The organism is Massilia sp. Root133 (genome assembly GCF_001426525.1).
GTDB lineage: Bacteria > Pseudomonadota > Gammaproteobacteria > Burkholderiales > Burkholderiaceae_D > Telluria > Telluria orientalis.
Map to the genome: position 1 here is coordinate 1 of NZ_LMEW01000032.1, position 115343 is coordinate 115343.

Sequence of the window (115343 nt, forward strand, 5' to 3'; positions counted from 1 at the left end):
CTCTTCCGATCTAGTAATTGATCSRAAATGTGCTCTGAGACGTACCGGGTTTAGTGGACATCCCAGATAGAGGACAATACGTTCCCATGGATAAGACTAAACCCGACGCTACCGGACGCAAAAGCTTCACGAAGGCTTTCAAGCAAGAAGCAGTCGCACGTCTGAAGAAAACTGATAACGCGACGGCTCTGGCGCTGGAACTTGGCGTGCGGCGCAACTTGCTCTACAAATGGGCTGAGGCGCTCGAGAAAGCTGGCGCGGAGAAGGCGTTTAATGGCCCGGGGCGGCCGCTGGCGCAGGACGAAGATGAGTTGACCCGACTGCGGAGGGAAAATGAGCGGTTAAAGATGGAGAATGCCATCTTAAAAAAGGCGGACGCGTACTTTGCGAAACGCAAGCCGTGAAGTACGCCTTTGTTCATCAGCACTGCAAAGAGTTTCCAATTGCGATGATGTGTCGGCTGCTGCAGGTAAGCCGAAGCGGCTGTTATGCCTCGCACAGGCGTGAGCCGAGCATACGCAGTCGTGAAGACGTCGCGCTACGTATTCGCATCGAAGAATTGCATGCAAAACAGTGGCGCGCGCCAGGTGTCATCAAGACTTGGCGCCTGCTGCAGGCTGACGGAGTGAACTGCAGCCGTAACCGCGTGGCCAGGATACGCCGGATTGCTGGTATCGAGACGCGACGCATGGCGCGGTTTAAAAAAATGCGGACGTATCAAAAGAGCGAGCCACCCGCAGAAGATTTGGTCAAACGCGAATTTGCCGTAAAGCTGCCCAACCGGGTCTGGGTCGGCGATATGACGCAGATCGCGACAAGAAAAGGGCCGTTGCATCTTGCCGCCTTCATCGACCTGTGCACACGTCGCGTCATCGGCTGGGCCACTGCAACGAGCCAGACAGCCAGGCTGGCCGTGACAGCACTGCAAGCAGGTATTGAACAGCAAAAGCCTGTCGGCGGGCTAATCTGTCATACGGATCAGGGCTCGCAGTTTGCCTCGGCCATGTTTCGCAATCACTTGCAAGACAACCAAATATGCCCGAGCATGAGCCGCAGAGGAAACTGCCACGACAACGCCGTGGCAGAGAGCTTCTTTTCGAACCTGAAGAACGAAGTGACGCACCACACGGTCTATGAAGATCAGCAGTCGGCACTAGCCGCCATCACCGCCTACATCGACGTGTACTACAATCAGCAACGCCTTCATCAGACGCTCGGCTACCGTACGCCGGCCGAAGTCGAAAAAATGCACAGGTGTACCTGATTTAACCTGTCCACCAAACCGGTGCATCTCACTCTGACCCCGAATTAAAAAAGGGCCGCAAGCGCGGCCCGTTTGGTTGGGCCGCGCCTTGCGGCCAAAGGGGANCGCTCGGCTACCGTACGCCGGCCGAAGTCGAAAAAATGCACAGGTGTACCTGATTTAACCTGTCCACCAAACCGGTGCATCTCACTCTGACCCCGAATTTAAAAAGGGCCGCAAGCGCGGCCCGTTTGGTTGGGCCGCGCCTTGCGGCCAAAGGGGATACTCAGAACGTGAAGGGCATCCTGACCATTAGCGTGACGTCCGGTGTATCGCGCGTGAGGCCCGCGCCCACCGATACGCTCAGGGTGCGGTTGTTTTTCAGGCGGTACGAGTACCCGAGCAGCAGCGTACCGAGCTGCACGCGCACGGAACCCGGAATGACCAGGCCGTTCTGGTGCATCCGGCCGACCGAATTGTGGTCGTAGCCGATGCTGAACGACGCCCGCTCGTTCAGCGCGAGACCCATGCCGAAGTTGAAGCCGAATACGTCGCCCGGTTCCACCGTGCCCAGCAGTTCCTTGCTGCCGTTCAGCACGGTGCGGTAGACGTTGCCGCGCTTGAAGTTCTTCGTGTAGCTGAAGCCGCCGAAGAAGATGGCGGGATCGGACGGCAGCAGCCACGTCACGCTCGGCTGCACCGAATAGAAGCCCGAGCCGGTCGGCAGGTCGAGCGGCAGGCCCGTGCCGGTGACGTTCTGGCCCACGCAGCGCGTCTGGCAATCCGTCACGACCTCGAACGGATCGCGGCCCGTGCGCGACTTGAAGCGCAGGCCGGCGATGTAGTACGGCGTGTCGACGCCGCCGTCGTTCAGCTGGTAGCGCCAGCCCAGCTCGATGTCGCCGATGCCCTTGCCGCTCGTCTCGAACGCGCGCTCGGCCGCCGTGCCCGTGAACAGTTCCCGGCTGACGGTCGAATCGCTGCGGTAGACGTACGGGATCTTCGCTTCGAATTCCAGGCGATTGTCGAAGCCGTAGCGGAACGTGGCGGTGGCCGTCGTCGTGTTGCGCTTCACTTCGCGCACGTCCAGCAGGCCGATCAGCAAGGCCGGGATCACCGTGTAGCCGACGAGGGCGACGCGGTTGCTGGACGAATAGCCGTACTGCACGGACGGCTCGAACACGACTTTACCCCGCGGCGTGAGCACGCCCGGGGTCTCGAAGATCGGCGCCACTTCCGGTGTCTTGGGCGCGGGCGGGCGGCCGACGGCATCGTTGCCCGCCTGGGCCTGGCCGCCACCGCCCGTGCCGCGCAGCGGCGCCAGGCGGCCCGGATAGACCGGATCCGCGAACGGCACGGCGAGCCTGGGCGGCGCGTCGAGCGGGCCGGCCTGCACCTGCACGGGCGCGTCGGGCTGGGGCGCCGGCAGGTTGCCGGTGCCGCGCATCCGCTCGAGCTGCGACGGGGCCGCCGCCGTCGCGGTGTTCGCGGGCGGCGCCACGCCGCTCGCGCGCAACTGGCGTTCCAGTTCGTCGACGCGCGCACGCTGCTCTTCCAGCTGTTGTCGCATGATCTTGAGCTGCTCGAGGAGGTCAGGACCGGACTGGGCACCGGCCGGGATGGCCGCGAGGGCCACGCTGACACCAATCACGCCGTACAGCGCTGGAATTTTATGCATAGGTGTTCTCCAGGTAAAAATCCGTCACCTGCCGGTGGCGGCGGTATTGAGCGCGTTCGCGAGGCTGGACTGGAAGTTCATGGACTGCAACAGTCCGCGTGCGTTCACGCTTGCATTGATGATGGTCTGGTTGTTGATCAACTGGTTGTTCAGGCTGTTCTGGATGACGGTGCCGCCCAGCGTCGTGTCGCCCATCTGGACGTTGAACGTGCCGCCGCCGTTCTGGATCAGCCGCACCTGGTTCGCCATGTCGGCGGTCAGCGTACTGTGGCCGCTCGTCAGCTTGCCGAGGTCGCCGAGTTCCAGCTGGCTGCGTTCGGCCACGTTGCCGTTGATCGTGACGATGCGCTCGATGCCGAGCGACACCGCCAGGCCGTTGTCGGTGATGAAACCGCCGCGGTAGTCGTCCAGCGAGTCGGCCGCCACGGCGTTGTCGCTGGTGAACGGATTGTCCGGGCCGCCGGCATAGCCCTGCGTCGCGATCGCGGCGCTGGCCAGCACGAGGCCGATCTGGACGGGGATGCGCATGGGGTCTCCTGTCAAAAGTCGCCGGGACCGAATTTCGGCAGCGTCGTCATGTCGATCGCGGTCCGGGTCACTCCCTCGGCCAGCGGTGCGCGCGGCGCGGCGCGCCAGTCGAGGTCGGCGTTGAACGAAGGCTTGCCGGGCGCGTCGTGGATCACGAACAGCAGCCGGGTCGGCCAGATGGATTCGAAGTGCTCGCGCGTCACGGAGCGCGTGCCGCTGGACGGATCGCCCAGCAGGATGCGCCCGTCGTCCGCGCCCTTGATCACGACGAAGTGGTTGTAGCCCTTCTCGGAGATCAGCACGATGGCGGGCAGTTTGCTGTCGAACAGTTTCTGCAACGGCACCTGGAAGCCGTCCGCCTTGTAGCCGATCTTTGCGAGATAGCGCTGCATGTCCAGCAGCGAAAAGCCTTCGCGCCGGATCTTGGCCTGGTCACCGATCTCCCACATCGCCTTGAAGGCGGTCGTTTCGCTGATCGGATAGCCGTAGTGATAGGTCAGCAGCGTGGCCAGGGCGGCCGAGCCGCAGCTGAAGTCGTATTGCTGGCGGGTCGTCGAGGTGAAGCGCAGTTCGCGCATGCTCTTGACCGGTACGTCGAACCGGGCGCCGCCCGCGATCGGCAGGTCGGCCGCATCCACGCGGGCAGCGCCCGCCAGTGCGCACAGCAGCAGGGGCAGGGCGCCGTACTTCATTTGAACTGCAGGTTGACGATGGTGGCGTTCTGGATCAGGACGTTAGCGCCGCTGTTCTGGATGACCACCGGTATGCCCGACATATTGGCGAACGCGCCGGCATCGATCGTGTTCGACCCCGTGATGACGTTCACCGCGCTGTTGCCGCTCACGACCCCGCCGAGATTCGCGTTGTTGCTGGTGTTGAACGTGTCCGTCCCACCGCGCGAATGCTCCAGCTTGCCCAGGTCGGCGGCGGGGCCGAACCCGAGCGAGTCTTGCGCCTGGGCTGACTTGCCGGCACCGTTGTCGGCACCCGTGGCCGGCTGGGCGGCCGGCGCGCTATCCCGGGCGGGAACCGCGAGTTCCGGTCCTGCCCAGGCCGCGGATGCGCAGACCGCGAGCACAGCGAAGCTGCACACGCGGTTGCTGACGCTACTCTTGAGTGATGACTGCATTCTCTACCCCCGGTTGCATCGAAAAACCGCCGTGCCCGCGGGCACGGCGGTCCTTGGCATTACTTGCCGACAGCCAGGTTGCTCTGGACGTTGACACTCTGCTGGACCAGCGAGGAGAAGCCGTTGTTCTGGCTGATCACCATCACGCCCGCAGCCGACTGGCCGACACCGCTCATGTTGTTGGACATGTCGAAGGACCCGGCATTGACCGTGTTCGAACCGCCGTTGCCGCCGGTGCCCGCACCCCCCAGGCCGCCCGTGCCCACGCCGGCCGTGATGTTGGCCAGTGCGCCGCCTGCGCCGCCGGTGGTCGAGCCGCCCGCGCCGCCTGCGCCGCCGTTGCCGGCGGTCGAATCACCCACGGTTGCCGAACCGGTCGTGGCGCTGCCGGTTGTGGCCGAACCGCCGGCGGCACCTGCGCCTGCCGTGTTCGAGGCCATGCCGCTGGCCGCACCCGCACCGCCTGCTGCGCCGGCACCACCCGCGCCCGAGGTTGCCGTGCCGGCAGCACCTGCGCCGCCTGCGCCCGAGGTCGCCGAACCTGCCGCACCGGCACCGCCCGCGCCGCCGGCGCCGCCCGTGTTGCCGGCAGCGTTGCCGGCCGTCGAGGTCAGGGCTGCGCCTGCGCCGCCTGCCGCGCCGGTCGCTGCGCCGCCTGCGGCGCCGTTACCTGCCATGTTCGAGCCGGCAGCACCTGCGGCGCCAGCACCGCCTGCCGCACCTGCCGCACCCGCACCGCCGGCGCCGCCGGCCGCACCCGCTGCGCCTGCACCGCCCGCGCCGCCGGTCGTGGTGCCTGCCGTCGAGGTCGACGCACCGCTGGTGGTGGCGCCGCCGGTCGAGACGGGCGAACCCGAGGTGGCGGTGCCGCTGGCGCCGCCCGTGCCGCCGTCGGCCGACGAGGAACCGCCGGCGCCCGACGTTGCCCAGCTGCCGCCGGCGCGGGTCATGCCGCCCGTGGCTGCGTTCGATGCGGTCGAGCCGGCATTGCCTGCCGAACCTGCCGCGCCGCCTGCACCGCCCATGCCGCCCATGCCGCCCGCCGCACCTGCGCCGCCCGCGCCGCCTGCCGCACCGGCGCCGCCGGCACCGCCCGTGGCCGCACCGGTCCTGCCGCCGGCGCCGCCCAGGCCAGCCGTCGTGGCACCGCTGGCGCCGCCGTTACCGCCCGACAGGTCGCCGGACGCGCCGCCATTGCCGCCCATCGCGTTGCCGGCCATGCCGCCTGCCGCACCCGCACCGCCGGTGCCCGTGGCTGCGCCGCTGGCCGCACCTGCGCCGCCGGTGGCGGAGACCATGCCGGAGCTGCCGCCGGCACCGCCCGCCGCGCCGCGGCCGCCATTGCCGCTGGTCGCGCCAGTCGCCATGCCGCCTGCGCCGCCCGCACCCGCGGTCGCGCCGCCGATGGTGGCGCCGCCTGCGCTGGCGCCGCCGTTGGTGGCCAGGCCGCCGGCCGAACCGGCTGCGCCGTTCGCGCTGCCCGCGCTGCCGCCCGCGCCGGCGGTCGCCGAGATGCCGCCGCCGGTGCCGGCTGCGCCGTTGCCCGCCGTGCCGGCGGCGCCGTTGGCGTTACCGGTGTTGGTGGCGACGTTGCCGATGTTCGAGATGGTGTTGCCCGACACGCGGCCCGTCAGGTTGGCCGTGTTGTTGGACGACGAGGTGTTGAAGCTGTTCGAGAAGTTCGACGTCGCGGTGCCGCCGTTGTTCACGGCCACGGAGCCGGTCGCGGACGCGGTCGAGTCGCCCGAGCTGTTGTTCTTGCCCGTGCTGTTGTCGTTGTCGCGGTTGGTCGTGGTGGTCGTCGAGTTCGAGACCGTGCGGTTGGTCGAGGTGTTGTTGGTGCTGTTGTTGCTGCTGTCCGACGTGTTGTTCGAGTTACGGGTGCTGTTGTCGCTGTTGTCCGTCGACCGGTTGGTCGTCGTGGTGGTGACGCTGCGGTTGCTGTTGTCGGTGTTCGTGCTGCGGTTGCTGTTGTCGCTGCGGTTGCTGTTGTCGGCCGTGTTGGTGCTGCGGTTGCTGTTGTCGGTCGTCGTGGTCGTCCTGCTGCGGTTGCTGTTGTCGCTGCGGTCGCTGTTGTCGGCCGTGTTGGTGCTGCGGTTGCTGTTGTCGGTCGACGTGGTCGTCGTCGTCGTGTTGGTGCTCTTGTTGTTGTTCTGGTCCGAGTTCGCGGTCGCCGTGCTCGTGTTCGTGCTGTTGTTGCTGCTGTCCGAGGTGTTGGTGCTGTTGTTGCTGCTGTCCGAGGTATTGTTCGAGTTACGGGTGCTGTTGTCGCTGCTGTCCGACGTGCGGGTCGTCGTCTGCGTGACGGTGGCGCCGCCGCCGTTCGCATTGACGCCATCCTGGGCTTGTGCGGTCAGCGAGAATGCCAGCGAAATGGCAGTCACGAGCAAAGTCTTGTTCATTCGAGTTCCCCTCTGGGTTTGATGGTTGGTGATGGGTCGGCTGTAGCGCCGACCTCCATCCCTTTGCAGTTTCAGTGCCAGCCTCACTGCAGAGCTCGCTAACCCGTTGTTTTTGTTGACTTTGTACGGATCTTCCTACACGACTGTCAGAGAAAATCCGGTACGATTTATCGAAAATATCGAAAAACTGTTTCACTTCCGGCACAACTCTGTCCACATACACGCTGCAACACCCAAAAAAAAGTGGACACCTTGTCCACTTGTGCCACATGCCGCACACGCGTCACTCGCGCATGCCGTGCTTGCTCAGCAAACGGTACATCGTCGTGCGCGATACACCCAGGTCGCGCGCCGCGCGGCTCACGTTGTGGCCGCTGCGGTCCAGGCATTCGCGCAGGGCGCGCCGCTCGGAACGCATGCGGGTGTCGTCCAGCGCGGCGGGCGTCGGCGCCATGATCCCGCGCGTCAGCCCCAGGTCTTCCGGCATGATCAGGCGGCCGTCCGACATGACCAGTGCGCGCCGCACCCGGTTGATCAGTTCGCGCACATTGCCTGGCCAGTCGTGGTCGAGGATCGCCTCGATCGCCCGGTTGGAAAAGCCCTTCAGGCGCGGCGATTTTTCGCTCGCGTACATGTGGAAGAAGTACTCGGCCAGCGTGACCAGGTCGTCGCGCCGTTCGCGCAACGGCGGTACCGTCACCGGCAGCACGGCGAGGCGGTAGTACAAGTCCTCGCGGAATGCGCCGCTCGCGACGGCCTGCTGCAGCTGGACGTGCGACGCGGCGATCACCCGCACGTCGACGCGGATGTTGCGGGTACTGCCCAGGCGGCAGATCGTCTTCTCCTGCAGGAAGCGCAGCAGGTTGGCCTGCAGGTCCTTCGGCAGGTCGCCGATCTCGTCGAGGAACAGCGTGCCGCCGTCCGCCGACTCGATCAGGCCGGCCTTGCCCCGCGTCGCGCCCGTGAACGCCCCGCGCTCGTAGCCGAACAGCTCGGAGTGGATCAGGCTCGGCGCGATGGCGCCGCAGTTGATGGGGACGAACGGTCCCGCGGCCCGGTCCGACTGCGCGTGGATCGCCTGGGCCGTCAACTCCTTGCCGCTGCCGCTTTCTCCCCAGATCAGCACGGGCGCCGCGACCTTGGCGACGCGCGACACCTGCGCGCGCAGCCGTGCGATCGCGTCGCAGCCGCCGACCAGCGGCGATGCGGGATCGTCGTGCCCGTCGTTGGCGCTGGGCCGCCGGCGCAGCATCGCCCAGCCGTGCGCATGGCCCAGCGTGTGGGCCAGCCGGACCGGATCGACGGGGGCCGTGTGGTAATCGCACAGGTGCTCCACGACGAGGTCGCGGCAGGGCGCGGATTCGAGATCGCGCGGGCTGAATACGCCGACCCACTGCATATGGCTGTAGCGGCGCAGAAAGGTGTCCACTTCGGCCGGCCGGTGCTGCTCGCGGTCGTGCACGAGCAGGCCGACCAGGTAACGGTCGTTACGCAGTTCGCGCCCGGCTTCGCCGAGGTTGCTGACACTGCGGATCTCCCAGTCGAGCATTGCCTCATTGAGCAGGGCGCGCGCACCCTTGTCATCCGGGGCAATGCACAGCAGGCGCTTTCGGGTCATCCATCCTCCATCGGGTAATCGGCCGGTCCTCGCAACGGCGGCAGACGAATGGGAGAGCCGGCATAATTTCTTGACAAGTGTAACTGGGTGTAACCGAGACTGCTGTTCTGTAGCCTGTTAGCAATTTCTTATTATCAGTTGATCTTTGTTTAATATTATGCCGCTCGTGAAATATTCGTGGCGGACGATAGATATCGACCGGTGGTTACAATTAGTCACAATCGTGTAACCGATCCTCGTCGTGGTCAAGGAAATAACTGCCGCCGTGTGGCTTTTTCCCGATTGCGGAAGGGGAACCCCCCATCGCTGGGGGGAGGTGGCGGCAGGGACGGGTCAAAAACCGAACGGCATGCGGACCGTGAGGGTCACGTCCGGCGTGTCGCGCGTGAGACCTGCGCCCACGGACACGTTCACGGTGCGGTGCGCATCGAGGCGGTACGACGCGCCGAGCAGCAGCGTGCCCAGCTGGATGCGGACGGAACCGGGGATCACCTGGCCGTTCTGGCGCGTGCGGTCCACGGCGCTGTGGTCGTAGCCTAGGCTCAGCGACGCCTTGTCGTTCAGGGCAAGGCCCATGCCAAGATTGAATCCGAGCACGTCGCCCGCCTTGATGTCGCCCAGCGGTTCGCGCTGGCCGGCGAGGACCGTGCGGTACACGTTGCGGCGCTGGAAATTGCGGGTATAGCTGATGCTGCCGAAGAACACGGCCGGATCGGACGGCAGCAGCCATGTCAGGCTCGGCTGCAGTGAGCGGAATCCTGACCCGGTGGGCAGCGTCAGCGGGAGCCCCGTGCCGGTGACGTTCGCGCCGACGCAGCGCGTTTGGCAATCCGTCACGACGGCGAACGGATCGCGGCCGGTGCGCGCTTTGTAGCGCAGGCCGCCGATGAAGTAGGCACGGTCGGGTCCGCCCGCATTCAGCTGGACGCGCGCCGCCGCCTCGACGTCGCCGAGGGCCTTGCCGCTCGCGTCGAACGCACGCTCCGCCGCCGTGCCCGTGAAGATCTCGCGGCTGACGGTCGAGTCGGTGCGGTAGACATACGGGATCTTCGCTTCCAGTTCGACGCGGTTCCCGAGCCCGTAGCGGAGAGTGACCGCCGCCGTCGTCGTGTTGCGCTTCACTTCGCGCACGTCCAGCAGGCCGATCAGCAGCGCCGGGATCACCGTGTAGCCGACCAGCGCCACGCGGTTGCTGGACGAATAGCCGTACTGGATCGACGGCTCGACCACGACGCGCCCACGCGGCGTCAGCACGCCCGGGCTCTCGAAGATGGGGGCGACCTCGGGCGCCCGCGCGGATCCCTGTGGCGCGGGCCCGACCGCACCCGGCGGCGGCGCCGCATCGGCCGCCGTGCCTTTGCCGCGGACGTCGTCCAGCCGGGACGCGCCGAGCTGCCGTTCGAGCGCGTCGATGCGGGCGCGCTGCTGGTCGAGTTGTTGTCGCATGGCCCGTAGCTGGTCGATGAGTTGCGCCTGCTGGGCCGCGGCGGGCATGCAGGTCATGATGAGGCCGAGGCCGAGCGCGCCTGGTAGCGCGGGAAACATTCGCATGGTGATGGGCTCCGCACTGGGGCCGCTACCTGCCGGCGGCGGCCGCGTTGATGGCATTCGCCAGCGTCGACTGGAAGTGCATGGTCTGCAGCAGGCCTTGCGTGGCGACGCTCGCGTGGATGATGGTGGCCGTGCCGATCGCCCGGTCGTTCTGGCTGTTCTGCACGACGGTGGCCAGACTGTCTGCGCGTGGCACCGCCTGGCCGGCAATGAGCCGGCCGAGGTCGCCGAGCCGCAGTTCGCTGCGCGCGACGACCTGGCCGTCGACGGTCACGATGCGCTCGATGCCGAGCGAGACGGCGATGCCGGACGCGGTGGTGAAGCCGCCGCGGGCGCCGGCGAGCTCGGCCTGGCCAACGGCCGCGGCCGTCGAGAACGGGTTCCCGGGCGGCGCCGCGCGCGCGGACGCGACGGCGAGCAGCAGCGCAAGGAGGATCGATGGGCGCATGAGGTCTCCTTCAGAAATCGCCGGGTCCGAATTTGGGCAGGTCGACGCCGCCCTGGCTCGTCCGGGCCACCGCGTCGGCCAACGGCGCACGCGGCGCCGCGCGCCAGTCGTCGGCGAGGTTGAAGTGCGGTTCGCCGGGCGCCGTGTGGATCACGAACAGCAACCGGGTCGGCCAGATGGCTTCGAAGCGGGCGCGCGGCAGCGACCGTGTCCCGCTGGATGGGTCGCCCAGCAGCACGCGGCCGGCGCCGTAGCCCTTGATCACGACGAAGTGGTTGTAGCCCTGTTCCGTGATGAGGACGATGGCCGGCAGGCCGGCCTCGACGAGCTTGTCGAGCGGCAGCCGGAAGCCGTCCGCCTGGAAGCCGTTCGCCGCGAGATAGCGCTGCATGTCGAGCAGCGAGAAGCCTTCGCGCCGGATCTTGTCCTGGTCGCCCTGGGCCCACATCGCCGCGAACACGGTGCTCTCGCTGACCGGGAAGCCGTAATGGTGGGTCAGCAGCGTGGCGAGCGCGGCCGAGCCGCAGCTGAAGTCGTACTGCTGGCGCAAGGTCGACGCGAAGCGCAGCGCCTGCATGCTGCGTACGGGCACGTGGAAAGCGCCGCCTGCGACCGGCAGCTCGGCCGCGTGGACGGCACCCGCGGCCAGCAGGGAAACGAGCAGCCGTCTCATTTGAATTGCAGGTTGATGATGGTGGCGTTCTGGATCAGCACGTTCGCACCGCTGTTCTGGATGACGACGGGGATGCCGGCCATGTTGGCGAACGACCCGGCATCGATGCTGTTGGCGCCGGAAACGACGTTGACGGCCGTGTTCGCGGCGACGGCGCCGTCGATGCGCGCGTCGTTGCGGGTGTCCGTGCCGCCGCGCTGGCGGGCCAGCAGCCCGTCTTGCCGGTTGGCCTGCGCGGCGATCGCGTTCCCGGGCCGGAACAGCGCGCGGGCTGCGGCGCGGGCGGCGGGGGCCGTGTCCGTACCGGCCCAGGCGGCCGGCGCAAGCAAGGCGATGCTGCACACGCCCACGATCAAGGTTTGAATCATTCGATGCATACTCGACTCCGATGATGGAAAACTGCCGTGCCCGCGGGCACGGCAGTCGCACGGCGCGTCAGTGGCCCAGCGCCAGGTTGCTCTGGACGTTCACGCTCTGCTGGACGAGCGACGAAAGGCCGGAGTTCTGGCTGATCACGAGCACGCCTGCGGCCGACTGGCCGGTGCCGGTCATCTTGTTCGACAGGTCGAACGTGCCGGCGCTCACGCTGTTCGTGCCGCCGTTGCCGCCGCTCGCGCCGCCGCCCGCGCCGCCGACGCCGTAGCCGGCCGTGATCGAGTCCAGCGCACCGCCGGCGCCGCCGGTGTTCGTGCCGCCGGCACCACCGTGGCCGCCCGCGCCGCCGTAGGTATTGCCCACGGTGGCCGGGCCGTTCGCTGCCGCGCCGCCCGTCGCGTCGCCGCCATATGCGCCGGCGCCGCCCGTGGTGGTGGCATAGCCGCTCGCGCCGCCCGCGCCGCCGGCGCCGCCATGGCCGCCGGCACCCGCCGTCGCGCTGCCGCCGCCGGCCCCGCCGCCGGCGCCGCCCGTGCCTGCAGCGCCATTGCCGGCGGTACTGGTGGTCGCACCGCCGTCGCCGCCGCGGCCGCCCGCCGCTGCACCGCCGGCCCCGCCATAGCCGGCGCCCGTCGCCGCTGTGCCTCCGGCGGCGCCACTGCCGCCGCTGCCGAACAGGCCGCCGCCGCCGCTGCCGCCGGCGCCGCCGGCCGCCGCACCGCTGGCGCCAGCGCCGCCCGTACCGCCGAACGCGCTGCCGCTGGGGCCGCCATTCGATCCGACCGGGAGGCTCGCGCCGCCACTGCCGCCGGCGCCAGCGCCGCCCGTCCCGCCGATGCCGCCACCGGCCAAGCTGCCGCTCGCGCCGCCTGCGCCGCCGGCGGCCCCCGCACCGCCCGCGCCGCTCGCGGCGGCGCCGGCCGCGCCACCTGCGCCGCCGGGACCGGCGAAGGCCGTGCCGCCGGTCGCGGGACCGTTGACCGCACTGCCGTTGGTCGCCGTGCCGCCCGCCGCGCCGGCCGCGCCGCTGGCGCCCGTCGCGGTGCCGCCGAAGCCGCCCGTGGCGGTGAGCGCGCCGCCCGTGCCCGCGCCGCCCGCGCCGCCGGCCGCGCCGGCACCGTTGGCGCCGCCGTTGTTCACTGCCGTGTTGCCGATGCCGCCGATCGTGTTGCCGCCCACGCTGCCGGTCAGTGTCGTGGTGGCGTTGGCTGTCGATGTGCTGGAGGTCGTCGATGTCGCGTTATGGAGGCTGTAGTCGTTCTGCGTGACGTTTGTCGTCGCGTGGTCGTACGTCGTGCTGGTGTTCGTGGCGGTACCGGCGTGGGCGCTGATCGAATAGGCAAGCGCCAGCGCGGTGACGAGCAAGGTCTTCTTCATTCGGTTTTCCTCTCTGATGTGGGTCTGTGACGTGCCGGCGCGTGCGCACCGGCCCTCATCCATTCGCAGGATCGGTGCCACCTCGCGGCTGCTCGCGCCAAGTCGTTGATTTCTGTTGACCTCGTCGGACGCTTCCGAAGGGCTCGTCGGAATGCCGGCGAGATCCGCTGGCGCCGCTTGCCGACAGGGTGTCAACGCGGCGGTACAGGTGCGTCGCGCAGCGCCAGCCAACGCACGAGCTTGTCTGGACAGTGCCCGGCAGCGCCACGGGCGCCGGGGGTCACGGCTGGATGCCGTGCTTGCTCAGGAGCCGGTACAGCGTCGTGCGCGACACGCCCAGCTCACGCGCGGCGCGGCTGACGTTGCGGCCGCTGCGCTGCAGGCATTCGCGCAGGGCGAGCCGCTCGGTGCGGGCACGGACGTCGTCCAGCGCGCTCGTCGTCACGCGCGCGGATTCCAGCCCCAGGTCCTGCGGCATGACGAGGCGGCCGTCCGCCATCACGAGGGCGCGCCGGACCCGGTTGATGAGCTCGCGGACATTGCCCGGCCACGCGTGGTCCAGCAGCGCCGCGACGGCGCGGCTGGAAAATCCCGTCAGCCGCGGCGACCGCTCGTCGGCATACAGGCGGAAAAAATGTTCGGCCAGCGTGACGACGTCCTCGCGCCGTTCGCGCAGCGCCGGCACGGTGACGGGCAGCACCGCGAGCCGGTAGTACAAGTCTTCGCGGAAATCTCCCCCGGCGACGGCACGCTGCAGCTGCACGTGCGACGCGGCGATCACGCGCACGTCCACGCGGAGCGCGCGTGTGCTGCCCAGCCGGCAGATCGTCTTCTCCTGCAGGAAGCGCAGCAGGTTCGCCTGCAGATCCTTCGGCAGGTCGCCGATTTCGTCGAGGAACAGGGTGCCGCCGTGGGCCGATTCGATCAGCCCGGCCCTGGCGCGCGCCGCCCCGGTGAACGCCCCTCGTTCGTAGCCGAACAGTTCGGACTGGATCAGGTTCGGCGGCATGGCGCCGCAATTGACCGGCACGAACGGCCCGCGGTCACGCGCCGACTGCGCATGGATCGCCTGCGCCGTCAGCTCCTTGCCGCTGCCGCTTTCGCCCCAGATCAGCACCGGGGCGTCGACGCGGGCCACGCGCGCCACCTGCGCGCGCAGGCGGACCATCGCATCGGCCCGGCCGACCAGCAGGCCGGCGTCGTCCTGCGGCGCGGATGGTCGCCGCAGCTGCGCCCACCCGTGGGCATGGCCGAGCGTCCAGGCCAGCCGGCGCGGGTCGACGGGCTCCGTGTGGTAGTCGGCCAGGTGTTCGACGATGAGGTCGCGGCAGGCCGCGTGGTCGACGTCGTGCGGGCGGAACACGCCGATCCACGCCGTGTCGCGGTGGCGCCGCAGGAAACCGTCGAGATCGAAGGACCGCAGCAGCGCGCGTGTGCGCAGCAGCAGGCCGACGGGATAGCCGTCCGCGCGCAGCACGCGGTCCGCATCGGCCAGGTTGTCCACGCAACAGGTGTCCCAGTCGTGGATGGGACCGGTCATGAGCGCGGCGGTGTGCGCGTCGTCGGGAGCGATGCAGAGCAGGCGCTTGCGCATGGTCCACCTCCAGGAGCATGGCCGGTCCGCGCCATGGCCGATCACGGCGGGACGGCCGCGAGTTGCGTGCGCACGGACACCGTGCGGCCCTGCCTCCTGGTACGGCTTGTCAAGGCGCCGTTACGGCCATCTTAACGGGACAGGCGCGCACACCGCAGGCAGGCGCGGCCTGGAAGCGACAGGCTCGTGCGAAGGCACGAGCGCGCTGGACGAATGGAGAAAAAAAATGGAGAAAAGCGTCAGCGGACGCGCCGGACCTTGGGCGAGGCGTTGGTGCCTTCGATCTCCAGGAACAGAGTGCCGAACATATTGCGCACGATCTTGACCGGCGGATTGCTCACCGGCGCAAGGTCCGCCGAGCTGCCGTCGACCACTTTCCACACCTGGCCGTTGGCGAGGGTGAACAGCGTGGCCGGGCCCCAGCCGGCGACCGTGCCGACGATCGTGCTCTCGATCGAGCGAGCCGGTTCCTCGGGCGTCTTTTGCTCGAGGCCGAAGGCTTGCGCGGCCGCGGCCGCCGGACGCGCTGCGGCGGGAATCGCGTCATAGCAGCCCAGGCGCGCGGCGCCGTCGGCCAGCTTGCGGCATGCCAGGATGGCGGCATCGTCGGCCAGGGCCACGCCCGTCGCGCCCAGCAGGGCCAGCAGTAGAGAAGTGCGCAGGATCATCAAGGGCCTCATGCGCGCGGACGCTGGCGGTGGAAGACGAGCGGGCTGTACGGAATGGCGGACGGCGGCGGCGAATTCAGGATGCCTGGTTTCATCGCGCCCATCACGTGCATCTCGCACGGCTTGCAATCGAATTTCAGCGTGTAGGTTTCGTCGCCGGACACGAGCGTCATCGGCTCCGCCCGCACCTGGCCCTGCACGCCCTGCACACCCTTGGCCTGCTTGGGGCACAGGTTGAACGAGAAGCGCAGGCAGTGCTTGGTGATCATCAGCGACACTTCGCCCGGTTCCTCGTGCGATTCGTACGCGGCCGCGATCAGCTGCACGCCGTGCTTGCGGTAGAACGCGCGCGCCTTCTCGTTGTAGACATTGGCCAGGTAGCTGAGCTGGGTGTCCGGATACGCGGCCGGCGGTTCGACCGGCTGCGCGCGCTCGGGACGCTGCCACGCCGCGAGGCGCGCCGCTTCCTGGGCGGCGATGGCATCGCGGCGCAGGCCGTTGATGGCGCTCGCCGGCACGAACCACGGCTGCGACAGGCTGACGGCTATCGTGCCCGCCTCGAACATCGTGTTGCCCAGCTTGGCGAGGCTCGCGCGCAGGCCCGCCAGCGCCTGGTCGGCCTGCTGGGCCGGCTGCAGCGCGAGGCTGGCCGCGGTCGTCGTCGTGATGCCGTCCTCGTCGGTGACGGTCAGGCGCAGGCCTTCGGCCGTGTCTTCCAGCCGCAGGTCCGCGCGCACCTTGCGGTCGGACGATTTCTTGTTGAGGGCCGCTTCCCACTGGTGGTCGCGGTTGCGGTGGATGACGGTGCCGACCTTCAGGCCCGGCAAGGTGGCCAGGCCCTCGTTCGGGAACACGCGCCAGCGCTGGCCGTCTTCGTCCTCCGACAGTTTTTGCACGGTGTTCGCCTGGATGCCGACCGTCTCGCGCTTGTGCATGTAGTTCAGGCCGTCGCCATTGGCCATCGGCGAATTCGTGACGAGATCGAAATTGTCGCCGCCGATGCGCGCGACGGTGCCCAGCTCCACGCCCACGTACTTCGGCGAATCGAACGCACCGATGGTCTGCTGGCGGCCCTGGGCGAAATAATCCGTGTGGCCGCGGTGGAAGTTCTTGTCGACGTCCGGCGTGAACATCACTTGCGTACGGCCGCTCGACGCGCGCGCCAGTTCCGGACGGCGTTCCAGGATCTCGTCCAGCAGCAGGCGGTAGTGAGCGGTGATGTTCTTCACATAGCCCATGTCCTTGTAGCGGCCTTCGATCTTGAAGGAGCGGATCCCGGCGTCGACGAGCGCTTCCAGGTTGCGGCTCTGGTCATTGTCCTTCATCGACAGCAGGTGTTTTTCGTAGGCGACGACGCGGCCCTGGCCGTCCGACAGCGTGTACGGCAGGCGGCACGCCTGCGAGCAGTCGCCGCGGTTGGCGCTGCGGCCCGTGTCCGCGTGCGAGATGTAGCACTGGCCGGAGAACGCGACGCACAGCGCGCCGTGGATGAAGTATTCGAGCGGCGTGTCGACCTCGGCGCGGATGGCCTTGATCTGTTCGATGGTCAGCTCGCGCGCCAGCACCAGCTGCGAAAAGCCGACCTGCGACAGGAACTTCGCCTTTTCCACGGAGCGGATGTCGCACTGCGTGCTCGCGTGCAGCTGGATCGGCGGCAGGTCCAGTTCGAACATCGCCATGTCCTGCACGATCAGCGCGTCGACGCCGGCATCGTACAGCTGGCGGATCTGCTGTTCGGCCGTTTCCAGTTCGGCGTCGTGCAGGATCGTGTTCATGGTGACGAAGATGCGCGCGCGGTAGCGGTGCGCGAATTCGACGAGGCCCGCGATGTCTTCCAGCGTGTTGCTGGCGTTGTGGCGCGCGCCGAATGCGGGACCGCCGATGTAGACCGCGTCGGCGCCGTGCAGGATGGCTTCGCGGCCGATCTCGGCGGTTTTGGCGGGGGACAGCAGTTCGAGCTGGTGGGCGAGCAGTGACATGGCGGGTGATCCTGGCTGACGAAGGCGGAAATTATAGCCAGATCAAGGGCTTATGTCACCGTTCGGCGTGCACCTCGACGTGCAGGACGTCTTCGATGGCCGTGCGCAGCGCCTCGGGCGCCACCGGCTTGGGCAGAACGGGGATGTCGTCCGGCAGGCCCATGGCCCGGATCGTGGCCGGATCCAGCCCGCTCGTGACGACGATGGCCATGTCGCGGTAGGCCTCGCTCGCGCGCAGCGTACGGATCATGCGCAGGCCGTCCACGCCCGGCATGCTGAGGTCGCCGACGAGCAGGTGCGGCCGCGTCTCGCCGATGCGGATCAGCGCTTCGAAACCGTTGCCGACCCGGACGACGTCCAGCGGCAGGTCCCAGCCGGACATCGCCCCCTCGTACCGCGCCATGGTCGACGCGTCGTCGTCCACGAGCAGCACCTTGTAGCGCGCGGGCGCCGTACGCTCCAGCATCGCCTGGCGCCGGCGCTCGACGTGGCGTTCGATCGACGCCAGCGCGATGCGCCGGTGGCCGCCGGCCGTCTTCCACGCTTCCAGGGTGCCGCTTTCCACCCACAGCTGCACCGTGCGGTGCGACACGCCCAGCATGGCGGCAGCCTGCCGGGTATTGCAGTAGGCGGCGGCGTCGAAACCGGGTTCCGGTGAGGTCGGGCGGTGGGGCGATGTCATGGCTGCCAGATCATGTTGTTTGAAAGATTCCGTCTGATGCACTTAGGAATCTATCAAATAATCACAATCTATGACAGCAATATTTACGCGCCAATACCAAAATGGCAACAGTCAATGCAGCGGCCGCCCCGTCCCGCCCGTGCGTTCGACCCGGATCGCGATGGATTTCGCGGCCGGCACCTTGCTCTCCTTCGCATAGTGCCAGAGCGGAATCAGCGGATTACACTCCGGGAAATAGCCCGCGACGCAGCCGGCCGGTACGCTGTATTCCACGACGCGCAAGCCTTCGACCTTGCGCTCGACGCCATCGTCGACGGCCGTGCTGGCCGTGACAATGTCACCGTCGGCCAGGCCCAGGCGGGCCATGTCCGTGCCGGCCATGAACAGGACGTCGCGGTCCTGCACGCCGCGGAAACGGTCTTCCAGGCTGTAGATCGTCGTGTTGAACTGGCCGTCGCTGCGCACTGTGAACAGGCGCAGGGCGTCCTCGGGCACGGGCATGTCGGGGTCCGCGGACAAGGTGTCCGGCACGGTGAAATTCGCCTTGCCGGTCGGCGTGTTCCACTTGCGGTCCGCTGCCGCCAGCGGTTTGCGGAAGCCGCCAGGCTGCCACATGCGCTCGTTGAAATCGTGGAAGATCTTCGGGTACGTCGCGGCGATGGCGTCGCGCACCTTCGCATAGTCCGCCACCCATCCATCCCAGTCGACCTTAGGATTCGGGTCGAGCAGTGCTTTCGCGATGCCGGCCACGATGGCCGGTTCGGACAAGAGCGTGTCCGCCGCCGGTTCGGCGCGGCCGCGCGAGCCGTGCATGCAGCCCGTGGAATCTTCCATCGACACGGACTGCTCGCCGCTGGCCTGGCGGTCGATCTCGATGCGGCCCAGGCAGGGCAGCAGGTATGCCGTCTTGCCGTGCACGAGGTGGCTGCGGTTCAGCTTGGTCGAGATCTGCACCGTGAGCGGGACGGCGCGCCAGGCGGCGTCCATCTGGCCGTGGTCGGGCACGGCGCGCACGAGGTTGCCGCCGAGGCTGATCAACGCCTGCAGCTTGCCGCCCTTGATCGCCTCGCACATCTCCACGGTGTTCATGCCCTTGTCGCGCGGCGGCTCGAACCCGTACAGCTCCTTCAGCTTGTCCAACGGCGCCAGTTCCGGCTTTTCCGTGATGCCGACCGTGCGCTGCCCTTGCACGTTCGAGTGGCCCCGCACCGGGCAGATGCCGGCGCCCGGCTTGCCCATATTCCCCCGCAACAGCAGGACGTTGACGAGCATCTGCACGTTCAGCACCCCGTTGCGGTGCTGCGTGAGGCCCATGCCATAGATGCCGATCACCTGCTTCGCACGGAGGTACGTGCCGGCCGCCTGCTCGATCTGCGCTTGCGTGAGACCCGATTCCTTTTCGATCTCGTCCCACGTGCGGGCGCGTATCGCGGCCGCGAAATCCTCGAAGCCGTGGCAATGTTCTTCGATGAAGGCGGTGTCGAGGGCGCGCGGTCCGCCGGTCGTCAGTGCGCGCTCGTCCGCCTCCAGCACGGCCTTGCACAGGCCCGTCAGCGCCGCCACGTCGCCGCCGGCCTTCACCTGGTGGTATTGGGTGCTGATCACGGTCTCGTGGCCGCTCAGCATCTCGAGCGGGGATTGCGGGTTCACGAAGCTGACGAGGCCGCGCTCGCGCAGCGGATTGAACGTGACGATGGGGACGCCGCGCTTTCTCGCCTCCTGCAACTGGTGCAGCATGCGCGGGCTGTTCACGCCCACGTTCTGGCCGAAGAAGAAGATGCAGTCGGTCTGTTCGAAGTCGTCCAGCACGACGGTCCCGATCGGCACGCCGATCGTCTTCGGCAGCGCGACGGACGTGCTTTCGTGGCACATGTTGGAACTGTCCGGCAAGTTGTTGTTGCCGTACATGCGCGCCAGCAGCTGGTACATGTACGAGGTTTCCAGCGAGGCGCGGCCCGAGCTGTAGAACGCGACCTGTTTGGGATCCATCTTGCGCAGTTCGGCACCGATTTCGGCAAACGCGCGGTCCCAGGTGATTTCCACGTAGCGGTCCAGCGCGCCGTCGTAGCGCATGGGCACCGTCAGGCGGCCCGCTTCCTCGAGCTCGTGGTCGTTCCAGCCTTCCAGTTCGCGTAGCGTATGGCGCTTGAAGAACGCCGGGTCGAGGCGCTTGCTCGTGATTTCCCACGCCGTCGCCTTGGCGCCGCTTTCGCAGAACTCGGCCGGATGCGGATGGGCCGGCTTCGCCCATGAACAGCTCACGCACATGAAGCCGTCCGGCTTGTTCTGCTGCATCAGCAACTGCGTGCCCTCGAGGGGGACGCGTTCCTTCAGCAGGATCGTGGTGACTTCCTTCACCGAGCCCCAGCCGCCGGCTGGGATTTGCGGTTCGTTCGGTTCGTTTGGTTTGCCGCCGTGCTTGCTCATGATCAGACTCCCAATGCGCGATACCGTGGAGCTTGATCCGATGGCGCAACCATGTCTGTTCGACAGCGCACACGCAAAATCGGCAAATCCGTGCACTGCGTACGGCGTTGCACAGACCGCCGGGGCCGCGCGCGCCGATGATCTGCCCATCATCATTCAAACCACTGGACCCCATCATGACCGCCCCGATCCCGTTCGAACCGCGTTTCGAAAGCCTGGAAGACGACGAAGCGCAGACCAGCTTCGACCTGCAGACGACGATGCGCAGCATTTCCACGAAGACGTACGAGGATTCCGGCCGCGCGCTGCGCAGCGTGCACGCCAAGACGCACGGCCTGCTGGTGGGCGAACTGACCGTCGAGGCGGGGCTGCCGGACGCGTACGCGCAGGGCCTGTTCGCCCAGCCGGGCATGTATCCCGTCGTGATGCGGCTGTCGACGACGCCGGGCGACGTGCTGACGGACGACGTTTCCACGCCACGCGGCATGGGGATCAAGGTCGTCGGCGTCGAAGGCCCGCGCGTGGGCGGGAGCGAGCACGACGTCACGCAGGACTTCGTGCTCGTCAACGGTCCCGTGTTCAGTGCGCCGAACGCGCAGAAATTCCTCGGCAGCGCCAAACTGCTGGCCGCGACGACGGACAAGGCGCCGAACCTCAAGCGCCTGTTTTCCGCGCTGGCGCGCGGCGCCGAACAGGCGGTGGAAGCCGTCGGCGGCGGCAGCGTGACGTTGAAGGCGCTGGGCGGCCATCCGGAAACGCATCCGCTCGGCGAGACGTATTACAGCCAGGTGCCGATCCTGTACGGCCGCTACATGGCGAAGGTGCAGGTGGCGCCCGTGTCGCCCGCGTTGACGGCGCTCGCGGGCAGCCACGTCGACCTGGAGGGCCGCCCGGACGGCCTGCGCGACGCGGTCGTCGGCCATTTCGCGGACGAAGGGGGACAGTGGGAAGTGCGGGTGCAGCTGTGCACGGACATCGACCGCATGCCGATCGAGGACGCGTCCGTCGAATGGCCGGAAGACTTGAGCCCGTACGTGACCGTGGCGCGCCTGCGCGCGGCGCCGCAGAAAGCGTATGGCGAGGACCTGGCGCGCCTCGTCGACGACGGCATGCAGTTCAATCCGTGGCATGCGCTGGCCGCGCATCGCCCGCTCGGCTCGATCATGCGGGTGCGCAAGGCGGTGTATGCGATGTCGAAGCGCTTCCGCGCGGAGCGCAACGGCAGCGCGATCGCGGAGCCGCGCGACGTCGAGGGGGTGAAAGCCGCGGCGCGGCGCTGATGGTATCATCGGCGTCGATGAATTCTCTTCACGATCCCGAGACCGACGCCTTGCCGCCCACGGCGCAGCCGCGGCGTGTGCTGCGCATGCGCGCGGGCGTACTCGCCGAGGTGGACGACCTGGTCGTCGACGAGGTTCCCGTCGCACTGGTCTACAACGGGATCTCGCATGCCGTCATGATGGCCACGCCGGCCGACCTGGAAGACTTTGCGCTGGGCTTCACGCTGAGCGAAGAGATCATCGTGGGGCCGGGCCAGTGCTACGGGATCGACGTCGAGCCGGCCGCGGGCGGCATCGCCGTGCAGATCGAGATCGCCGGCAGCGCGTTCTTGGCGCTGAAGGAGCGCCGCCGCAGCCTGACGGGGCGCACGGGCTGCGGCCTGTGCGGCGTGGACAGCCTGGATCAGGTCTGCCGCGCGTTGCCGTCCCTGGCGCCGGCGCGCGGCTTCCACGTCGATGGCGTACGGCGCGCGCTGGGCGCAATCGGCGCGGAACAGACACTGACGAAGCTGACCGGCGCGGCCCACGCGGCCGCCTGGTGCGGCATGGACGGCACCCTGCGCATCGTGCGCGAGGACGTCGGCCGCCACAACGCGCTGGACAAGGTGATCGGCGCGATGGCGCGCGAACGCGCGGCGCCCGGCGCCGGTTTCCTGTTGATCACCAGCCGGGTCAGTTTCGAGATGGCGCAGAAGGCCGCGGTGGCGGGCGTGTCGGCACTGGTCGGCATGTCGGCGCCGACCCTGGCCGCCGTCGAACTGGCCGACAAGGCCGGGCTGACGCTGCTCGCGTTCGCGCGCGGGAACGACTTCGTCTGCTATACGCACGCCGACCGGCTCGGCCTGGCCGGCGCGTGACAATCAGCCGGAGACGAGCGCCAGCAACGCGTCCCGGTCGGCCGCGTGCTGGCGCTGGGCCGTGACGCGGTCCCACAGCAGGAACATGCCGTACGCCCATTGCGCCACCAATTCCGCTTCCCCGGCCGGCCGCGTCGCCGCGCTGCCCAGCAGGCGTTCGATCTCCGCGTGCGTCTGGGTGGTGACCTGCTCGTAATTCCACACGCCTTTCGGCCGCATCTTCTGGCGGGCACGGTAGCGGCGCGCCCGCTCGGCGTCGCTGAGCTTGTCCTCCTTCGGCGGACGGCCGCGCTTCTTCGCCAGCGCCGCGTCGAGCGGCAATTCGATCGTGCTCAGGTCTTCCGGTTGCTTCATGGTGCGGTCGAGAATGATTGTCGCGCCATTATTCGTGACGCATTTCAATAAAGCAATAGGGAACTGCGCGTGCGCTGGCCTGCCTAACGGTGCGGGAGGCTGATGACAACCCTTGTGCCGGGAGGTCTTATGGCAACCAATCGCATCGCAATCGCCTGCCAGGGCGGCGGCAGCCACGCCGCGTACACGGGCGGCGTCCTTCCCATCCTGCTCGAGCAGTTCGACAACCGTGCCGACGAGGACGGCGCCGACCGGACGGCGCTCAGCGCGATCAGCGGCACGTCCGGCGGCGCCATCAGCGCGCTGCTCGGCTGGTACGGCTTCATCACGGGCGGCGCGCCCGAGGCGGGGCGGCGGCTGGACGCGTTCTGGCAGGGCAATTCCGCGCTCGGTCTCGTCGAGTCGACGGTCAACCATGTGTGCCGCGGCCTCGCCGACCTGGCCGCGATGGGCGGCTGGGACATCAAATCCAGCCCGTACGTGTGGCCGCTCGCGGGCATGGAGCGATGGAACGCGACCGCATGGCCGGCGCTGGCCCGCATGCTCGGGCCGGACAATCCCTGGATGCGCCCCGGCTTCTTTTCGCTGCCGGCGCTGCTGCGCCCGGGCGTGGACTGGCCGCTCGTCGCGCTGCTGGGCGAGTTCGCCAGTATTCCGACCGAGGTGGAGCGCTGGCTGCGCAGCGACCTGGAGGCGGCCATGTTCCCGCCGACGGCACCCTGCCAGGAACGCTACCGGGCCGACCGGGGCGCGGTCGAGGGCCGCATCGCGAACAAGCTCGGCGCCGCCGACCGCCTGCGCGCGCGCATGGCGCAGATCGGCGTCCAGCCCGGCAGCCTGCTGCACGCCGCGCTGGAGCGGTGGCGTCCGCCCGCGGTGCGCTTCGACGCCGAGGCGCTGGGGCAGCTTGCCGATGCCGTGCGCCTCACCTTGCGTCCGATCCCGCGCCTGCTGCTGGGCGCCGTGGAATTGCACGAAGGGGAATTCGTCGCGTTCAGTTCCGAGCGGGCGCCGGGCGACGGCGGCATCTCGCTCGACGCCGTGCTGGCGTCCGCCGCCGTCCCGTGGCTGTTCCGCGCGCACGAGATGGCCGGACTCGACGAGACGACGCTCGCCCCGCGCCCGCTGACCTTGTGGGACGGGCTGTTCTCGCAGAATCCGCCGATCCGCAACTTCCTGTCCGGGGTGGCGGACGACGACAGAAAGCCGGACGCCATCTGGGTCGTGCAGATCAACCCCAGCCAGGCCAGGCTAGCTGCGGACGGACCGCATATCGCCCTCAACGGCGGCGAGATCTGGGACGTGCGCAATGCGCTGGGCGGCAATCTGGCCATGAACCAGGAACTGGGTTTCGTCGATGCGATCAACCGCCGCATGGAAAGCGGCCGCGGCGACGATGCGTCCCCCGCCAGCGCGGCGGCGCAGCGGCGCGACAAGCTCGTGCGGGTCGACCGCATCGTCATGGATTGCACGGCCGTCGAGGCGGCGGCCGGCATGCCGCTGGGCGCGAACTCCAAGCTGGACCGAGACCCGGCCCTGCGCGGCGCGCTGTGGGACCATGGCGCGGCGCAGGCACGGCGCTACCTGGCCCTGCGCGAGCATATGCCGAGTCTGTTCGCCGGCCTGGACGGCACCCTGGCCGGTGCGTGCGCGTGCGCGGCGGGCCAGCGTCCGGATGGGGCCGGCGGCACGGTCCGGCCGGACGGCGCGGCACACTTCGGCGAGCTCGTCATCGATGGGGCGACCGTCCACGGCATCGCGCCGGACGTCCCCAGGACGCCGCAGGCCGTCGTCGCCTGGCGCTCGGCGCACACGCTGATCAATGGGCGGCCCGTACGCATCGAAGGACAGTCGGAGCTCATGGTGGCGGATGCCGGCTGGCGGCTGAAGGACGTGCGGATCACGGCCGTCGTGCCGAAGCCGCCGTCCGGGCGGACGCCCGCGCCGGCGCGGGCGCGGGCGCGGGCGCGGGCGGGGCGGCAATCCGTGCCGGTACGGGCGCCATCGGACGCCCGGCACTGAATATATAATGTGCAATCGGCAACGATCCCGGTAGAATGACAGGGTTGTACATTCGTAAATACTGTCAAGGAGTCGGGAATCGTGGGTTCACCATTCAAAAGGTCGGCGGCGGCCGTTGCCGCCGTCTGTACGCTCGTGGGCGGCGCCTGTTTTGCACAGGACGCCGGTCCGCAAAGCATCGTCGTCACGGGCCAGCGGAGCACGTCGTCGTGGGTGCGGGCCGAGAGCGCCCACGTCGTCGTCCTGTCGGACGCGCCGCGCGACGACGTGGCCCGGCTCGTGGAACACCTGGAGCGCCTCGACAGCCTGCTGCGCGTGTACACGGACGACTACCGCCCCAAGTCGGCCGGCCCTGAGGCCAAGCTGAACCTCGTGTACCTGAACGACGTGCGCGACCTCGACCGCGTGGCGGCGGACCGCCCGGCCAACGGCATCGCGCTGTTCCGCGATTGCACGGACGGCACCCAGGGCTTCCTCGTGCGGACGGCGCCGCTGGCCGCCATCGACGACGACAAGCTCGTCAAGACGCCCCTCGACGAAGGACTTTCGTACGCGTCGGAAGCGTATGCACGCCACTTCCTGTATCGTCACACGGACGTGCGCGGCCCGTCCGCCTGGATCGAAGGCTTCGCGAATTATTTCGCGGGCGTGCGCTTCGGCGCCACGCAGATGGTGATCGGCCGCACGCCGCCGGGCGTGGGCCGGTATTTCTATTTCCTCGACCAGGGCCACCGCTACAACCTCGACTATGCCGACGTACTGGGGCCGCGCCCGTTCGCGAACCTGTCCGACACGCGGCGCCGGGCCGCGGGCGTGGAATTCGAGGCGCGTTCCTGGCTCCTCGCGCACTACATCCTCGGGGCCGGCGAACGGCGCAGGAAGCTGGGGACGTTCCTGAATGCCGTCCACCAGGGTACCGACCCGGCCGCCGCGCTGCGCGACGCGTTCGGCCTGGACGTGGGCGATGCGTCGACCGCGCTGTGGCGCTACCGGCTGCAGCGGGCCGAGGTCATGCGCGTGGAGCAGCCGCCCGGTCCGCGTCCGGAGATTGCCATCACGACGATGTCCGCGACGTCCGGCGGCTTCATGCTCGCCGACGCGGCCTTGAAGGCCTGTCCGGCCCCCGCGCAGGGGGAGGCGCTGCTGCGCACGCTGACGGCCGACGCCGGTGCCGTCCCGAACGTCGAAGCGGGGCAACTGGCCCTGAACCGGGCCCGCGTCGACTGGGGCGATCCGGCCGCCGCGCTGCCGTGGCTGGAGAAGACCGCGCGCCATGCCGATGCCGGCCCCGACGTGCTGTTGCTGCTGGCGCGGGCGCACCTGAAGCTGGCCGCGCATCTCGACGCCGGCGCACGCGCGCCGCACCTCGACGCCGCCCGCGCCGGTCTCGCGCGGGCGCGCGAGCGGGATCCGGGCGCCGGCGCCGTCGCGCTGGCGGCGCTCGACCTGTCGCTGCTGGCCGGCGGCAAGCCCAGTCCCGAAGCACTGGACGGCGTATTGACGGCGTGGCGCACGGGCCGGGATGCGCGCACGCTGGCGCGCGCGGCGGTGCTCGCGTCCTGCTACCGGGTCGACGTGCCCACGGCCGAGCACATCCTGCGCACGCTGGAGAACGACGTCCGCGACCCGGCCACGGCCGCGTGGGCGGCGGCGTTCCAGCGCCGCCTGGACGGGGGCCTGAGCCTGGCCGACATCACGGCGGAAATGCGCCTGGTCACGGCTGCCGGCGGCTTCAGCGAATGGACGATCGACCAGGTCAGCGTGATGCGCGACGTCGAATACAATGCGGGGCTGGAGGACGCCCGGGGCTTTTTCGAGCAGCAGATGCAGAACCCGGATCCGTCCAAGGCATTGCTGAACCCGCCGACGAGCCGCTAAAAAAAGCTGGAACTTTTTTGGGTAGCCGGAGGAATACGGATTCATGCTCCGGCGTTTCCACTCACTGATCCTGTTCGATGATTCCGACCAAGCACGCGCTGAAAATCCTTCCCGCCTTACTCGTTACCTGTTTCGCCGTACCGGCGTCGTTCGCACAAACGGCGCCGCCCGCCGCCAAGACCGCACCGGACACGCAGTCCGACGGCGGGGTCGCGACCGTGGAGGTGGTCGCGACGCGCCCGACCAACAAGGTCGACCGCGATGTTTACGACCTCAAGAACGACATCAGCGTGAGCAACGCGTCCGCCGCCGACATCCTGAACAACGTGCCGTCCGTCACGGTCGACCAGGACGGCAACGTGGCGCTGCGCGGCAACCAGAACGTGCAGATCATGGTCAACGGCAAGCGCGACGCTCAGTTCCAGGGCCAGAACCGGGGCGACGCGCTGAATGCGTTCCCGGCCGAGGCCATCGAATCCATCGAGGTGATCAACGTGCCCGGCGCCGAATTCGGCAACGAGGGCGGCAGCGGGCCGATCATCAACCTCGTCCTCAAGCGCAACCGCAAGGCCGGCTCGCGCGCGAACATGAGCGTCAACAAGGGCACCGAGGGCCGCGGCAACGCCTTCCTCAACGGCGAGCATGCGGAAGGCCCGTACTCGATCTCCGGCAACATCGGTGTGAGAGAGTACGTGCGCAACAGCCATAACGAATCCCAGCGGGAGGATCTCGATCCGGCCACCGGCGCCGTCAAGGACTCGCAGGACTCGGTGGGCAACCGGCAGGGCCGGTCGAAATCGCTGAACCTCGCGTCGACGTTCACCTACAACGTCGGGGAGCGCGACCAGGCCGGCGCCACCGTCAGCTATTCGAAGATCCGCAACGAGAGCGACAGCACGACCTCGACCCAGCGATTCGCGGCGGACGACGCGCCGCTGGCCGATTTCACGAGCCGGTCGCAGAGCCGCTCGCCGGCCGAGAACTTTGGCATCGGCGCGTCGTACGACCACAAGAGCGGCGTGCCGGGCGAAGACCTGAAGTTCGACCTGCGCTACACGGGCCAGAACAATCATTCCGATTCGGACGTCTTCTACGACTACCGCCTGCGGCCGACGCCGTTCATCGCGAACAGCCTGCGCTCGACCGACCGGCGCAACCGCATCCTCGACATCTCCGTCGACTACGAGCGCAACGTCTGGGACACGTGGCACCTGAAGGCGGGGGCGAAGGTCGCGGACAGCAAGACGAACAATCCGACGAACTACCTCGGCCAGGACCCCGTCACGGGCGAGTACGTGCCGGTGGCGAGCCGCATCAGCGATTTCGAATCGAACGACCGCAACGCGGCCATCTACGGCATCCTGTCCACGAAGCTGGGCAAGAATCTCAGCATCCAGGGCGGCCTGCGCGGCGAGTACACGGAACTCGACGTCCACCAGCCCCTGCTGGCCGAGGAAGACAAGTATTACTACATGAACTGGCTGCCGAGCTTTTACGTGACGCGCGACATCGGCACCGACGGCATGCTGCAGTTCCGTGCCTCGCGCCGTATCGCGCGGCCGAACGAGCGCGACCTGAACCCGAACCTCGTCTACCTCAGCGACTTCAGCGCGCGGCTCGGCAACCCGCACCTGCAGCCGGTGAACAACGACAACTTCGAGGTGGCGTACCGCGACCGCCTGTTCGGCGTGGACAGCAGCTTCGTCCTGTTCAAGCGGCGCGAGTCGCCCATGATCGGCAACCGCAGCTTCGCGCTCACGCTCGATCCGAACGTGATCGTGACGTCGCCCATCAATTTCGGCACCAACGATTCAGTCGGCCTCGACCTGAATTTCAACATGCGCCAGCTGTTCGTGCCGGGCCTGTCCGCCAACCTCGGGGCGACGCTGGCCAACGAAAAGCGCCAGCGCATCTCCAACTTCACGACCGACACGACGGCCGTGGAGCAGACGAACCGCCGGGAAAACATCAAGCTGCGGCTCGCGTACCAGGTGGGCATGGAATCGCTGCAGCTGAGCGTCAACCGCAACGGCGCCACCTTGAACGGCCAGGGCATCAACAGCGCCGTCACGATGACGAACTTCACGTGGATGCACCGCATCACGCCGCGCCTGTCGCTGAACCTCAACGTGAACAACGTCTTCCACACCGGGAACATGGAGAGCGACATCGAGAACGAGGTGCTGCGCCTGCATACGCTGAACGTGAGCCAGCCGCGCATCGTGCAGATCGGCCTGCGCTACCAGTGGGGCGGCGTGACGGGCGACGAGCGCCTGCGCAACGGCAACCGCGGCATGTTCCGCGGCGGCCGGGGCGAAGGCGGCCCCGGCGGCGGCTTCGGCAATGGCGGGGGCGGGTTCGGACCCGGCGGCGGAGGCGGTGGCGGCGGGGGCTTCTGAACGCCTGCGCTTACGGAAACGGCCGCAGCGCGATGCCGTGTTCGTACAGCCTGGGCAGCCACGCCTGCTCGAAGATGCGCCGGAACCCCAGGTTCGTCGGGTGCATTTCGTTCGACCAGTAATCGCGGTACGTGTGGTCGCGCGGCAGGATGCCGCGGCTGTCGATGTGCACGACGCCCGGCGTCACGGCCGCCAGCGGCGCGAGCAGGTCGTCGTTCAGGCGGTCGATCATGAGGCGCGCGATCGCGCTGCGCAGCGCCAGGTCCGGCGGGACGCCGCGCCGGTCCAGCGCCGGCGCGAGCCATGGCCCGGCGTGGATCAGGCCGAACTCGAAGCCCCGGCCGTCCGGCACCGGGTAGTCGTAGCCATGCACGAAGATGGGCGCCAGGGTGGCGCTGGCGTGCTTCGCGACGCGGATCGACGCGATCAGCCGCGTGAGGGCCTGGCGCAGCCGGAACAGCATGTCGTCCATGCCGCGGCCGTCGATCCAGCCATGTGCATCGGTGCCGGGCGGGCGATGGTCGAACAGCGCGAGGTCCACGTCGACGGCGTCGTTGCCCGCCCCGCTGATATAGAACTCCGCAAACCCTTCCACGAAGCCGGGACGGAGGAAATGCTCGACCGTGTCGGCATACTTGCCGTCGCCGACGTAATCCTTGAGCCGCGCGCCGTTGTAGCCCACGAGCTGGATGTTGCGATGGTCGTCGGACAGGGCCGGATGGTTGATCATCGTGCCCAGGATATTGTTGTTGACGTACCAGAACCAGGAATCGCCGATGGCGAGCGCGGACGGATAGCCGATGTCGGCGTTGTCCCAGCGCTCTTCGGGTTTGTAGATGTGCGGCATGATGGCCTCCGTTCCACGTATTGTGCACTGACCGGGAACAAGAAGGCGCATTGACGCAAAACAAAGATGTCGTGATGCGTCACACAAAATGCGGAGCAGGGTGGCCGCTCCGCATACCATGTCAGAGCGACTTCAGGAACGCCAGCAGCGCCTCGCGGTCGGCCTTGCCGAGGTTTTCGAAGCGCACGCGTGCCTGCGTGGCCTCGCCGCCGTGCCACAGGATCGCCTCCGTCAGAGTGCGGGCGCGGCCGTCGTGCAAATAGCCCACACGCGCCGCGTTGCCCATCACCTTGTCCGTGTAGCCGATGCCCCACAGCGGCGCCGTGCGCCACATCGCGCCCGTCGCCTGGCCTTCCGCGAACTTGTCCGCCAGGCCGTCGCCCATGTCGTGCAGCAGCAGGTCGGAGTACGGGTGGATGGTCTGGTTGCGCAGTTCCGCGAACAAATGGCCGCTGCCCGTCTTCATCTCCGCCGTGTGGCAGGCGGTGCAACGCATGCCCTGGAACAGCTTCGCGCCGGCGCCGACCTGCACCGGATCGACCCGGTGCTCGTCGAGCGGTGCGACGCCTTTCGGGAACCCGCTGGACAGGCTGCGCTGCGCGGGCACGGCGACGAGCGCCAGGTAGTGGGCGATCTTCTGCAGGTCCGCTTCCGCGATCCCGGCTTGCGTGCCGCCGGCGGCGCATGCTGCCGGGCCGTTCACGCAGGCGCGGTTCGGGTAGACGGGCGACGTCACGCCCATGTCGAGGAGGAGCGCTTCGGCCGCCTGGTGGCGCAGAGTCGCTTTCGCCGCCTTCCAGCCGAAGCGGCCGAGGCGCACGGCGCCGCTCTCCGGATCGTAGGCGAAGTTGGCCACGCCGCGCACGCCGTCCACGTCGGGCGTCGTGCGTACGCGCGCGAGGATGTCCGCTTCCGGCACGGCTTCCAGCAGGCCGGTGCCGATCATCGGCTGGGCCGCGCGCAGCGACACGCGCTCCGGCACCGGGCCCTCGAAGGCCAGCGTCGGCTTGCGCAGTTCGACGACGGTGCCGTCCGCGAGCTTGACCGTCTTCGCTTCGAAGCCGGCCACGCGCACGGCGGTGCCCCAGTCGCGGGCGCCGTTCATCTGGATCGCCGTGCCGTATTGCGGGTGCGGCAGCTGGCGGCCATCCGTGCCCGTGACGGCCACGCGCACGGACATCGCGTCCAGCTTCTGGTTGATGCTCGTCGGCGCCGGGCTGCGGCCGTTGTTGACGTGGCAGCCGATGCACGCGGACTGGTTGAAGCGGGCACCCTGCAAACCGACGGCGCCGAGGTAGCGATCGTTGCCCGGCTCATTGTGGTCGCCCGTCGTGAAATTCGTATGGACGAGGCGCCGTCCCTCGACGAAGCGCTGCACGCCCTGCATGCCCGCATTGTTCTGCGGCTGCTGGAACATGAACAGGCCGTTGTCCGAGTAATTGTAGGAGACGGAACCGAGACCGCCGGACAGCGTCGCATCCGGCAGCGGCACGGAATTCAGGCGCGGCTGCGCGCCGTACCACGGCCGCAGGCCCGCCCCGACCACGTACACCCATTCCGGGCCGTAGTAGCGGATGCCGCCGTTGTCGCCTTTCGCGGCCATCGCGTCCGTCGTCGAGAACATCGACGGCGCGACCTCGATGACGTCGCCGACGACGAGCGGCCGGGACGGTACGTCCTTCCCGTTCGGGAAACCGTCCGCGCCGAGATCCGCGTGGCCCGGATATGCCTTCACCAGCAGGGTGCACGCGCCATTGATGCCCGCCGTGGCGGTCAGCCTGCCCGGCGTCGGATACGGCGTCGGCTTGCAGAGCGTGACGTTGCGGTCGACGAGCTCGCCCGGATTCATCCAGCCGTAGCCAGTGACACCGGGCCGGTCGAAGCCGCGGAAGAACGCCACCTGGCCGGGCAGGAAGTCGACCTGGGTGTACTGGTTGTAGACGAGCGTCGGCTTCGTGACGCCCGCCACGCGGCTGTTGTCGATGATCTCGATGCCCCAGGTGCGGTTCTGGAAGTAATGCGGCACGAACGTGAGGTAATTGCCCGGCCCCTTGTCGAGCGGCAGGCCCGTCGCCGGATCGACGGTCTCGTTCGGGCCGTAGCCGATCTCGTTCCAGTCCTCGCCGCGCTCGCGTCCATGGCGGGCCAGCGCGCGGGCGCCGAAGCGCGTGACGAGCGTGCCGTCGGGGAGGGTGAATTGCAGGGTCTCCAGCGGTTCGGCGGAGGCGGGCAAGGGCGCCCATCCGCTGCCCGACGCGGGATAGTTCAGGGGCGACGTGGCGTTGACGGGCAGCGTGTTGTCGCTGCCGGGCGTGCGGAACTCGACCTCGAACAGCGAATAGCCGTATTGCGTGGCGCGCGCGACACCCTGCAGGCGCACGTAGCGCGCGCTCGTGTTCAGGTTGAGGAATTCTTCCGTGCCGCCCTTGCCCTCGGCGACGTAGCGCAGTTGCGTCCACGTCTTGCCGTCGTCGGAGACGCGCAGCGCATATTCCTTGCCATACGCGTTCTCCCAGGTCAGTTTGACTGCGCCGATCGGCGTCGGCACGCCGAAATCGAACTGGATCCAGGCGCCGTCCTCGGCGGCGCTGGCCCAGCGCGTGTCCGGCTTGCCGTCGATCGCCATCGACGCCGCCAGCCCGCCGTTTTCCACCGCCGACGACGTCGCGGCCACCGGCTTGACGATGACTCCAGGCTTGGTGAGGTCGACCGGAATCGGCGTCGGGACGCTGCCGCCCGGCGTGGCGGGCGTGCCGGTAAACGCCTGCATCTCGAAGATCGAATAGCCGTACTGGCTCGAGCGTTTCACACCATGCATGCGCAGGTAGCGGCCCTGGGCGGACAGGCCGCCGACGTCCTCGGTGCCGCCCGTGCTGGCGTCGACGGTCTTGATCGTGGTCCAGTGCACATTGTCGTCCGACACCTGCAGCAGGTATTGCAGGGCGTGCGCGTTTTCCCAGACGATGTTGACGCGGTTGATCGTCACAGTCTTGCCGTAGTCGAGCGTCAGCCACTGGTCGTCCGTGAACCCGCTGCTCCAGCGTGTGGCGGCGTCATGGTCGATCGTTGCGGCGGCCGACAGATCGCCCCGTTCCGACGCGCTGGCGGTCGCGGCGGCGGGCGTCAGCGCGCTTTCCGTCGCGATCTCCGCCGCCGTGCGGGTCATCGACTGGCTGCTCGGCGCGCCCGGATCGCCGGCGCCGCAGGCGGAGAGCAGGGCGCTGGTCAACAGCGCCAGGGTGGATGGTAAGCCTCGATACCGTTGTGGCATGGTTCCTCCTTGAAGGTCAGGTCGCGCGGGATGATCCCGCTGTCGATACGCTCTGGCGGCGCTTGTTATTGTTTCTGCGTCAATAAAGCTGATGACATGATAAGCATCATGTATAAAATGAAAATAACGGCCGTCGCAACGGCCGTTATTGAGACGTTTCCACATGGAAACGTTGCCAAGATAGCTTGGGATCTTGAACGTGTCAAGCGTGCGGCAAACGCGCGATGACCTTGATTTCGACATCGAATCCGTACAGCCAGGTCACGCCGACGGCCGTGACGTTCGGATAGGGCGCCTGGCCCCAGTATTCCTGCGCCACGGCCCAGATACGCTCGAATGTCGACTGGGGCTCGACGATGAACACGGTCACGTCGACCACGTCGTCGAAGCGGCAGCCGGCCGCGGCGAGAACGGCGTTCAGGTTCTCGAAAGCGCGCCGGACCTGGTCCTCAAGGCCGGGTGCGGGCGAGCCGTCGTCGCGGCTGCCGACCTGGCCCGAGACGAACAGGAAGCCGTTGGCGCGCACGGCTGGCGAATAGCGGTTCTTGTCGTACAGCGCCTGGCGGCCCGGCGGGAAAACGACGTCGCGGATAGTCATGGTGGTCTCCTTTGTTGATAAAGAATCTCACTGTAGAGGCTCGACCGTTCCCGATAAATCGGCAAGTCACGCCATCACTGTTTGTATAATTCGAACAATCAACCTTGGGAGGGTGCGTGGACCGATTCGATTGCATGCGGGCATTCGTGCGCGTCGTGGAAGCCGGTAGTTTCACGAAGGCGGCGCAGACACTGGACATGAGCCGGGCGACCGTCACCCAGCTCATCCAGCAATTGGAGGCGCGGGTGCGCGTAAAACTGCTGCACCGGACCACGCGCAGGGTCAACGTCACGGAAGACGGCGCGGTGTATTACGAACGCGTCGTGCACATGCTGGCCGAGCTGGAAGACCTCGAGGCCGGGTTGCCGAACAAGGCGACGGCGCCGGCAGGGCGCTTGCGCGTCGATGTGCCGAGCCCGTTCGCGACGATGCTGCTCGTGCCGGCGCTGCCTGGATTCTACGCGCGCTACCCGGACATCCAGCTCGACCTGGGCGTCAGCGACCGGATGGTCGACCTGATCGGAGAGAATGTCGATTGCGTCGTGCGCGGTGGCGTCCTGACCGACCAGTCGCTCGCCGCGCGTCACGTGGCCGACCTGCAGCTGAGGGTCTATGCGGCGCCCGCGTATCTGGAACACGCGGGCGTGCCGACGCATCCGGCGCAACTGCGCGAGCCGTCGCACCGCATCGTGCAATTCCGCGGCGCGCGTTCCGGGCAGGGATTCGAGTACGCATTGCGGCGGGCCGACGAGACCGTGGTGCTGGACGCGCGCTACATGCTGGCGATCGACGACGGCAACGCGTATCTCGCGGCCGGGCTGGCCGGCCTGGGCGTGCTGTGGCTGCCGGATTACATGGCGCGGGAAGCGGTCGCGCAGGGCGAGCTCGTCCGGTTGTTCGACGGCTGGGAGATCGCGCCGCTGCCGCTGTACGTCGCGTATCCTGCCAATCGGCACGTCGGCAGGAAGCTGCGGGTGTTCATCGACTGGGTGGTTGAATTCATGGAGGAAAAACAATGACGATCAAACGCATGGATAACGTCCTCATCGTCGTGGACGATCTAGAAGCCGTGCAAGCGTTTTTCATCGAACTGGGGCTCACGCTGGAGGGCGAAACGACGGTCGAGGGGCCGGACGTCGGACGCCTGATCGGCCTGGACAACGTCAGGGCGACGCTCGCGATGCTGCGCACACCGGATGGCCAGGGCATCGAACTGGACAAGTTCCACACGCCGGACGCCGTCAGGTTCGGGCCGGTGGCGGCGCCGGTGAATGCGCTGGGCTTGCGCCGGGTGATGTTTGCCGTCGACGACATCGATGCGATGGTCGCGCGCATGCGGGAGCGTGGCCACGAGGTCATTGGCGAAATGCGGTACGGGGCGTCCTACCGGTTGGCGTATATCCGTGGGCCGGAGGGGATCATTGTCGGGTTGGCGGAGTCGGTTGGAGCGTGATTTTCGTGATGCGTAACGGTATGTGTGCTATTTCGCATAATCTATATTATGTCAAATTACGTTTATGGCGACGTCCGCGGGATGCCTTCCCTGGCGGGGTAAACCGCCTTTCGGCAGAACGTCGGACACCTTGTAAAAGCCGTCCCGGCGGTAGATCGATCGCCGCCACGTCCATGTGCTCGCCTTGCCATGGCATCGGGGTCTACGCGTCGTGGCCAGGCCGCAGCGGTATTCGTGTCGCTGGTTCTCGAAGACTCGATATGGCTGTGTCGCGCGTTAGGTGCGCGCCGAGAACGCCTCGGCGATGCTCGCGTGCGCGGAATCGGGTTGATTCGGCCTGCCCGGTCTCGGGCGTCGATCTGCGGGCGGCGTTGGCATCCAATCGAGATCGAACCGGCGCATGCCGCAGCGGGCGGCACGCTCCGTCGTTCGGATGGTCTTGCCCCGTCGCGGCGGTACCGCAGGACGTACGGCCGCCGTGAGGCGTCGATATCGGGCCCGCATCTTCCGGATCGGGCGGCACGCTCCAGACGTCGATGCGCTGAGGCTTGTCTCGGCGGTGCCGAGAACTCGTGTTCGACTGGTCTTGCCCCGTCTCGGTGGCGCCACAGGACGTCCGGCCGCCGTGCGGCGTCGATATCCAGGCCGCAGCTCCGGGCCGGGCGGCACGCTCCGCAGGTCGATGCGCCGGGCCGAGAACTCGCGGTGGCCCGTGGCGTTGCCGACCAGACCCCGGACACTGGGGGAAATCGATCGCAATAACAACTCGAATGGCAGGCTCCGCAATTCGTAACGCCGCATCGTTCCGATTCCATGAGAGTCAAGCGGCACCAGGGTTTCGCAGTTAAATCGATGTCGATAATACTGGCGAAACCGGATATTCCAGCCCCTTTCTCTTTCCCTATCGGTGTCTTATTCAAACCTAATAAACTCGACATTAGGGAATGTAATGTCGATTTAAATAGAACGGCGATTAAACATATTCTGCGCCAACCATATACAGCCGAAATGCGCTCGCTATCGGCCCGAATAAGCAAGTCTTCCTTTTCGAACATCAGCATTTTCCCGCTCCAGTAGGAAAACTCCCTCCCAAAAGACGAGCTCTCTCGCCCTGACCCCTATCAACGACGCCGAGCCCGTTTGTCACGATAGTGGACGGCGCGGGATTGGCGCCTGCCCTCTGCCGGTTCCAACGCTGCAAGCTATTTCAATGGAAAGGAGTAATGTCGTGAAACATTCTGCTATCGAAATCGGGACTCAGCTGGAGGCCGCGGCGCCCCAACTGAGGACTGTGGAGACCATGCTGCAAGACATGGAAACCAATGTGGCGCCGAATGCGCGTGCGGTCGCGCAAGGAAAATCAAAGCCCTTCCTGCCGACGATGCCTGCGGCCGAGTACGAAGAGGTCAAGTCGAAACTGCGGGCACAGGACCGGATGGCCGAGAAGCCGGTCGAGGCGGACATGGAAGCCGAAGCGGAACCCGAAGCCCTCCCCCGCGCGCCCATCGTCCTCGTCGGTCCCAATTTCGCGGGCGCGACCGACGTCGACGGCCTGATGCCGCCGGACACGCACGGCGCGGTGGGCGTCGATCATTTCGTCGAGGTGACGAACTCCCACATCGATATCTTCCTGCGGACCAATCCCAGCCAGCGCACCAGCATCTCGCTCGCGGCCTTCTTCGGCTATAGCGCCCGCGTGCTGTTCGACCCGCGCGCCGTGTACGACAGCGTGTGGAACCGCTGGGTCGTGACGGCGGACGCGTTCCAGGAGTCGAGCACGCGCCAGCTCTTCTTCGTCGCGATCTCCACGACGTCGAACCCGCTCGGCCCGTATTTCATCTATGCGCTGAACGTGACCTTCAACGCCGGCGATTTCTGGGATTACCCGCAGCTCGGCTACGACCAGGACTCGGTCATCATCACGGCCAACGTGTTCACGGCGTCCGGCGGATTCCGGGGTGCCGACATGTTCGCGGTGGCGAAAGCGCGCCTGTACAACGGGCTCGGCTTCTCGGTTCCCGTCTTCACGGGCCTGCGCGCCACGCTCGCGCCGCCGATCGTGCTCGACCAGAATGCCCGCACGTACCTGATCGCCGCATCGGGCGGCAGCAGTCTGAGCCTCTACACGCTCACCAACTCGAGCCGGCCGAACGCGATCCAGCTGACGGGACCGGTGAACGTGGCGGTGCCCGCCTACACTGCCCCGCCCGACGCGCCGCAGCCGGGCACGACGTCCACGCTGGATACGCTCGACGGCCGCTTCGTCAACGCCAGCACGCAGACCGGCGATTTCCTGTGGCAGGTTCATACCGTCAACCTGGTGGGCTATGCGGCGCCCAAGTTCTACCAGATCAATACGGCCTCCAGTTCGCTCGTGCGGAGCGCGTTCTTCTTCGGGACGTCGACGTCGTTCGACTTCAACGCGTCGATCGCGGCCAACAGCGCGAACGACATCTACGTGACCTGGACGATGACCGACCCGCCGCGCGGTACCAATGCCCAGGTGCGGTTCTCCGGCTTCGACCACAACAACGGCACCACGTATTCGCTGAGCCCGGGCATCGCGGCCTTCACGAGTCCGACGTTCTTCACGGGCGGCCGCTGGGGCGATTATTCGGCGGTGACGGTGGATCCGCGCAACACGCGGCGCGCATGGCTCGTCAATGAAGATGTCCTGACCAACCACGACTGGGGCAGCCGGATCGTCGGCATCGGTTTCGCGTCGTGATCAGCGGATGCCGCTGTCGTAAATGATGCGTACCGGCGTGAACTGGTCCTTCTCCACCGTGACCGTTTGCGCCGGCGCCTGCGGATAGATGGCCTCGGATTCCGGCTGCAGGACGTACGTGCCGGGTTCGAGGATGATGCGGAACCGGCCGCCGGGGTCGCTCCGGACCTCCGCAACGTGGCGCCCTGCCCCATCCGCCACGCCGATCAGCGCCTGGTACGGGCGCTGGTTGACCATGCCCGGCCATTCGACCGGGCTCACCGGGCGCAGGATCACCTCGCCGTCGATACCGCTGGTAGCGTGAGCTGGAAGCACCATGCATCCAGTATAGTCACGAAAACGCGCAGCGTAAGGCGATCACAGGATGCCGCGCCCGCTCACGGAAGCGATGATTTCGTCGTAGCGTTCGTTGTCGGTCTTGTGCAGATAAGCCGCCGTCGTCGCGATGTTCGCGTGGCCCGCCGTGTCCTGCAGCGTCTTCAGCTGGACGCCGTTGTTCGCATGGTTCGTCAGCATGCTGTGGCGCAGCCAGTGCGCGGATGCCTGGCGCAGCGTGGCGGCCGTGTCGGCGTCGCCGCGCCCGTCCGCAACGCCTGCCGCGTCGGCGAAGATCGCCTTGATGGCTTCCGAGGCCGCCTCGTCCGTGATGCGCGCCAGTTCGCGGCTGCGGCTGGACAGGACGAGCGGCGTGCGATCGGTCCGGCCCGTCTGCGGCAACAGGCCGAACGTCTGGCGGTAGGTTCGAAACGCGTCCAGCATGTCCGGCGGCACCGGCAGGCGGCGCGGCTTGTTGCCCTTGCCGAGGACGTCGATCCACCAGCGGCCGTTCCCTTCCGTGTAGATAGCCCCCATCGATGCGCCCACGATCTCGTTCAGGCGCGCACCCGTATGGGCGAAAGCGACGAGCAGGAAGCGGTCGCGCGCGCGGCGCTTGAGCGCGGCCGGCGTGTCGGCAGCACGGTGTGCGACGGTCTCCAGCGCCAGCGCGATCGCGCCCTGCGTCAGGTAGCGCGTAATGCGGCTCGCGGACGGCGCCCGGACGTTACGCACGAGCGCGCCCGGGTTGCGGCGCAAATAGCCCGTCTGCTCGGCAAAACCCAGCAGGCCCTTCACGGCGATCATTGCCTGGCGCCGGCTCGCGTCCGACAGCGGTCCCGTGAATGGCCGATAGCGCGCATCGGTGCGCGGCCATTTCGTCGTGCAGACCCACTCGGGCGGCGGGTTCTTGAGGAATTCCTTGTACGCGTTGAGGTCGGCGACGTTCAGCTGGGCCAGCGTCTTTTTCGCTTCCTCGCGGCACCAGGTCAGGAAGCGGAACAGTTCCTTCTGGGTGTTCTGGATCGATTTCGCGCTCAGTTCGCCGTGGGCGATGAATTCGCGCGCCAGTTCGATGTCGGTGGTCGCTTCCGTGATCGCGTCCTCGGCCTGGCGGTACATCTTGACGTGCAGGCGGCCGCTCGCGCCGGTCGTGATCGCTTCCGGTATCGTTGGACCAAGGTCGATGGGCGTGAAGTTCGGCATGGCGGTGCTGGGATAACTGTGTTTTTATACAGTATAGCAGCTCGGCCGCCGTCGGCCCAGCACCGCCGTTGATTCAGTCCAGAAGTTGCTGCCGCGTCGCCGCCAGGATCTCGTCGCCCAGCACCGGATCGTCGACCGCCCGCGCGAGCGTCACCGCGCCCACCATCGCGGCCAGCGCCAGCATGGCGGCGGCGCGCGCGTCCGCCTCGGCGCGGCGCTTGCCGGGCAGCGCGCGCATCAGGCGGTCGATGACGCCCTTCACGTGGGCCGTGAATGGGCCGCGGGTGGCCGGCTCCTTCGCGCTGTCGGCCGCGAGCGCCGTCATCAGGCACCCCGCGCCGGCGCTGTCGACGTGGCGCCGGCTCAGGTACAGGTCGAGGTAGGCCGCGATGCCCTGCTCCGCCAGGATGCGGTCGAAATCGGCCTGCGTCCGCGACGACAGGTCGGACAATGCCTCGGCCATCAGCGCTTCCTTGGAAGCGAAGTGGTTGTAGAAAGGCCCGTGCGTGAGACCGGTCGCCTTCATGATCTCGCCGACGCTGACGCCCGCGAAGCCGCGTTCGCGGAACAGCCGGCCCGCTTCCTCGAGGATGCGGCGGTGCTTGGCGGCGGTTTCTTCCGGTGGATAGCGCATCTCTATCGCCTCCATATAAATTGTGGGGTTGACTTCAAACATTATATCCATCATGCTTCATCCATCCAAACATGACGACCATCATGTTTGCTTTCAACCCCACCATCGAGGAGCACATCATGAGCAAAGCACAGCAAGGCACGGCCATCGTCACCGGCGCATCCGCAGGCCTGGGCAAGATTTACGCGGACCGCCTGGCGCGGCGCGGCTACGACCTCGTCCTCGTCGCCCGCCGCGGCGACAAGCTCGCTGAACTGGCCGACACGCTGTCCAGGGAGTACGGCGTGCAGGTCCGTCCCTTCGTTGCCGACCTCAGTCGCAGCGACGACGTGGAGCGCCTGGCCGACCTGATCCGTGACGATGCCAGCATCACCCTGCTCGTGAATAACGCGGGCGTGTCGGTGCCCGGTGCGACGACGACCCTGGACCCGGCCGACGTCGCCTGGCAGCAGGCGATCAACGTGGACGCGGTCAACCGCCTGAGCCTTGCCGCCCTGCCGCAATTCCTGGCGCGCAACCGCGGTACGCTCGTGAACATCGCCTCGATCCTCGGCTTCGGCTTCCTGCCGAGCAGCACCTTCTACAGCGCCGGCAAGGGCCATGTCGCGAACCTGACGCGCGCCCTGCAGAACGAGGTGCAAGGCACGGACGTCCGCGTGCAACTGGTGGCGCCGTCCGTGACCGCCACCGAGATCTGGGAAGAAGACCGGCTGAATGCGATGGACCCGCGCATCGTGATGACGGCCGAGGATTGCGTGGACGCGGCCCTGGCCGGTCTCGACCTGGGCGAACAGGTGACCTTCCCGTCCGTCGAGGATGCGCAACTGTGGAAGAATTTCGAGGAAGCCGCCGCCAGACTGATGCAGGGCGCGATGAGCGGCAAGCCGGCCTCGCGCTACCTGGCAGCCGCGCACGCTTGAACCGCGTTTGCAGCCGGCGCGCGCCTACGGGACAATGACCGTGACGACCAGCACACCGAAAGGAGCATGCATGAGCATCACGGTAAAGAACACGACGCCCGACACGACGCGCGTCACCCTGTTCGGCGAATTGCGCGACGGCAGCTTCGACGCGAAGATCATGGCCGAGACCGACGTACCCTACACGCGCTGCTGGGAAGACGAAATCGAGCAGCGCATCGTCTATATCCAGCCCGACCCCGACCAGTTGAAAGCGATCCTGGCCGCGCTCAACGAGCGCCGGCTGACGGTCGAGCAATTGCAGGAGTTCGGCGGCATGGGCGGCGGTACGTCCGAGATTCCGGTCTGATCCTACACGCGCGCGCCGTGCTTGCCGACAGACGGGCGGCGTGCGCGCGGCGACAATCGCTCATCAATTCACTCCAGGAGGCGACATGAACGCGAAATCGACAACGATCGGCGTCGGCAATCCGACCAGCGGCGAAGAAGGCAGCACCCTCACCCACGAGACGATGGCCGAGACGGGCGGCAGCGGCACCCAGCCGCGTCCGGAAGAGGAGGCGCCGCTGGCGCGCGGCAGCAGCCAGTCCGGCGAGGCAGGCAACCGCCAGGGGCAGCCGGACGAGCCGGCCGAAGGCGAAGGCACGGCCGCGACGGCCATCAACCGCGGCTACCAGGACACGCGCAGCCGCCAGGCCAGCCCCGGTTCGACGGGCCTCGGCGCGCCGGAAACGGGCGGCAACCAGAGCGAAGACGACCTGGCACCGCCCCGCCGCGACTGACCGCTCAGGCGGCGCCGGCCATGCGCCGGCACGCGTCGGCGCAGGCGCGGCACGCCTGCGCGCACGCCTGGCAATGGTCCATCGGATGCTTGCCGCACTCATCGCCGCAGGCCGTGCACACGTCCGCGCACAGGCGGCACAGGTCGCGCGCAACATCGCTGCCGCGCGCCATGAAGGCGGCGGCCGTGCGGCAGACCTGGGCGCAATCCATGTCCAGTGCGATGCAGCGCGCCATCATCTTGACGTCGTCTTCCTTCAGACATGCCGTCGAACAGTTGTCGCAGGCGGCGGCACACGCATAGCAGGCTTCGATACAAGCTTTAAAATTGTCGTTAGACATCACTTCTCCCGTTGGTCGTGGAAAGGTGACGTCTATTTTCGCGCATCGCTCCGGATGACGGCGCCACCTTTCATGACGAAGTCCACGCGGGTCAGCGCGGCCGGATCCGCCAGCGGATCCCCGCCGACCGCCACGATGTCCGCGTACTTGCCCGGGGTAATCGAGCCGACGCGGTCCTTCCAGCCCAGCAGGTCGGCGCCATTGATCGTCGCGGCCTGGAGCGCCTGCATCGGCGTCATGCCGTACTTGACCATGTAGAAGAACTGACGGGCATTGTCGCCGTGCGGGTAAACGCCGGCGTCGGTACCGAACGCCATCTTGTCGCCGGCCTTGAACGCCTTGCGGAAGTTATCGCGCTGCAGTTGGCCGACCATGCGCTCCTTCTCCAGCGACTCCGGCAGCATGCCGGCCTTGGCGCCTTCCTGCAGGATGAAGTCGTCGTTATAGATGTCCATGACGAGATACGTCCCCTTTTCACGCGCGAGGCGGATGCCCTCGTCGTCGATCAGGCTCGCATGCTCGACGGAGTCGACGCCGGCCAGGATCGCGTCGCGGATGCTGCTGGCGCCATGCGCATGCGCGGCCACGCGGCGGCCCAGTTTATGGGCTTCCTCGACGATCGCCTTCATCTCTTCCAGCGTCAGTTGCTGGGCGCCCGCCTCGTCGCCCTTCGACAGCACGCCGCCGGATGCGCAAATCTTGATGGTGTCGGCGCCGAACTTCGCCATCTCGCGCACCTTGGCGCGCGCCGCCCACGGCCCGTCGGCCACGCCGTTCTCCGTGAAATGGAAATCGTGCGGCAGCAGGTTGTTGTCGCAATGGCCGCCCTGGATGCCGATGGCGTAGCCGGCCACGCGCATGCGCGGACCCGGCAGTTCGCCGTCGTTGATGGCGTCGCGCAGCGCCACGTCGCCGAAACCGCTCGCGCCCACGTTGCGCACCGTCGTGAAGCCGGCTTCCAGCGTGCGCCGCGCCGCGTACGCGCCGTACATGGCGGCGCGGATGTCGGACACGCCCAGCGACCGGTAGCCGTGCAGGTTCGGGTCGCCGGTCAGGTGCACGTGGACGTCGATCAGGCCCGGCAGCACGGTCTCGCGCGACAGGTCGATCACCCGGGCGCCGGCCGGCACGGTCGTGCTCGCGGTGGGACCGACGGCCGTGATGCGTTCGCCGCTGACGAGGATGGTCTGGTCCTGCAATACCTTGCCGCCGACGACGTCGACCAGTTTGCCGGCGCGGATGGCGACGACCTGGTCGGCGGCCGTGGCCGACAGGGTGAACGTGAGGATGGCCAGCGCGGCCGCGAGCGATGTCTTGTTCATGGGGTTGGGCTCTCGGATAAAAGAGGTTGCGCGGCCAGTCGGTACCAGCTGCGCCAGGAAACGATGGCATTGATCCAGAAGCCGGCATACAGCACGGCCGTCAGGACGAGGTCGCGGCTCAGGTACAGCGGTGCGGCGACGGAGTTCACCAGCAGCCAGAACGCCCAGTTCTCGACGCGGCGCTGCATCATGAGCACCTGGCCGATGACGGAAAAGACGAGGACGGCGGAATCGAGGAACGGCGCGTACGCGTTGGTCGTGAAGTGCAGCAAGGCCCCATAGCCGGCCGTGGCGGCGATGCCCACCGGCACGGTCCACAAGAGGTTCGCGGCGCCGGCGTGCGTGATCGGCAGCGGGTCGCCGTGGTCGCCGCGCGCCCATTTCCACCAGCCGACGACGCTGGTGGCGACGAAGAACGCCTGCAGCGCGACGTCGGCGTACAGGCGGTTCCGGGCGAACAGCGCGCCGAACAGCGTGCAGCCGACGATGCCCGTCCACCACGTATGGACGTTGTTGCGTCCGGCCAGCAGGATGGACACCGCGACGAATCCGTTTGCCGCCAGTTCGAGCGGCGCGATCATCGCGCCCGGCCCTGCCCGTCCCTGTCCATGCACGCTCCTCCAAAGAAGCGTGTACTGTACGCCAGCCTCTTCGACTATTGCAAGAGAGGAATGTTATAGCTTCATTGTGCGGTGTTCGGCATCCATGTCCGGTCGCGTTCCCGTCACGGCGGCTTTTGCGATGGCGAACAGGCGCACCATCTTGCTGTCGTTCGAATCCCAGTACTCGGCGGAGTGCGGCTCGACGCGGATCAGCACGGCGTGCTCGTCGTCCGGGCCGGCCGGGAACCACGCCTGCACGCCCGCGTTCCACATCGCGCGGATGCGTTCGCGGTCGACGACGCGCTCGGCCAGGCCACTGACCGACACGAACAGGCTGTCTTCCGGCTTCGCGAACGACAGGTTCACTTGCGGCCGGTGCGCGATGCAATCCCACAGCGAGGTCTGCGTGGACGTGAAGAACCAGACGCCGCCGGCGTCGTCGACCTCTTCCTGCGTCATCGGCTGGCTCAGCAGGTGGCCGTGTTCGTCCTGCCACGTGAACATGGGAAAGCGGACTTCCTTGATCCGCGCTTTCAGGTCGGCGATGTCTTTGCTGTCGTGTGTGCTCATGGTCGTTCCTCGTTCGGATGGAGCCCCATCGTAGCGCGCGCCCACCTGTGGTTCGGTGCGGCGGCGAACCTTTGAGGCCGGTCAACAGTGCCCGCAAGCAGAAAAAATGCCACGTTGCAGCGCAATATAATCTGCTATCTCGTCTCATTTTCGGGTGATGCATGGGTTCCCTGTTCGAGCCGGACGAGCGGCCGCGTCTCGTCGTCCACGTGGTCGACGCGCTCGATGCCGCCCTCACCGAGACCAGCCTGCTGAACCTGATCCGCCACCTGCCGCCCGAGCGCTATCGCCACGCCATCGTCTGCATGCACGACCGCTTCGGCCACCAGGGCGACGTCCGCGAGCACGGCGTCGAGGTCGTCAACCTGCACAAGCGGTCGGGCTCCGATCCCCTGCACTACGTGCGCATGTTCGGCGTGTTGCGCGCGCTGCGGCCCGACCTCATCCACACCCGTGACGGCGCCGGGCTGCCCGCCCAGGTGGTCGCGGCGCTGGCCGGGGTCAAGCTGCGCGTGCATGCGGAGGACGGACGCCGCACGGCGGACGCGCGTGGAGGCGTCGGCAAGCGCCTGCTGCGCCGGCTGCTGTGCCCGCTCGTCGACCATTACATCGCGGCCAGCAGCGACCTCGAGGAATGGCTCGTCGAATCCATGGGCGCGGAACCGGCGCGCGTGTCGCAGATCGCGAGCGGCGTCGACAGCGTGCAGTTCCATCCGCGGCTGGGGCCGTCCGCCGCCGTCGGCCCGCCCGGTTTCATGCACGACGCGGCGTTCGTCGTCGGGAGTGTCGGCCGCATGGATGCCGCCGGCAACCACACGACCCTCGTCGAGGCGTTCCTGCGCCTGATCGCGTCGCCGCATCCGGCGCACCAGCGGCTGCGGCTGCTGCTGGTCGGCGACGGGCCCGAGCGCGCCGAATGCCAGGCGCTGCTGCACCGGGCGGGCGCGGCGGCGCGTGCATGGCTGCCGGGCGCCCGCGCCGACGTGCCGCAGCTGCTGCGGGCGATGGACCTGTTCGTGCTGCCGGCGCGCGCGGAGGACCGGTCGAGCGCGATCCTGCAGGCGATGGCGACGGGGTTGCCGGTCGTCGCGGCGGCCGTCGGCGGCAATACGGAGCTCGTCCACCCGGGCTTTACGGGCATCCTCGTGCCACCGATGTCGACGGAATTGCTGGCGGCGGCGATCGCCGATTATTGCAGGATCCCAGACATGGCGGCCCGCCACGGCGCCCGCGCGCGCAGCCAGGTGATCGCGCGCCACAGCATGCCGGCGATGGCCCGCGATGTCCTCGCCGTCTACGATGCCCTCACGGGCGGCGAGGCGCCGGGGAGCGTCCGCGGGGGATGCTGAACAGCGCCATCTTCCACATACCCGCGCCAAATCGTCTATAGTGATGCCTCTTTACAAAAGCAAAACCAAGAGAGTGCGATGAAATTTGACGTAGCCATCGTCGGCAGCGGCCTCGCCGGCCTGTCGGTTGCCCTTCATCTGGCGCAAACCCGCAAGGTCGCCATCATCTCCAAGCGCGAGCTCCTCGACGGTGCCAGCAACTGGGCGCAGGGCGGGATCGCCGCCGTGCTGGACTCGGGCGACAGCCACGACCAGCATATCGCCGACACCCTGGTCGCCGGTGCCGGCCTGTGCGACGAAGCGGCCACCCGCTACATCGTCGAGCACGGGCGCGAGGCGATCGAATGGCTGATCGAGCAAGGCGTGCCGTTCACCCGCGACGAGACCGCGGAACTCGGTTTCCATCTGACCCGCGAAGGCGGCCACAGCCAGCGCCGCATCATCCACGCGGCGGACGCCACGGGCCACGCCGTGCAGGTGACGCTGGAACAGAAAGTGCGCGCACACCCGAACATCACCCTGTTCGAACATCACTGCGCGATCGACGTGATCACGTCCGACAAGCTGCAGCCGGACGGCGTGCATACCGGGCCGGCCCTCGTCGGCCAGCCGCGCTGCCATGGCCTGTACGTGCAGGACGAAAAAAGCGGCAGGGTGCAGACGTTCGAGGCGGAGCACACCGTGCTCGCCACCGGCGGCGCCGGCAAGGTCTACCTGTACACGACGAACCCCGATACGGCGACGGGCGACGGCATCGCGATGGCCTGGCGCGCCGGCTGCCGCGTGTCGAACATGGAGTTCATCCAGTTCCACCCGACCTGCCTGTACCACCCGTTCGCGAAATCGTTCCTGATCACCGAAGCCGTGCGCGGCGAAGGCGGTCTGCTGAAATTGCCGCCCGAGGCGGGACCCGCCGCCGGGACGCGCTTCATGCCCGCACATGACGACCGGGGCGAGCTGGCGCCGCGCGACGTCGTCGCACGCGCCATCGACTTCGAGATGAAGAAGCGCGGCATCGACTACGTCCACCTGGACATCACGCACAAGAGCCCGGAATTCATCAAGGAACACTTCCCGACCATTTACGCGCGCTGCCTGGAGCTGGGCATCGACATCACGAAGGAACCGATTCCCGTCGTGCCGGCCGTGCACTTCACGTGCGGCGGCGTCGTCACGGACCTGGCCGGCCGCACCGACATCCCTGGCCTGTACGCCGTCGGCGAGACCGCGTACACGGGCCTGCACGGCGCCAACCGCCTGGCCAGCAATTCGCTGCTGGAATGCCTCGTCGTCGGCCGCGCATGCGCGCACCAGATCGCCGCGGCGCCGGCCGTCGACCTGCCCGCGCTGCCCGCGTGGGACGAGAGCCGCGTCACGAATGCGGACGAGGAAGTGGTCATCGCCCACAACTGGGACGAGCTGCGCCGCTTCATGTGGAACTACGTCGGCATCGTGCGCACGACCAAGCGCCTGGAACGCGCGCAGCACCGCATCAAGCTGCTGAAGGAAGAGATCGACGAGTACTACCGCAACTTCCGCGTCACCAACGACCTGCTGGAGCTGCGCAATCTCGTCGAGGTGGCGCACCTGATCGTGCGCAGCGCGCTGTCGCGTCACGAAAGCCGGGGCCTGCATTTCTCGCGCGACTATCCGGATACGCTGCCGAAGGCGTTGCCCAGCGTGCTGACGCCGCGCCGCCGCTAATTCGGGTAGATGAATCAGAAGCTTACGCCGTCGACCGTCCTGCTGTTGACCGTCCCGCCCCTGCTGTGGGCGGGTAACGCCATCGTGGGACGGCTCGTCCGCGCGGCCGTCCCGCCGATGACGCTGAATCTGCTGCGCTGGACGATCGCGCTGGCCGTCCTGCTGCCGCTCGGGTGGGCGACGTTGCGCCAGGCCGGCGTACTGGACGCCATTCGCACCCGTTGGCACCGCTATGCGCTGCTGGGGCTGCTGGGCATCGGCATGTACAACTCCCTGCAGTATCTCGCGCTGCAAAGCTCCACGCCCATCAACGTGACCCTCGTCGCCTCGGGCATGCCCGTGTGGATGATGCTCGTCGGGCGGCTGTTCTATGGCGTGGCCGTACGGACGCGCCAGGTGATCGGCGCGTTGCTGTCGATCGTCGGCGTGCTCGTCGTGCTGTGCCGCGGCGACGTCGACCAGCTGCTCGCGCTGCGCCTCGTCGCGGGCGACCTCTACATGATCCTCGCGACGATCGCGTGGTCTTTCTACAGCTGGATGCTGCTGCAGCCGCAGGACGAACCCGCGTTGCGCGCCGACTGGGCCGCGTTCCTCGCTGCGCAGGTGGCGTTCGGGCTGCTGTGGTCGGCCGGTTTTGCCGGCGTCGAGTGGTCGCTCGGTGCGGCGGCCATCGCCTGGAGCTGGCCCGTCGTGGCGGCGTTGCTGTTCGTCGCCGTGTGCCCGGCCGTGCTCGCGTTCGCCATGTGGGGCGCGGGCATCCGCCGCGCCGGGCCCGGCATCGGCGCCTTCTTCGTCAACCTGACGCCGCTGTTCACGGCGCTGCTGTCGTCCGCCTTCCTGGGCGAGCTGCCCCATGCCTACCACGTGCTGGCGTTCCTGCTGATCGTGGGCGGGATCGTCGTGTCCGCCAAACGTTGAAGCAGCCGTAACGTGTTTCTGTGCGGGCATCGGAGATGTTACGATCCCAGCGGAAGGAGCACATCAAGATGGCTGAAGCATTCACCGTCCACGACCACGCGGCGCGGATCGCCGCATTCCTCGACCGCCACCCGCGCGCGCTCGTACTGACGGGCGCGGGGCTGTCGACGGCATCCGGCATTCCCGACTACCGCGACCGCGACGGCACCCGCCGCGGCAAACCCCCGATCCACGGGCCGGATTTCCGCAAATCCGAGGCCGTGCAGCGGCGCTATTGGGCGCGCAGCATGATCGGCTGGCCCGTGCTTGCACAGGCGCGGCCGAATCGCGGCCATGCCGCCCTCGCCGGCCTGGAACGGATCGGGCACATCGGGTCGGTGCTGACGCAGAACGTGGACGGCCTGCACGGCCAGGCCGGCAGCCATGGCGTGCTTGAGCTACACGGCAATATCCATACGGTCGTGTGCCTCGAATGCTCGGCGATCTTCCCGCGCGCCTTCGTGCAGGGGCAGCTGGAAGACTTCAATCCGCACATGGCGGGTGCGAATGCGACGCCGCTGCCGGACGGTGATGCCTCCGTTGAACCGACGGAACTGGCCAGCTTCCGCCTCCCGTATTGCACGTGCTGCGGGGGGGCCTTGATGCCGAACGTGGTCTTCTTCGGCGATAACGTCCCGCCGGCGCGCACGGCCATCGCACTGGAACAGATGGAACGGGCGGACGCGCTGCTGGTGGTCGGATCATCGCTGATGGTCTATTCCGGCTTCCGGTTCTGCCGTATGGCGCAGGCCGCCGGAAAGCCGATCGCCGCCATCAACCTCGGCCGCACGCGCGCGGACGACCTCCTCGACATCAAGATCGAAGAATCGGCCGAGCGGGTGCTCCCGCTCGCGCTGGATATGCTCATCAAAGGTTCGGAGCAGACGGAGCGAGACACGCCATCCATACCACTCGACGGGGGAATACTGTGACGAAAACGTTAAGCAGCACTGGTGTCAAACCCTGGCAGGCCGGCGCGTTGCTGGCCGGTCTCGGCCTCGCGGCCTCTTATTTCTATGTGCGCGCCAAGACGAAGCAGGCGGAGGCGGAGAACCCGCCGCAGGGCCGCTTCGTCAAGGTCGACGGCGTGCGCCTGCATTATGTGGAACGGGGCAGCGGCCCCGTGCTGGTCCTGCTGCACGGGAACGGCGTGCTGGCCAGCGATTTCCAGACCAGCGGCCTGATGGACAAGGCGGCCGAGCACTACCGCGTGATCGCGTTCGACCGCCCCGGCTTCGGCTATAGCGAGCGGCCGCGCAGCAAGGTGTGGACGCCGCAGGCCCAGGCGCGGCTGCTGCATCACGCGCTGCAGGAGATCGGCGTCGATTCGGCCATCGTGCTGGGCCACTCGTGGGGCACGCTCGTCGCGCTGTCGATGGCGCTGGAAGTGCCGGACTTCGTGCGCGGCCTCGTGCTGCTGTCGGGCTATTACTACCCGAGCCTGCGCGCCGACGTGCCGCTGCTGTCCGGTCCCGCGATTCCGGTCGTGGGCGATTTGATGCGGTACACGATCTCGCCGCTCGTCACGCGCATGCTGTGGCGTCCGCTGACGAAGCGGGTGTTTTCGCCGCAGCCGGTCGACGCCCGTTTCCGCGAACTGCCCGTGTGGATGCTGCTGCGTCCGAGCCAGCTGCGCGCCAGCGCGGCGGAGACGGCGCTGATGGTGCCGTCGGCCGTGGCGCTGGCCAAGCGTTATCCGGAGCTGAAGGTGCCCGTGGTGGTGATGGCCGGCACCAAGGACAAGATCGTCGATTTCGGCCACAACTCGGAGCGGCTGGACGAGCGCCTGCCGGACAGCGAGCTGCAGCTGCAGCCCGGCGTCGGGCACATGACGCATTATGCCCATCCGGACAAGGTGCTCGCTGCGGTCGACGAGATCGCGGGGCGCGTTGGGGAGTCGGTGTACCGGAGGAATCCGCAGGCGGAGGCGTTGGCGAGGGCCAGCGAGAGCGGGACGTAGAACGAGAAGCGGAACGTAAAAGACACCGTCGCTCCCGCGCAGGCGGGAGCCCAGGTTTGCGTGGCCAGTCACAAAAAATCAGGTTCCCGTCTCCGCGCACTGGTGTCCGGAATATTGTTTTCAAAAACCGTCAGAAATAGCATCGTCATTCCCGCGCACGCGGGAATCCATACTGAGTATGCTGACTTCGACGGTGAAAATTATTCCGGACAGCAGTGCGCCTCCGCGGGAACGACGGATTTGGGGCTCAGCCAATAATGCGCAGCGAGTAGTCCGTCGCCTTGATGTCCTTGGTCAGGCTGCCGATCGAAATCCGGTCGACGCCAGTCTCGGCAATCGCCCGCACCGTCTGCATATTGATGCCGCCGGACGCCTCCAGCAACGCGCGCCCTTCGTTGATGCGCACCGCTTCGCGCATCATGTCCAGGTCGAAGTTGTCGAGCAGGACGGACTTCGCGCCCGCGCCGAGCGCTTCTTCCAGCTCGGCGATCGACTCCACCTCGATCTGGATCGACACGCCCGCGTTCAGCGCCGTCGCCGCCTGCAGCGCGGGCGTGATGCCACCCGCGGCCGCGATGTGGTTTTCCTTGATCAGGATGCCGTCGTACAGCGCCATGCGCTGGTTCGCGCCGCCGCCGACGCGCACCGCGTATTTCTGCGCCTGGCGCAGGCCCGGCAATGTCTTGCGCGTATCGAGGATCTTGGCCTTCGTGCCGGCGATGACGTCCACGTAGGTGCGCGTGGCCGACGCGACGCCGGACAGCAGTTGCAGGAAGTTCAGTGCCGAACGCTCCGCCGTCAGCAGCGAGCGCGGCGAGCCTTCGATCGTGCAGACCACGCTGTCAGCGGCCATCACGTCGCCCTCGGCATATTTCCAGTCGATCTCGATGTCCTGGTCGACGGCCAGCATGACGCCTTCGAACCACGGCGCGCCGCACAGGACGGCCTGCTCGCGCACGATCACACGCGCCTTCGCGCGGGGCGCTTCCGGCACGAGCTTGCCGGTCAGGTCGCCACTGCCGACGTCTTCCAGCAGCGCGGCCAGCAGGTTCTGCTCGAATGCGGCCTGCAGCTTGTCGTCGAACTGGCCTTCGTCAGCGTAAGGGTTGCGGAGATTGCTCATGCGGGACCGATTCCTTTGAAGAGGTTGGCTTCCTGCTCCAGCGCGCCGGTCGGCAGTGCCTTCGCCTTCTTGGCGGCGGCGAAGTCGAGCATGCGGTCGATGGCGCGCTTGGCCTGCTTGCCGATTTCCGGATCGACGAAGATTTCGTTTTTACTGTCGGAGGTTTGCAGCACGTCGGCCAGGTTCTGCAGGCCGTTCATCGCCATCCACGGGCAGTGCGCGCAGCTCTTGCAAGTGGCGCTGTTGCCGGCCGTCGGGGCTTCGATCAGGGTCTTGCCCGGTGCCGCCATGCGCATCTTGTGCAGGATGCCGTTGTCGGTGGCGACGATGAAGTGCGTCGCGTCCATCGTCTGCGCCGCGTTGATCAGCTGGGTGGTCGAGCCGACGACGTCCGCCTGGGCGACGACGTTGGCCGGCGATTCCGGGTGCACGAGCACCTTCGCGTGCGGATATTCCGCGCGCAGCAGGTCCAGTTCGATGCCCTTGAACTCGTCGTGCACGAGGCAGGAACCCTGCCACAGCAGCATGTCGGCGCCCGTCTGCTTCTGGATGTACGAGCCGAGGTGGCGGTCCGGCGCCCACAGGATCTTCTTGCCCTGGTCGTGCAGATACTTGACGATGTCCAGGCCGATCGACGACGTCACCATCCAGTCCGCGCGCGCCTTCACGGCGGCGGACGTGTTGGCGTAGACGACGACCGTGCGGTCCGGATGCTGGTCGCAGAACGCGGCGAATTCGTCGGCCGGGCAGCCCAGGTCCAGCGAGCAGGTCGCGTCCAGGTCCGGCATCAGGATCGTCTTTTCCGGGCTCAGGATCTTCGCCGTCTCGCCCATGAAGCGCACGCCGGCCACGACGAGCGTCTTGGCCGGATGATCGCGGCCGAAGCGCGCCATTTCCAGGGAATCGGACACGCACCCGCCCGTTTCCTCGGCGAGGTCTTGCAGGTCTGCATCGACGTAGTAGTGCGCGACGAGGACGGCTTCGCGCTCCTTCAACAGGCGGCGGATGCGATCCTTCAGCGTGGTCTTTTCAGCGACTTCGAGCGGCGACGGCGTGCGGGCCCAGGCCTCGGCAGTGGAACACACGCCGCCGACTGGCCGGTCGTATTCGAATACTTTAACGGGGGCAATGGTATTCATGGGGCAAGCTCCAATCAGTCGAGACCCTGGCTCTTCAGGTAATCTTCGTAATTGCCCTGGAAGTCGATGATGCGGTCTTCCTTGATTTCCAGGATACGGGTCGCCAGCGACGACACGAACTCGCGGTCGTGCGATACGAAGATGAGGGTGCCTGCGTATTTATCCAGCGCGATGTTCAGCGACTCGATCGATTCCATGTCCATGTGGTTGGTCGGTTCGTCGAGCAGCAGGACGTTGTGGCGGCCCAGCATCAGTTTGCCGTACATCATGCGGCCCTTCTCGCCACCGGACAGCACGCGCACGGACTTCTTGACCTCGTCGCCGCCGAACAGCAGGCGGCCCAGGATCGAGCGCACGGCCTGGTCGTCGTCGCCTTCCTTCGTCCACTTGCCCATCCAGTCGGTCAGGTTCAGGTCCGTGGCGAACTCTTCGGTCGGGTCCTGCGGCATGTAGCCCGGATTCGCATTCTCGGCCCACTTCACGCGGCCGGTGTCGGCATCGAGGCCCGTGATCGGGCCGCTGCCGATGCAACGCAGCAAGGTCGTCTTACCGGCACCGTTGGCACCGATGATGGCGATGCGCTCGCCGGCTTCGACCATGATCGAGAAATTCTTGAACAGCTGGCGGTCGTACGATTTCGACAGGCCTTCCGTCTCGACGGCCAGGCGGTGCAGTTTCTTCTCGCCTTCGAAGCGGACGAACGGATAGGCGCGCGACGACGGCTTGAATTCCTCGATCTTGATCTTGTCGATCATTTTGGCGCGCGACGTGGCCTGGCGGGCCTTGGACTTGTTCGCGGAGAACCGGCGCACGAAGTCCTGCAGCTCGGCGACTTTCTCTTTCGCCTTCGCGTTGTTGGCCAGCTGCTGGTTGCGGGCCTGCGTCGACGCTTCCATGTAGTCGTCGTAGTTGCCCGGGTAGACCTTCAGCGTGCCGTAGTCCATGTCGGCGACGTGCGTGCAGACCGAGTTCAGGAAGTGGCGGTCGTGCGAAATGATGATCATCGTCGAGTTCCGCTGGTTCAGCATGTCGGCCAGCCAGCTGATCGTGTGGATGTCCAGGTTGTTGGTCGGCTCGTCGAGCAGCAGGATGTCCGGATCCGAGAACAGGGCCTGCGCCAGCAGCACGCGCAGCTTCCAGCCCGGCGCGACCGAGCTCATCGGACCCTGGTGCAGGTCGGTGGCGATGCCCAGGCCCAGCAGCAGTTCGCCGGCGCGCGCTTCGGCCGAGTAGCCGTCGTACTCGGCGACCTTGCCTTCGAGCTCGGCCGCTTTCATGTAGTCTTCGTCCGTCGCTTCTGGATTCGCGTAGATGGCGTCGCGTTCGCGGATCGCGTCCCACAATTCCGTGTGGCCCATCATGACGACGTCGAGCACGCGCACGTCTTCGTAGGCGAACTGGTCCTGGCGGAGCTTGCCGAGGCGCTCGTGCGGATCGAGGCTGACGTTGCCGGCGGACGGCTCGAGGTCGCCGCCGAGGATCTTCATGAAGGTCGACTTGCCGCAACCGTTCGCGCCGATGAGGCCGTAACGGTTGCCATCGCCGAACTTGACGGAAATGTTTTCGAACAGCGGCTTGGCGCCGAACTGCATCGTGATGTTGGCTGTACTGAGCACTGGGAAACCTTCGCGTGGTGATTCAATTAACCGCACATTTTACCACCGTGAGGGGGCCGTTGCGTCAGGCGGTCCTGAGTGTCGGGTAACTGGACAGCGCCAGCGACCAGCGTTCGCCGTCGCACTGCAAATGCCCCTGCGCCCCGAACGGGATCGTCACGTGGCGCGCGATGTGGCCGAATTCCAGCCCCGTCAGCACCGGCACGGGCAACGTGGCGCGGACATAGGCCAGCATTTCGTCGAAGTTGTAGCCGTTGTCGTTCACGCCGAGCCGGTAGCCGGAGAAATCGCCCAGCACGACGGCGCGTTGTCTCTCCAGCACGCCCGCATGCATCAGTTGCAGCAACATGCGCTCCACCCGGAACGGATGCTCGGCAATATCCTCCAGGAACAGGATGCCGCCGTCGATGCGCGGGAAGTACGGCGTGCCCATCAGCGACATGATCATCGCCAGGTTGCCGCCCCAGACGGTGCCCGTCACGTCGAGGCGCGGGTTGGCCGCGCCGTGGCCGGAGATCGTGTGCGTGGGGCCGGCCAGGCAATGCCAGAAATCGTCCAGCGTGAATGCGTTCGGCTCGGCCGCGCCCACGTCGGCCGTGAACATGGGCCCCGCGTAGCTGATCGCGCCCGCCCTTGCGTACAACGCCATGTGGAATGCCGTGACGTCGGAATAGCCGACGAAGATCTTGCCGCTGGCGGCCATGCGCTCGAAGTCGATGTGCGGCAGCAGGCGCGTCATGCCGTAGGCGCCGCGAATGGCCATGACGACCTGCACGTCCGGGTCGGCGGCGGCCGCTTCCAGCTGGGCGAGGCGTTCCGTGTCCGTCGCCCCGAAGCGCTGGTGGCGCTCCTCGTGCTTGTAGTAATTGTGGACCAGGATGCCCTGGGCTTCGAGGCGCGCGATGCCGCGCGGGATCGCTTCCGGCTCGGGCGCGTAGCTGCCCGGCGCGATCAGGGCAATGCCCGGTTTTTGGATGGTCACTGTTTGACGAAGAGCCTTGGTGTCGAGTCGGGCGCCATCTTACCGTGGGCATGGGCGTCGATCAAGGCGAGGAGCCGCTCCAGCAGCTGGGACGGCAGGTCGTGGCCCATGCCCTCGATGACTTCAAGGCGGGCGCCGGGAATCGCCTGCGCCGTGTCGACGCCGCAGGCGAGCGGCACGAGCGGATCGGCCGCGCCGTGGATCACGAGCGTCGGCGCGACGATCGTCTGCAGCTGCGGCGTGCGGTCGCCGCAGGCCGTCACGGCCAGCATCTGACGCACGACGCCGCCCGGGCAGCAATTGCGGCGCAGCGCGCGGGCGACGCGGCGGCGCAGGTGTTTTTCCGGCGTCGGATAGGCCGGGCTGCCGATTGCTTGCAGCAGTTGCACGTTGTAGTCGATCGCCGCGTCGATGTCGCCTGCTCCCCGCGGACGGCGCAGCAGCGCGCGGCGCGCGGCTTGCGTCGGGCCCGGCAGGCCGCGGCGGCCGCTGCTGGACATGATCGACGTGAGACTGAGCACGCGCGACGGGTACTTCGCCGCCATCAGCTGTCCGACCATGCCGCCCATCGACATGCCGACGACGTGGGCGCGGGCGACGCCCAGCGCGGACAGCACGCCGATCGCATCGTCGGCCATGTCTTCCAGCCGGTACGGCGGTTTGAGCGGGATGCGCAGCAGCGACTTCAGCCAGGCGAGCCCGAGGCTGGGCGTGCCGGCGTGTTCGAACTTGGTGGACAGGCCGCTGTCGCGATTATCGAAACGGATCACGTAAAAGCCCAGTTCGACGAGGCCTTCGACGAATTCGTCCGGCCAGGCCGTCAATTGCAGGCCGAGGCCCGAAACCAGCAGCAGGGGTACGGATTTCGGATCGCCCGCCGTGTCGAAGGCGATGCGGATCCCGTTGGCGTTCAGGCTAGGCATTGTCGATAGCTGGGTCGTGAAATCCTCCGCTACCGAAAGCAGCGAAGGCCTGGAACCAGCATATCATTTTTGGCAAACGGGTGGCGTCAGCCTTGCGTGCGCCGGGCCGCGCGCCGTTCGGCGAAGAACCCCTTGAGCATCGCGCTTGCTTCGTCGGCCAGCACGCCGCCGACGACGTCCGTGTGGTGATTCAGTTGCTCCAGCGCGAACAGGTTGAGGATCGAGCCGCACACGCCTGTCTTCGGGTCCGGCGCGGCGTACACGACCCGCGCCAGGCGCGCGTGCATCATCGCGCCCGAGCACATCGCGCAAGGTTCCAGCGTCACATACAGCTCGCAGCCCGGCAGCCGGTAGTTGCCGAGCTTGTCCGCGGCCGCGCGCAGGGCGACGATTTCCGCGTGCGCGGTCGGGTCGTGGCGGCCGATCGGCTGGTTGTAGCCGGTGGCGATGATCTCGCCGTCGCGCACGACGACGGCGCCCACGGGCACCTCGCCCGCCGCCCAGGCCTTGCGGGCCTCCTGCAGGGCCAGGCCCATGTACGTATTGTCGTCTGCTTCAGGCATCCGTGATTTCGGCCCAGCAGTTCGGCGTCTCGTGCAGCACGAGCTTCTGCAGGCGCAGGCCGGTACCGTAGCGGTCGGTGTAGGCCGCTTGCAGGATGTTCCAGGCCACCTGCGCGAGGTTTTCCACGGTCGGGATGCGGTCGATCACGACGGTTTTATGGTTCGGCAGGCTGGCCAGGAAGCCGCGCACGGCCTCGTCCTTCTCGTACACGAGGAAGGCATGGTCCCAGACGTCGACGAGATGCTCTTTCGCGAGCGCCTTGATGTCCGAGAAATCCATGATCATGCCGTTGTCGGAATTGCCTTCGACGTCGATGACGGCACCCGTCAGCGTGATTTCCAGCGTGTAGCGGTGGCCGTGCAGGTTGCGGCACTGGCTTTTATGGTCGGGGATGCGGTGGCCGGCGTCGAATTCCAGCTTGCGGGTAATGGTCAGCATGTGTGCTCAGGGAATGTTCAGGAGTTTATGGGTCTGGAGGCTGAGCTTCCACTTCGGGTTGCGGCGGCACGTGTCGATGGCCAGTTGCGTGTTGAACTGGGCCAGCGGGCCGTCCATCGGCTGCACGAAGAAGTTGTCGAAATCCAGGTGTTCGTACGCGGCCAGGTCCTGGCCCGCCTGCGGGATGACGACCTTGAGTTCGTTGCCCTTTGCGACCACCAGTGTCGAACCCATCTTCGGGCTCACGCAGATCCAGTCCACGCCCGGCGGCACGGGCAAGGTGCCGTTCGTCTCGATGGCGATCGTGAAGCCGGCGGCGTGCATCGCGTCGATCAGGGCCGTGTCCAGCTGCAGCAGCGGCTCGCCGCCCGTGAAGACGACGTATTTGCTGGCCGGGTAGGTCTCCGGCCACAGGCTGTCGATTTCCGCGGCCAGGGCCGCGGCATCCTTGAATTTGCCGCCCCGTTCGCCGTCGGTGCCGACGAAATCCGTGTCGCAGAACTGGCAAACGGCCGTGGAACGATCCGCTTCGCGCCCCGTCCACAGGTTACAGCCGGAAAAGCGGCAGAACACGGCCGGGCGGCCCGCATGGGCGCCCTCGCCCTGCAGGGTATAGAAGATTTCTTTGATGCTGTAAGTCACAGTAGAAGTCCGGTAAGGCTCGCGTCAACCTTCCATTATACCGCGCCCGGACTGGGTCGCAGAAGCGGCGCCAAAATTGATGACGAGCAAAAACATGCCATTCGGAAAGTCGTACCTTTGGATACGGAAAGTTCCTAATCGAGTCGTCCTAGTCCTCGTCGGAGGGATCGTGATGAAAACCCTGCTGCTCCAGTCGCTGCGTGTCACGCTCGGGGCCCTGCTGTTGCTCACCGCGTGGTTCGGAATGTCGGAACACGTCCGCATGCTCGCGGTGCCGGAGCGGCTGCAACTGGGTGTGCTGGTGCTCGTCGTGTTGTCCGTGCTGTTTGCCGTGCTGTTCCGGCGCATGCACAACGAGGACCAGATCGCGCGTCTGGAAGCCGCGCTGTGCCGGGAACAGAAGGCCCGCAGCCAGGCCGACCAGGCGCTGGCCGAGTCCGACATGCTGCTGGGGCGCTTGACCGGGGGGACGGACGGCCGCCGCGGCAACCTCGACCCGCTCGCGCAACTGGTGGCCATCCAGACCGAGCTGCTGCAGGTGCGGCGCCAGTACGCGCTGGAAGATCCGCTCCTCGCGTCGCGCATCGATTTATTGTGCACGCGGGTCGATCGGGTCGCCCAGGCGATCGTCGCCCACGCCGACGAGCCCGGGTAACAGCCCCGTCCACCCTTGCTAAAAATCAAGGGGACGCCATTGTCCGTGGCGCACAATCGGTTCTCGTCAGCAAGTAATTGCTAATCAGAACCGAAGGACGGTACATGACAAGCACAACAACAATACAGCGGCTCATGGATTCCTCGGGCGCGCCGGCCGATCGCGCTTTCGCCCACCAGTTGATGGAGACGCTGGCCATTCCCATTTTCGTCCTCGACACGACATCCCGCGTGATGCTGTGGAACCGCGCCTGCGAGCGGCTGACGGGCGTGCCCGCGCGCGACATCATCGGTACGCGCGACCACTGGCGCAGTTTCTTCGAGGAGCGCCGCCCCACCCTCGCCGACCTCCTGATCGAAGAACGCGCCGGCGAAGCGCACCGGCCCCGCATCGGCCTGCCCGATGATCCGCACCTGTCCGCGGAAAGCTGGTGCGACATGCCGCGCGTGGGCCGCCGGCGCTACCTGGCCGCCGACGCGAGCCCGATCTACGACGAACGCGGCCGGCTGGCCGCCGTCGTGGAGACACTGCGCGACATGACGGATGAAAAACTGGCGCAGATCGCACTTGAACAACTCGCCACGCGCGACGGCCTGACGGGTCTCGCCAACCGCCGCTGCTTCGACGAGACGCTGCACGCCGAATGGGCGCGCGCGCTGCGCCAGCGCCAGCCGCTGTCGCTGTTGATGGTGGATGTGGACAATTTCAAGGCGTATAACGATGCGAACGGCCATCTGGGCGGCGACGAATGCCTGAAACGGATCGCCACGGCCGTCGCCAGCGAAATGCGCGCCAACGACCTGGTGGCGCGCTATGGCGGCGAGGAATTCGCCGTGATCCTGCCGAACCAGTCACTGAAGGGCGCGGCCAGCGTCGCCGAACGCATCCGCACCCGTGTCGAACAGCTGCAAGTCCCCAACCGCCTGGCGCCGGCGCAGCGCGTGACGGTGTCGATCGGCGCGGCCACCGCGATCGCGTCGCCCGACAACAGCGCCAGCGAACTGGTCGCCATTGCCGATGCGGCGCTCTACCGGGCCAAGCATATGGGACGGAACCGGATCAGTTTGCCCCTCACCGAACCGGCATGAACCACGTCGTTCCCGGGAAAGCGGGAATCCATGCCGAGTATCTCGTTCGACTCGGCATGGGCCCCCGCCTCCGCGGGGACGACGGTCAGCCGATGGTTGCCCTATCCCACCCGTGCCGCACCGCGGCCTTCATCTTCTCCCAGGTCGACGCGCCATCCTTGCCGTAGCGCGTATCCCAGTCGGCCCGCAGGTCGTTCTCGACGTCCGACCAGTCCCGGTTGCGATAGCGGACGTCATTGCGCATCTGGGCGCCGTAACGGTAGGCCGGCGCCAGGTCGTCGTAGCTCGTGCCGCCCGGCTTGTACGTGTTCGTCCAGTGCGTGCGGTAGTGGCTGTCGTCGTCCGTGGACGTCGTCTCGCCCGTCATCCGTTCCCAGCCGTGGCGGACCGCCGCCTTGATGCGTTCCCACGCGGACGGTTCGTTGTCCGTGCCGTACTTGCTGTGCCAGTCCTTCTTGAGGTCGTGCTCGACATCGTCCCAGTCGCGGTCGCGATAGGTGTCGCTGCTGCGCATCTCGTTGCCGTAGCGATAGGCCGGCGCGACATCGTTGAAGTCCGTGCCGCTGGCGGCGTAGGTCGACTCGTAGTGCGTATGGTAGTAGGTCGAGTCGTCGTCCATGTCCGGGGTGATCTTGTCCCAGCCATGGCGCACGGCGTCCTTGAACTTCTCCCACGTCGACCCGCCCGTCGTGTAGCGCGAGTCCCAGTCGGATCTCAGGTCGGATTGCACGTCGTCCCAGTGGCGGCTGCGGTATTTCTGCAGGCGGCGCGCTTCGTTGCCGTAGCGGTAGGCCGGCAGGTAGTCGTCATAGGAATCGTCCGCGTTCGAGTACCGCGCGTTCCAGTGGCTGCGGTAATAGCTGTCGTTATCGATGTCCGGGGTGATCTTGTCCCAGCCGCGGCGCACGGCGGCCTTGAATTTCTCCCACGTGGACTCGCCAGGATGACGCGATTCCCAGTCGCTGCGCAGGTCCGACTCCACCTCGTCCCACGAGCGGTCGCGGTATCTGGCGCTCGAACGCATTTCCGTGCCGTAGCGGTAGGCCGGCTCGTAGTCGGCGTAGCCGCCGCCCAGGCTCGAATAGTTGTCGTGCCAGTCCGAGTGGTACCAGTCGTCCGTGTTCAGGTCCGGGGTGATCCTGTCCCAGCCGTGGCGGACGGCCGCCTTGAATTTCTCCCACGTCGACTCGCCCGGATGGCGCGCTTCCCAGTCGGTGCGCAGGTCCGGTTCGACGTCGTCCCACGCGCGGTTGCGGTAAGTCGCGTCGCGGCGCATGTCGCTGCCGTAGCGGTACGCGGGTGCATAGTCGTCGTAGCTGCCGCCCAGGCTCGAGTAATTGTCGTTCCAATGGTTACGGTAGGTATCGTCGTACGTATCGCCCGTGCCGCCGTCATGCGAGAACACGCGCACGTTCCCGCGCGCGACCGACCCGCCCGTATCGCGCTGCATGGAGCTGCCGACGCGGGCCGTGCCGCCCAGCGACGTGTCGTCCGAGCCGGGAATCGATGCGGTGCCCTGCAGCGTGGAGCCGCTCTGGTTCAGCGAGCCGCCCTGCGCCGATTGCAGCGACGAGCCGGTGGCCGGGTTCTGCGCCGAGCTCTGGGTGCCGCTCAGCGTGTTGCCGCCGATGGCGCCGTCCATCGATCCGCCCGACTGCTCCGAGGCGCCCTGCGGCTCCTCGTAGGTCTGGCCTTTGGGGACCGGGTCGTTGATGTTCTGCGTGGCGAAGAAGTTGCGGTCGTCGTGGCCCGTGAATTGCAGCGAGCCCGGTTCCGTGCCCGGGGGCGTGCCCTGGTACGAACCGGACGAGCCGGAGCCAGATCCGACGTTGCCCGACTGCGCGGACAGGCTGCCCGATCGCTGCATCCCGGCCGATGCGCCGCCGAGGACGCCCGCGCTGCCCGGATCGCGCGTCCACTGGTCGTGGCGCTCGTCGATGTCGACGGGGCCGAAGCGCTCGATGATGTCGGCGGCCCGTTCGACTTCCGGCTCGGAGTCCGTGGTCAGGGTCAGGACGTGATGGCCGCGCGTGACGGCGTACGAATACTTCATCGCGTGTTCGTTCGTGTCGGATCCGAACAGGCCCGTGAAGAAATGCTTGATCGAGGCGCCGAAGCCCTCCTCGCGTTCGCCCTCCAGCAACTCGTTGTCGCCGGTGACGCTGTTCGACTGGCCGGTGGGGTCGGCGCTCGAGAGGCTCGCATCGGTGCGCGTGAAGCCCGACGCCAGCAATTCGTCCAGGGCGCTTTGTGCGTCGCTTCGGTTGTCGAAGACTGCTACCAGGGTGTGTCGCATGATGTTCCTCCGCTGTATTGGTGTAGAAAACACCGGCTTCCGCGAAGCGCGCCACGCCGACCTGCTCGCCTCCGAGCACGACGTTTTCCGCGTGGAGCTCCTCACGCCGGTTCCTTGTCGAGACTACTCCAAAGCGGCCGCGTTGCGCGCACCATTGACCGGCTACAACCCATGCGTATCGCACCCATGAAAAATGGGCCGTGTGGCCCATTTTATCGTCGAGTTTCGTGAGCGCGCGCACCGACCGGCACGCGGCTTGTACGGCTGTCAGCCGAACGGATTGGCGACCGTTTTCACGTCGGGCGGCGGCAGCCGGTCCGGCAGGTCGCGCGCTTCCAGGCCGGCGACGATGCGGCCCACCAGGTCGTGCAGCAGACGCGCCTTGGCCAGGCCGTCCTTGTCGGCCGTGAGGTCGACGTCGCCCGCCACCGTAACCCGGTCGAGCCGGTTCTCGAGCGTCAGGTTGCCGATCTCGACGACGTCGGCCTCGTTCTCGTAGGGTGCAAACTTGGTCATAAGATTCCTGATTCCTATTTACGGTTGCGGGACGGCTTGACGCGCACTTCCGGCAGCGCCAGCACGCGTTCCTTCTCGGCGTCGGACAGCGCGGGCAGCAGGTTGATGCCGATGATGCGTTCGAGCTCCGGGATCGGGATCACGTTCGCCTTCGCATCCGCCGCGTTCTCGACGAACCACGCGGCGCCGGCGCGCTGGCGCGGGCTGTACACGAGTTTATACAAATGGGTCGGCACGAGCACGTTGCCGATCTTCTTCAGGTCCGCGCCGAGGAAGGCCGGCCCCGTCACGACGTACAGGTCGCCCTCCTTCTTCGCCATCTTGCGCACGGCGCCTTCGATGCCGGCCCACAGGTTGCGGTTGTTCTCGCCGTCCTGCGGGACGATGTTGGCGAGGCTGAAGCTGTCGCGCTGGCTGTCGCGGTCCGGCATGTCGCCGTTCGGGGCCATGTGGCCGCGGTCGTAGCCGCTGCGCGAGTAATCCGACAACTCCGCCCGCTGGCCGGCCGGCACGCGCGCTTCGGAATGGAACGAGTTTTCGCGCGACAATTCCTGCGCCGCCGCGATATTCTCTGCCTGCAGGTGTTCCGCCGACCACAATGGCGTGCGCGTGATCCCCGAGTGCAGCACGCTGAACACGTTGAAGCACAGCGTTTCCGTCTTGTTGCCGAGCTTGGGATTCGTGATGCGCGGCGCCTGGCCGGCCACGAAATGGTCGTCGCAGGATTGCGGTTGCGGTGCGCGCGCCTCCGTCTGGCCGCGGGCCGGCGCCGGGTTCGTGGACTCGCGCTTGCACGCGCCCAGGGATAACAGCGATGCCAGCACGAGCGCGGGCGTGACAAACTTCTTGAACATGATGAAAAGACAAATCAAAGATGGCGCCATTTTAGCCGACGCGCGCTTGCGCTTCCTCAGGGATTTCCTGTGTGCATAGCCGCGCACGCTTGAAATCGACCTGCATTTCCGAAAAGAATGCTATACAATCCCAGTTTCAAAAAGCTAAGTACATTTGTCCAAATTAAATGGCGATGGATAATTCCTCCATACCCGAGGACCTCCGGCGCTTCGTGCTGACCAGCATCCCCTCGGTCCCTTTCCTGGAAGCGCTGTTGCTGATGCGCGCCGATCCGGACCATGCCTGGCGCCGCGATACGCTGGCGCGGCGGCTGTACGTGCGCGAAAAGACGGCGGAAGACCTGCTCGCCGACCTGTGCACGGCCAGGATCGCCGTGCCGTGCGACGACGCCGGCGCCTACCGCTATGGCCCGGCCGATGCCGGCCTGCGCGAACGGATCGACCGCCTGGCCGATGCGTATGCGACGCACCTCGTCGAAGTAACCCACCTGATCCACTCTTCACTCGACCGCAAGGCCCAGCAATTTGCGGACGCGTTCAAATGGCGTAAGGATTCATGATGGCGATTACCATCTATTCGCTGTGTACATTGACGTCGCTGGCGTGCGCCTGGCTGCTGCTGGGCAGCTATCGCCGCACCGGCCACCGGCTGCTGTTCTGGAGCGGCGCGTCGTTCGTGGCGCTGACCGTGAACAACGTGTTCCTCATGCTCGACAAGGTCGTGTTCCCGGACATCTACCTGCTCCCCGTGCGCCAGGTATCGGCCCTCGTGGCCATGCTCCTGCTGCTGTACGGCCTCATCTACGAGAAAGAATGACATGAGCAACCTGATCTCCGGCGCCATCGTCATGGCTTCCTTCGTGATCGCGCTGTTCTTCCTGCGCTTCTGGCGTAGCTCGCGCGACCGCTTCTTCCTGTACTTCGCCCTGTCGTTCGGCATCGAGGGCGTGCACCGCATCGTGTCGGCGCTGACGTTCGACGAGGCCGAGGACACGCCCCTGCACTACCTCGTGCGCCTGCTGGCGTATGGGCTCATCCTGTGGGCGATCCTGGAAAAGAACCTGCCCGCGCGCCGGCGCGACGGCAAGTAGCGTGCGCCCGGCCCGCCCTCCCCTGCGCCATAATCGGCCCGACACCAACAGCGGGAGGACAGCATGACAGAACAGGACAAACGCAGGGACAACGCCCAACGCGCCGATCCGGGCCAGCAGCAGCGCGCGGAAAACCGCTCGGCGCATCGTTCCGAATCACTGTTGCCGGGCGACGATGCAAACGACGGCCGCTACGACGTGGCCGAGGAAGTGAACCTCGACCAGCAGTCGTACCAGCTGCGCCGCGTCGGCAAGCCGCCGAAGGACATCCCTAAACCGTAAGCCCCATCTTCAGGCCCTCGATCGCGTGGGCCTGTTCGATGTGTTCCAGCGCCGGCACGATGCGGCAGCGCAGGTGGTCGCGCACCTCGGCCGGCAGCGCATCCCAGTAGGCCTGCGTCACCTGCAAGTCGTGCTTGTCGGCGTTGCGGCCGTCCGGCGCATCGACGCCCAGCACGAGCACGGGACGCGACTGCTGGCTGCGGTTCGCCGTGCCGCGGTGGATCGTCAGGGCCGAGCGGGCCGAGATGTCTCCGACTCGCGGCAGCTTGCGCTGGGCGCGCGACTCGTAGCGCGGATAGCGCGACTTGTCCGGGAACATGAGGTCGCCGCCGGCGAGGTCGTCCCATTGGGTACCGGGCGCGATCTCGAACGGGCCGATCTCTTCCGTCACATCGACCGTCGTGAGGTTGAAGGCGAGTGAATTCAGGCGGCGCCCGACCAGCGTTTCCGGCGGCGACGGGAAGTCGCGGTGCCACGGCTGGTGCATGGCGCCCGGGAACGGGATGTCGAAGCCGACCTCCACGATCTTGTAGTCCGGCCCCAGCACGGCCCGGCACACGGCGACGACCCACGGGTGCGTCGCCAGTTCGACGAAGCCGCGCAGCCGTTCCGGATGCACTTCGACGTAATAGCGGCACGGGCCGCGTTCGAGGGCGCCGTTCGGACGCGCGCGCGCCTCGGCGAACAGGGTTTCGATGTCTTCCTTCAGTTGCGCCACCCACCCGGCGCTGAAGGCGCCCTTGCAGGCGATGATGCCGTCGCCGTACAGGCCGCCCATGATGGCGCCCACGTCGTAGCCGGCGCTCTCGTTCGATGCTTGCATGCTGATCTCCTCGCTGAACCGCGGGCCCGGTCGTGCCGTTGTGCCCGCGCGGCCATCGTACCGGCGTTCGGCGGCGGGCGGCGCCCGGCTGTCCTGTTGACAGCGCGGCGCTCAACTCCTACAGTCGCACCACGATGACTTCCACTTCCCGTGTGGGCGGCCGGATGCAGGGACGCGTGCTGTTCCTGTGCGACCGTCCCGTTTCCGACCCGGCCATTGGTACCGTTGCGGCCGAGATGGGCTACGACCTCGTGCGTGCACACACGCTGGACGAGGCGCTGGCCCACGCCCGCCACGGCGACGACCTGCCCGGCTTCGCACTCGTGCTGGCCGGCTATTCCGGCAACGTCGACGCCCTGTTCGACAGCGTGCGCCGCCTGCGCGCCGCGCTGCCGGAGGCGCCCGTGATCGCGCACGGCGTGCCCGGCTCCCCGCCGTTCACGCTCGAGTCGCTGTACGACGCCGGCGCGCTGGCCGTGCTGCACGACCCCGTCTCCATCCCGATCCTCAAGGCCAAGGCGCGCTTTTTCCTGGAAGCCTACGCCACGGCGGCCGAGCGGCGCGGGGCGGAAACCGCGCTGCAGGACACCCGCGCGCGCCTGGAGGCCATCATCGCCGCGGCCGAGGTGGCCGTGTGGTCGCTGGACATCGCCACGGGCCGCGTCCGGGGGGACGCGCGCATGATCGAGATGTTCGGCCTGCGTCCCGCAGACGGGCCAGGCGCCGACGTGGCCATGTATTTCGCCGCGATCCATCCGGACGACGTGCCGCCGACCCAGGTCCTGCTCGGCCGCGCCATGGAGACGGGGACGCCGTACGATGCCACGTTCCGCGTCCGTACGCCGGACGGCGCGTGGCGCTGGGTGCTGGCGCGCGGCCACCCGGACCGGCATGCCGGCACGCGCGGGATGATGCGCGGCGTCGTGATCGACGCGTCGCTGCAGAAAGAGGCGGAGGAGCGGCTGCAGGCGAGCGAGGAACGCTACCGCACGCTGTTCGAGGCGATCGACGAAGGCGTGTGCGTCATCGAGATGCTGTACGACGATGCGGGCATCCCGAGCGACTACCGGTTCATCGAGGTCAACCCGGCGTTCGTGAAGGCCACGGGGCTGGCCCATGCCGTCGGGCGCACGATGCGCTCGCTCGTTCCGCAGCACGAGGCCCACTGGTTCGAGACCTACGGCCGCGTCGCGGCGACGGGCGAGCCGGTGCATTTCGTCGACGAGGCGGCGCACTTGGGCCGCTGGTACGACGTGTACGCGGCGCGCGTGGGTCCGGCCGGCAGCCGCAAGGTGGTCGTGCTGTCCACCGACATCACGGAACGTCGCCGCACGGAGCTGGAATTGCGCCGCCTGGCCGACGACCTGGCCGAGCAGGACCGCCGCAAGACGGAATTCCTCGCCACGCTGGCGCACGAGCTGCGCAATCCGCTGGCGCCCATCCGCAGCGGCCTGCAGCTGATGCGGCGCGCCCGCGCCGACCCGGCCGCCATCGCGCGCGTGCAGGACATCATGGACCGCCAGCTCGACCACCTCGTGCACCTCGTCGACGACCTGCTCGACGTGGCCCGCATCACGCGCGGCCAGGTCGACCTGAAGCCCGCGCTGGTGCCGCTGGCGGACGTGCTGAACGCGGCCGTCGAAACGAGCCTGCCGCTGATCGAGGCCGCGCGCCACCAGCTCGACGTGCGGCTGCCGGACGAGCCGTTGATGCTGCACGCGGACGCCACCCGCATCACGCAGGTCGTCAGCAACCTCCTGAACAACGCGGCGAAATACACCCCGCGCGGCGGCCACATCGTGCTGGCGGTGGAGTGCGACGGCGAGCAGGCGCTGATCGCCGTGTCCGACAACGGCATCGGCATCCCGCCCGACGCGCTCGGCGAAGTCTTCCGCATGTTTACGCAAATCCCGAACGCGACCCGGCACATGCCGGGCGGCCTCGGGATCGGCCTGTCGCTCGTGAAAAGCCTCGTCGAACTGCACGGCGGGACGATCCAGGCGGCCAGCGCCGGCACCGGCACGGGCAGCGTCTTCACGGTGCGCCTGCCCCTGGCCGACCATGGCGCGGACAAGGCGGCGCCCGGCGCGCCGGGCCTGGACGCGAGCCGCATTCCGGCGCTGCGCCTGCTCGTCGTGGACGACAACCGCGACGCCGCCGACACGCTGGCCGCGCTGCTGTCCGTGATGGGCCACGACGTCGTGGTGGCGCACGACGGCCACCAGGCGCTGCGCATGCTGGGCGGCCTGGAGCCGCATGCGGTGTTCCTCGACATCGGCATGCCCGGCCTGTCCGGCTACGAGGTGGCGCAGGCCGTGCGGCGCGAGCCGCGCCACGACGGGGTCATGCTCGTCGCGCTGACCGGCTGGGGCGGCGCGGACGACCGCGCGCGCAGCGCGCAGGCCGGGTTCGACGCGCATCTCACGAAACCGGCGACGGTGACGGCGATCGAGTCCGTGCTGCGCGACGTGGAATCCCGGCGCGCGACGCCGCAAAACGCGCCGTCACCAGCCGATCGCTAACAGCTTCGCGGCCATGCGCGGCCAGCACAGCGCCGCGACCTCGTCGCGCGTGGCCCAGCGGAAGGCATCCATCTCCGGCGTCGGCCTGCCCGTCGCGTGATGCGGGAACATGCTGGTGCACGCCAGGTGCGCAAGGTCCGGCAGCGTCTCGCCCACGTCCACGCGGAACAGGTGCAACACCTTGTCGCGCCGGTAGTCGAAGCGGCCAAGCTCGCGGAAGGCGGCGGCCGGGAATGCGAGGCCCGTCTCTTCGAACAGTTCGCGCATGGCCGCGTCCAGCAGCGTTTCGCCCGGATCCTGCAGGCCCTTCGGGATATCCCAGCGCGGCGTGTGCGTGACGTGCCCCAGCAGCAGGCGGCCGCCGGCGTCCACGACGAGGGTGCCGCAGGAGACGTCGACGGCCTTCACGGCAGTGTGCGCGCGGCGGCGGCCAGCGCCTGTTCCAGCGCCTCCAGGCTCACGGGCTTCGTCAGGTGCTGGTCGAAGCCCGCCTCGTGCGACTGCTGCAGGTCGCTCTGGGCGCCCCAGCCCGTCAATGCGATGAGGACGATCTGGCGCACGCCCTGGTTGCGCCGGATCGCGCGCGCCACCTCGTAGCCGCTCATGCCGGGCAGGCCGATGTCGAGCAGGACCAGGTCCGGCTGCGTCTCGAGCGCCAGGCGGAGGCCTTCCGGGCCGTCGCGCGCGACCGATGTCGTGTGGCCGAGCGCTTCGAGCAGCGCGACGAGGCTGTCGGCCGCATCCGCGTTGTCGTCGACGACCAGCACGCGCAGCGGCGCCGGTGGCTGCGCGTGAACCTCCTCCCCGGTCGCGCGGGGGCGCGCGTGCGGCGAGCCGGGATGCAGCGGCAGGCGCACCGTGAACGTGCTGCCGTGGCCCCGGCCGGCGGAAAACGCGGCGACGCGCCCGCCGTGCAGCTCGACGAGGCGGCGCACGAGCGACAGGCCGATCCCGAGACCGCCCTGGGCCCGATCTAGGCTGCCGCGCACCTGCGTAAACATCTCGAACACGGAGCCGATCGCATCCGGCGGGATGCCGATGCCGCTGTCCGACACGGCGACCACGGCGTGCCCGTCCTCGCGCCACGCGGACAGCGCGACGCGCCCGCCCGCCGGGGTGTACTTGGCGGCGTTGTTCAGCAGGTTCGACAGCACCTGCACCATGCGCGTGACGTCCGCCTCGAGCGGCAGCGGTTCCTCGGGCAGGTCGACGTCCAGGCGGTGGCCGTGCGACTCGATGAGCGCGGCGCTCGTCTCCACGGCCATCTGCGCGATGACCTTCAGGTCGACGTTCTCCCGTTTCAGTTCGATCTTGCCGCGCGTGATGCGGGCGATGTCGAGCAGGTCGTCGACGAGGTGGATCAGGTGGCCCAGCTGGCGGTCCATCATCGCGTGGATGCGCGCCAGCGCGTCCTTGTCGGCCGGCGTCATGCGCAGCAGGTCGAGCCCCGTGCGGATCGGCGCCAGCGGGTTGCGCAGTTCGTGCGCGAGCGTGGCGAGGAATTCGCTCTTGCGGTGGTCCGCCTCCGACAGGTCGGCGGCCACGCGGCGCAGCTCGTCCTCGGCGCGCTTCTGCGCCGTGATGTCGCGCGTGATGGTGGCCAGGCCGATGTTGTTGCCGTCCGCGTCGCGCACCGCGAACCCCTTGAAGTACACGGGCCGCGGCGGCCGGCCGTCGGGCTGCGCCAGGCGCAGTTCTCCCTCCCATTCGGCCGCGCCGACCGTCAGCGCGGCCATCACGTGGTCGCGCACGAACGGCCGGTCCTCGCGCGGGAAGAAATCGATCATGCGCCAGGCGGCGATGTTGGTGCGGTCGTCCAGGCCCGCCATGCGCCGGCCCGCCGGGTTCAGGTAGATGCCGCCGGCGTCCGGCGTGAAGATGCCGATGAAGTCGGACGACTGCTCGGCCACGGCGGCCAGGCGCCGGATGCCTTCTTCGGCGCGGCGGCGGTCGGTCTCGTCGCGGAAATACAGCGCCAGTCCGCCGGCCCCCTCCATGGGAAACGAATTGATCTCGAACCAGCGGCCCTCGGCGTCGTCGTACGCTTCGATGCGCGATCGTTCGCGTTCCAGCGCCGTGCGCCGCAGCGCGCGTTCCTGCTGGCTGCCTTGCAGGCGCGCGAACAGGTCCCAGAACTGGGCGCCCACGAGTTCCTCGCGCGGCCGTCGCGTGACGGCTTCGGCCGCGCCGTTCGCGTAGGTGATGCGCCAGGCCGGATCGAGCGCGATGAAACCCTCGCTCATGCTTTCCAGGATCGCGCGCGAGCGGTGCTCCGCGGCCTGCCGTTCGGCCGCCTCGTGGCGTTGCCCGATCACGAGCGACGCGGTATTCGCCAGCAGCGCGAGCGCCGCCTCTTCCTGCGGGTTCGGCAGGCGCCGTTCGCGATAGTACAGGGTGAACGTGCCGAGCACCGCGCCGGACGGCGCCAGGATCGGCAGCGCGCGCGCCGCGCGCAGCCCGTGCGCCTGCGCGAGCAGCACGTGCTGCTGCCACAGCGGATCGGTCGCGATGTCGGCGCAGACGATCGGTGCGCCCTGCCACGCGGCGCTGCCGGCGGCACCCGCGACCGGGCCGACGGGCACCGTGTCGAGCGCGCGCTGGAATTCCACGGCGAGCGACGGCGCCGCCGCGTGCTGCAGGCGCCCGCCGCCGGCCATCAGCTGCACGGAGGCCAGCGCCGCGCCGCCGGTGTAATCCTCGGCGGTGCGGGCCAGCACGTCGAGTACGTCGCCCAGCGGCGCGTCGGTCACGGCCAGTTCCAGCGCGCCGCGCTGGCCGATGGCGAGCAGGTTCGCACGCGCGCGCTCGGTGACGTCCACGCCGTGCAGCAGCACGCCCGACACGCTGCCGTCCGGCTCCCGCAGGGCCATGCACACGAAGTCGAGGAAGTGTTCTTCCAGGCCCGTGTGCGCGTCGTCGGTACCGTTTGCGGCAGGGGCCAGCAGCAGGCGCACGTTATGGCCCTCGACCGCTTCGCCGCTCGCGAACACGCGGTCCAGCACGTCGGCAAAACCCTGCCCCGCCAGTTCCGGCAACGCCGCGCGCACGGGGCGCCAGGCGAGCTTGCGGCCGCCGGCCAGTTCCAGGAAGCGCTGGTTGGCCATCTCGATCACGTGGTCCGGGCCGCTCATCACGCACATGATGGCGGGCGCGCGGTGGAAGATGTCGCGCATGCGCTCGCTGGCGGCCTGCAGCTCGCGCAGCAGCCGTTCGCGCTCGGCCTCGGCCTCGCGCCGGCTGTCGTCCAGTTCCTGTTCGCTCTCGGCCAGCCGTTCGGCGGCCAGCTTTTCGGCGGTGGCGTCGCGGATGATCTTGGCAAAGCCGACGTGGACGCCCGCCTCGTCGCGCAGCGGCACCATCACGCCGTCCGCGAAGAACCGTGTGCCGTCGCGGCGCAGGTGCCAGCGCCGGTCCTCCGCGCGGCCCTGTTCGAGCGCGCGCCGGGACTCCTGTTCCGGCATGCCGGCGGCCACGTCTTCCGGCGTGAACAGCAGGTCCACGCTGCGCCCGCGCACGTCGTCCGGCGACCAGCCGGTGATCGCGGCGGCGCCTCCTTCCCACTCCGTCACGATGCGGTCGACGTCCGTGCCGATGAACGCATAGTCGCGGATGTTGTCGAGGATGAGCCGCAGGCGGGCATCGCGCGAGCGCAGCTGGGCGCGGTGGCGTTCCTCCTCGATCCGGGCCAGTTCCGCGTTCTTGCGGTACAGGTCGATGAACACGGCGACCTTGGCCCGCAGGACGATGGGATTGAGCGGCTTGGTGAGATAGTCGACCGCGCCCAGCGCGTACGCGCGTTCGAGCGGGAATTCGTCGGCGTCGCCCGCGGTGAGGAAGATGATGGGCAGGCTGTGCGTTCGCGGGTGCTCGCGGATCAGTTCCGCCAGCTCGAATCCGTTCATCGTCGGCATGCGCACGTCCAGCAGCACGACGGCGAAATCGTGGGCCAGCACTTCGCGCAGCGCCGCCTCGCCGGACGTCACGGAAACGAGCGTCTGGCCCAGGTCCGCCAGGATGGCCTCCAGCACCGCCAGGTTGGCCGGCTGGTCGTCGACGAGCAGGATCTTGGTGGTCTGGTCGGAGGCCATCAGTGTCGGGCGATGTATTGATGCAAATAAGACAATGTATGCCGCGCCCTTCCGAAAGTCAATTGTGCGCGGCCGGATGCCGCCCGCCCGCACACTGGCGGCTGGCTTTCGTTTTTAGTGAATCATGTCGATGACGTTTCCCTTCCTGTCCCGATCCGGGCATGTCTCCTTTCTCAACAATGGTGTCGAAGACTGGGCCCTGGCCCTGGGCGTGGCGCTTGGCAGTGCGGTCGCGATGGTGTTCCTGCGCGCGTTCGTGCTGCGGCGCATGGAAGCGCTGTCGCGCCGCACGGAAACCCGGCTGGACGACTTCGTCACGGCGATGCTGTCGAAGACGTATCTGCTGTTCATCCTCGTGTTCGCCGTGTATTTCGGCAGCACGTTCCTGGAGCTGACGGCCAGGCAGGACAAGTTCGTCACCCGCATCGCCATCGCATCGCTGCTGCTGCAGGCGGCGATCTGGGGCGACACGGGATTGCGCGCATGGCGCGACCGGTTCAGCATCGGCCCCGTCGACGGCGCGCGGCGCGCATCGAGCAGCGTGCTGTGCTTCATCTCGCGGCTGCTGCTTTGGGTGGTCGTCACCCTGATGATCCTCGATAACTTCGGCATCAACATCACGACCCTCGTGGCCAGCCTGGGGATCGGCGGCGTGGCCGTCGCGCTCGCCACGCAGAACATCCTGGGCGACCTGTTCGCTTCGCTGTCGATCATGCTGGACAAGCCGTTCGAGGTCGGCGATTTCATCATCGTGGGCGACGTGCTCGGGTCGGTGGAACACATCGGCCTCAAGACGACGCGCGTGCGCGGGCTGGGCGGCGAACAGGTCGTGTTTTCCAACGGCGAGCTGCTGAAAAGCCGCATCCACAACCACAAGCGCATGCAGACGCGGCGCGTGGCGTTCGTCCTGCGCGTCGCGTACGGGACGCCGGAAGACCAGCTGTGCCGCATCCCGCAGATCATCCGCGAGATCGTCTCCGGCCAGCAGAACGTCGACTTCGAGCGCGCCCATTTCTTCAGCTGGGGCCAGTGGTCGCTGGATTTCGAAGTCGTGTACCACTTCCGCAGCCCGGACTACATCCTGCACATGGATGCGCAGCAGGCGATCTTCCTCGAGATCTACCGCCGCTTCCAGAAGGAAGGCATCGAGTTCGCGCACCCGCTGTCGATCGTGCGGCTGGACGACCCGAAGCTCGCGGAATCCTTCCTGCGCCGCGGCGATGCGATGCCGCCGGGGCCGTCCGTGCACTGATTGTTGCACCAAAATAGACAGACTCATCCTACAAGTCAGCCGTAGGTAGTCCTATTCACCATGCATAAGGACGGGCTTACCATGGACTCACCTCTTCCCGATCGGGCGTCACGAGACGCTGATCCGGCAGAGGAAGTGCAAATGCGCTCAACCCACTTAAAGGAGAACGATCATGGCATCGAACAACCAGCAAGGCGGTAACAAAGGCAACAACCAGAGCGGCGATACCAGCAACCGCGGTTTCGCATCGATGGACCCGCAAAAGCAGCGCGACATCGCATCGGAAGGCGGCCGCGCCGCCCACGCTTCGGGCAATGCCCACGAGTTCACCTCGGAAGAAGCCCGCCGCGCCGGCTCCATGAGCCACAAGAACGACGGCAACAGCCAGAGCGGTAACCGCGGCAACTCGCAGAGCGGCAACAGCACGCGCGGCGGCACGCCGGAGCAGCACGCCCGAGCCGGCTCGCAGAGCCACAAAAACGACAACAAACGCTGATCACTCGCTGCTTGTCGTGACGAAAACCGCTGGCTTCGGCCGGCGGTTTTTGTATTTGCGTGACGCGTCCGAATAATCATCATGCATTCGTCCGCATCCAATTGTGCGGGGCCAAACGGGGGAAGGATGATATATTTTTGGCACTATATTTCACATTCCTTTCGTGTAGTAACTGCAAGTCACCAGCAGCGCATGCGGGCATGGGTCACACATCACTTTTCGAACAGGATCAGCGAATGAACAAAAATATTGCCATTGTCGGTGCTGGGTTTTCCGGAGCTGTCATCGCCCACCAGCTGGCCCATGCGGGCTACAACGTCGAGATCTTCGAGGCGCGCGACCACATCGCGGGCAATTGCCACTCGGAGCGCGACAGCGAGACCGGCGTCATGGTCCACGTGTATGGACCGCACATTTTTCACACCGATAACGAACGGGCGTGGGAATTCGTCAACCGTTTTTCCGAATTCATGCCCTATGTGAACCGCGTGAAGGCGATCACGAACAACCGCGTGTTCACCCTGCCGATCAACCTGCTGACGATCAACCAGTTCTTCGGCAAGACGTTCCGCCCGGCCGAAGCCCAGGCGTTCATCCAGTCGCTGGGCGACAAGTCGATCGAGAATCCGCAGACGTTCGAGGAACAGGCGCTGCGCTTCGTGGGACGCGAACTGTACGAAGCGTTCTTCAAGACGTACACGATGAAGCAGTGGGGCCTGCATCCGAGCGAACTTCCGGCCAGCATCCTGAAGCGCCTGCCCGTGCGCTTCAATTACGACGACAACTACTTCAACCACAAGTACCAGGGCATGCCGAAGGACGGCTACACGGCGCTCGTGGAAAACGTCCTGAAGGTGCCGGGCATCAAGGTGCACCTCGGGACGCGCTTCGATCCGGCGTCCAAGGCGGACTACGACCACGTGTTCTACAGCGGCCCGATCGACGCCTGGTTCAAGCACGTGGAAGGCCGGCTGCCCTACCGCACGCTGGATTTCGAAGTCTTCCGCGACACCGGCGACTACCAGGGCAACGCCGTCATCAACTACTGCGACGATTCGCAGACCTATACGCGCATCACCGAGCACAAGCACTTCTCGCCGTGGGAACAGCACGAGCGCACGGTCTGCTACATGGAGTACAGCCGCCAGTGCGAGGAAAACGATACGCCGTACTACCCGATCCGCCAGGCGCGCGAAAAGGCGCAGCTGGAAAAATACGTGAACCTGGCGCGCACCGAGCCGAACGTGACTTTCGTCGGCCGGCTCGGCACCTATCGCTACCTCGACATGGACGTGACCATCCACGAGGCGCTGCTCACCGCGGACAAGTTCCTCGAGGCCGCGCGCGAAAACGTCCGGATGCCCGCCTTCGCGATCGACCCGCTGGCCTGATCAGCGGGCCTCGAGGATCACCACCGCGCCGCCCGCCCCCGCCAGTTCCAGGGCCAGGGCGTCGCGCGGCGTCACGTCCGTCGCGCGCAGTTTGACGTTGTTCGGCGTGGCGCCGTCTTCCCAGATCGTGGCCTTGTAGCGCCCGGCCGGCAGGAAGTCCAGCGGCACGCGCTTCGTCGTCGCACCCTCGTCGGCGGACATCGCGCCCACATACCACGTCGTGCCCAGTCGGCGCGCCAGCACGATATCCTTGCCCGGCTCGCCGGAAAGGAAGCGCGTCTCGTCCCACGCCGTCGGCACCTTGCGGATGAAATCGAAGCCTTCGGCGTCGCGGTAGGCATCCGGATCGTCGGACACCATCTGCAGCGGGCTGTCGTACACCACGTACTTCGCCAGCTCCTGGCCGCGGGTGTTCTGCACGAACGGCAGCTCGGCGCGCACCTGGAACGTCGCGGGCGTGACGTTGCGGAAGCCACCCGGCGTGTAATCGAGAGGCCCGGCCAGCATGCGCGTGTACGGCAACATCAGGTTGTGCTCGGGCGTGACGAACGTCTTCATCTTGTCCCACTCCGCGCCCAATACCCCTTCCTGCGTGATGAAGTTCGGATACGTGCGCTGCAGGCCGGCCGGGACGTAGGCGCCATGCAGGTCCAGCAGCAGGTGGCGCTGGGCCGTGGCGCGCGCGACGCGCTCGTAGAACTCGACCACGTCCTGGTCGTCGCGACTCATGAAGTCGATCTTGACGCCCTTGATGCCCCAGCGCGCATAGGTGTCGAGCACCTCGTCCATGCGCTCCCGCACGTGGTCCCAGTGGGCCCACAGGATCAGGCCCACGCCCTTCGAGGCCGCATAGCTGACCAGTTCCTGCATGTCGATGCCGTCGGCGCTGCGGGTGATGTCCGTGGTCGGCAGCGCGACCCAGGCGTCGGCGTTGGCACCTTTGGACCAGCCCGCGTCGATCAGGTAGTACGGGAAGCCTGATGCGGCGGCGAAGTCGATGTAGCGGCGGTAGGCCGCCATGTCCGGCTTCATGCCCATGAGCGGACCCGACCACCAGTCCCATGCGGCCTTGCCGGGCTTGACCCAGCTGAAATCGCCCTGCGGGGCGGGATTCAGGTTGCCGACCAGGTTCGAGGCGATCAGATCGCCCGGCCGGTTGCCCAGCATGACGACGCGCCAGGCGGTCTGCAACCCGCCCTGCGATGCGTAAACGGGCGCGGCGCGTCCCGGCACCGGCGACAGATGCACGCGCAGGCCGGCGCCGTCGCGCCACAGCGACGCACCCGTGTAGCCCCCGAGGTCAGCATGGGTGATCGCGTAGGCGGTGCGGCCGGACGGCGTCGTGCACACGACCGGCACGTCGTAGCCCTTCTTGTCGTCCAGCTGGGTGATCTTCTGGCGTGCGAACGGCACTTCGTGCGCGCCGTCGAACGCCGAGATCAGGCAATCCGGGTCGCCCGCAGGCACGAAGCCCGTCTTTTCGCCGCGCAGGCGCACCGGTGCGCCGCCGTCGATGCGGTAGCGGAAGGCGACGCCGTCGTCGTAGGCGCGCACGTCCACGAGCAGGCGGCGCGTGGCATCCGCGCGGTCGCGGAACTGGAGCGTCGCGGCGCGGTAGTGGTCGCGCGCGCTCGACGCCTTGGTCGCGACGAGCGGAATGGCGCGGTCCACGCTCGTTTTGGTCACCTTCTCCAGCACGAGCGCGCCGAGGTCCGGCTGGCCGTCGAATTCGAGGCCCAGCGGCGACGCAGCGATCACCGTTTCGCCGCCGCGCGTCACGACGTAACTGCCGCCGTCCCGCGCAATCTTGATGACGGCCCGCCCGTTCGGCGACGTCACCGCGACCTGGCCCGCGGAAGCGGCGCAGGCGGCACCGCTGAAGGCGGCCAGCACCGCCAGTGTCAGCATACGAATGTTCATGTCAGAATCCGATCTTGAAACTGGAGGCGGTCGTGGTCGGCAGGCTGGCCGGCACGTCGATCACGAGGGCGTCGTCCTGCTGCTTCCAGCGCAGCGGCGCGGTGGCGCCCACGAGCGACACCGACTTGACCGGGCGTTTCTCCAGCCCGGCCTTCGTACCGAGCGACGCGATGCGCACCTGCCCCTTCGGCTCGCCCAGCGTGATGGCGTACACGGACCCGCCCTTGGTGGTGAAGCGGATGTCGGCGGCCGTATAGTCCGCGTTTTCCTTGAATGCGCCGCCTTCCGTCTTCGTCGGGCCTTCGCCGAACGTCTTCCACGGCCGCGTGCCGTAAATGGCTTCGCCGTTGACCTGGATCCAGGCCGCCATCTCGTCGAGGAACTTGCGCGACTCGGGCGGCAGGCTGCCGTCCGGGTACTGCACGACGTTGAGGAGCAGGTTGCCGTTCTTGCTGACGATGTCCGCCAGCATGGTCACGACGTCGCGCGTGGTCTTGTACTTGTAGCCCTCGCTGTAGAACCAGTCGCCCATCGACGTGTCGGTCTGCCACGGCAGCGGCTGGATGCCGTTCATGACGCCCCGCTCGACGTCCTGCACGCCGGCCTTGCGCAGGAACTCGCCGGAGCCGATGTCCTTGTGGTTGTACACGGCTTCCAGCTTGCCGTGCGTCTTGATGTTCTCGTTGTAGAAATTGGCGACGAGGGTCCTGCCGGTGTCGCCGAACGGAATGCCGCCGTCGGTGTAGAGCAGGTCCGGCTTGTAGTGCGTCACGAGGTCGGTGATGCGGTTGAACCATTCCTGGTGATACGCCGCGTCCTTCGTGTACCACTTATGGCCACCGCCGAACAGCTCGTCATGCTTCGGGTGGTACAGGTCCGCGTACTGCGGATCGGCGCCGTCGTAAGGCACGCCGAGCTGCGGGAACACCTCGTCGTGGCCATGGCTCGTGCCGAACCAGCCGTAGCTCGCGCCAAGGTGCTCGGACACGCCGAAGTGCAGGCCCGCCTTGACGGCCGCCTTCTGCCAGGCGCCGACGATGTCGCGGTGCGGGCCCATCTTGACGGCGTTCCAGCGGTGGTACTTCGAATCCCACAGGTCGAAATTGTCGTGGTGGACGCCCATGCTGACGAAATACTTCGCGCCGGCCTTGGCGTACAGCGCCATCAGGGCGTCGGGATCGAATTTCTCGGCTTTCCACAGCGGGATGATGTCCTTGTAGCCGGACTTGCTCGGGTGGCCATAGTGCTTGAGGTGGTGTTCGTACTGCGGCGTGCCGTAGATGTACATATTGCGCGCGTACCAGTCGCCGGCGCGCGGCACGGCCTGCGGGCCCCAGTGCGACCAGATGCCGAACTTGGCGTCGCGGAACCAGTCCGGCGTCTCGTATTTGTCCAGCGAGGCCGGATCGGCGGCGAACGGGCCGGCGACGTGCGTCAGCTGGACGGCCTGGTCGGCAGCGGATGCCAGCGGACCGGCGAACACGCCGCACAGGATGAGGGTGGAAAGAAGTGAGCGGCGCAATTCGGTCTCCTTGGTTTTTAATCTATAACGTACAGCCGCGATTATAGATGCACCCAAGGAGTCCCCGCAACAGCTTATTTTGTCCGCGCAACGGTGACCGCCTTCCTTCCTTCCAGCGCCAGCTCGTAGCGCCGCTCGCCGATCCTGCGGATCGTCCCGCCGTCGCTGCGGGGTGCGCTCGCACTCGTGAACCGCAGGACGCCCTGCCCTGCCACGGGCGTCACCCGGATCGTCTTGGCGTCCGCGTACACGGCGATGTCGCCGTGCGGCGTCGGCACCTTCCCGTCGATCCATGCGAGGCCGCCCAGGTCCGGCTCGACGACATAAGCCGCGTAACCGGGCTGCGTCGGCTTCACGCCCAGGTAGTATTTGCCGAGCAGGTAGAGCGGGCTCGCGCCCCAGGCGTGGCACAGGCTCATGCCGAACGGCTTGCCGTACATCGCGTAGCGCGCGACGCCCTCCACCTTCGGATCGTACTGCTCCCAGAAGCAGGTCGCGCCCGCACGCAGCATGCCGCCCCAGTAATCCTTGATCTGGCCCGTGACGTAGCGCTGCTGCCCGCTTTCCGCCAGCGCCGCGAGTTCGTAGAAGCGCATGTACGGGGTCGTGATCTTCGGCACCGTGTCGCTCTTGAGGACGTTGCGGCGCACGGCGGCCGCCTGCGCGTCGTCCAGGTAGCCGAACATCAGCGCGAACATGTTCGGATGGCGCGTGACGAGCGGGTCGATCCTGCCGTCCTTGCGGCCGTGGATGAATACCTGCCGGCGCGGGTCCCAGAACGCGGCCATGATCTTCGCCTTCAGGTCCGCGGCGAGCTGGCGGTACGTGGCGGCCTTCGCGTCGTCGTGCGCGAGCGCGGCGCAATCGGCCATCGCCTCGAGACTCCTGGCGAACAGCAGCTGGATGACGGCCAGCTCGCCGTCCTTGGGCATGTCGGCCCAGTCGACGAACACCCAGTCGCCCGGCAAGCCTTCCAGCATGCCGTTCGCGTTGCGGCGCGCGAGCACGAAGTCCATCAGGGTCGTCATGCGCGGGTAAACGCTCTTCACGAAGTCCGCGTCGCCCGTGTACTGGTAGTAGTCGCGGATGCCGATGAACCAGTACAGGGAGTAATCCAGGATCGTGTTGATGTGCATGTCGACCGGATCCGCGCCGCGCAGCGCCCACGTCGTCCGCTTGACCGTATCGCTGTCGAAGAACGTGTAGTAGTTCATCAGGTAGGTCTGCACGGCATCGCCGGACCAGACCCAGTGGTCGCGCTTGACGCCGTCGATGAAGAATTCGCGCGTGTTCAGCTCCAGCGTGCGCTGGGCGACGTCCCAGATCCGGTTCAATTCGTCGTCGGAACTCTTGAACGTGCCGCGGTGCGCGACCGGCAGGTATTCGTACAGCAGCGCCACATCGTCGATATGTATGCCGCCATCGAAGCGGATGTTCACGTAGCGCATGGCGCGCGACGTGGGCGCGACGAAGTCGCCGCGGTGGTCCGCGAGGGTGAAGCGGTCGAGGGTTTCGGCGCCCTCCACGGACAACGCTTCCTCTTTCGACTCGCCGTAGTACAAGGCGATCTTGCCGCTGCCCGCGAGGTTCTTCAGCTTGACGAAGCCCGTCGTCTCCCGGCCGAAGTCGACGAGGATGGCGCCCTCCGCGCGCGTGACGGCGACGGCCGGGATCTCGCGGGTGGGCAGGCGGTAGCGGGATGGCGGCGTGTCCGGCGCGGCGAGGTTCCAGTGCGCCGCATGGGCCGTCGGCGCACCGGGACGCGGACCGACCGACCATGACGCGTCGGAGCGGATCGTCCTGCCCTGCACGAACACGGCCGGCGGCGAGGCCGCGTTATAGACCTGCAGGTTGAGCGTGTGCTTGCCGGCGGGGACGCGCACGTGGCGCTGGTCGCCATGCACGAACCGGCCGTCGATGGCGACGTTGTGGATGCCTTCGACGGCGATGTCGATGTCTTCCGGCGCGGCCAGGTCGACCTGCCGGATGAAGTTCACCTGCGGCTGGTGGTTGTACAGGCGCCAGAACGGGGGCCAGGCGACGTCGCGCTCGACGCGCTGCGCCTGCATCCGGTTGGAGAGCCAGATCTCGAAATCGCCCGGGGACCAGATCCAGGTCGCCGTGCCCTGCGCTCCCGCGAGGCCGCAGACGAGCGACAGCAGGAGACCGATGAAGAGTGAATACATGCGCATGCGCGAATTGTATTCACCTTCGTCACCGGTCTTGCGCGTTTGGGCGATTTAATCGCCCGGTTGAGCGATTTCTGCGCTCAGCCCGCGGCCTTTGCCATCCCGTCCTTCGGCGTCATGCGCGCGGTCAGTGCGGCGATCGGCAGCGGATTGACGTTCTCGGCGTTGACGACATCGTCGAAGTCCTGCTGTTCCGCCTGGGCGAGGAAGCGCTGGGCCTTGTTGCTCGGGGCGGTCGTCTGGATCAGGTGGTGCATGCTGGCGGCCGTCTTGTCCCACGACGTGTTGGCGACGATGGCGCGCATGCGTTCCTTCAGCGCGGCCTGCTGCTCGTCGTTCATGGTCAGCATGCGCTCGCAGGCGGCGATGAATTTCTCCGGCGTGTCCGCGATCGCGACGACGTCGCCGTACGGCACCTTCACGTCCGTGATCGGGGTGCTGACGGACGGCAGTTCGGCCGCCATGTATTCCAGCACCTTGGTCGGGCTGATGAACTTGGTCGACTCGTTCAGCGCGAACGGCAGCAGGCAGACGTCCCAGCCGGCCAGGAATTGCGGCAGCTGTTCGTACGTGCGCTGGCCCATGTAGTGGATGTTGTGCGCGCGCGGCAGGTTGGCCGGGTCGATCTTCACGACCGGACCCACCAGGACGATCTGCCAGTCCGGACGGGCCTGGGCGACCTGGCTTACGAGGTCAGTGTCGAAGCGCTCGTCGATGACGCCGTAGAAGCCCAGGCGCGGACGGGCGACGTGCGCCTGCTCCGGGTGGCTGTAGTCGCGGTCCAGCGCCTTCTGGAAGTGTTTTGCGTCGACGCTGCTCGAGAAGCAGTGCGCGTTGGCGTGGCGCTCGCGCTTGGACTGGTACAGGCTCGGACCGCCCGTGAAGCACAGGTCGGCGATGTTGAGCAGTGCGTTTTCGCGCTGCAGCAATTGTTTCGGGGCGTTCTTGAAGGCCGCCAGTTCGTCCATGCAGTCGTAGATGACGAGTGCCGGATCGAAGCCTTGCAGCAGCGGCAGGGCCATCGGGGTGTAGAACCAGACGACGGGACGCTCGCCTTCCGGGACGAGGTCGGCCAGCAGCGTTTGCAGCGTAGGGATCTGGTCGTCGTGGAAGCCGGGTGCCTGGATGCCGGTATGCGGCTGGCACACTGTGATGTTCGGCGCAACGGCCGTCTTCTTCAGGTGCGCCTTGCCCTCGTCATACACCGGCTCCTCGACAAACAGGATTCGGTAGTGTTCCGCCAGGCGAGTCATGAGGTGCTGGGGGCGCTGGAAGACAAAGTCCCAGCGCAGATGGCAAAACACGATCAGGGTCGGCATGTTGATTTCCTTTCGCCTTGGGGCGTTCTAGTTGATCTGGATTCAAGGCCGGAACCTGATGCGTCGATGCTCTGGAAAACACCGACAGATCAGGTGCCGGACCAGTGAATCGTATCATGCAAAATTCTTAATATTTTCATTTATGCATTGCAACATTTGCATTGGGAAACCTAGTGGACACCTTGCGGTCCGGGTCTCCCTAGGAGAGCTCGGCAGAGTGCCAAAAAATGTAGGTTCCCTCCTACGCGGACAATAGAAAAAACACTACGAAGTGGGATCATCTACGCTTGCGTGACGACGTGTGCAGTGCCGCAATAACAGGGTCACATCTGACGGAACTGACGGCCGTACGCCTCGCTCACGGCGAGCTTTTCGGTCCTGCCCTTGAGCAGGATTTCCATCGCCGTCCCGTCCCGGACGATGTGGTCGATGGCCTGCAGGTTGACGATCGCGGCGCGGTGCACCTGCACGAACTGGCTGGGATCGAGCTGTTCGATCAAGGCTTTCAGCGGCAGCCGTATCAGCGCATCCCCGCCCGCCGTGGCGACACGCGTGTATTTACCGTCGGATTGGAAAAACTGGACTTCGCTCACCATCACCAGGCGCACGATATTGCCCACGGAAGCCCTGAGCCATTTCAGGTAGGTGACGGGTGCCGGCGGGCTGGACAGTTGCCGCCAGAGATCGGCGGGCGGCCTGTTGCCGTCACGTCCGCGCGCTTTGAGGCGCTTGACCGTTTGCATCAGCCGTCCGGTATCGAGGGGCTTCACGAGATAGTCGGCGGCGCCCGTCTCGAACGCCCGCAGCGCGTGTTCGGCATAGGCGGTGACGAACACGACCTGGGTGGCGTCCGGGATGTGGCGCGCGACTTCCAGCCCGTCCAGGCCCGGCACCTGGATGTCGAGGAACACGACGTCCGGCCGCAGGGACTCGACGAACGCCACGGCCTCGATGCCGTTCTCGGCCTCCGCGCCGATCTCCAGTTCGGGCCACAGTGCGTGCAACTGGTCGCGGAGTTCTGCACGCAGCAACGGTTCGTCTTCGACGATGAGGGCGATCGGCATGTCAGGCTCCGGTCGCGGCCAGCGGCAGGGTCAGGACCGCTACCACGCCGCCTTCGGCCGCCCCGGAAACCGTCAGCGATGCGGCGCCGCCATACAGCAAGGCGAGGCGCTCGTGGATATTGGACAGTCCGAACCCCTGCCCTGCCTGGTCGGTGAAACCGACGCCGTCGTCGTTCACCAGCAACTGCAGGGCGCCGCCTTCGGTCCGCGCGGCGATCGTCACCGTGCCGGGACGGGTCGCGCGTTCCAGCCCATGCTTGACGGCATTCTCGACGAGGGAGATCAGCATGGCTGGGGGCATGGGCACGGCAAGCAGGTCATCGGGCGCATCGATCCGGAAGCGCAGGCGCGGCCCCATGCGCACGCTCATGAGCGACAGATAGTTGCGTGCCAACGCCAGTTCGCGTCCAAGTGTCGAGGAGACGGCGCGCATGTCGTGCAGCGCGCTCTGCAGGTAGCCCACCAGGCTGTCGAGCATGCCCTGGGCGCGTTCCGGGTCGGTGCGGATCAGGTATTTCAGGTTGGCCAGCGTATTGAACAGGAAATGCGGCTCCACCTGGGCCTGCAGGGCGCTCAGCCGGGCATGCAGGGCCGCCCGCTCGAGTTCTTGCGCGCGCCGGGCCGTCTCCATCGCCAGTCCGCGCTGGCGCAGGCGTTCGCGCAGCAGGCCCGCCACCGTTTCCACCGCCTGCAACGCCTGGCCGGGCGCAAGGAATAACTGCAGTCCGGGGAGGTGCTCGATACGGATACAGGTCGTACCGCCTTCATCGCGGCTGATCCGGATGCGGACATGGCTGTGGAGCCGAAGCGGTCGGCGGGAGCCAAGGGCCATCGTTCCGTGGAACGGGTCGTGGTCGAATGCAGGCGGACCCGCGTAGCCCAGCGCCGTACCGGCACCGACACTGGACAGGACCTCGGCGCACAGATCGAATGTGGTCATGGGGTCGAACGCCGAGCTTGCTTCGCGGCGGACACGCGCAGCCATCCAGTCGCTGGTCAGCGGCGTGCCGGACGCCCGCAAACCATCGAGATGCTGCCGGGCCAGGCCGATGGCAGTCGCGCTGCATCCCAGCAACGGCAAAACCAGCGACACCAGCAGCGTGGTGGGCAGGTTCCAGACGTCGAGATGGCGCAGGCTTTCGAAGCGCCATGCAAGGATCAGCCCGAAGGCCAGGATGACCACCCACGCCAGCATAACGGTCGCACCATGCCGCAGGATCGTTTGCACGATATAGCGCCGTGCCAGCTTGTGGTCCTGCGGCACGGCCGGCAGGCGGAATGGAACAGTCATGATGGACCCCTGGTAACGTTCGACAAGGATCATTGTATCGGCGCCCTGATGACCCGGCGGACGCTGCGACGAAGGGGACCGCCCGTGGCATGAATGCGTTTTTTCGGGTTTGAACGGCCGAGGCAACGGCCCTCAGGCCGAAAGATAGGGTTCCGCGTCTTCCGGTTCACCGGCGGTATCGAAGCCGCGGGCCAGCAGCACGCCGTCGAGGCCGACCGTGCCCAGCGCATCGCACAAGTCTTCCAGCTCGGCCTCCAGGTGCGCGGCCAGGTCGAGCGGCTTGTCGACGGTGGCCAGCGGGGCGCCACCGTCCAGCGGGTACAGGTTGATGCGCAGCACCGGTTCGCCATTGGCCTCCAGCGGCGCGACGACGGCCTTGATGCGGTCCGGCGGGCGCTGCTGCTCTTCCAGTTTCTGGTTGACCTCGGCCAGGGTGGCGAGCATCGACAACTCGCCCACGCCCTGCTCCTTGGCGCCGTAGAACAGATCCTGGTACAGGAAATTCAGCTCGACTTCGGCAGGGTGGCGCGACAGGCAGCGCTGCAGCAGCGGCGACACGCTGCCGGCCCACATGCGATAGCGGGCCATGCGGCCTTCGAAGTACGCATCGGACGCCGCCTCGCCGGACGGCACCTTGTAGAACGGATCGTCGACCGGTTTCAGCGCGAAGCCGAGCAGGAAGCGCAGTTCCATCGCGTCGTCCTCCGGTTCGTAGTCGCCGCCGATCCATGGCCGCATGCTGGCCTCGATGGCCGGCGTGGCGACGAGCTTGCGCGAGCGCATCGCCTGCGCGGCTTCGCGCAGCATCTCCTGCAGGTGGCTGTAGCGGATGCGGTCGACGGCGTCCAGGTCGTACAGGTGGCGCACGAGCACGATGCGCGTGGCGGCGCTGGCGAGGCCGGATTGCCGGAAACTGTCCATCAGGGCGTCGAAATCGGCGTCGTCGCGGAACACGTCTTCCTGCACGAGGCCGCCCGTGCTGTGCACGAACAGCGGGATCATGAAGGCGTCGATTTCGAGTTCCATCTCGTCGTCGCCGCGCACGTGGTACGTGGCGGCCTCTTCTTCCACGCGCTCGCGCAGCAGGCGGCAGCAATCGGGATCCGTGTACTTCGCCACTTCGATGGCGCCGTACAGCACGTCGTCGTGTTTGCGGCGCAGCATGCGGCGCACGAGCACGGTCAGTTCTTCCTGGCGCGCGGTGAGCGCGGCCGCGTCGGGGCCTTCGCGCTCGGTGATCTCGAGCGCCAGGTCGACGAGGCTCTGGGCCAGCTCGTCGGGATCCGCTTCCACCGGCTTGGCCGTCTTGGCCGGCTTGGCCGGCTTGGCCGGCGTCGCCGACCTTCGGTTGGGCTGGGCCGACGGGCCCTTGGCCGGGCGCTTGTTGTTGGGCATGGCTGACTTCATCAAAGTTTACGAGCCACCATGGTAACAAATCGGTCGCGCGGGGCGAAGAACGCGTCAGCGTGCGGGGCGCGCGTCGAGGTGGGTCGTGAAGAATTCCGGACGCAGCTTGCGGGTGATTTCCAGCACCGGCATCACGTGGTCGAGGTGTTCGCGCATGGCGGCCACCGCGCGGGCAGGGTCGCGCGCCTCGATCGCGTCGACGACGGACCGGTGCTCTTCCAGCACCCCGGCCATGCGGCCTTCCAGCGGCAGGGTGAGCTGGCGGTAGCGGTCCATCTGCGTCTTGGCCTGCTGGATGATCGGCCACACGCCCGGATAGCCGGACAGCTCGGCCAGCAGTGCGTGGAAGCGCTCGTCCGTGCGGTGGAACGTGCCGAAGTCGTTCGCGGTGATGGCAGCCTCCTGCTCGGCCAGGATCGCGCGCAGGCGTGCCACGTCGTCCGGTCCCACGCGCTCGGCCGCCTTTTCGATGATCGCCGTCTCCAGCGCGTGGCGCACGAGGTTGGCCTCGTCCAGCGCGTCGAGCGGGATGCGGGACACGAACGTGCCCGAACGCGGCACGATCTCGATCAGGCCCTCGTCCGCGAGGCGCTGCACGGCCTCGTGCACGGGCGTGCGGCTCGTGCCGAACTCCTCGGCGATGTCGCGCTCGACGACGCGGGTGCCGGGCAGCATGTCCATTTCGACGATACGCCGGCGCAGGCACAGGTAGACGCGGCGCGACGCGGACAGGCCGTTCTCCGCCTCGGTCACGGGATTGGGTGGGGCCTGGTGGTTCATGGTCGGAAGTGTAGCGAATTCGGCATCGCGTCGCGCGGGATGATCGCGCCGCGGTGACGGATCACCGTGCAGGCCAGCCGGTGCCCGGCGCGCGCGGCGTCTTCCGGCCCCTTGCCCGACAGGCGCGCGGCCATGTAGGCGGCGCCGAACGAATCGCCGGCGGCCGTCGTGTCGATCACGTCGCTCACGGGCTCCGGCGCCACCTCGTGCACCGTGCCGTCGTGCCAGACGACCGCCGGATCGCCGCCGCGCTTGACGACGATCTCGCCCACGCCCAGCGTGCGCGTGCGTTCGATCGCGCCGGACGCGTCGCCCGGACCATGCAGCGCGACCTCGTCGTCCAGCGTGAGCAGCGCGATGTCGGCATGGGCCAGCACGCGGCCGTAGACGTCGCGCGCCGCGTCCGCGCTCTCCCACAGGCGCGGCCGGTAGTTGTTGTCGAAGACGACCTTGCCGCCCGCCGCGCGGCACCGCGCCAGCGTCGCGATCAGCACGTCGCGGTCGCCCGGGGACAGGATCGCGAGGCTGATGCCGGACAGGTACACCATGCGCGCCTCGGCCAGTTGCGCGAGTACCCGGTCGGCGTCCGGCGCCGCCATCCAGTGGCGCGCGGCGGAATCCTTGCGCCAGTAGTGGAAGCGGCGCTCGCCATCCGGGTCGGTCTCGATCATGTAGATGCCGGGCAGCCGGTCGGCCAGGCGCAGCACGCTGGCGGTGGCGATGCCTTCGCGCTGCCACGCGGCCAGCATCTCGGCGGACATGCCGTCCTGGCCCAGGCCCGTCACGTAGGCCACGTCGGCGACGGCCGGGTCGAGCAGGCGGGCCATGTACACGGCCGTGTTCAGCGTGTCGCCGCCGAAGCGGTAGTCGAGCGTGCCCTGTTCGCCGTGCTTCTGCAGTTCGATCATGCATTCGCCGATCGCGTAGACGGTGTGTGCTGCCATCGTGGGTCCTTGTGTTGAGTGTCGGCGAGAGTTTACCGGATGCCGGCGACGGCCGGGGCATCTGTTTTGCGGGGCGTGCGCGGACCGCCGTCACGGACCAGGGTCCAGACGACGACCGCCGCCAGCACGTCGAACACGGCCAGCACGACGAACAGCGGGCTGTAGCCCACGTGCGTGACCACCACGCCGAACACCAGCGTGAACAGGGTCGCGCCCAGGTAGCCGGACATGCCGGCCAGCCCGGTGGCGGTCGCCACTTCGTTCTTGCCGAAGACGTCGGACGTGATCGCGTACAGCGCGCCTGACAGCGTCTGGTGCGCGAAGCCGCCGATACACAGCAGGAAGATCGCGGTGTACGGGCTGGCCACGAGGCCGATGCAGCCCGGGGCGATCATGCACAGCGCGCCGAACGCGACGACCCATTTGCGTGACGCGAACAGGGAGACATTGAAATGCCGGTGCACGAACGGCGACAGATAGCCGCCCAGCACGCAGCCGATGTCCGCGGCGAGGAACGGCAGCCACGCGAACACCGCGATCTCCTTCAGGTCCATGTGGCGCTCCGTCGCCATGTACAGCGGGATCCACGCGTTGAACGTCTGCCACGCCGGCTCGGACAGGAAGCGCGGGATCGCGATCGACCAGAAGTTCCGGTTCCTGACGATCTCGCGCCACGACGCCCTCGCCGCGCTGTCCTGGTGCTTTGCCTCCTGGCCCGACAGGATGTGGTCGCGCTCCGTATCGGACAGCAGTTTCTGGTCGCGCGGGTGCTTGTAGAACACGACCCACAGCAGGGTCCACGCGATGCCCAGCCCGCCCACGATGACGAACGCCGACTTCCAGCCCGCGTGCAGGATCGCCCACACGACGAGCGGCGGCGCGCACAGGGCGCCGATCGACGAGCCGATGTTGAACCAGCCGATGGCGACCGACCGTTCCTTCGCCGGGAACCACTCCGTCGTCGCCTTGACGCCGGCCGGGATGCCCGCCGCCTCCGTCAGCCCGAGCAGGCCGCGGAAGAACGCCATGCTCTGCCAGCCCGAGGCCAGCGCGGCGCAGGCGCAGGCCAGCGACCAGGCGAACGCGAACACGGCGAAGCCGATCTTGGTGCCGATCGCGTCCAGCACGAAGCCGGCCACGGGCTGCATGACGGCGTAGCAGACCTGCCACGCGACGACGATGTACGAATACTGCTTCGTGTCGATATGCAGTTCCGCCATCATCGTCGGCGCCGCGACCGACAGCGTGTTGCGCGCAAGGTAGTTGACGATCAGGCCCAGCGTGACCAGCCCTACCATCCACCAGCGCATGCCCCTCATTTTGCTCATGTTGTCTCCTCCGGCGCCGTTTTTTGGGCGCGCAAGATCCCGGACCGCTCGGCGCGGAGGCGCCGGCGGTCTCTCTCGATCGGTTGTCGTCGTGTTTTAAGCCAGCAGTGCGCGGATGCCCTGCTGTTCGATGGCGCGCAGGTTCGCGGCCAGTTGCGCGCCCAGTCCCGGCACGGCGTTCAGGTCCCTGCCCCACAGCGAGGCGTGGCCGAGCCAGCCGTGCGCCAGGTCGTCCAGCGTCCATTCACCGCTGCCGACCTTGTCCCAGCCGGCCTTGAACCACGCCAGCGTGACCGGATCGTCCGCGAGGTCGATGATGCCGCCGCGGTACAGCACCATCGTCGCGGCCATGGCGAGCACGAGGCGGCGCGGCAGGCGGCCGTCGTGCAGTTCGGCGTAGCGCAGCAGTTGCGGCAGCACGCGCGCGGCGAACTTGCTCCAGCTGTTCAGCGCGATCGCCGCGAGCCGGTGGTGGATGGCCGGATTGCGGAAGCGGCGCAGCACGTCGGCGGCGAACGCTTCCAGTTGCGCGCGGTCCATCTCCAGCGCCGGGATGATCTCGTCGTCGATGGCCGCACGCAGGAACGCGCCCACCTGGGCGTCGTCGACGGCCGGACCGACCGCTTCCAGGCCCGCCAGCAGCGCGACCGGCACGAGGGTCGTGTGGCCGCCGTTCAGGATGCCGACCTTGCGCTTCTTGTACGGCGTGATGTCGTCGACGAGTTTCACGTTGAGGTCCGCGCCCGCCAGCTTCAGCTCTTCCCCGACCGATGGCGGGCCCTGGATCACGAACAGGTAGTAGTACTCGGCCGCCACGAGGAACGGGTCCGCGTAGCCCAGTTCCTGCTCGACCTGCGCGGCGTCCGCGGCCGGGTAGCCGGTGACGATGCGGTCGACGAGCGTGTTGCAGAACGTGCAGGCGTCGCCGATCCACGCGGCGAAGCCGGCCGGCAGGTCCCACAGGCGCGCGTAGTGCAGCACGGCGTTCTTCAGCGCTTCGCCGTTCTTGTCGATCAGTTCGCAGGGCAGCAGGACGAGGCCCTTGTCCTGGGCGCCGCCGAACGCCTGGTAGCGGGCGAACAGCAGTTGCGTGAGCTTGGCGGGGAACGTCACCGGCGGCGCGTCGGCCTGGCCATCGGTGTCGTTGACGACGATGCCCGCCTCCGTCGTGTTGGAGACGATGAAGCGCAGGTCGGGGTTCGACGCCTGGGCCAGGTAGTCGGCGTACATCGTGGCCGGATCGATCTCGCGCTGCACGCATTCGACCTTGCGGTACTGCTTGACCGGCAGCCCGGCCTCGTCCAGGCCGCGCACGAGCACGGTGAACAGGCCGTCCTGCACGTCCAGCAGCGGGGCCGAGCTACCGCCGCGCGGGCGCACGACGACGACGCCGGCGTTCAGGCCCGTGCGCTCGTTGAGCAGGTCGATTTGCCAGTCGAAGAAACCGCGCATGAAATTCCCCTGCCCGAACTGCAGGATCTTGACCGGCAGTGCGAACGGAGTGGTACGACGAAGTTGAGTCATGGGTCTGCCCTTACAGCGAAATATCGCGTTTCCAGAAAATGAAGTCGTATTGCTGCAGCCGGTCGGCCTTGCACTTGTATTGCCCGCCCGCCGTCGCGACGACCATGTCGAACAGGCCTTTCGCCACGTCGGGCAGCGGCTTGCCTTCGATGATCGGGCCGCAGTCGTAGTCGATCAGGTCGGACAGTTTGGCGGCCACGCGGCTGTTGCTGGAGATTTTCAGCACGGGCACGATCGGATTGCCGGTCGGGGTGCCGAGGCCCGTCGAGAACAGCACGACGTTCGCGCCGGACGCCACGATGCCGGTGACGGATTCGACGTCGCCGCCCGGGGTGCACAGCAGTGCCAGGCCTTGCTTGTCCGTCTGCTCGCCGTAGTCCAGCACGGAGACGATCGGCGACGTGCCGCCCTTCTTCGCGGCGCCGGCCGATTTCATCGCATCGGTGATCAGGCCGTCGCGGATATTGCCGGGGCTCGGGTTGTCGGCGAAGTGCGTGCCGACGGCCAGCGCGCGCTGTTCGAAGTCGCGCATCATGCCGAGGAAGCGGCGCTTGTCGTCGTCTTCCACGCAGCGTTCGATCAGCGACGACTCGACGCCGCACAGTTCCGGGAATTCCGCGAGGATCGACGAACCGCCGACGGCGACGACCATGTCTGATACATAGCCCATTGCCGGGTTGGCGGAGATGCCGGAAAAGCCGTCCGAGCCGCCGCATTTGACGCCGATCTTCAGGTGCGACAGCGGCATCGGCCGGCGCTGCACCTTGTTCGCGTCCTTCAGGTGCGTCAGGGTGTCCTGCAGCACCGCCTTCATCATCTTTTCTTCGCTGTCCCATTGCTGCTGTTCGTAGATCAGCACGGGCTTGGCGAAGTCGGGGTTCTGCTTCGCGAGGGCATCCTTGAACATGCCGATCTGCGCGTTCTGGCAGCCCAGCGAGAATACGGTGATGCCGGCCACGTTCGGGTGGTCGGCATACGCGGCGAGGATCTTGCACAGCGAACGCGCGTCCGCGCGCGTGCCGCCGCAGCCGCCGTTGTGCGTGATGATGCGCACGCCGTCCACGTTCGGGAATGGGCGCACGACGGGTTTCGGCGCTTCCATGTCCTCGCCCAGCAGCTGGAAGGTGAGCGAGGCAAGATCATTGGTCGCATAGCCCAGCGGGCCCTCCAGCGCATTGCGCAGGTGTTCCACGTTGCGGTTCTCGCAGAACACGAGCGGGAAGATCAGCCAGTAGTTGGCGGTGCCCACGCGGCCATCCGCGCGCACGACGCCGTCGAACGTGGCGTCCTTCACGTCGGCGACGTCCGGAGGCGTCCACGTATACGGCTTCGATTCCCCGATCTCGACCTCGGACGCGTAATGCGCGAGGTTGTCCGTCGTGACGGCCTCCCCTTTGCGGATCGGCTGCGTGGCCTTGCCGACGACGACGCCGTACATGGTCAGCAGCTCGCCCTCGGCGAAGGCGCGGCGCGCCAGCTTGTGCTTGGTCTTGATCTTTGTTGCGACGAGGATGTTCTCCCCGTTCCACGTCACGACATCACCCGGCGCCAGGTCGGTCAGGGCGACCAGCATGCTGTCGTCCGGGTGAATGCAGATTACTTTTTGCATGGTTGCCCAATCAGAGCTTGAAGTAGTTCTTGGCGTTTTCGTAGCAGATACCGCGCACGATGGTCGCCAGCGCATCGTAGTCTTCCGGATACTCGCCGCTGGCGACCCATTCGCCCAGCTGGCGGCACACGAGGCGGCGGAAATAGTCGTGACGCGGGTACGACGCGAAGCTGCGCGAGTCCGTCACCATGCCCACGAAGATGCCCAGCACGGAGTGGTTGCCGAACGCGAGGATCTGGTTCAGGTTGCCCAGCTTGTGGTCGTTGAACCACCAGGCCGGGCCGAACTGCACCTTGCCGGCCACGCTGCCGTCCTGGAAATTGCCGATCATCGTCGAAAGCACTTCATTCATCGCCGGGTTCAGGTTGAACAGCATCGTCTTCGGCAGCTGTTTACGGGAGTCGAGCGCCGACAGCAGCGCCACGAGGCCGTTACTGGTCGTCATGTCCGAGATCGAATCGAAGCCGGTATCCGGACCCAAAGTCTCCAGCATACGCTGGTTGTTGTTGCGCATGGCACCGATGTGGAAGCACATCGTCCAGTCGTATTTCGCATAGACTCCCCCGATCGCCTCCAGCAGCCCGCGCAGGTATTGCGCCTGTTCGAGGTCGCCCAGCAGCTCGCCGCGCATGCGCTTGGCGAACAGGCCGTCCAGCTGGTCGGCCGTCGCGGCGACGGTCGGCAGCGGGATGTCGATCGCGTGATCGGAAATACGGCCGCCGCGCGCATGGAAGTATTCCACACGGTTGGCCAGCGCGGCGATCAAGGACGTGAACGAATCGATCTTCACGCCGGCCACGTCGGAAAGGCGGGCCACGTATTGTTCGAAGCCCGGGTTATTGATGCGCATGGCCTTGTCCGGACGGTAGGCCGGCAGCACGCGGGTCTTCAGCGCCGATTGCGCGATCTCGGCGTGCTGCAGCAGGTCGTCGGCCGGGTCGTCCGTCGTGCAGGCGATTTCCACCTTGGCCTGCTCCAGGAACGTCCACGTGTCCATGCCGGCCAGCTTCGCGTTCGCCTGCTCCCAGATCGCTTCCGCGTTCTTCTCGTTGATGACGAGGTCGATGCCGAAGATGCGGCGCAGTTCCAGGTGGCTCCAGTGATAGATCGGGTTGCCGATGGCGAGCGGCAGCACCTTGCAGAAGGCCAGGAATTTTTCCTTGTCCGAGCGGTCGCCCGTGCAGTATTCCTCCGGCACGCCCGCCGTGCGCATCAGACGCCATTTGTAATGGTCGCCGCCCAGCCACAGCTCGGCGATGTTGCGGAAGGTCTTGCGCTCGGCGATTTCGCCCTGCTGCAGGTGCGAGTGGTAGTCGATGACCGGCAGGTCGGCGGCAACTTCATGATAAAGCTTGCGGGCGACGTCGGTGGTGAGGAGGAAATCCTGGTCCATGAAGGCGGTCATAGCGTGTAGCTCCTTGGTGGCTAAATCTGATATATCAGGATGGTAGGCCTAATATATTACCAGTGCAAGGACTTTGTGCCTTCGCGGCCGTTGGTGCGGATGTTATGCTTCGGTCATCGGCTCGTGATGCATGGATACAACGGCCACGGCCATCACTACAAACATGGATCCAAGAATGCTCGACTCATTTTTTAAATTGCGCCAGAGCGGCACCGACACGCGGACCGAAATCCTCGCCGGCGTCACCACGTTCCTGACGATGGCGTACATCATCTTCGTCAATCCCACGATCCTGGGCGACGCCGGGATGCCGAAGGACGCAGTGTTCGTCGCGACGTGCCTCGTCGCGGCACTGGGCAGTCTCGTGATGGGCCTGTACGCCAACTACCCGATCGCGATGGCGCCCGGCATGGGCCTGAACGCCTATTTCGCCTACGCCGTCGTGCTGGGCATGAAGGTGCCCTGGCAGGCGGCGCTGGGCGCCGTGTTCGTGTCGGGCTGTTTGTTCATCCTCGTCTCCGTGTTCGGGCTGCGCGCGATGATCGTGAACGGCATCTCGCGTTCGCTGCGCGTGGCGATCACGGTGGGTCTCGGTATGTTCCTCGCGCTGATCGCGCTGAAGAGCGCCGGCATCGTCGTGGCCAGCCCGGCGACGCTCGTGCAGGCGGGCGACCTGCACAAGCCGGAGGCCATCATGGCCGTCGTCGGCTTCCTGCTGATCGTCACCCTCGACCGCCTGAAGGTGCGCGGCGCGATCCTGATCGGCATCGTCGTCGTGACGATCCTCTCGTTCTTCTTCGGCGGGAACACGTTCCACGGCCTCGTCTCGGCCCCGCCGTCGATCGCGCCGACCTTCGGCCAGCTGGACATCAAGGGCGCCCTCGGCGCCGGCATCCTCAACGTGGTGCTCGTGTTCTTCCTCGTCGAACTGTTCGATGCGACCGGCACGCTGATGGGCGTCGCCAGCCGCGCGGGCCTGCTCGTGGAAGGCAAGATGGAGCGCCTGAACAAGGCCCTGCTGGCCGACAGCGCGGCGATCGTCGCCGGCTCCGTGCTGGGCACGTCGAGCACGACGGCGTATATCGAAAGCGCGTCGGGCGTGCAGGCCGGCGGCCGCACGGGTCTCACGGCGTTGACCGTGGCCGTGCTGTTCCTGGCCTGTCTGTTCATCGCCCCGCTGGCAGGCGTCGTGCCCGCGTACGCGACGGCGCCCGCGCTGCTGTTCGTCGCGTGCCTGATGCTGCGCGACCTGGGCGACATCGAGTGGAACGACACGACGGAAGCGGTTCCGGCCGCGATCACGGCGCTCGTGATCCCGTTCACCTACTCGATCGCGGAAGGCATCGCGTTCGGCTTCATCACCTACGCGCTGCTCAAGCTGACGACGGGCCGCGCGCGCGAAGTCAAGCCCGTGATCTGGGTGATCGCCGCCCTCTTCGCCTTCAAGATAGTCTATATCGGCAGCTGATCACGCGGCGGCCGGCATCTGCCCGGCCGCCAGCAGCCGGGCGAATTCTTCCGCCGGCACGGCGCGGCTGAACAGCCAGCCCTGCACGAGGTCGCATCCGAGGTCGGCCAGCAAAGCCAGCTGGCCGGCCGTCTCCACCCCTTCCGCCACCACCGACAGCCGCAGGCCATGCGCCATCGCGACGACGGCGCGCGCGATCGCCAGGTCGTCGGCATCCGTCTCCAGGTCGCGCACGAACGAGCGGTCCAGCTTGAGGCGGTCGACCGGGAACCGCTTCAGGTAGTTCAGGTTCGAATAGCCGGTGCCGAAATCGTCGATGGCGAGCCGGATGCCCATCCCCTTCAGCCGCGCCAGCAGCGCGACGCTCTTGTCCGCGTCGGCCATCGACGCGCTCTCGGTCAGCTCCAGTTCGAGCAGGCCGGGTTCGAGCCCGCAGTCGTCCAGTACGCGCCGCACCGTGCCGACGATGCGCTCGTCGAACTGGTGCGCCGACAGGTTCACTGCCACCGGCACGACGGCCAGGCCCGCGCGCCGCCAGGCCTGCAACTGGCAGCAGACCTTGTGCAGCACCCATTCCCCCATCTCGACGATCAGGCCCGTTTCCTCGGCCAGCGGGATGAAGTCGTTCGGCGGCACGAGGCCGCGCTCCGGATGGCGCCAGCGCAGCAGCGCCTCCGCGCTGACGATCGATTTGCCGTCGACGGCGATCTGCGGCTGGTAATGGATCTCCAGCTCCTCGCGTTCGAGCGCACGGCGCAGCGCGTTTTCCAGCTTGAAGCGCTCGTTCGCGTCGCGGTTCAGTTCCGGTCGGTAGAAGGCGTAACGCTGGCCGACGCCGTCGGCCGCCTGGCGTAGCGCCGTTTCGGCGCCCCGCGCCAGCGTATCGTAGGCGACGCCGTCGTTCGGATAGATCGCGATGCCGACGCTCGGGGCGAGGTGGAATTCGTCGTGCTGGTACCTGTACGGTTGTCCCAGCGCGGCCAGCACGCGGCGTGCGCTCGCGGCAAGCTCGTCGGCGTCGGCGCGCAGCAGGGCCAGCGCGAACGCGCCTTCCGAAAAGCTGGCGGTCATGTCCTGGCTGCCCACCTCGCGCAGGCGCGCGGCCGCTTCCTGCAGAAGGGCCTGTTCCGCGCCGGGTCCCAGCGCCTCGCGGATCAGGGCCATGCGTCCGAAGCGCACGAGCATGAAGCCGAGCACGCGGCGGCCGGGCTGGGCCTGCACCTGGGCCTTGAGTTGGCGCAGGCGGTCGCGCAGCAGGTCGCGGTTCGGCAGGCCCGTGACGGCGTCGTAGTTGCTGGCATAGTGCAGCCGCTGTTCGGCGCCGCGCAAGGCGGTGACGTCGATGCCGGTGCCGAGGACGAATTCGACGCTGCCGTCTTCGCGCCGCAGCAGCGTGTGCGTCCAGACGATGCTGCGCGAGCGCCCGTCGGGCGTCACCCATTCGCCCTGCAGCCGCGGCGGCTGCGCGTCCCCGGCCAGGCCCGCGAACATGTGCCGGACGACCTCCGGGTCCGCGGCGCCGCGCACCACCTCCCAGTAGTGCCGCCCCATGGCCTGCGCCGCGCGCCAGCCCAGCGATTCCTCGCAGGCCCGGTTGAACGTCACGATACGGCCTTCCGGGTCCGTCATGAGCACGAGCGTGCCCGCGGTCTCCACGATGGCGGACAGGCGGTTGCGCTCGGAGCGCAGCGCGTTCGTCCGTTCGACGACGAGCGCCTCGGCCCGCGTGTACAGGCGCGCGCGCTCGAGCGCGAGTGCGACCTGCTGCGCCACGCCGGCCAGCAGCTCGCGATCTTCGACACTGAATGCGTCGTGCCGGGCGCGCACGTGCAATTCGCCGAGCCGGCGCGTCCCTGCGAGCAGCGGTAGGCAAAGCTGCGCCGGGTCGTCTCCCGCGCGGCCGTCCGCGCCCGCGCGGGCGCTCGGGACGGGCCCCTCGCCCCGTTGCGCGGCCACGCGCACGGCGCCGTCGGGCGCGGCGGTGCCGATGGCGGCGCCCGCGAGCGCCGGGAGCCTGATCAGGTGATCCAGTGCGGCGCGCGCCACGTCGGTCTCGCCGGCCGCCTCGTTCAGGGCGCCCGCGATCCGGCCGAGCAGCGCGAGCGAATCGACCATGCGCGCCAGGTCCGTATTCAGGCGCTGGGTGTCCTCGTGGGTGGCCACGAGCAGTTCGTAGATGCGGCGCCGCTCGTCCGCCATCACTTCCAGCGGCCGCGCCGGGTCGCCCGCGTCCCGTCCCTGCAGGATGCGGCGCACGCGCTCGCGCAGCTGGCCGGCGTCGTAGGGCTTGGGCAGGAAGCCGTCGGCGCCCGCTTCCAGGCTGCGCACGATGTCCTGCAACGTGGTCAGGCGCGTCAGCAGCAGGACGGGCACGGCGGCCAGCGCCGCATCGTCCTTCAGGGCGCGGCACAGCGCATAGCCGTCCATGCGCGGCATGGCGATGTCGCTGACGACCAGGTCGGGCGCCATCTCACGCGCCATGCGCAGCGCGGCCTCGCCATCGGCGGCCACGCGCACGCGCGCCGGGCAGTCCGGGTCGTGCGCCAGCACCCGGGCCAGGTGTTCGGCCTGTGTCGGGCTGTCCTCCGCCACCAGGATTTCATAGGGTCCCCGGGCGTTCTCTCTCTTGTGCGTTGTTGTCATCTTGTTCGCGCCGCGTTTTTTGGGCGGTCGTGCCGTCATGTCATACAGTCGGTGGCCGGTGCACCGCACACCCCGGCCGTCAGAACTTGCATTGATATTAGCTAAGATGGCTAAGCATTAACATTCGTAGTAGGTCTGTCCATGACAACGAACGTCATTACGAGCGACCCGGTTCGGCGCCGGTTTGGCGCCGCCTGGCAGGGTTCCACCCCGGCGCGACACAATTCCGGGTAGGAAAACGCGAAGAAGTCTGTCGCGAATTCTATGACAATTGCTCGGACACATTGTTGCCTTCAGGCAACGATACGGATCAGCCGGCGAGCCCGTGCTGGAGCGCGTAGCGGATGAGGGCCGCGTTCGTCGACAGCCCCATCTTGCGGAAGATGCGGGTGCGATAGGTGTTGACGGAGCTGATGCTGATGCCCAGCTCGGCCGCGACCTGCTTGATCTGCAGTCCGGAACCGATCAGCGCGACGATTTCCGACTCGCGCGGCGTCAGGCTGTGGTGTGGCGGACGTCCGCCGGGCCGCGCTTCGAGCGCGAGCAGCTCGCCCACCCGCGGTCCCAGCCAAGTGCCGCCCGTGGCCGCGCGGCGCACCGCTTCCACGAGCTCGGCGGATGCCATCGCCTTGGAGACGTAGCCGAGCGCCCCCGCCCGCAGGGAGGCGAGCGCGAACTTTTCCTCAGCGTGCATGCTGAGGATCACGACCCGCAGGTCGGGAAAATGGCGCCGCAGTTCGGCGAGGCCGTCCAGCCCGTCGTAATCGGGCAGTGTCAGGTCCAGGACCACGACGTCGGGGTGAACCTGGGCGACGAGGGCGATCGCTTGCTTCAAGTCTGCGGCTTCGCCGACGATTTTTAGGTCGACGCAGGGCCGTACGATCTTCTTGATTCCTTCGCGGATCAGTTCGTGATCGTCGGCGATGACTAGCCTGATCAAAATGCTTCCTTCATACATGCACGCCGGTATGTCGGCAAAGAAAGCATTCTAGGCAACGTTTACGCACAATTGCAAACATAATCTTTGATCAGTTAACAATTGCGCCAGATTTTGAGGCATTTCCCAAGGCAAATATGTAAATTTTCTACGCGAAAGTATTTCGTTCGGCGGTTTGGGCTACAATGGCGCCTCCGCCGGCAGGCTCGGCCTGCCGCAGATGATCCGTGAACGACAGGCTGCGCATCGCTCCCGATGGCGACGGAAGGCAGCCAACCCGATGCCTATGAAATCTCTGATGCTTTGTGTGCTGGCACTGACCGGCGCGGGGGCGGCGATGGCCGCTCCGGACGACCTCGACAGCAGCGTGCCGTCGTCCAGTTACTTCACCCAGGCGCCGACGATGGCGATACCGGAAGGCAGCAACTGGTACACGTCGGCGGAGCTGGGCGCGATCACGACCTCGGGCAATACCGAAGGCACGTCCGTGACCGGCAAGATCGATGCGCGCCACGAGATGGCCAACTGGAGCAACGAATACATCGTCAGCGGCTACTTCAAGGAAGACGTCACGCACAACGACGACGGCTCCACGACGCGCACCCGCTCGGCCGAGCGCTACCAGGTGTCGGCGAAGGCGGCGTTCAAGCTGCTGGAAGACGGCAACCGCGCCTTCCTGCTCGGCTCGCACGTGAACGACAAGTTCGGCGCCTATACCCGCTATTCGTCGGTCGGCGTCGGCTACGGCACCCAGCTCCTCAAGCGCGACAATGAAACCGTCGACGTCGAAGTGGGTCCGGGTTATTTCCACGGCGAGAACGCGGCCGGCGGCGTCGAATCCGGCATGACCGTACGTGGCGCGGCCCAGTTGCGCTGGCGCGTGAGTCCGTCCGCGGCGTTTTCGCAGAGCGTCAGCGTGGAACGGGGCACGTCGAACATGCACTCGATCGCCGAGACGGCGCTGTCCACCAAGATCAACGGCACGATGCAGATGAAGGCCGCGTTCAGCGCGCGCAGCGATACGAACGTGCCCGACAACAAGAAGAATACGGATACGCAGACGTCGCTGACGCTCGTGTATTCGTTCTGAAAACACAAACGGCCGGGATTTCCCGGCCGTTACTTTTTTCTTCCCCTGTGGCTTATTTGGCCAGGATACGCCCGCTCAGCTGGATCGTGCCCTGCCCCGTCGCCATATCTTCCCCGCCCGTGATGTCGCCGCCGCCCGTCGCCTTGGCGTAACGGCCGGTGCCGCCCGTGACCTGGAACGTCGCGTTGCTGAACACGAATTTGGTGCCCACGCCCGTCGGCACGAACTGGCCGCTGTAGTTAGCGAAGATCAGTTCGCCGGTCAGCGTGGTGATCAGGAATTTGCCTTCGCTGAAGGTGTACGACGTGCCGTTCGGCGTGATGCAGTCGGTGGCCAGGAACGTGACCTTGTTGCCGACCAGGCTGCTGGTGCCGAAACCGAGAATGGTGCCGCCGAAATTCGATGCACAGCGGGCCGACGGGCCCGGGATTTCCTGCAGCACACCGGACACCTTGAAGTCCTTGTACGTGGCCGGAGCGGCGGAAGCGCAGAACGCGGCAGACATGAGGACGGCGCCGGTGGCGAAACGCAGGACAGACTTGAGCATGAAGTTCTCCAAATAAATTGTTGAACCCGAATTTTAACGATCTGCTATCGTTTCGGGTGGACAATCGTGTATTTTATTGTAACTACTTTGGTAAATACGACACTTTCTGTGTCTATGTTTCAACACAATAGCCCATCGGAACGTGTCTTGGCGTAACGTGGCAGCACGTCTGCGAGATGCAGCCAGCGCACTTGCTGGGATGCGAAGGTATGGTCGGCCGGCGGTACCGCGTCCGGATCGTCCAGGCTGCAGGTGGTGACATCGATCTCGTCGGCGGCGCCCGCGCCGTGCCACGTCAACTGCGTGCCGCACTGGCCGCAGAACAGGCGTTCGACGCCGGGGCTCGATACGTTGCGGGACGGGCTGCCGCGCGTCCAGCGCAGCGCGTCGCGGCGCACGCTGAACCACGCGAGCGCGGGCGCACCGCTCGCGCGGCGGCAATCGACGCAGTGGCACAGCGTGGCGTTGAAAGGTTCTCCCGACGCCTCGTAACGCACCGCGCCGCACATGCATCCGCCCTGCAAGCCCATCGCCCTCTCCGGTCGTCGTGTCAGCGCGCCGTGGCCGGCGTCCCGCTGCTTGCCGGCGCCGTCAGCAGCAACGCGACGAGGCTGATGACGGACGCCGCGCTCAAATACCAGCCTACGGTCTGCAGGCCGTAGTTGGTCGCGAGCCATGTTGCCACGTACGGCGCGAGCGAGGCGCCCAGGATGCCCGCCAGGTTGAACGTCAGCGATGCGCCCGTGTAGCGCACCTCGGGCGGGAACATTTCCGAAAGCAAGGTGCCCAGCGGGCCATAGGTCAGGCCGATCAGGCATTGGCCCAGCACGAGGAACAACGCCACGAGCGTCAGCTGGCCGGAGCCGAACAGGGGGGCGAACAGCAGGCCGAACAGTGCGAGACCGACGGACACGAGGATCATCGCCGCGCGCCGGCCGTGGCGGTCGGCAAGCACCGCCGCGATGGGGATCGTGAGGCCGAAGAAGACAATGGCGCCCAGCTGCAGCAGCAGGAAGGTCTGGCGCGAGTAGCCCAGCGCGGACGTGCCCCAGCTCAGCGCGAACACGGTCATCAGGTAGAACACGACGAACGTGGCCAGCGCGGCGAGCGTGCCCAGTACGAGGGCGCGCGTGTGGTTCGCGAACACGGCCGCGACAGGCAGCTTCACACGCTCGTTGCGGTCGAGCACGGCCTGGAAATCGGGCGTTTCCGTGATCTTCAGGCGCACGTACAGGCCGACCAGGACGAGCAGCGCGCTCGCCAGGAACGGGATCCGCCAGCCGTAACGCAGGAAATCGGCATCGGACAGGGTCTGCGACAGCAGCAGGAACACGCCGCTGGACAGGAAGAAGCCGATCGGTGCGCCGAGCTGCGGGAACATGCCGTACCACGCGCGCTTGCCCGGCGGCGCGTTTTCCGTCGCCAGCAGCACGGCCCCGCCCCACTCGCCACCCAGGCCGAGGCCCTGGCCGAAGCGGCACAGCGCGAGCAGCAGCGGCGCCGCCGTGCCGATGGTGGCATAGGTCGGCAACAGGCCGATGAAGACGGTGGACAGGCCCATGGTCAGCAGCGCGGCCACGAGCGTGGCCTTGCGTCCGACGCGGTCGCCGAAGTGGCCGAACACGGCCGAGCCGACGGGGCGCGCGAAAAAGGCGATGGCGAACGTGGCCAGCGACTGGAGCGTGGCCGCCGCGGCATCCCCGGCCGGGAAGAACAGCTTCGGGAACACGAGCACGGCGGCCGTGGCGTAGATATAAAAGTCGAAGAACTCGATGGTGGTGCCGATGAGGCTGGCGAACAGGACGGTCGCCGGGCGGTTCCGTGGGGTGTGCGTCGCGGTACCGGTCATGCGGCACCGGCCTGCGACAACGCGTCGGCGAGCTCGCTGCTCGCGACCGGGCGCACGACGCGCGCGACTTCCTGGCCATCCTTGAGTACGACGACGGTGGGCCACAGCTTCACCTTGAACGAACGGCCCAGCTTGCGTCCGGGGCCATCCTCGACCTTGATGTGCCGGACGCCGGGGTAAGGTGCGAGCGCGTCGTCGATGTGGCTGGCCGCCGCCTGGCAATAGCCGCACCAGTTCGTGCCGAAGTCGAGGGCGACCACGCCGGGCAGCGCGTCGATGGCGCTGCGCTCGGGCTGCGCCGTGTCATAGGGTTTGCTCATGCATGTCTCCATGTTGTCGATCACGCTAGCCTACAACAAAACATGCCATTGGAGTGAGTCTGGGCCGCTTTTATGGCGGCCACAACGTGAAACACCGAACGGAATATGGCCGGGACCGGTGGCATCCTGCACTTGTATCGACCAAGGAGGCCATCATGTCCGATAACCTGCAAAACCGCGGCCAGCAGGACCGCTCGCGCATCAACCTGCATGAAAAATGGGAAGTCCAGTATTGGACCAAGGAGCTGGGCGTGACCGAGGAAGAGCTGGCGAAGGCCGTCGAGGAAGCCGGCAGCAGCAGCGCCGAGGCGGTTCGCCAGCACCTGCGCGGCACGCGGCACTGATCCTGTAAGCACTTTGCCCGACGCCCGCCCGGCCCCGCCGGCCGGGCGCTCTTCTTCGCGCGTGCTCCCGCGTAACCCGTCCTTTCGAAAGGAGCCCGATGACTATCCGCGGCTATTTCTCCAATCTCGACATCAGCTGGACCAATGCGGCCGTGGCACTTGCCGCGGCCGTCGTCAGCTTCATCGCCATCCACGGCGCCGTGCGCCTGTTCCGCCGCCGTCTCGACCAGGTCGACGACGAGCGGGCCCATAAACCCATCGTCGACGTCCTGCGCCACACGCTCGCGCGCACCAGCAACCTCGCCATCCTCGCGACCTCGATCCTGATCGGCGTGTCGATGCTCGACCTGCCGCCGCCGTGGAACCAGCGCATCGGCCACCTGTGGTTCATCACGCTCGGCGCGCAACTTGCCCTGTACCTGCACCACGCGATCGCCGTGACGGCGCGGCGCTACTTCCGCGTGCACGGCAAGGGGCTGGAAAACGACCAGGTCACCGTCGCGCACACCTTGATGATCTGGGCGCTGCAATGGAGCGTGTGGACCGTGTTCCTGCTGGCGATGCTGTCCAACCTCGGCATCAACGTGACGACGTTCGTCGCGAGCCTGGGCATCGGCGGCGTGGCCATCGCGCTGGCCGTGCAGAACGTCCTCGGCGACCTGTTCGCCTCCCTGGCGATCGCGACCGACAAGCCGTTCGAAGTGGGCGACGCGATTTCGGTGCCCGAATTCTTCGGCACCATCGAGCACGTGGGGCTCAAGACGACCCGGATCCGCGCGCTGTCGGGCGAGCAGATCGTGATCGCCAACGCGGAGCTCCTGCGCAAGACGGTCCACAACTTCAAGCGCCAGAACACGCGGCGCGTGCAATACACCCTGCGCATCAATCCCGCCACGCCGCACGAGCTGGCGGCGCAGCTGCCGGAGCGGGTGAGCGCCATCATCTCGGCCAGGGACAAGGTGAAACTCGACCACGTCAACCTGACGACGATGGACCAGAACTACCTGGAATACGACATCGTCTACAACCTGACCGACGCCAACTACGGCCTGTACCTGCAGACCCAGCAGGCCGTGCTGCTGGAGACGATGCAACTGCTGCGCGACCTGGACATCTCGACCGCGCCGCGCGCGCAGGAACTGCTGCTGCAGCAACCGGCCGCCAACGACGCCGGCGCACGCCGTCCTGACGGTCGGACGACGCCGCAGGCCCGGCCCATGCATTGATCGCCGGAACCGGACGCCGCCTTCCATGTCTGCAAGGCGGCCGTGCAGCACATGAAGCCCGGGTCGTCGATCATCAACACGACGTCGATCAACTCGGACAATCCGAAGCCGACCCTGCTGCCGTATGCGACGACGAAGGGCGCGATCGCCAACTTCACGGCCGGCCTCGCGCAGCTGCTGGCGGAACAAGGGATACGCGTGAATTCCGTCGCGCCGGGGCCGATCTGGACGCCGCTGATCCCGTCGACGATGCCGCCGGACCAGGTGGAAAGCTTCGGCCAGCAGGTGCCGATGAAGCGGCCGGGCCAGCCGGTGGAAGTGGCACCCGTGTACGTGATGCTGGCGTCCGGCGAAGCCAGCTACATTTCCGGGGCGCGCATCCCGGTCACGGGCGCCCCCCCTATCCTGTGATCACGCATCGTTCGGCGGCGGCAGCGTGATGCCTTCCTGCTGCAGTTCCGGCTGCGGCGGCGCCGGCGGTTCATTCTCCGGCGGCTGCGGCGTGTCGGGCGGCGGGCCGCCTTCCTGCTGCATGTCGCCGCCCTCTTCCACGTCTTCCTCGGGCGGCGGCTCCGCGTGACGCGTCACGGGTTCGGGTTTGCGCCCGCCCGGGAACAGCGCGTCGGCGCTGACCTTGCCGCTGTCGAGCGCGGACTTGAAGAAGTCGCCCACGAGCAGGATCGCGCTGTGCCCCCCCTGCCCCCAGTAATTCGACCGCATCGTCACGCGGTTGTCGTTGAAGCCGACCCACGCGCCCGCGACGAGGTTCGGGTGCATCATGATGAACCAGCCATCCGCGTTGTTCTGCGTGGTGCCCGTCTTGCCGGCCACGTCGGCCGTGATGCCGAAGCGGTAGCGAATGCCGGTGCCCGTGCCGCGGTTGATCACGCCGCGCATCATGTCGATCAGGGTGATGGCCGACTCCTGCGACAGCACCCGCTGCGGCGTCTGCGACGCGAAATCGGCGATCACCTGGCCGTTGCGGTCCGTGATGCGGCGCACGAACACCGGCTTGCGGTACTCGCCCTGCGCGGCGATCGTCGAATACGCGTTGACCATCTCCAGCAGGGTGACCGGGCTGGAGCCCAGCGCGATCGACGGCACGGGCGCCAGCTTGCTCGTGCGGACGCCCAGGTCCTGCGCCAGCTTGACGACGGGCGCCACGCCGATGTCGCGCACGACCTGCGCCGTGATCGTGTTCTTCGAATAGACGAGGCCATCGCGCATGGTCAGCTGGCGGCCCGTCGTGCCGCTGTTGTCCGTCGGGCGCCACACGGTGCCGTCGTCGAAGCGGATCGTCGTGACGGCGTCCAGGTAGGCGTGCTCCGGCGCGATCCCCTTCTCCAGCGCGGCGGCGTAGACGATCGGCTTGAACGTGGAACCGGGCTGGCGCGCGGCCTGGGCCACGTGGTCGTATTGCTCCTTCTCGAAGTCGCGGCTGCCCACCCACGCCTTGATCTCGCCCGTCGTCGGGTCCATCGCGAGGAAGCCCGCCTCCAGGCGCGATTTCGACGCCTTCAGCTGGCGCATGAAGTTGCGGTCGGCCTTCAGCTTCTTCAGGACCGCAACCGGATTCTCGCCGCCGTCCACGGCCTTGCGGTAGTCGGACGACTCGCGGATGAACGTCTCCAGCAGTTCGCCGTGCGACTGCCAGTAGTATTCGAACGGGTTGACGCCGTCGCGCATGTCGACATAGGTCTGCGTGGACGTCGCGTTGATCGGCCAGGAATGGGCCCAGTCGACGTCCGCGATGGCCTGCAGCGCGCCGGCCTGGCGTTCGACGGCGCGCTGCGCGGCCTGCTGCAGGTCGTAGTCGAGCGTCGTCTGCACGACGAGGCCGTCCTGCTGCAGGTCGGCGTCGTGCTTCTCGGCCCAGTCGACGAGCCAGCGCCGCACATAGGCCGTGAAATGGTCGTCCTTGCCGTTGCGCTCCGCCATGCGCGCGAAATGCAGGCGCAGCGGCCGTTTCACGAGCTGGCGGTACTTGGCCTCGTCGAACGCGCCCGCCTTCAGCATCTGCCCCAGCACGACGTTGCGGCGCGCGAGCGAACGTTCCGGGTTCGTGACGGGGTTGTAGTAGGCCGTGCCCTTCAGCATGCCGACGAGCGTGGCCGCTTCCGTCTCGTTCAGCTGGGCGGCCGTCTTGTTGAAGTACGTGTGCGCGGCCGCCTCGATGCCGTAAGTGTTGTACAGGAACGGGACGGTGTTCAGGTAGGCTTCGAGGATTTCCGTCTTGCTGTATGTGTTCTCGATCTTGAAGGCGGTGATGAGTTCCTTCAGCTTGCGGTTGATGTTGCGCGCGCGGCCGATCTCGTCGCGGAACAGGTTGCGCGCAAGCTGCTGGGTGATCGTCGAGCCACCCTGCGCATCGCCCTTCAGGTTGGCGACGAAGGCGCCGGCGATGCGGGTGAAGTCGACGCCGTGGTGGTCGTAGAAGCGGTGGTCTTCCGTCGCGATGAGGGCATTGACGACGTTCGGCGACACGGCCGACAGCGGCACCTTCATCTGGATGCCCTGCTCGAAACTGGCCAGCTGGCGGCCGTCGGCCGAGACGACGACGGTGGGCCGCGCCACGCGGGCCTGCTTGACGTCCTCGATGCCGGGCGTGAGCGGAAACAGCAGCGCGATCCAGACGGCGAACAGCGTCGCGAGCAGCAGCGCGAGCCCGGCGGCGATGTACAGCCAGCGCAGATGCGGCGGTTTGGTCATCAGGTGCCCGTGCGCCCGCGCATAGGCTTCCCTGGCGCGGGCCCCGGCGCGGTCGATCATCCTGCGTTCGCGTCCGTTCCAGCCCTTGCCCTCGTTATGGTCTTCCACTCTCGTTTCTTCCTGTCAGCTAGCTTGTCAATGGCGGCACAAGTATAGCCGACGGCCCGCCGACTTTCGGTTAGCGCACGCTCATACCGTTCGCGTCGTGCGGTATCATGTGGCGCCCCGTGCGCAGCAGCCGCTCGACCTCGGCGCCGGACGCCGCCTGTGCATACACGTGCCCCTGCACCTCGTCGCAGCCGCGCCGGCGCAGGTAGTCCAGTTGCGCTTCCGTTTCCACGCCCTCGGCGATCACGCGCATGCGCAGGCCGCGCGCGAGCTCGATGATGGCCGCGACCATCGCCGCGTCGTCCTCGCTGAACGGGATGTCGCGCACGAAGCTGCGGTCGATCTTGAGCACGTCCACGGGAAAGCGGCGCAGGTACGACAGGCTCGAATAGCCGGTGCCGAAATCGTCGATCGACAGCTGCACGCCCATCTGCTTCAGTTCGCGCATCGTGCGGATCGCGCTTTCCACGTCGCCCATCACGAGGCTTTCCGTGATCTCCACTTCGAGGCAGGCGGCGGACAGCCCCGTCTCGTCCAGCACGCGGGCGATCTCGCGCACGAGATTCGGTTCGGCGAACTGGCGCGCGGACAGGTTCACCGCGATGCGCAGGTGGCCCAGTCCGGCGTGCTGCCACGCGCGGCTCTGGCGGCACGCGGTGCGCAGCACCCAGGCGCCGATGGGCACGATCAGGCCCGTCTCCTCGGCCAGGTTGATGAAGCGGTCGGGCCGCACCATGCCCATGCTCGGATGGCGCCAGCGGATCAGCGCCTCCAACCCGACGACGGCGCCGGTCACCAGGTCGACCTGCGGCTGGTAGTACAGCTCGAATTCGTCGTGCACGAGCGCGCTGCGCAGCGCGCCTTCCAGCGCGAGACGTTCGCGGGCGCGGGCATTCATCGTCGGCATGTAGAACTGCACCATGTTGCGGCCCAGTTCCTTGGACCGGTACATGGCCACTTCCGCGTGCTGGATCAAGGTGGCGGCGTCGGTGCCGTCGGCCGGGAACGCGGCCAGGCCGGCGCTGCCCGTGAGGACGAGGTCCTGCCCATGCAGCTCGAGCGGGTGGGCGAGCGCGTGCAGCACGGCGTTGACGGTGGCCGCCGCGTCGGACTCGTTGTCGCGGCCCGGCAGCACGAGCACGAATTCGTCGCCGCCCGTGCGGGCCACGGTGTCCGTGCGCCCGACGGCCGCGCTGATGCGCTGTGCGGCGGCCTTCAGCAATTCGTCGCCGGCGTCGTGGCCCAGCGTATCGTTGACGAACTTGAAGTGGTCGAGGTCCAGCGCCGCCACCCACACCGTGGCGCGCCCGGCCGCGAGGTCGATCGCGTTGTCGATGCGGTCGTGCAGCAGCGCGCGGTTGGCGAGGCCCGTCAGCGTGTCGAAGCGGGCGCGCGCCTCCAGTTCGGCCTCGTAGCGCTTGGCCATCGTCACGTCGTACTGCGCCATCACGAAGTGCGTCGTCACGCCGTCCTCGTTGTTGACGGGCGCGATATACACCTCGGCATACATGTCCTCGCGGCCGCGCCGCAGCAGGCGCATCGACACGTGGCCCTCGCGCCGCTCGCGGATGGCGGCGCGCAGTTCGGCCACGCCCGCCTGGTCGGGTTCGCGGTTCCCCATGTCGAGCAGGCCCCGCCCGACCACCTCGGACGCCGTCACGCCGCGCATGCGTTCGAACGCCGGGTTCACGTACTCGATGGGGTAGCCGGGCCGCGTCGCGCTCACGAGGATGATGGCGTTCGCGCTGGCGTCGATGGCGCGCCGGTACAGCCGCAACGCGTCGAGGGCGTCGTGCAGGTCGGACGTGCGGGTTTCGACGAGCGCCTCGATGCGGCGCGTGCGCTTGACTCGGCTTTGCACGTACGCGGACGTGGCGATGCTCACGAGGCAGCCGAGGACGAGCGCGATGAGGGCGCCGGCGCTGCCCGCCATCTCGCTGGAGCGCCCGGTGACGCGCAGCTCCCACGGCATGCCGGCCACCTCGAACGTGTGGCGGTTCGTGAAGACGGCCTCGCCGAGCCACGCGTGCCAGGCGGGGCGGTTGGTGCGGTCGAGCGCATCATGGAGGTACGCGCGTTGCGGGCCGTCGAGGCCGCGGCCCGTCAGCTCGATCCGGAGGCCATTGCGCACCAACATGTTCGAGTTCGCGAGCGTCGTGCCGACCAGCGTGGCGACGTCGATTACCACGGCCGTGTCGCCCAGCGCCGCAGCGCTGCGCGCGGCCGCATTCGTGAGCGGCGCCCCGCGCCGGTACACGGGCATCATCAAGAGGAAGCCGAGATGGTCGCCGCGCTGCAGCAACGGCAGCATGAGGCTGGACGCCGGCTGGCCCGTGTCGATGGCGCGCATGAACGTGGAGCCCTGCTGGGCGAACGAAAAGGCGTCGTAGCCGAGCGTGACCTCGTTGCCCGCCACCGGCTCGATGTAGTCGACGACGAGGTAGCGCGGGCGCGGCGCCGCGCGCACGAGCGTGACCTTGTTCCCGTTCACGCGGCGTTCGCGGATCTCGAAGCCGGGCCGGAAGCGCTGGTTCTCCGCCTCGAACGCGGCGCGCTCGTGGCTCGCCACCATGCGGTGGAACACGACGGCCTGCAGGTACGGGTGGCTGGCCAGCAGCGGCCGGGTGAAGGCGCTGAACTCGTCGCGGCTGGCGACGCCGACGGAGGCAAACAGGGCGTTGGCTGCCCGCAGCACGTCGAGCGCATCGCCGAAACTGCGCGTCACGGTGGCGTTGCGGATTTCCGCGCGCTGCAGGAATTCGGAGCGGGCCCGTTCGCGTTCCGCGTTGACCATCCCGACGACCAGCACGGCAGTAAGACCCAGTCCCGCCAGCAGTGTCAGCACCGCGGCAGGAGTCGGGGGCCGCGCGCGGGCGCGGCCGGGGCGCACTTTCCGTGTCAGCATGCCCCATCCTAGCGCATTTGGACATGCGGGCGTGGGTTATTTCCGTGCCGCTTCAGTCTGCCTTCGGCGGCTGTGCCGGCTCCACGTTCGGGGCCGGGATGCGGCCCAGCTGGAGCCGCGCGAGCGTCGGATAAAGAGGCGGACTGATCAGGCGTGCGACGGCAAATGCGATCAGCGCGCACGCCATCAGGCTCAGTACCATGGCGTGGCCGTCCACCATCTCCATCACGATGATGAACGCCGTCAGCGGCGCCTGCGTGGCGGCCGCGAGAAAGCCGACCATGCCCAGCGCGATCAGCGCCGGCACCTGCATGCCGTACAACAGCAGCGCGACGTCGTTGCCGAATGCGGCGCCGATCGCGAGCGACGGCGCGAAGATGCCGGCCGGGGCGCCGGACCACGTCGTCAGCCACGTCGCGAGGAATTTGAAGGGCGCATAGGCGAACGGCATTGCCGCACTGCCCTCCACCATGGTGCGCGTGGTGGCGTAGCCGGAACCGAACGCGGCGCCGCCCGTCGCGATGCCGATCAGGGCGACACCGAGGCCGCACGCGGCCGCGAACAGCACGGGCCGGCGCGCGCGCCAGCGGCTGACGCGGTCGGGACTGGCGCCGGACAGCGACGCGATCATCAGGCGCGAGAACAGCCCGCCGGCCAGGCCGGACAGCACGGCGACGAGCAGGCCCGGCAGCAGGAGGTCCATGCCGATGGCGGGCGCGTGGATGACGCCGAAATACGCGCCGTTGCCGTGTGCCGAAACGGCGACGAGGCCCGCCAGCACGATGCCCGCGATGATCAGGCCGCTGGAGCGCTGTTCCGGCGCCCGCGCCAGTTCCTCGATGGCGAACATGACGCCGCCCAGCGGCGTGTTGAACGCAGCGGCGATGCCCGCCGCGCCGCCGGCGACGAGCAGCCCGTGGACGCCGACGGCGCTGCCGGCCGGGATCAGGCGGCGCGCCTGCAGCATGACGCCGGCCGCGATCTGCACGGACGGCCCTTCGCGTCCGAGCGACAGGCCGCCCAGCAGGCCGCCGGCCGTCAGCAGGATCTTGGCCACGGACAGCCGCAGCGAGACGAACAGGCCGCGCTCGGCCTCGCCGACCTTCGTGTCGAGCGTGGCCATCACCTGCGGGATGCCGGAGCCGCCCGCGCCGGGTGCGAAGCGGTGCGTGCACCAGACGACGGCGGCGGTGCACAGCGGGGTCCAGACGAGCGGGCTCCACCAGGCGAAGGCGCGCAACGCGGCGAACCCGCCATAGGCCGCCTCGGCCAGCCAGGTGAAACCGACGACCGTCAGGCCCGCCGCGGCGGACAGCAGGACGACGATGCCGCGCACGGTCCACAGGCGCCAGTCGCCCAGTTCACGGCGCAGGTCCGGTGCCGTGTTCATGGTTTGACCCGCTTTCGATATGGTTGCCTGGATATCATATTCCGGCGGCCCTTCGGGTTTTCCGCTATCATTCTTGCATGTCCTCGTCTTTCGAAACCAATGCGGCTTCCGAGCCGTCCGCGGCGCCGTCCACCCGCGTGCTGCGCCAGTTCCGCGTCGTCTTCAATTCCGTCAAAACCCATTTCCGCCAGGTCGAGCGCGAAGCGGGCGTCGGCGGCGCCCAGCTGTGGGCACTGTCCGTCATCGACCGCCGTCCCGGCATCGGGGTGACGGACCTGGCGCGCGAGCTGGACATCCACCAGTCCACCGCCAGCAACCTGATCAAGAGCCTCGTCGAGCGCCGCCTCGTGGCCACGAGCCGCGAAGGCACGGACCGTCGCAGCGTGTCGCTGCGCATCCAGCCGGCGGGCGCGGACGTGCTGCGCAGCGCGCCCCTGCCCTTCACCGGCGTGCTGCCGGACGCCCTGTCCGCGCTCGATGCCGACACGCTGGCGCGGCTGGAACACGACCTGTCCAAGCTGATCGCCCTGCTCGAGGCGGATGAAACCAGTGCGAACGTGATGTTGTCGCAAATGTAAAAAAGAAGCCCGCGGCAAGCCACGGGCTCCAAGAGATACATTGTATCCTCATCGCTGATCGCGAAGGCTGCAACAGCAACCCCGCTCACAGGTCCATTGTCACATAAAACGTGTATTGAAGGCAATCACATTTGTGGCAATACATCAGACCTGCGGTACGGCGCAGCGGGAATGCCGGCCCTCCACCGTGCAGGTATTGCGTTCCTTGCCGTCGCGGTCGTGGACGATCACGCGCCACGCATCCGGCCCCGTCCTCTCCATCGTCATGAAACCGAAGCCGTCGATCCAGGAACTCATCGCCTCGAGCACCGCACCCGGCGCCGGCGGCTGCCCGGCGGGCGGCGTCTTCGGCAGCGGGACGATGTCTTCCGCCGTGCCGGCGAAACCCGCCACGAACTGGGTCGGGTGATCGCTGGTAAAACTCGTCTGCTCCCACAGGTGCACGTGGCCGGACAGCAGGACGGCTATGGTCGCCGGCAGCAGGCGTGGATCGAGTGCGCCGAACACCTGCGTGAGCCCGGCGTCGCCGCCGAACAGCGTGACGGCACCAGTGCGCGCATCGCGCGACGCGCCGTAGGCGTACAGCGGATGGTGGTCGACGGCGATGTTGTAGCGCTGGCGGCGGGCCAGCACCGCGACCTTGCGCCACGTGTCCGTGTAGCGGGCGATGGCCGGGTCGCCCGGCTTGAATCCGCGCCAGTTCGTGTTCGCGCTGTCGAACACGATCAGCTGCGCGCCGCCGCCCAAAGGCACCGCATACGGGTCCGCGTAGTCTGCCCGTTCGTCCGTCGCCGGGTCGTCGCAGTTCGCGGCCGGGTCGTAGGCATGGGCGTCGAGGAAGCGCCACCATCCCTGCCCGCCGCGCGCGCACGACTCGTGGTTGCCGCGCGCGATCACCCACGGCGCCGCGGCCAGCAACGTGCGCGCGGGCGCGAAGAAATCCGCGTTCCACGCGTCCCAGCCATAGCCGTACGGACTGCCCGCGCAGCCGGGACGGTCCGCCGGACACGGGTCTTCGCGATAATGAAAATCGCCCACGTGCACGACGAGGTCCGGCTTCCACGCGGCCGCACTCGCGGCCACGCGCGCGAACGGGTACGCCCGCGGGTCGTTACAGTCCTGGAATTCCTTGCCCTTCAGGCGGCAGCCCGTGTCCCCGATCACGACGATGCGTGTCGGCTCCGCCGCGGGCAGCGGCAGCGGCTGGCCCGCCACGCTCACCTGTTTGACGCCGGCCGGAAGCGGGGTCTCGCACGACAGCACCGGGGTCGACACGGCATCCGGATGGAAGCTCGCGCTGAAGTGCTTGCCGCGCAGCGGGATCGGGCTATGCGGGGCACGCACGGCCATCGTGGCCGTGCGGCCGTCGATCGTGATCGCGGGGCAGGTGGCAGCGGTGGTGACGGCGCGGGCGATCGGGGCGCCCTCTGCGCCCAGCACGACGAAGGCGGCATCCGGCCGCGGTTCGGACGGCAGGCTCGCGCAGCCTGCCAGGACGGCGGCGACGGCGAGCGGCCGGAGGATCGGATGGATCATGAATGGTCCGGGCAAAGTCGGCAATCTACCACAGGCGAAATCGGTATGGGCGGCCGGCAATCTGTACCTGAACGGCATCAATGGCCGGCTCTACTACGTGAAGGCCGCCTACGCCCGGTCATGCCGCGCGGTAGCGTACGCCTTCCCTTCCCTCCGTCCCGCTATCATCGTCGTATCGATGCGTGACGGAGGACGAGGATGCAGCGCATACCGATGTGGGCGCAGGCCGGGTTCTGGGGACTCGTGGCCGGCTACAAGTTCGATGTGCCGCGCCGGCTGATCGCCGCGATCATGGCCTTCGGCAGCGGCGTCCTGATCTCGGCCCTGTCCTTCGAACTGATCGCGGAAGCCTACGACCGGGGCGGCTTCAATTCGATGGCGGTCCGCTTCCTCGGCGGCGCGGCCGTCTACACGGTGGCCAACTGGGTGCTGTCGCGCAAGGGCGCGATTCTCGCCATGCTGGTCGACACGATGATCCCGGAAGCCTTCGAGGTCGCCCATGACTTCGCGGGCCTCATCACGGTCGCCGGCTTCCTGGCGGCGTTTGCGCTCGGCAAGCTGGGAGGTTGACCTGCCGGCACGCTATCGATCTGCGCTCCGTTCCCTGCACGCGGCGGTCAGGTTGTGCGCGATACTGTACTGGATCATGTCGCTCAGGCTCTCGCAGTGCAGCTTGACCATCGCCCGGGCCTTGTGAGTACTGATCGTCTTCACGCTGAGGTTGAGCGCCGCAGCGATGCGGCTCACGCGTCGGCCGCAGACGAGCATGGCAAACACGAGATATTCACGGTCGCTGAGCGACTCGTGCGGCGCGGCCTCTTTTCCTTCCCACATGTGCAATGCGACTTCTTCAGCGAGTCGCTCGCTCATGTGGATCTTTCCCGCGCTCACCCGGCTTGCGGCCGTCAGGAGTTCGACTGCGGGTCGGCTTTTCATCACATATCCCTTCGCGCCACAGCGGATGGCGCGCATGCCGAAGTGCAGCTCGTCGAGCTCGGTATAGACGAGGACGTGGGCACGCGGCGCGACAGCGCGGATCTGACGCAGGAACGTCTCCTCGCTTCCAGCTGCGAGTACCGGATCGACGAGGACGATGTGATATTGCTCCATTTGCAATTTACTGATCAGGTCGGAACGACTTGTTGCCTCGCGGACCACTGTATCCCGCGACTCCTTGGCAAACAGCGTACACACGCCGAGCCGCATCGTCTCGCTTCGATCAGCCACCAGCATCTGTATCATGTGGCCTCCGTATGGTTAATGGGTAGAAATGTTTAAGTAAACACATCCATGATTAACCAATTGTCACCGTAGGTCAATTTACCGTTTTGAAATTGATTCTCACCGATATTCACTGTCGCGAAATTGCTGCAGTGCGGCGAAGTTTTCCATGCATATGCGATAGCCGTTGATAGGTTTGACTAAAGTCAAATGCTGCATCGCATCAGGTCGTAAGCTTTACCTTGTTCATTTTCAATAACTTAAACGCAATTTATTGCGCCATGTCAAGAAAAAAGCTTATTGCATCGGCGAGCATGCACCCAGAAATCATCGCCATTGGTCTCGAGGTGACGCTCGATCCCAGCCGGCGGCGCCACTATTCTGCGCTCGTCCTGATGCTCGCAGATGCTGCTATGCAAGACATTGTGAGAATTATTGCCGGCGAAACGGTACGATCGCCTTCCGTCGAGCCAGATTTTGGTGATGATGCAGGAGCCGGGGGTTAACTAATGGTTGCCATCAAGATTCCTTGCCGCCTTGCACTTCGCGTACCCACGCCGGGCATCACCCGATGAGCGGGCGGCGGTATGGACGCTTGCGCAAAATCGCGTTGGTTGCCGGCTCGGCCCTCGCCAGCTCATGGGTTCGGATTCGGGCAGCAGACGTCAT

The 115343-nt window shown here is 67.2% G+C and carries 102 protein-coding genes and 1 pseudogene (1 of these 103 running past the window's edge); 38 read left to right on the plus strand and 65 right to left on the minus strand.

The window, feature by feature from the left end:
• Positions 1-86: 86 nt before the first annotated feature.
• Both ASD28_RS20670 and ASD28_RS20675 read left to right on the plus strand, forming a co-directional pair.
• Positions 87-404 carry a transposase gene (locus tag ASD28_RS20670; protein ID WP_056132584.1) on the plus strand — a complete coding sequence of 106 codons (318 nt, stop codon included), beginning with the start codon at positions 87-89 and terminating at the stop codon, positions 402-404.
• Positions 401-1264, plus strand: coding sequence for an IS3 family transposase (locus tag ASD28_RS20675; protein ID WP_056132588.1), 864 nt, complete (start codon positions 401-403; stop codon positions 1262-1264). The genes ASD28_RS20670 and ASD28_RS20675 overlap by 4 nt, the downstream gene beginning before the upstream one ends.
• A 265-nt stretch (positions 1265-1529) precedes the next feature.
• On the opposite strand, the gene ASD28_RS20680 is transcribed toward ASD28_RS20675, so the two are convergent.
• The 16 genes from ASD28_RS20680 to ASD28_RS20755 all read right to left on the minus strand — a co-directional run bounded on the left by ASD28_RS20680 (position 1530) and on the right by ASD28_RS20755 (position 20372).
• Entirely contained in the window at positions 1530-2921 is a 1392-nt protein-coding gene (locus tag ASD28_RS20680) for an autotransporter outer membrane beta-barrel domain-containing protein (RefSeq protein WP_056132591.1), read from the minus strand.
• 24 nt (positions 2922-2945) lie between these two features.
• Positions 2946-3449 (minus strand): hypothetical protein, encoded by a 504-nt coding sequence (locus ASD28_RS20685; protein ID WP_056132594.1) that lies wholly within the window; start codon positions 3447-3449, stop codon positions 2946-2948.
• Positions 3450-3460: 11 nt separating this feature from the next.
• Positions 3461-4141 (minus strand): C39 family peptidase, encoded by a 681-nt coding sequence (locus tag ASD28_RS20690; protein ID WP_056132597.1) that lies wholly within the window; start codon positions 4139-4141, stop codon positions 3461-3463.
• Complete coding sequence (locus ASD28_RS20695; protein ID WP_156403925.1) at positions 4138-4578, minus strand: hypothetical protein; 441 nt, start codon at positions 4576-4578, stop codon at positions 4138-4140. The genes ASD28_RS20690 and ASD28_RS20695 overlap by 4 nt, the downstream gene beginning before the upstream one ends.
• Positions 4579-4637: 59 nt before the next feature.
• A complete protein-coding gene (locus tag ASD28_RS20700; RefSeq protein WP_156403926.1) occupies positions 4638-6980 on the minus strand; it encodes a hypothetical protein in 2343 nt (780 codons plus the stop codon).
• Between the two features lie 283 nt (positions 6981-7263).
• Positions 7264-8598, minus strand: coding sequence for a sigma-54 dependent transcriptional regulator (locus ASD28_RS20705; RefSeq protein ID WP_056132605.1), 1335 nt, complete (start codon positions 8596-8598; stop codon positions 7264-7266).
• A gap of 333 nt (positions 8599-8931) precedes the next feature.
• Positions 8932-10149: a PspA/IM30 family protein gene (locus ASD28_RS20710; RefSeq protein ID WP_373994810.1), complete on the minus strand. Its 1218-nt coding sequence runs from the start codon at positions 10147-10149 to the stop codon at positions 8932-8934.
• Between the two features lie 25 nt (positions 10150-10174).
• Positions 10175-10597, minus strand: a complete 423-nt coding sequence (locus ASD28_RS20715; RefSeq protein WP_056132608.1) for a hypothetical protein — start codon at positions 10595-10597, stop codon at positions 10175-10177.
• 10 nt (positions 10598-10607) lie between these two features.
• On the minus strand, positions 10608-11270 hold the full coding sequence (locus ASD28_RS20720; protein ID WP_056132611.1) for a C39 family peptidase: 663 nt from the start codon (positions 11268-11270) through the stop codon (positions 10608-10610).
• Positions 11267-11638, minus strand: coding sequence for a hypothetical protein (locus tag ASD28_RS20725; RefSeq protein WP_229412238.1), 372 nt, complete (start codon positions 11636-11638; stop codon positions 11267-11269). Before ASD28_RS20725 ends, ASD28_RS20720 begins: the two co-directional genes overlap by 4 nt.
• A gap of 67 nt (positions 11639-11705) precedes the next feature.
• A complete protein-coding gene (locus ASD28_RS31965) occupies positions 11706-13022 on the minus strand; it encodes a hypothetical protein (protein ID WP_056132617.1) in 1317 nt (438 codons plus the stop codon).
• 280 nt (positions 13023-13302) lie between these two features.
• Positions 13303-14616 (minus strand): sigma-54 dependent transcriptional regulator, encoded by a 1314-nt coding sequence (locus tag ASD28_RS20735; protein WP_082577086.1) that lies wholly within the window; start codon positions 14614-14616, stop codon positions 13303-13305.
• 239 nt (positions 14617-14855) lie between these two features.
• The gene (locus ASD28_RS20740) at positions 14856-15284 is read right to left on the minus strand and encodes a hypothetical protein (RefSeq protein ID WP_056132621.1); all 429 of its coding nucleotides are present in this window, start codon (positions 15282-15284) and stop codon (positions 14856-14858) included.
• An 8-nt stretch (positions 15285-15292) separates the two neighbouring features.
• A complete protein-coding gene (locus tag ASD28_RS20745) occupies positions 15293-17263 on the minus strand; it encodes a U32 family peptidase (protein WP_056132623.1) in 1971 nt (656 codons plus the stop codon).
• Positions 17264-17318: 55 nt separating this feature from the next.
• Positions 17319-17945, minus strand: a complete 627-nt coding sequence (locus tag ASD28_RS20750) for a response regulator (protein ID WP_056132626.1) — start codon at positions 17943-17945, stop codon at positions 17319-17321.
• Between the two features lie 111 nt (positions 17946-18056).
• Positions 18057-20372 (minus strand): FdhF/YdeP family oxidoreductase, encoded by a 2316-nt coding sequence (locus ASD28_RS20755; protein ID WP_056132629.1) that lies wholly within the window; start codon positions 20370-20372, stop codon positions 18057-18059.
• A gap of 176 nt (positions 20373-20548) precedes the next feature.
• Between ASD28_RS20755 and ASD28_RS20760 the strand changes: the two genes are divergently transcribed.
• Together ASD28_RS20760 and fdhD are read left to right on the plus strand one after the other, a co-directional pair.
• Positions 20549-21652, plus strand: a complete 1104-nt coding sequence (locus ASD28_RS20760; protein WP_082577085.1) for a catalase family protein — start codon at positions 20549-20551, stop codon at positions 21650-21652.
• 17 nt (positions 21653-21669) lie between these two features.
• Positions 21670-22509, plus strand: coding sequence for a formate dehydrogenase accessory sulfurtransferase FdhD (gene fdhD / locus ASD28_RS20765; protein WP_056133549.1), 840 nt, complete (start codon positions 21670-21672; stop codon positions 22507-22509).
• Positions 22510-22512: 3 nt separating this feature from the next.
• Here fdhD and ASD28_RS20770 read toward each other — a convergent pair whose 3' ends face one another.
• Positions 22513-22863, minus strand: a complete 351-nt coding sequence (locus tag ASD28_RS20770) for a hypothetical protein (protein ID WP_056132635.1) — start codon at positions 22861-22863, stop codon at positions 22513-22515.
• Positions 22864-22992: 129 nt separating this feature from the next.
• Between ASD28_RS20770 and ASD28_RS32315 the strand changes: the two genes are divergently transcribed.
• The 3 genes from ASD28_RS32315 to ASD28_RS20785 all read left to right on the plus strand — a co-directional run bounded on the left by ASD28_RS32315 (position 22993) and on the right by ASD28_RS20785 (position 29162).
• Positions 22993-24885, plus strand: a complete 1893-nt coding sequence (locus tag ASD28_RS32315) for a hypothetical protein (protein ID WP_056132637.1) — start codon at positions 22993-22995, stop codon at positions 24883-24885.
• Positions 24886-24966: 81 nt separating this feature from the next.
• Positions 24967-26763 (plus strand): hypothetical protein, encoded by a 1797-nt coding sequence (locus tag ASD28_RS20780; RefSeq protein WP_056132641.1) that lies wholly within the window; start codon positions 24967-24969, stop codon positions 26761-26763.
• A 77-nt stretch (positions 26764-26840) separates the two neighbouring features.
• A complete protein-coding gene (locus ASD28_RS20785) occupies positions 26841-29162 on the plus strand; it encodes an outer membrane beta-barrel protein (RefSeq protein ID WP_056132645.1) in 2322 nt (773 codons plus the stop codon).
• A gap of 10 nt (positions 29163-29172) precedes the next feature.
• Here ASD28_RS20785 and ASD28_RS20790 read toward each other — a convergent pair whose 3' ends face one another.
• The 3 genes from ASD28_RS20790 to ASD28_RS20800 form a co-directional block, all read right to left on the minus strand.
• A complete protein-coding gene (locus ASD28_RS20790; RefSeq protein ID WP_056132648.1) occupies positions 29173-30009 on the minus strand; it encodes a hypothetical protein in 837 nt (278 codons plus the stop codon).
• Positions 30010-30130: 121 nt separating this feature from the next.
• A complete protein-coding gene (locus ASD28_RS20795; protein WP_056132652.1) occupies positions 30131-33280 on the minus strand; it encodes a di-heme oxidoredictase family protein in 3150 nt (1049 codons plus the stop codon).
• Between the two features lie 202 nt (positions 33281-33482).
• Entirely contained in the window at positions 33483-33878 is a 396-nt protein-coding gene (locus ASD28_RS20800; protein ID WP_056132655.1) for a RidA family protein, read from the minus strand.
• A 116-nt stretch (positions 33879-33994) separates the two neighbouring features.
• Here ASD28_RS20800 and ASD28_RS20805 point away from each other — a divergent pair, with 116 nt between their 5' ends.
• From ASD28_RS20805 to ASD28_RS20815, 3 genes are all read left to right on the plus strand, one after another.
• Positions 33995-34897: a LysR family transcriptional regulator gene (locus ASD28_RS20805; RefSeq protein ID WP_056132660.1), complete on the plus strand. Its 903-nt coding sequence runs from the start codon at positions 33995-33997 to the stop codon at positions 34895-34897.
• On the plus strand, positions 34894-35331 hold the full coding sequence (locus ASD28_RS20810; protein WP_056132663.1) for a VOC family protein: 438 nt from the start codon (positions 34894-34896) through the stop codon (positions 35329-35331). Before ASD28_RS20805 ends, ASD28_RS20810 begins: the two co-directional genes overlap by 4 nt.
• Before the next feature lie 1228 nt (positions 35332-36559).
• Positions 36560-38059 carry a hypothetical protein gene (locus ASD28_RS20815; RefSeq protein ID WP_156403679.1) on the plus strand — a complete coding sequence of 500 codons (1500 nt, stop codon included), beginning with the start codon at positions 36560-36562 and terminating at the stop codon, positions 38057-38059.
• Here the strand turns inward: ASD28_RS20815 and ASD28_RS20820 are convergent, their stop codons facing one another.
• From ASD28_RS20820 to ASD28_RS20830, 3 genes are all read right to left on the minus strand, one after another.
• Positions 38060-38374 carry a hypothetical protein gene (locus tag ASD28_RS20820; RefSeq protein WP_229412410.1) on the minus strand — a complete coding sequence of 105 codons (315 nt, stop codon included), beginning with the start codon at positions 38372-38374 and terminating at the stop codon, positions 38060-38062. It abuts the gene before it with no gap.
• Between the two features lie 42 nt (positions 38375-38416).
• On the minus strand, positions 38417-39580 hold the full coding sequence (locus tag ASD28_RS20825; RefSeq protein WP_056132672.1) for a tyrosine-type recombinase/integrase: 1164 nt from the start codon (positions 39578-39580) through the stop codon (positions 38417-38419).
• 73 nt (positions 39581-39653) lie between these two features.
• Positions 39654-40214 carry a TetR/AcrR family transcriptional regulator gene (locus ASD28_RS20830; protein WP_056132675.1) on the minus strand — a complete coding sequence of 187 codons (561 nt, stop codon included), beginning with the start codon at positions 40212-40214 and terminating at the stop codon, positions 39654-39656.
• 119 nt (positions 40215-40333) lie between these two features.
• Between ASD28_RS20830 and ASD28_RS20835 the strand changes: the two genes are divergently transcribed.
• The 3 genes from ASD28_RS20835 (at position 40334) to ASD28_RS20845 (ending at position 41916) form a co-directional block, all read left to right on the plus strand.
• A complete protein-coding gene (locus ASD28_RS20835) occupies positions 40334-41134 on the plus strand; it encodes an SDR family oxidoreductase (RefSeq protein ID WP_056133552.1) in 801 nt (266 codons plus the stop codon).
• Between the two features lie 70 nt (positions 41135-41204).
• Positions 41205-41483, plus strand: a complete 279-nt coding sequence (locus ASD28_RS20840) for a hypothetical protein (protein ID WP_056132677.1) — start codon at positions 41205-41207, stop codon at positions 41481-41483.
• Between the two features lie 85 nt (positions 41484-41568).
• Positions 41569-41916, plus strand: a complete 348-nt coding sequence (locus ASD28_RS20845) for a hypothetical protein (RefSeq protein ID WP_056132680.1) — start codon at positions 41569-41571, stop codon at positions 41914-41916.
• A 4-nt stretch (positions 41917-41920) separates the two neighbouring features.
• On the opposite strand, the gene ASD28_RS20850 is transcribed toward ASD28_RS20845, so the two are convergent.
• The 4 genes from ASD28_RS20850 to ASD28_RS20865 form a co-directional block, all read right to left on the minus strand.
• Positions 41921-42256 (minus strand): four-helix bundle copper-binding protein, encoded by a 336-nt coding sequence (locus tag ASD28_RS20850; protein ID WP_056132683.1) that lies wholly within the window; start codon positions 42254-42256, stop codon positions 41921-41923.
• A gap of 32 nt (positions 42257-42288) precedes the next feature.
• Entirely contained in the window at positions 42289-43578 is a 1290-nt protein-coding gene (locus tag ASD28_RS20855) for an amidohydrolase family protein (protein WP_056132686.1), read from the minus strand.
• Positions 43575-44159: a nicotinamide riboside transporter PnuC gene (pnuC, locus tag ASD28_RS20860; RefSeq protein ID WP_056132688.1), complete on the minus strand. Its 585-nt coding sequence runs from the start codon at positions 44157-44159 to the stop codon at positions 43575-43577. Before pnuC ends, ASD28_RS20855 begins: the two co-directional genes overlap by 4 nt.
• A gap of 93 nt (positions 44160-44252) precedes the next feature.
• The gene (locus tag ASD28_RS20865; protein ID WP_056132691.1) at positions 44253-44750 is read right to left on the minus strand and encodes a pyridoxamine 5'-phosphate oxidase family protein; all 498 of its coding nucleotides are present in this window, start codon (positions 44748-44750) and stop codon (positions 44253-44255) included.
• A 161-nt stretch (positions 44751-44911) separates the two neighbouring features.
• Between ASD28_RS20865 and ASD28_RS20870 the strand changes: the two genes are divergently transcribed.
• The 5 genes from ASD28_RS20870 (at position 44912) to ASD28_RS20890 (ending at position 50720) form a co-directional block, all read left to right on the plus strand.
• On the plus strand, positions 44912-46099 hold the full coding sequence (locus ASD28_RS20870) for a glycosyltransferase (protein ID WP_056132694.1): 1188 nt from the start codon (positions 44912-44914) through the stop codon (positions 46097-46099).
• 30 nt (positions 46100-46129) lie between these two features.
• A complete protein-coding gene (nadB, locus tag ASD28_RS20875; protein WP_267873873.1) occupies positions 46130-47803 on the plus strand; it encodes an L-aspartate oxidase in 1674 nt (557 codons plus the stop codon).
• 9 nt (positions 47804-47812) lie between these two features.
• A complete protein-coding gene (locus ASD28_RS20880; protein ID WP_056132698.1) occupies positions 47813-48721 on the plus strand; it encodes a DMT family transporter in 909 nt (302 codons plus the stop codon).
• A 68-nt stretch (positions 48722-48789) separates the two neighbouring features.
• On the plus strand, positions 48790-49692 hold the full coding sequence (locus tag ASD28_RS20885) for an NAD-dependent protein deacetylase (RefSeq protein ID WP_056132701.1): 903 nt from the start codon (positions 48790-48792) through the stop codon (positions 49690-49692).
• Positions 49689-50720: an alpha/beta fold hydrolase gene (locus ASD28_RS20890; RefSeq protein ID WP_056132705.1), complete on the plus strand. Its 1032-nt coding sequence runs from the start codon at positions 49689-49691 to the stop codon at positions 50718-50720. Before ASD28_RS20885 ends, ASD28_RS20890 begins: the two co-directional genes overlap by 4 nt.
• Before the next feature lie 247 nt (positions 50721-50967).
• On the opposite strand, the gene nadC is transcribed toward ASD28_RS20890, so the two are convergent.
• The 8 genes from nadC to queE all read right to left on the minus strand — a co-directional run bounded on the left by nadC (position 50968) and on the right by queE (position 58147).
• On the minus strand, positions 50968-51843 hold the full coding sequence (gene nadC / locus ASD28_RS20895) for a carboxylating nicotinate-nucleotide diphosphorylase (RefSeq protein WP_056132707.1): 876 nt from the start codon (positions 51841-51843) through the stop codon (positions 50968-50970).
• A complete protein-coding gene (nadA, locus tag ASD28_RS20900) occupies positions 51840-52982 on the minus strand; it encodes a quinolinate synthase NadA (protein WP_056132709.1) in 1143 nt (380 codons plus the stop codon). Before nadA ends, nadC begins: the two co-directional genes overlap by 4 nt.
• A gap of 14 nt (positions 52983-52996) precedes the next feature.
• On the minus strand, positions 52997-54598 hold the full coding sequence (locus ASD28_RS20905) for an ABC-F family ATPase (RefSeq protein WP_082577083.1): 1602 nt from the start codon (positions 54596-54598) through the stop codon (positions 52997-52999).
• Between the two features lie 64 nt (positions 54599-54662).
• Complete coding sequence (ldcA, locus tag ASD28_RS20910) at positions 54663-55580, minus strand: muramoyltetrapeptide carboxypeptidase (protein ID WP_056132712.1); 918 nt, start codon at positions 55578-55580, stop codon at positions 54663-54665.
• Positions 55577-56503, minus strand: coding sequence for an alpha/beta fold hydrolase (locus tag ASD28_RS20915; RefSeq protein WP_056132715.1), 927 nt, complete (start codon positions 56501-56503; stop codon positions 55577-55579). Before ASD28_RS20915 ends, ldcA begins: the two co-directional genes overlap by 4 nt.
• A gap of 86 nt (positions 56504-56589) precedes the next feature.
• On the minus strand, positions 56590-57066 hold the full coding sequence (tadA, locus tag ASD28_RS20920) for a tRNA adenosine(34) deaminase TadA (RefSeq protein WP_056132721.1): 477 nt from the start codon (positions 57064-57066) through the stop codon (positions 56590-56592).
• A complete protein-coding gene (queD, locus tag ASD28_RS20925; protein WP_056132724.1) occupies positions 57059-57505 on the minus strand; it encodes a 6-carboxytetrahydropterin synthase QueD in 447 nt (148 codons plus the stop codon). The genes tadA and queD overlap by 8 nt, the downstream gene beginning before the upstream one ends.
• A 6-nt stretch (positions 57506-57511) precedes the next feature.
• The gene (queE, locus tag ASD28_RS20930; protein ID WP_056132727.1) at positions 57512-58147 is read right to left on the minus strand and encodes a 7-carboxy-7-deazaguanine synthase; all 636 of its coding nucleotides are present in this window, start codon (positions 58145-58147) and stop codon (positions 57512-57514) included.
• A gap of 172 nt (positions 58148-58319) precedes the next feature.
• Here queE and ASD28_RS20935 point away from each other — a divergent pair, with 172 nt between their 5' ends.
• Together ASD28_RS20935 and ASD28_RS20940 are read left to right on the plus strand one after the other, a co-directional pair.
• Complete coding sequence (locus ASD28_RS20935; protein WP_056132730.1) at positions 58320-58802, plus strand: hypothetical protein; 483 nt, start codon at positions 58320-58322, stop codon at positions 58800-58802.
• Between the two features lie 134 nt (positions 58803-58936).
• Entirely contained in the window at positions 58937-59890 is a 954-nt protein-coding gene (locus tag ASD28_RS20940) for a diguanylate cyclase (protein ID WP_229411967.1), read from the plus strand.
• 85 nt (positions 59891-59975) lie between these two features.
• Here the strand turns inward: ASD28_RS20940 and ASD28_RS20945 are convergent, their stop codons facing one another.
• Positions 59976-62186: a hypothetical protein gene (locus ASD28_RS20945; RefSeq protein ID WP_056132736.1), complete on the minus strand. Its 2211-nt coding sequence runs from the start codon at positions 62184-62186 to the stop codon at positions 59976-59978.
• Here ASD28_RS20945 and ASD28_RS31975 point away from each other — a divergent pair.
• Positions 62185-62376, plus strand: a complete 192-nt coding sequence (locus ASD28_RS31975) for a hypothetical protein (protein ID WP_156403677.1) — start codon at positions 62185-62187, stop codon at positions 62374-62376. The two genes, ASD28_RS20945 and ASD28_RS31975, sit on opposite strands and share 2 nt — an antisense overlap.
• 77 nt (positions 62377-62453) lie before the next feature.
• Here the strand turns inward: ASD28_RS31975 and ASD28_RS20950 are convergent, their stop codons facing one another.
• Together ASD28_RS20950 and ASD28_RS20955 are read right to left on the minus strand one after the other, a co-directional pair.
• Positions 62454-62702, minus strand: a complete 249-nt coding sequence (locus ASD28_RS20950) for a hypothetical protein (protein WP_056132739.1) — start codon at positions 62700-62702, stop codon at positions 62454-62456.
• A 14-nt stretch (positions 62703-62716) separates the two neighbouring features.
• Positions 62717-63556 (minus strand): DNA/RNA non-specific endonuclease, encoded by an 840-nt coding sequence (locus ASD28_RS20955; RefSeq protein WP_082577082.1) that lies wholly within the window; start codon positions 63554-63556, stop codon positions 62717-62719.
• A 173-nt stretch (positions 63557-63729) separates the two neighbouring features.
• On the opposite strand from ASD28_RS20955, the gene ASD28_RS20960 reads away from it, so the two are divergent.
• From ASD28_RS20960 to ASD28_RS20975, 4 genes are all read left to right on the plus strand, one after another.
• Entirely contained in the window at positions 63730-64116 is a 387-nt protein-coding gene (locus ASD28_RS20960; protein WP_056132742.1) for a hypothetical protein, read from the plus strand.
• Positions 64116-64373, plus strand: coding sequence for a DUF5985 family protein (locus ASD28_RS20965; RefSeq protein ID WP_056132745.1), 258 nt, complete (start codon positions 64116-64118; stop codon positions 64371-64373). The genes ASD28_RS20960 and ASD28_RS20965 overlap by 1 nt, the downstream gene beginning before the upstream one ends.
• A gap of 1 nt (position 64374) precedes the next feature.
• Positions 64375-64647, plus strand: a complete 273-nt coding sequence (locus ASD28_RS20970; protein ID WP_056132749.1) for a DUF5985 family protein — start codon at positions 64375-64377, stop codon at positions 64645-64647.
• Positions 64648-64710: 63 nt separating this feature from the next.
• Complete coding sequence (locus tag ASD28_RS20975; protein WP_056132751.1) at positions 64711-64929, plus strand: hypothetical protein; 219 nt, start codon at positions 64711-64713, stop codon at positions 64927-64929.
• Here ASD28_RS20975 and ASD28_RS20980 read toward each other — a convergent pair.
• Positions 64919-65752, minus strand: coding sequence for a phytanoyl-CoA dioxygenase family protein (locus tag ASD28_RS20980; RefSeq protein ID WP_056132754.1), 834 nt, complete (start codon positions 65750-65752; stop codon positions 64919-64921). The genes ASD28_RS20975 and ASD28_RS20980 overlap by 11 nt on opposite strands.
• 134 nt (positions 65753-65886) lie before the next feature.
• Here ASD28_RS20980 and ASD28_RS20985 point away from each other — a divergent pair, with 134 nt between their 5' ends.
• Positions 65887-68274, plus strand: coding sequence for an ATP-binding protein (locus ASD28_RS20985; protein WP_056132758.1), 2388 nt, complete (start codon positions 65887-65889; stop codon positions 68272-68274).
• Here the strand turns inward: ASD28_RS20985 and ASD28_RS20990 are convergent.
• Complete coding sequence (locus ASD28_RS20990) at positions 68257-68682, minus strand: NUDIX hydrolase (protein ID WP_056132761.1); 426 nt, start codon at positions 68680-68682, stop codon at positions 68257-68259. The two genes, ASD28_RS20985 and ASD28_RS20990, sit on opposite strands and share 18 nt — an antisense overlap.
• Positions 68679-72362 carry a response regulator gene (locus ASD28_RS20995; protein WP_056132763.1) on the minus strand — a complete coding sequence of 1228 codons (3684 nt, stop codon included), beginning with the start codon at positions 72360-72362 and terminating at the stop codon, positions 68679-68681. The genes ASD28_RS20990 and ASD28_RS20995 overlap by 4 nt, the downstream gene beginning before the upstream one ends.
• A 130-nt stretch (positions 72363-72492) precedes the next feature.
• On the opposite strand from ASD28_RS20995, the gene ASD28_RS21000 reads away from it, so the two are divergent.
• The 3 genes from ASD28_RS21000 (at position 72493) to glf (ending at position 75501) form a co-directional block, all read left to right on the plus strand.
• Positions 72493-73614 carry a mechanosensitive ion channel family protein gene (locus ASD28_RS21000; RefSeq protein WP_160410377.1) on the plus strand — a complete coding sequence of 374 codons (1122 nt, stop codon included), beginning with the start codon at positions 72493-72495 and terminating at the stop codon, positions 73612-73614.
• Positions 73615-73786: 172 nt separating this feature from the next.
• On the plus strand, positions 73787-74110 hold the full coding sequence (locus tag ASD28_RS21005) for a KGG domain-containing protein (protein WP_056132769.1): 324 nt from the start codon (positions 73787-73789) through the stop codon (positions 74108-74110).
• Between the two features lie 236 nt (positions 74111-74346).
• Positions 74347-75501, plus strand: coding sequence for a UDP-galactopyranose mutase (gene glf / locus ASD28_RS21010; protein ID WP_056132773.1), 1155 nt, complete (start codon positions 74347-74349; stop codon positions 75499-75501).
• Here the strand turns inward: glf and ASD28_RS21015 are convergent, their stop codons facing one another.
• The 13 genes from ASD28_RS21015 to uxaC all read right to left on the minus strand — a co-directional run bounded on the left by ASD28_RS21015 (position 75502) and on the right by uxaC (position 93803).
• The gene (locus tag ASD28_RS21015) at positions 75502-77421 is read right to left on the minus strand and encodes a glycoside hydrolase family 97 protein (protein ID WP_200948767.1); all 1920 of its coding nucleotides are present in this window, start codon (positions 77419-77421) and stop codon (positions 75502-75504) included.
• 1 nt (position 77422) lies between these two features.
• On the minus strand, positions 77423-78943 hold the full coding sequence (locus ASD28_RS21020; protein WP_056132779.1) for an alpha-L-fucosidase: 1521 nt from the start codon (positions 78941-78943) through the stop codon (positions 77423-77425).
• Between the two features lie 74 nt (positions 78944-79017).
• Entirely contained in the window at positions 79018-81129 is a 2112-nt protein-coding gene (locus ASD28_RS21025; RefSeq protein ID WP_156650924.1) for an amylo-alpha-1,6-glucosidase, read from the minus strand.
• Positions 81130-81212: 83 nt separating this feature from the next.
• Positions 81213-82451: a glycosyltransferase gene (locus ASD28_RS21030; protein ID WP_082577080.1), complete on the minus strand. Its 1239-nt coding sequence runs from the start codon at positions 82449-82451 to the stop codon at positions 81213-81215.
• Between the two features lie 323 nt (positions 82452-82774).
• Positions 82775-83515 (minus strand): LytTR family DNA-binding domain-containing protein, encoded by a 741-nt coding sequence (locus ASD28_RS21035; protein WP_056132783.1) that lies wholly within the window; start codon positions 83513-83515, stop codon positions 82775-82777.
• 1 nt (position 83516) lies between these two features.
• On the minus strand, positions 83517-84806 hold the full coding sequence (locus tag ASD28_RS21040; RefSeq protein WP_056132786.1) for a sensor histidine kinase: 1290 nt from the start codon (positions 84804-84806) through the stop codon (positions 83517-83519).
• A 132-nt stretch (positions 84807-84938) separates the two neighbouring features.
• Entirely contained in the window at positions 84939-86201 is a 1263-nt protein-coding gene (locus ASD28_RS21045) for a hypothetical protein (protein WP_229411965.1), read from the minus strand.
• 66 nt (positions 86202-86267) lie between these two features.
• Positions 86268-86993 (minus strand): GntR family transcriptional regulator, encoded by a 726-nt coding sequence (locus ASD28_RS21050; RefSeq protein WP_229411963.1) that lies wholly within the window; start codon positions 86991-86993, stop codon positions 86268-86270.
• Positions 86990-87937, minus strand: a complete 948-nt coding sequence (locus ASD28_RS21055; RefSeq protein ID WP_056132789.1) for a sugar kinase — start codon at positions 87935-87937, stop codon at positions 86990-86992. Before ASD28_RS21055 ends, ASD28_RS21050 begins: the two co-directional genes overlap by 4 nt.
• A 32-nt stretch (positions 87938-87969) precedes the next feature.
• Positions 87970-89265 (minus strand): MFS transporter, encoded by a 1296-nt coding sequence (locus tag ASD28_RS21060; RefSeq protein WP_056132792.1) that lies wholly within the window; start codon positions 89263-89265, stop codon positions 87970-87972.
• Between the two features lie 96 nt (positions 89266-89361).
• Positions 89362-90789, minus strand: coding sequence for a tagaturonate reductase (locus ASD28_RS21065; RefSeq protein WP_056132795.1), 1428 nt, complete (start codon positions 90787-90789; stop codon positions 89362-89364).
• A gap of 10 nt (positions 90790-90799) precedes the next feature.
• Positions 90800-92398: a UxaA family hydrolase gene (locus ASD28_RS21070; protein ID WP_056132799.1), complete on the minus strand. Its 1599-nt coding sequence runs from the start codon at positions 92396-92398 to the stop codon at positions 90800-90802.
• Positions 92399-92408: 10 nt separating this feature from the next.
• Positions 92409-93803, minus strand: coding sequence for a glucuronate isomerase (gene uxaC / locus ASD28_RS21075; protein WP_056132801.1), 1395 nt, complete (start codon positions 93801-93803; stop codon positions 92409-92411).
• Positions 93804-93978: 175 nt separating this feature from the next.
• Between uxaC and ASD28_RS21080 the strand changes: the two genes are divergently transcribed.
• Entirely contained in the window at positions 93979-95271 is a 1293-nt protein-coding gene (locus ASD28_RS21080; protein WP_200948765.1) for an NCS2 family permease, read from the plus strand.
• Here ASD28_RS21080 and ASD28_RS21085 read toward each other — a convergent pair whose 3' ends face one another.
• Both ASD28_RS21085 and ASD28_RS21090 read right to left on the minus strand, forming a co-directional pair.
• Positions 95272-97914 carry an EAL domain-containing protein gene (locus ASD28_RS21085; protein WP_162252951.1) on the minus strand — a complete coding sequence of 881 codons (2643 nt, stop codon included), beginning with the start codon at positions 97912-97914 and terminating at the stop codon, positions 95272-95274.
• Between the two features lie 310 nt (positions 97915-98224).
• Positions 98225-98854, minus strand: coding sequence for a response regulator transcription factor (locus tag ASD28_RS21090; RefSeq protein ID WP_056132809.1), 630 nt, complete (start codon positions 98852-98854; stop codon positions 98225-98227).
• Positions 98855-99149: 295 nt separating this feature from the next.
• Between ASD28_RS21090 and ASD28_RS21095 the strand changes: the two genes are divergently transcribed.
• Positions 99150-99941 (plus strand): DUF481 domain-containing protein, encoded by a 792-nt coding sequence (locus ASD28_RS21095; RefSeq protein WP_229411961.1) that lies wholly within the window; start codon positions 99150-99152, stop codon positions 99939-99941.
• Between the two features lie 52 nt (positions 99942-99993).
• Here the strand turns inward: ASD28_RS21095 and ASD28_RS21100 are convergent, their stop codons facing one another.
• The 4 genes from ASD28_RS21100 to ASD28_RS21115 form a co-directional block, all read right to left on the minus strand.
• On the minus strand, positions 99994-100488 hold the full coding sequence (locus ASD28_RS21100; RefSeq protein ID WP_056132814.1) for a hypothetical protein: 495 nt from the start codon (positions 100486-100488) through the stop codon (positions 99994-99996).
• A 119-nt stretch (positions 100489-100607) separates the two neighbouring features.
• A complete protein-coding gene (locus ASD28_RS21105; protein WP_056132817.1) occupies positions 100608-101018 on the minus strand; it encodes a GFA family protein in 411 nt (136 codons plus the stop codon).
• Positions 101019-101038: 20 nt separating this feature from the next.
• Positions 101039-102337, minus strand: a complete 1299-nt coding sequence (locus ASD28_RS21110; RefSeq protein WP_056132822.1) for an MFS transporter — start codon at positions 102335-102337, stop codon at positions 101039-101041.
• Positions 102334-102657: a thioredoxin family protein gene (locus tag ASD28_RS21115; RefSeq protein ID WP_056132825.1), complete on the minus strand. Its 324-nt coding sequence runs from the start codon at positions 102655-102657 to the stop codon at positions 102334-102336. The genes ASD28_RS21110 and ASD28_RS21115 overlap by 4 nt, the downstream gene beginning before the upstream one ends.
• A 155-nt stretch (positions 102658-102812) precedes the next feature.
• Here ASD28_RS21115 and ASD28_RS21120 point away from each other — a divergent pair, with 155 nt between their 5' ends.
• The 3 genes and pseudogenes from ASD28_RS21120 to ASD28_RS21130 form a co-directional block, all read left to right on the plus strand.
• The gene (locus ASD28_RS21120) at positions 102813-103001 is read left to right on the plus strand and encodes a DUF3606 domain-containing protein (RefSeq protein ID WP_056132828.1); all 189 of its coding nucleotides are present in this window, start codon (positions 102813-102815) and stop codon (positions 102999-103001) included.
• A 98-nt stretch (positions 103002-103099) separates the two neighbouring features.
• Positions 103100-104227 carry a mechanosensitive ion channel family protein gene (locus ASD28_RS21125; RefSeq protein WP_082577076.1) on the plus strand — a complete coding sequence of 376 codons (1128 nt, stop codon included), beginning with the start codon at positions 103100-103102 and terminating at the stop codon, positions 104225-104227.
• Between the two features lie 15 nt (positions 104228-104242).
• Positions 104243-104638 (plus strand): annotated as a pseudogene (locus tag ASD28_RS21130) (SDR family oxidoreductase); the annotation flags it as partial.
• On the opposite strand, the gene ASD28_RS21135 reads toward ASD28_RS21130, so the two are convergent.
• The 3 genes from ASD28_RS21135 to ASD28_RS21145 form a co-directional block, all read right to left on the minus strand.
• The gene (locus ASD28_RS21135) at positions 104639-107044 is read right to left on the minus strand and encodes a penicillin-binding protein 1A (RefSeq protein ID WP_056132832.1); all 2406 of its coding nucleotides are present in this window, start codon (positions 107042-107044) and stop codon (positions 104639-104641) included.
• A gap of 70 nt (positions 107045-107114) precedes the next feature.
• Positions 107115-109949 carry an EAL domain-containing protein gene (locus tag ASD28_RS21140; RefSeq protein WP_082577075.1) on the minus strand — a complete coding sequence of 945 codons (2835 nt, stop codon included), beginning with the start codon at positions 109947-109949 and terminating at the stop codon, positions 107115-107117.
• A 52-nt stretch (positions 109950-110001) separates the two neighbouring features.
• Positions 110002-111339, minus strand: coding sequence for a chloride channel protein (locus tag ASD28_RS21145; RefSeq protein ID WP_056132837.1), 1338 nt, complete (start codon positions 111337-111339; stop codon positions 110002-110004).
• A gap of 77 nt (positions 111340-111416) precedes the next feature.
• On the opposite strand from ASD28_RS21145, the gene ASD28_RS21150 reads away from it, so the two are divergent.
• Entirely contained in the window at positions 111417-111917 is a 501-nt protein-coding gene (locus ASD28_RS21150; protein WP_056132840.1) for a MarR family winged helix-turn-helix transcriptional regulator, read from the plus strand.
• 144 nt (positions 111918-112061) lie between these two features.
• Here the strand turns inward: ASD28_RS21150 and ASD28_RS21155 are convergent, their stop codons facing one another.
• Positions 112062-113453 (minus strand): metallophosphoesterase, encoded by a 1392-nt coding sequence (locus tag ASD28_RS21155; protein WP_056132844.1) that lies wholly within the window; start codon positions 113451-113453, stop codon positions 112062-112064.
• 198 nt (positions 113454-113651) lie between these two features.
• Here ASD28_RS21155 and ASD28_RS21160 point away from each other — a divergent pair, with 198 nt between their 5' ends.
• Positions 113652-114023 (plus strand): hypothetical protein, encoded by a 372-nt coding sequence (locus tag ASD28_RS21160; protein ID WP_056132847.1) that lies wholly within the window; start codon positions 113652-113654, stop codon positions 114021-114023.
• A gap of 12 nt (positions 114024-114035) precedes the next feature.
• Here ASD28_RS21160 and ASD28_RS21165 read toward each other — a convergent pair whose 3' ends face one another.
• Positions 114036-114695, minus strand: a complete 660-nt coding sequence (locus ASD28_RS21165; RefSeq protein WP_056132852.1) for a response regulator transcription factor — start codon at positions 114693-114695, stop codon at positions 114036-114038.
• 221 nt (positions 114696-114916) lie between these two features.
• Between ASD28_RS21165 and ASD28_RS31980 the strand changes: the two genes are divergently transcribed.
• Positions 114917-115180 carry a hypothetical protein gene (locus tag ASD28_RS31980; protein WP_156403676.1) on the plus strand — a complete coding sequence of 88 codons (264 nt, stop codon included), beginning with the start codon at positions 114917-114919 and terminating at the stop codon, positions 115178-115180.
• A 161-nt stretch (positions 115181-115341) separates the two neighbouring features.
• On the plus strand, positions 115342-115343 hold a 2-nt sliver of the coding sequence (locus tag ASD28_RS21170; RefSeq protein WP_156403675.1) for a hypothetical protein. 238 nt of this gene lie beyond the right edge of the window; a 2-nt sliver of its 240-nt coding sequence is all that appears in the window; the start codon is cut by the window's right edge — 2 of its three bases fall inside, at positions 115342-115343; its stop codon lies off the right edge, out of view.

Excerpts from the sequence above, each read along its gene's own strand:
- ASD28_RS21085 (WP_162252951.1), bottom strand. The coding sequence starts at position 97,914 with ATGACAACAACGCACAAGAGAGAGAACGCCCGGGGACCCTATGAAATC.
- ASD28_RS20715 (WP_056132608.1), bottom strand. The coding sequence starts at position 10,597 with ATGCGCCCATCGATCCTCCTTGCGCTGCTGCTCGCCGTCGCGTCCGCG.
- ASD28_RS21110 (WP_056132822.1), bottom strand. The coding sequence starts at position 102,337 with ATGACCGGTACCGCGACGCACACCCCACGGAACCGCCCGGCGACCGTC.
- queD (WP_056132724.1), bottom strand. The coding sequence starts at position 57,505 with ATGCTGACCATTACCCGCAAGCTGGAATTCGACGCCGGCCACCGCATC.
- ASD28_RS21050 (WP_229411963.1), bottom strand. The coding sequence starts at position 86,993 with ATGAACCACCAGGCCCCACCCAATCCCGTGACCGAGGCGGAGAACGGC.
- ASD28_RS20790 (WP_056132648.1), bottom strand. The coding sequence starts at position 30,009 with ATGCCGCACATCTACAAACCCGAAGAGCGCTGGGACAACGCCGACATC.
- ASD28_RS20705 (WP_056132605.1), bottom strand. The coding sequence starts at position 8,598 with ATGACCCGAAAGCGCCTGCTGTGCATTGCCCCGGATGACAAGGGTGCG.
- ASD28_RS20795 (WP_056132652.1), bottom strand. The coding sequence starts at position 33,280 with ATGCCACAACGGTATCGAGGCTTACCATCCACCCTGGCGCTGTTGACC.
- ASD28_RS20845 (WP_056132680.1), top strand. The coding sequence starts at position 41,569 with ATGAACGCGAAATCGACAACGATCGGCGTCGGCAATCCGACCAGCGGC.
- ASD28_RS21045 (WP_229411965.1), bottom strand. The coding sequence starts at position 86,201 with ATGCCCAACAACAAGCGCCCGGCCAAGGGCCCGTCGGCCCAGCCCAAC.
- ASD28_RS21100 (WP_056132814.1), bottom strand. The coding sequence starts at position 100,488 with ATGCTCAAGTCTGTCCTGCGTTTCGCCACCGGCGCCGTCCTCATGTCT.
- ASD28_RS21000 (WP_160410377.1), top strand. The coding sequence starts at position 72,493 with ATGACGTTTCCCTTCCTGTCCCGATCCGGGCATGTCTCCTTTCTCAAC.
- ASD28_RS20810 (WP_056132663.1), top strand. The coding sequence starts at position 34,894 with ATGACGATCAAACGCATGGATAACGTCCTCATCGTCGTGGACGATCTA.
- nadC (WP_056132707.1), bottom strand. The coding sequence starts at position 51,843 with ATGAGCAATCTCCGCAACCCTTACGCTGACGAAGGCCAGTTCGACGAC.
- ASD28_RS21015 (WP_200948767.1), bottom strand. The coding sequence starts at position 77,421 with ATGAACATTCGTATGCTGACACTGGCGGTGCTGGCCGCCTTCAGCGGT.
- ASD28_RS20840 (WP_056132677.1), top strand. The coding sequence starts at position 41,205 with ATGAGCATCACGGTAAAGAACACGACGCCCGACACGACGCGCGTCACC.
- ASD28_RS20830 (WP_056132675.1), bottom strand. The coding sequence starts at position 40,214 with ATGCGCTATCCACCGGAAGAAACCGCCGCCAAGCACCGCCGCATCCTC.
- ASD28_RS21060 (WP_056132792.1), bottom strand. The coding sequence starts at position 89,265 with ATGAGCAAAATGAGGGGCATGCGCTGGTGGATGGTAGGGCTGGTCACG.
- ASD28_RS20710 (WP_373994810.1), bottom strand. The coding sequence starts at position 10,149 with ATGCGAATGTTTCCCGCGCTACCAGGCGCGCTCGGCCTCGGCCTCATC.
- ASD28_RS21150 (WP_056132840.1), top strand. The coding sequence starts at position 111,417 with ATGTCCTCGTCTTTCGAAACCAATGCGGCTTCCGAGCCGTCCGCGGCG.
- ASD28_RS20680 (WP_056132591.1), bottom strand. The coding sequence starts at position 2,921 with ATGCATAAAATTCCAGCGCTGTACGGCGTGATTGGTGTCAGCGTGGCC.
- ASD28_RS20740 (WP_056132621.1), bottom strand. The coding sequence starts at position 15,284 with ATGATCCTGCGCACTTCTCTACTGCTGGCCCTGCTGGGCGCGACGGGC.
- ASD28_RS20855 (WP_056132686.1), bottom strand. The coding sequence starts at position 43,578 with ATGAACAAGACATCGCTCGCGGCCGCGCTGGCCATCCTCACGTTCACC.
- ASD28_RS21125 (WP_082577076.1), top strand. The coding sequence starts at position 103,100 with ATGACTATCCGCGGCTATTTCTCCAATCTCGACATCAGCTGGACCAAT.
- ASD28_RS20720 (WP_056132611.1), bottom strand. The coding sequence starts at position 11,270 with ATGAGACGGCTGCTCGTTTCCCTGCTGGCCGCGGGTGCCGTCCACGCG.
- ASD28_RS20940 (WP_229411967.1), top strand. The coding sequence starts at position 58,937 with ATGGATTCCTCGGGCGCGCCGGCCGATCGCGCTTTCGCCCACCAGTTG.
- ASD28_RS20760 (WP_082577085.1), top strand. The coding sequence starts at position 20,549 with ATGACCGCCCCGATCCCGTTCGAACCGCGTTTCGAAAGCCTGGAAGAC.
- ASD28_RS20785 (WP_056132645.1), top strand. The coding sequence starts at position 26,841 with ATGATTCCGACCAAGCACGCGCTGAAAATCCTTCCCGCCTTACTCGTT.
- glf (WP_056132773.1), top strand. The coding sequence starts at position 74,347 with ATGAACAAAAATATTGCCATTGTCGGTGCTGGGTTTTCCGGAGCTGTC.
- ASD28_RS20885 (WP_056132701.1), top strand. The coding sequence starts at position 48,790 with ATGGCTGAAGCATTCACCGTCCACGACCACGCGGCGCGGATCGCCGCA.
- ASD28_RS20690 (WP_056132597.1), bottom strand. The coding sequence starts at position 4,141 with ATGAAGTACGGCGCCCTGCCCCTGCTGCTGTGCGCACTGGCGGGCGCT.
- ASD28_RS20975 (WP_056132751.1), top strand. The coding sequence starts at position 64,711 with ATGACAGAACAGGACAAACGCAGGGACAACGCCCAACGCGCCGATCCG.
- ASD28_RS21115 (WP_056132825.1), bottom strand. The coding sequence starts at position 102,657 with ATGAGCAAACCCTATGACACGGCGCAGCCCGAGCGCAGCGCCATCGAC.
- ASD28_RS20745 (WP_056132623.1), bottom strand. The coding sequence starts at position 17,263 with ATGTCACTGCTCGCCCACCAGCTCGAACTGCTGTCCCCCGCCAAAACC.
- ASD28_RS20880 (WP_056132698.1), top strand. The coding sequence starts at position 47,813 with ATGAATCAGAAGCTTACGCCGTCGACCGTCCTGCTGTTGACCGTCCCG.
- ASD28_RS21160 (WP_056132847.1), top strand. The coding sequence starts at position 113,652 with ATGCAGCGCATACCGATGTGGGCGCAGGCCGGGTTCTGGGGACTCGTG.
- ASD28_RS21080 (WP_200948765.1), top strand. The coding sequence starts at position 93,979 with ATGCTCGACTCATTTTTTAAATTGCGCCAGAGCGGCACCGACACGCGG.
- ASD28_RS20915 (WP_056132715.1), bottom strand. The coding sequence starts at position 56,503 with ATGCCTAGCCTGAACGCCAACGGGATCCGCATCGCCTTCGACACGGCG.
- ASD28_RS20750 (WP_056132626.1), bottom strand. The coding sequence starts at position 17,945 with ATGACATCGCCCCACCGCCCGACCTCACCGGAACCCGGTTTCGACGCC.
- ASD28_RS20700 (WP_156403926.1), bottom strand. The coding sequence starts at position 6,980 with ATGAACAAGACTTTGCTCGTGACTGCCATTTCGCTGGCATTCTCGCTG.
- ASD28_RS20985 (WP_056132758.1), top strand. The coding sequence starts at position 65,887 with ATGACTTCCACTTCCCGTGTGGGCGGCCGGATGCAGGGACGCGTGCTG.
- ASD28_RS20850 (WP_056132683.1), bottom strand. The coding sequence starts at position 42,256 with ATGTCTAACGACAATTTTAAAGCTTGTATCGAAGCCTGCTATGCGTGT.
- ASD28_RS21105 (WP_056132817.1), bottom strand. The coding sequence starts at position 101,018 with ATGGGCTTGCAGGGCGGATGCATGTGCGGCGCGGTGCGTTACGAGGCG.
- ASD28_RS20685 (WP_056132594.1), bottom strand. The coding sequence starts at position 3,449 with ATGCGCATCCCCGTCCAGATCGGCCTCGTGCTGGCCAGCGCCGCGATC.
- tadA (WP_056132721.1), bottom strand. The coding sequence starts at position 57,066 with ATGCCTGAAGCAGACGACAATACGTACATGGGCCTGGCCCTGCAGGAG.
- uxaC (WP_056132801.1), bottom strand. The coding sequence starts at position 93,803 with ATGACCGCCTTCATGGACCAGGATTTCCTCCTCACCACCGACGTCGCC.
- ASD28_RS21025 (WP_156650924.1), bottom strand. The coding sequence starts at position 81,129 with ATGTATTCACTCTTCATCGGTCTCCTGCTGTCGCTCGTCTGCGGCCTC.
- ASD28_RS20835 (WP_056133552.1), top strand. The coding sequence starts at position 40,334 with ATGAGCAAAGCACAGCAAGGCACGGCCATCGTCACCGGCGCATCCGCA.
- ASD28_RS21155 (WP_056132844.1), bottom strand. The coding sequence starts at position 113,453 with ATGATCCATCCGATCCTCCGGCCGCTCGCCGTCGCCGCCGTCCTGGCA.
- ASD28_RS20725 (WP_229412238.1), bottom strand. The coding sequence starts at position 11,638 with ATGATTCAAACCTTGATCGTGGGCGTGTGCAGCATCGCCTTGCTTGCG.
- pnuC (WP_056132688.1), bottom strand. The coding sequence starts at position 44,159 with ATGATCGCGCCGCTCGAACTGGCGGCAAACGGATTCGTCGCGGTGTCC.
- ASD28_RS21035 (WP_056132783.1), bottom strand. The coding sequence starts at position 83,515 with ATGCCGATCGCCCTCATCGTCGAAGACGAACCGTTGCTGCGTGCAGAA.
- ASD28_RS20995 (WP_056132763.1), bottom strand. The coding sequence starts at position 72,362 with ATGGCCTCCGACCAGACCACCAAGATCCTGCTCGTCGACGACCAGCCG.
- ASD28_RS21005 (WP_056132769.1), top strand. The coding sequence starts at position 73,787 with ATGGCATCGAACAACCAGCAAGGCGGTAACAAAGGCAACAACCAGAGC.
- ASD28_RS31965 (WP_056132617.1), bottom strand. The coding sequence starts at position 13,022 with ATGAAGAAGACCTTGCTCGTCACCGCGCTGGCGCTTGCCTATTCGATC.
- ASD28_RS21040 (WP_056132786.1), bottom strand. The coding sequence starts at position 84,806 with ATGACTGTTCCATTCCGCCTGCCGGCCGTGCCGCAGGACCACAAGCTG.
- ASD28_RS20950 (WP_056132739.1), bottom strand. The coding sequence starts at position 62,702 with ATGACCAAGTTTGCACCCTACGAGAACGAGGCCGACGTCGTCGAGATC.
- fdhD (WP_056133549.1), top strand. The coding sequence starts at position 21,670 with ATGAATTCTCTTCACGATCCCGAGACCGACGCCTTGCCGCCCACGGCG.
- ASD28_RS20870 (WP_056132694.1), top strand. The coding sequence starts at position 44,912 with ATGGGTTCCCTGTTCGAGCCGGACGAGCGGCCGCGTCTCGTCGTCCAC.
- ASD28_RS20980 (WP_056132754.1), bottom strand. The coding sequence starts at position 65,752 with ATGCAAGCATCGAACGAGAGCGCCGGCTACGACGTGGGCGCCATCATG.
- ASD28_RS20965 (WP_056132745.1), top strand. The coding sequence starts at position 64,116 with ATGGCGATTACCATCTATTCGCTGTGTACATTGACGTCGCTGGCGTGC.
- ASD28_RS20670 (WP_056132584.1), top strand. The coding sequence starts at position 87 with ATGGATAAGACTAAACCCGACGCTACCGGACGCAAAAGCTTCACGAAG.
- ASD28_RS20935 (WP_056132730.1), top strand. The coding sequence starts at position 58,320 with ATGAAAACCCTGCTGCTCCAGTCGCTGCGTGTCACGCTCGGGGCCCTG.
- ASD28_RS20735 (WP_082577086.1), bottom strand. The coding sequence starts at position 14,616 with ATGCGCAAGCGCCTGCTCTGCATCGCTCCCGACGACGCGCACACCGCC.
- ASD28_RS21065 (WP_056132795.1), bottom strand. The coding sequence starts at position 90,789 with ATGACTCAACTTCGTCGTACCACTCCGTTCGCACTGCCGGTCAAGATC.
- ASD28_RS32315 (WP_056132637.1), top strand. The coding sequence starts at position 22,993 with ATGGCAACCAATCGCATCGCAATCGCCTGCCAGGGCGGCGGCAGCCAC.
- ASD28_RS21095 (WP_229411961.1), top strand. The coding sequence starts at position 99,150 with ATGCTTTGTGTGCTGGCACTGACCGGCGCGGGGGCGGCGATGGCCGCT.
- ASD28_RS20770 (WP_056132635.1), bottom strand. The coding sequence starts at position 22,863 with ATGAAGCAACCGGAAGACCTGAGCACGATCGAATTGCCGCTCGACGCG.
- ASD28_RS21070 (WP_056132799.1), bottom strand. The coding sequence starts at position 92,398 with ATGCAAAAAGTAATCTGCATTCACCCGGACGACAGCATGCTGGTCGCC.
- ASD28_RS20695 (WP_156403925.1), bottom strand. The coding sequence starts at position 4,578 with ATGCAGTCATCACTCAAGAGTAGCGTCAGCAACCGCGTGTGCAGCTTC.
- ASD28_RS20960 (WP_056132742.1), top strand. The coding sequence starts at position 63,730 with ATGGATAATTCCTCCATACCCGAGGACCTCCGGCGCTTCGTGCTGACC.
- ASD28_RS20945 (WP_056132736.1), bottom strand. The coding sequence starts at position 62,186 with ATGCGACACACCCTGGTAGCAGTCTTCGACAACCGAAGCGACGCACAA.
- ASD28_RS20865 (WP_056132691.1), bottom strand. The coding sequence starts at position 44,750 with ATGAGCACACACGACAGCAAAGACATCGCCGACCTGAAAGCGCGGATC.
- ASD28_RS21030 (WP_082577080.1), bottom strand. The coding sequence starts at position 82,451 with ATGCCGACCCTGATCGTGTTTTGCCATCTGCGCTGGGACTTTGTCTTC.
- ASD28_RS21055 (WP_056132789.1), bottom strand. The coding sequence starts at position 87,937 with ATGGCAGCACACACCGTCTACGCGATCGGCGAATGCATGATCGAACTG.
- nadA (WP_056132709.1), bottom strand. The coding sequence starts at position 52,982 with ATGAATACCATTGCCCCCGTTAAAGTATTCGAATACGACCGGCCAGTC.
- ASD28_RS20800 (WP_056132655.1), bottom strand. The coding sequence starts at position 33,878 with ATGACTATCCGCGACGTCGTTTTCCCGCCGGGCCGCCAGGCGCTGTAC.
- ASD28_RS20970 (WP_056132749.1), top strand. The coding sequence starts at position 64,375 with ATGAGCAACCTGATCTCCGGCGCCATCGTCATGGCTTCCTTCGTGATC.
- ASD28_RS20825 (WP_056132672.1), bottom strand. The coding sequence starts at position 39,580 with ATGCCGAACTTCACGCCCATCGACCTTGGTCCAACGATACCGGAAGCG.
- ASD28_RS20955 (WP_082577082.1), bottom strand. The coding sequence starts at position 63,556 with ATGTTCAAGAAGTTTGTCACGCCCGCGCTCGTGCTGGCATCGCTGTTA.
- ASD28_RS21145 (WP_056132837.1), bottom strand. The coding sequence starts at position 111,339 with ATGAACACGGCACCGGACCTGCGCCGTGAACTGGGCGACTGGCGCCTG.
- ASD28_RS21165 (WP_056132852.1), bottom strand. The coding sequence starts at position 114,695 with ATGATACAGATGCTGGTGGCTGATCGAAGCGAGACGATGCGGCTCGGC.
- ASD28_RS31975 (WP_156403677.1), top strand. The coding sequence starts at position 62,185 with ATGATGTTCCTCCGCTGTATTGGTGTAGAAAACACCGGCTTCCGCGAA.
- ASD28_RS20755 (WP_056132629.1), bottom strand. The coding sequence starts at position 20,372 with ATGAGCAAGCACGGCGGCAAACCAAACGAACCGAACGAACCGCAAATC.
- ASD28_RS21140 (WP_082577075.1), bottom strand. The coding sequence starts at position 109,949 with ATGCTGACACGGAAAGTGCGCCCCGGCCGCGCCCGCGCGCGGCCCCCG.
- ASD28_RS21120 (WP_056132828.1), top strand. The coding sequence starts at position 102,813 with ATGTCCGATAACCTGCAAAACCGCGGCCAGCAGGACCGCTCGCGCATC.